Source organism: Agromyces sp. NPDC056965 (assembly GCF_042673425.1).
In the GTDB taxonomy this organism is placed as follows: Bacteria; Actinomycetota; Actinomycetes; order Actinomycetales; family Microbacteriaceae; genus Agromyces.
The window spans coordinates 1-88,793 of sequence record NZ_JBHURI010000005.1; the positions used below are offsets into that span (position 1 = coordinate 1).

Sequence of the window (88,793 nt, forward strand, 5' to 3'; positions counted from 1 at the left end):
CCCCGGCACATGCCGGGGGCCGCTTCTGCTGAGGTTGCTTCGTGGCTACGCGCCGACACCCGTGATCGTCGGGTGGTGGAACGTGTCGCCGAAGACGCGCTCGGAGGCGCCGACCCGGTCGAGGTACGGCGTCAGGCCGCCCATCTGGAACGGGAAGCCGGCGCCGAGCACCATGCAGAGGTCGATGTCCTCTGCGGCGGCGACCACGTCGCCGTCGAGCATGAGGCGCACCTCACGGGCCAGGCCGTCCTGCAGGGCGACGAGGATCTCATCGGCCGAGCGCGGGTTCTTGCCGCCCGCGACGAGCTTCAGGGCGCCCTTGTCGAAGCCCTTGACCTTGCCCTTGTCGTCCTTGTCGAGCAGCTTGCCGTAGTCGGCGAGCTTGTGCAGGTTCTCGCTGCGGTAGAACCGCTCGGGGAACGCCGCGTGGTGCGTGTCGAGCACGTGCGCCCCGACCTTGAGGCCCACGAGGTCGAGCAGCACCGACGGGGCCATCGGCAGGCCGAGCGGAGCGATCGCCTCGTCGACGGTCTGGAACGAGGTGCCCTCGTCGACCGCCCGCATCGCCTCGCCGAGCAGCACGGCGAGGAGCCGGTTGACGACGAAGCCGGGGGTGTCGGCCGTGATGACGGCGTTCTTGCGCAGGTTCTTCGCCGTCACCATGGCGGTCGACAGCGTCGCCTCGTCGGTGTGCGGCGTCTTCACGACCTCGATCAGCGGCATGACCGCGACGGGAGTGAAGAAGTGGAAGCCCACCAGGCGCTCGGGGTGTGCGAGCTTCGCGCCGATCTGCTCGACCGACAGCGAAGACGTGTTCGTCGCGAGCACGGCCTCGGGCGAGATGAACTGCTCCACCTCGGCGAAGACGTTCTGCTTGATCTCGAGCTCCTCGAAGACCGCCTCGATGACCCAGTCGCAGTCGGCGAAGTCGGCCTTGTCGGTGGTGCCGGTGACGAGCGCCTTCAGGCGGTTCGCCTCATCGGGGGAGATGCGGCCCTTCTCGAGGAGCTTGTCGATCTCCTCGCCGATGTAGGCCACGCCCTTGTCGACGCGTGCCTGGTCGATGTCGGTGATGACCACCGGCACCCGCAGGCGGCGCACGAAGAGCAGGGCGAGCTGGCTCGCCATGTACCCGGCGCCGAGCACGCCGACCTTCGTGACCTTCTTCGCGATCGCCTTGTCGGGAGCGCCGGCGGGGCGCTTGGCCCGCTTCTGCACGAGGTTGAAGGCGTAGATCGAGGCCTGGAGCTGGTCGCCGACGATGAGCTCGGAGAGCACCTCGTCTTCACGTTCGAAGCCCTCGGCCTTCGTGCCGCTCTTGGCGGCCTTCATGAGCTCGAGCGCCGCGTACGGCGACTTCGGAACCGAGCCGATGCGGCTCTTCAGCAGCTTCGTGGCGATGGCGATCGCGGCGTCCCACTTGACGAGGCGCTCGACCTTGCCGGGCTCGTTCGGACGCTTCACCTTGATGCGGCCCGAGACGACGCCGTCGGCCCACTTGATCGAGTCCTCGAGGAACGCGACCGAGTCGAACTTCGCGTCGGCGATGCCGAGCTCCATCACGTCGTCGGCCTTCATCGTGCGGTTCTGCTTCAGCGGGTTCTCGATGACGACCTTGAGGGCGTTCTCGATGCCGATGAGGTTCGGCAGCAGGTAGGCGCCGCCCCAACCGGGGATGAGGCCGAGGAAGACCTCGGGAAGGGCGACGGCGGGCACCGAGGCATCCACCGTGCGGTAGTCGGCGTTGAGCGCGATCTCGAGGCCGCCGCCGAGTGCCAGGCCGTTGATGAACACGAACGAGGGCACACCGAGTTCGGAGGCCTTGCCGAGCGCGAAGTGGCCGAGCTGGCCCAGCTTGCGAGCGGTGTCGCGGTCGGGGATCTCGGCGACCTTGGACAGGTCGGCGCCCGCAGCGAGGATGAACGGCTTGCCCGTGATCGCCACGGCGTGGATCTCGCCGGCCGCGGCGCGCGCCTTCAACTCGTCGAGGGTCGTCGCGTACTCGAGCAGTGACACCGGACCGAGCGTGTTCGGTCGGGTGTGGTCGCGGCCGTTGTCGAGCGTGACGAGGGCGAGCGTCTTGCCACCCGAGATCGGCACATCGCGCACGAACGAGTGCGTGACGACCTCGTCGTCGGACAGGGCGGCGAGCGAGTCGAAGTCGATCTTCGTGTAGTCGGTCATCAGGCCTTCTTCGCCTTCTTGTCGTAGTTCGGGTTCTCCCAGACCATGGTTCCGCCCTGGCCGAGGCCGACGCACATGCTCGTGATGCCGTAGCGCACGTCGGGGCGCTCGGTGAACTGGCTCGCGAGCTGGTTCATGAGGCGCACGCCCGAGGAGGCGAGGGGGTGGCCGACGGCGATCGCGCCGCCCCACGGGTTGACGCGGGCGTCGTCGTCGGCGATGCCGTAGTGGTCCATGAACGAGAGCACCTGCACGGCGAACGCCTCGTTCATCTCGAAGATGCCGATGTCGTCGATCGAGAGGCCGGCCTTGCGGAGCGCCTTCTCGGTGGCAGGGATCGGGCCGATGCCCATGATCTCGGGGTCGACGCCCGCGAAGGCGTAGCTGACGAGCTTCATCTTCGGCGAGAGGCCGAACTCCTTCGCGGCGGCGCCGGAGGCGAGGATCGCGGCGGTCGCGCCGTCGTTCAGGCCCGAGGCGTTTCCGGCCGTGATGCGGCCGTGCGGGCGGAACGGCGTCTTCAGGGCGGCCAGGCCCTCGAGCGTCGTCTCGGGGCGCATGACCTCGTCACGCGTCGCGAGGCCCCAGCCCTGCTCCGTGCGGATGGCGACCGGCACCAGGTCCTGCTGGATCTTGCCCGCGGCGTACGCCGCCGCCGTCTTCTGCTGGCTCGCGAGGGCGAAGCGGTCGCTGCGCTCCTTCGTGAGCTGCGGGAACCGGTCGTGGATGCGCTCGGCGGTCGCGCCCATGACGAGGGCGTCTTCGCCGACGAGGCGCTCGCTGAGGAATCGCGGGTTGGGGTCGACGCCCGAGCCCATGGGGTGGTGGCCCATGTGCTCGACGCCGCCGGCGATGGCGATGTCGTACATGCCGAAGCCGATCGAGCCCGACATCATCGCGGCGGCCGTCATGGCGCCCGCGCACATGCGGTCGATCGAGAAGCCCGGCACGGTCTTCGGGAGTCCGGCGAGGATCGCGGCCGTGCGGCCGAGGGTCAGGCCCTGGTCGCCGGTCTGGGTCGTCGCGGCGATGGCGACGTCGTCGATGCGGTCCTTCGGGATGTTCGGGTTGCGCTCGAGGAGTCCGACGATCGCCTTCACGACGAGGTCATCGGCACGGGTGTTCCAGTACATTCCCTTGTCGCCGGCCTTGCCGAACGGGGTGCGGACCCCGTCGACGAATACGACTTCAGCTTGATCAGCCACGCTGCAGCTCACTTTCGGTCAGGATGCTTCGATCCTACGAACGCCGCTGAGGGGGCGCTGAATCGCTTGACGGAATCTACGAAGCGTCGGAGGTGGCGTCCTCGACCGATTGTGCCGCCTCGACAAATGCATCGGCGATTCTCTGTGAGGTTGCGGCAACCTGCCACCGGCGAGCCCCGAGCTTCAGCAGTGCCTCGCCGATCGCGTCGGCCGTGGCGTCTGCAGGAGGCGTCCATGCCACACGGCGCAGGTGGTCGGGGGTGAGGAGGTTCTCGACGGGCATGTTCATCTGCTCGGCGACCTCGGTCACCGCCGCCTTCGCGAGCCGGAGGCGCGCATCGGCCTCGGGGTGCCTGGCGGCCCACGCACGCGGCGGGGGAGGCGCGTCGCTCGGCACCCGCACCTGCGGGAGGTCGGTCGTCGCGAGCCCGCGCTCGACGGCGCCCCACCAGCGGTCGAGCTCGGTGCGGCTCGCGCGGCCGTTGAACTCGCGGAGGTCGGCGAGGGCGCGCCGGGTCGACGGCAGCGTACGGGCGACGGCGAGGAGCGAGGCATCCGGAACCAGGCGACCGGGCGCGACGTCGAGCTCGGTCGCGAGCTCGTCGCGCGACAGCCAGAGCTCCCGGGCCACGGCGAGGTTGCGAGGGCTCCGCATGGCGTGGATGCCGGAGAGACGGCGCCACGGCTCGGCCGCCGGCGGCTTCGCGGCGCGGTGCAGCACGGCGTCGAACTCCTCTGCCGCGAGCTCGGCCTTGTCGTCCTCCTCGAGGCGCGCGCCGAGTCGCTCGCGCACGTCGACGAGGAGTTCAACGTCGAGTGCCGCGTACTTCAGCCAGGACTGCGGCAGGGGACGCGTCGACCAGTCGGAGGCCGAGTGCTCCTTGGCGAGCTTGATGTCGAGGAGCTCCTCGACGACCGACGCCAGACCGACGCGCGGCATGCCGAGGAGGCGCGCGGCGAGTTCGGTGTCGAAGATGCGCTCGGGGTCGAGGCCGACCTCGCGGAGGCACGCCAGGTCCTGGCTCGCCGCGTGCAGCACCCACTCCTCGGAACCGATCGCGTTCTGGAGTGCCGAGAAGTCGGGGATCTGCGGCGGATCGAAGAGGAAGGTCCCCGAGCCGCGCCGGAACATCTGGATCAGATAGGCCCGCTGCGAGTAGCGGAAACCGCTCGCCCGTTCGGCGTCGACTGCGATCGGCCCCTCGCCGTCGAGAAGCCGCCTCACCGCCTCATCGAAGGCGGCGGGGGTCTCGATCACCTGGAATTCATCCACGGTTCGTCCTCCGACGGGGCAGGGGAGTCACCCCTTCTGATCGGGGCGGCAGTCCTGCGAGCATGCACAACAACTCAGCCCAGCCTTCCACATGCGGGCCGATGGCCGAATCGAGGGGGGTCCATGACGCTCGCAGTTCGATCTGCGCGCCATCGCCCTGGCGGGCGAGCTCCCCGAAGCCGGTGGAGAGGATCTTCGTGGCAGTACCAGATGCGGCGATGTAGCGCGCGCCGCGAGCGTCGAGGGCGTCGACGAGCCACGACCAGGCGACGTCGGCGAGGAACGGGTCGAGGCCGATGTCGGTCTCGAGGGGGGCCTGCGCGAAGCAGACGATGCGGAAGCGGCCGCCCCATGCCTCGGGCTCGCTCTCGTCGTGCAGCAGCACGAATCGGCCGGTGCCGAGTTCGGAGTCGTCGTGGCGGCTCGGTGAGACGTCGGCCGAGAGCGCGACCGCGTTCGGCGCGAGGGATCCCGGAGCCGGAATCTCCGAGATGCGCAGCTCCGTTCTGGGGGAGGCGGCCCTCAGCGATGCGAGGGCGGCCTCGAACTCGGGTGGAAGCGGAGGCGCTGAGTCGGGCACGAGTGCAGACTAGAGTCTCGGATACGGGGGACGTCGGCGGCACGCCGCGCCACCGGCACACGGTGACTGCTTCGAGAGGAAACGATGCGTCGAAAGCGCGGTGCAGGTGCCACGATGGCGATCGCGGCCGGCGCCGTGGGGCTCATCGCCGTGACGATCGGGGCGGCGACCGCGGCCACCGCGGTGTTCTTCGCCCGGAAGGTGGTGACGCCGCCCGAGAAGCGCGAGGAAGACGTGCGCATCACGCGCGTCGATCTCGCGGCGGGCGAGATCACACTGCTCGGCTCGGAGGAGACGCGCATGCGCGGCCGCTACGGGCTCTGGTTCGACCACGACGCCGGTCATGCCAGGATCGGCGACGTCATCGACGACGGCGGCCGCGAGGTGCGGCGCGGCATCGAGTCCGTCGACTTCGGTCGACTCGACCGGGCGACCCGCGGTCGCGTCAACGGCTGGTACCACCTCGGCCCGTGGGAGCTCGAGATGCCCTACGAGAACGTCGTCGTCGAGACCGAGCTCGGCCCGGCACCGGCCTGGCTCGTCATGGCGGCGGATGACTCGGCGCGATGGGTGATCCAGGTGCACGGCCGTGGGGCGAAACGGCCAGAGGCCCTGCGCGCGGTCCCGCCCGCATACGACGCCGGCTGGAACTCCCTCCTCGTGTCGTACCGCAACGACGGCGAGGCGCCCGAGAGCGAAGACCGCAAGTACGGCCTCGGCGGCACCGAGTGGGCCGACGTGGTCGCCGCCACCCGGTTCGCCGTCGAGCACGGCGCCGAGGAGATCGTGCTCATGGGCTGGTCGATGGGCGGCGCCATCTCGCTGCAGGCCGTGCTGCGGTCCGAAGAGGTGCGCGAACGACTCGTCGGCGTGATCCTCGACTCGCCCGCGATCGACTGGGCCGACATCCTCCGCTTCCAGGGGCAGTTGAACAATCTGCCGCCCGAGCTGGGCGACCTCGTCGTGCGTGTGCTCGGGGGGCCGTTCGGCAGCGGACTCACGGGCATCGGCGCGCCCATCGACGTCGAGGAGCTCGATCCGATCGCGCGGGCCGACGAGTTCGACGTGCCAATGCTGCTCATGCACAGCGTCGACGACGGCTTCGTGCCGATCGACGGGTCGCGCCGCTTCGCGGGAGCGAGGCCCGACCTCATCGAGTTCGAGGTGTTCGAGGGGGCGCGCCACACGAAGCTCTGGAACGCCGAGCCCGAGCGGTGGACGAGCCTCGTGCGGTCCTGGCTCGAACGCCGCAACGAGAGTGCGGCCCAGCTCGGCGATGAGGCCGAGATCGTCGGTTGAGGTCGGTCGACGTCGATCGATCGGCGCGCGGCCGTCTTAAGCGGCGATGCGCTCGCGGACCTGCCGCTTGATGCGGCCGAGCATGCCGGTCATGCCTCGAACGCGGAGCGGGGAGACGGCCTCGCCGAGACCGAGCGACTGCGGGTAGTCGGCGGGTACGTCGAGCACCTCGTCGGCGGTCAGCCCGTCGAGCCCCTGCACGAGGATCGAGGCGAAGCCGCGAGTGGTCGGCGACTCGGCGGGTGCCGTGGCGTGCAGGTGGACCCGGCCGCCTTCGACCTCGACGAAGATGAACACCGGTGACTGGCACTCCTCGACGCGCTCGAACAGGTCGGGGTGGTCGGCATAGCGCTCGGGCAGCTCGGGCAGTTCGTTCGAGAACTCGAGCAGCAGTTGCAGGCGGTCGCGCACGCCGAGGGCGAGGAAGTCGTCGCGGGTCTCGGCGAGTCGTGCGGGCAGGGTTGTCGCGTTCATCGGGATCCATTCTCCCATGCCGTTCGGCGACCCCGCCCGTCGTGGCGTCAGCGGGTGGGCGCCTCGCCGCGGGCGTCGCCGGTGACGATCGGCACGCGCACGGCGCTGCCCCACTCGGTCCACGAGCCGTCGTAGTTGCGCACCTTCTCGAAGCCGAGCAGGTGGTTCAGCACGAACCACGTGTGGCTCGAGCGTTCGCCGATGCGGCAGTACGCGATGATGTCGTCGCCGTCGGCGAGGCCGACCTCGTCGCGGTAGATCGCGTCGAGCTCAGCGCGCGACTTGAAGGTGCCGTCGGAGGCGGCGGCACGCGCCCAGGGCACGGATGCCGCGGTCGGGATGTGACCGGCGCGGAGGGCGCCCTCCTCGGGGTAGGCGGGGGCGGTCGTGCGCTCTCCGCTGTACTCCTCGGGGGAACGCACGTCGACGAGCGGATTGCCGAAGTGGGCCAGCACGTCGTCCTTGTACGCGCGGACGACGCTGTCGTCGCGCTCGACGACGGGGTACTCGACGGGCGTCACCTCGGGAGCCGCCGTCGTGAGCTCGCGGCCCTCGGCGATCCAGAGGTCGCGGCCGCCGTCGAGGAGGCGCACGTCCTCGTGGCCGAAGAGGGTGAAGACCCAGAGGGCGTAGGCGGCCCACCAGTTGTTCTTGTCGCCGTAGATCACGACGGTCGTGTCGCGGGCGATGCCCTTCGAACCGGCGAGGGCAGCGAACTGCTCGCCGTCGACGTAGTCGCGCACGACGGGGTCGTTGAGGTCGAGGTGCCAGTCGATCTTGACGGCGCCCGGGATGTGCCCGGTCTCGTAGAGCAGCACGTCCTCATCGGATTCGACGACGACCAGCCCCGGTTCGCCGAGGTGCTCGGCGAGCCATTCGGTGGTGACGAGACGCTCGGGGTGCGCGTACTCGGCAAGCTTCGCTGCGGCGTCGAACTCGGCGGACATGGGGTACCTCCTGGGATCGCCTGGTCGGGCGGGGTGTTCGGGGGAGCGGACTAGGCTGATCACCTGTCCACCACGAATCTACGCGGCGTACGGGGCGAAGTCACAAGCCCTGTCATCCGATGCAACAGATGCACACCGGGAGCTCCTCCAGCATGACCACGGCATCGAGCCAGCCACTCATCCGTCTCGTCGAGAGGAACCCGTCGATCTCCGGCGCCGAGATCGCCGCCGAGCTCTCCCCGCCGCCGCAGTTCGAGCACGCGTCGTTCGAGTCGTACCGGCCCGACCCCGACTTCCCGTCGCAGCAGGCCGCGCTCGACCGACTGAAGGAGTTCGCCGGCGCCTGGCGTGCGGCGCAGCGCCCCGGGGGATTCTTCTCCCGCAAGCGCCCTGCGCGCATCGAACTGCCGGGCGTCTACCTCGACGGCGGGTTCGGCGTCGGCAAGACCCACCTGCTCGCCGCGCTCTGGCACGTCGCGCACGGCCCGAAGTACTTCGGCACCTTCATCGAGTACACGGCCCTCGTCGGCGCCCTCGGCTACCAGCCCGCCGTCGAGCTGCTGCGGGGCGCGAAGCTCGTCTGCATCGACGAGTTCGAGCTCGACGACCCGGGCGACACGATGCTCATGACGCGGTTCCTCGGTGAGCTCATGGCGGGCGGCACCCGGGTCGCCGCGACATCCAACACACCGCCGAACGCGCTCGGCGAGGGCCGGTTCGCCGCCTCCGACTTCCTCCGCGAGATCCACGCGCTCTCATCGAACTTCGAGACCCTCCGCATCGACGGGCTCGACTACCGTCGCCGCGACACCGAGGGTCACGCCGAATCCCTCGCGGGCGACGCCGATGTCGCGCGCACGGCGGCAGCCCTCGCCGAACGCGGTCACCGCGTCTCCCTCGACGGCTTCGACGATCTCATCGCGCACCTCGCGACCGTGCACCCCTCGAAGTACGTCAAGCTCGTCACGGGGCTCGAGTTCATCGCCCTCGAGGGCGTGCACGAGCTCACCGACCAGAACGCGGCGCTGCGGCTCGTCGCCTTCATCGACCGCGTCTACGACGCCGAGGTGCCGATCATCGCGAGCGGCCTGCCGCTCGACGAGGTCTTCGCCGCCGACATGATGTCGGGCGGCTATCGCAAGAAGTACCTCCGGGCGATGTCGCGCATGATCGCGCTCACGACCGGTGAGCTCCCGCCGCACGACTGAACGCGGCGCAGGTTCGCGCTCGCGCGTTCCCGCGCGCGCGTGATTCACATCGCTTCACCGGCGCTGCGAAACGTGCTGTTTACCTGCGGCCTCCGCACGTAACAGACGCGAAACAGTAGACGGTCCCGCTCGAAACGTCCTCTCGTGAAACTTGGCGACACAGGTTCCCCCGCCTGTATTCCTGAGAGAGGTTCGAGATGGATCAAGGCAACACCGCGTTCCTGTTGATCATGGCGGCCCTGGTGCTGCTCATGACCCCCGGACTCGCGTTCTTCTACGGCGGACTCGTCAAGGCGAAGAGCGTCATCAGCATGATGATGATGAGCTTCGGTGCGATCGGCCTCATCGGCGTCCTGTGGGTGCTGTACGGCTACGCGATCGCGTTCCCCGGTGCCGAGGGGCTCGTCGCCCCGTGGTCCATCGACTGGTCGGCGATCGGCCTGACGAGCCTGCTCGAGACGCCCGAGGGCGCCGCATACCCGCCGCTCGCGTTCGTGGCCTTCCAGGCCACCTTCGCGATCATCACGGTCGCGCTCATCTCCGGAGCGATCGCCGACCGCGCCAAGTTCGGCGCGTGGATGGTCTTCGCCGCGATCTGGGCGACGATCGTCTACTTCCCGGTCGCCAGCTGGGTCTTCAACTTCGGCCTCGCCGACGACGGCTCGTTCGCCTACGGCGGCTGGACCACGTTCGGCATGCAGGAGGCCTTCGGTGTCGGCGTCATCGACTTCGCCGGCGGCACCGCGGTGCACATCAACGCCGGTGCAGCAGCCCTCGCCCTGGCGCTCGTGCTCGGCAAGCGCGTCGGCTTCTCGAAGGGCGCCCACGTTCCGCACAACCCGCCGTTCGTGCTCCTCGGCGCCGGGCTCCTCTGGTTCGGCTGGTTCGGCTTCAACTCCGGCTCTGAGCTCGCCGCCGACGGCACGGCCGCCCTCGCCTGGGTCAACACGCTCGCAGCTCCGGCGGCTGCACTGCTCGCCTGGCTCCTGGTCGAGAAGATCAAGGACGGCAAGCCCACGTCGGTGGGCGCGGCATCCGGTGCAGTGGCCGGTCTCGTGGCGATCACTCCGGCGTGCGCGTCGCTCACGCCCGGCTGGGCGATCGTGCTCGGCCTCATCGCGGGCGCGGTCTGCGCTCTCGCCATCGACCTGAAGTTCAAGTTCGGCTTTGACGACTCGCTCGACGTCGTGGGCATCCACCTCGTCGGCGGCCTCATCGGAACGCTGTACCTCGGCTTCTTCGCCAACGGCACCGGCCTCATCTACAGCGGCGACCCCACGCAGCTGATGGTGCAGGCGATCGCGGCCTTCACGGTGCTCGCCTACTCGTTCGTGCTCGCCTTCGTCATCGGCTTCATCGTCGACAAGACGATGGGCTTCCGAGTGACGAATGAAGACGAGATCGCGGGCGTCGACACCGTGCTCCACGGCGAGGACGCGTACAAGCTCGAGACCGTCTGAGCCTGACGGATCACCGCGAGGGCGGTGGGGTAGTGTGCCGGTGTGTCAGACACCAATCGCTTCCTCACCGCCCTCGTCCGTGTCGTCGGGGCGCTGCTCGGGTCGGGGGCCTCGAGGTCGTCGGTCGGCCAGTCAGGCGCCCAGGCGGGGGGTACGGCGCGAACAGCGGATGCCCGCGAGCGGTCGTCGACCTCGACCGACACGCTGTCTCCGGGGCGGGCGGGGGAGTCCGCCACGATCGAGGTCGACCCGCGGCGGTTGCGCGGCGTCGAGCTGGGTTACGCGCCGTCGCGCGACGGCGAGCCCGATCCGGGCGAGGTCGTATGGACCTGGGTGCCGTACGAGGAGAACGACGGGCGCGGCAAGGATCGGCCGGTCGTCGTGGTCGCGGCATCCGGTGCCGGTGACTACCTGGCGGTGCAGCTGACCAGCAAGGCGCACGACGGCGATCGCGACTTCGTGTCGCTCGGCTCCGGGGCGTGGGACGGCGAGGGGCGGCCGAGCTGGGCGCGACTCGACCGGGTCTTCCGAGTGCGCGCGGGCGGCATGCGCCGCGAGGCGGCGTCGCTCGACGCCGAGCGCTACGGCCGCGTGGCTGCCGCGCTCGACGCGCGGTACGGCTGGCGCTGACGCGTTCGCGAACGCGCTCGCGCCGAGTGCCCGTCGGTACTCGGCGGCGCTCGTCTCAGGCGCGTGGCGGTCGGTGCAGCCCGAACGGCGAACCCTGGTCGTCACGGCAGAGGCGGAACTCGCCGAACGTGGCTGCCGTCTCCTCGTCGTCACCGCCGGGGAGGGAATCGATCGTGCCCCCGAGTCGTTCGACGACGGCGACCGCCGCATCGAGGTCCTCGACCCTGAAGAAGACATAGGGCGCGGCGCCCGGGTCGCCGCCGTGGACGCCCGCGGGGACGCCGGCCCCGGAGACGGCGTATCCGTCGCCGCCCGGCCCCGATTCGAACGACCAGCCGAAGAGCTTGCCGTAGAAGCTGCGTGCCGTCATGGCATCCGCAGACCCGAACTCGATGAACGACACTTCGCCTGACATGGTTCCCCCTCGCCTCGACGCGTGGACACGGCACACGGCACACGGTAGTCGGCGGCGGGAGTGGCCACAACGGGTTGACCCCGTGACCGGTGACGTTCCTGGAAACGAAGAAAGCCCCCTGTGGAGAGGGGGCTTTCGTGGGCGATGCCGGGCTCGAACCGACGACCTCTTCCGTGTGAAGGAAGCGCGCTACCAGCTGCGCCAATCGCCCATGTGGGATTCGCGAGTCACACGAGGTGACCGCGGACTCGATACTAGCCGACCGCACGGGGTGAATGCACATCGAGCGAACGCGGGTCGGTCGGAGAGCGCCCGTGGGAGCCCCGAACCCCCTCGACACGCCCGGGATGCGGGGGCGGATTCGGCCCGTGATCAGCGCGAATCCGCTGCCCGACCCCGTCAGTTTGTGAATCGTTCAGGGAATCAGTTAGAGTCTTCATGCACGCAGAAATGCGAGCAACGCGGATGTGGCGCAGTGGTAGCGCATCACCTTGCCAAGGTGAGGGTCGCGAGTTCGAATCTCGTCATCCGCTCTGATCAGGATGGGGCGAAAGCCCCATTCCTGTTCTTTTGGTGGTGAACCCAGACACGGTGGATTGGCCGAGAGGCGAGGCAGCGGCCTGCAAAGCCGTATACACGGGTTCGAATCCCGTATCCACCTCCAAGCTGAGAACTTCCATTCTCGACTTGGGCGATTGGCGCAGCGGTAGCGCGCTTCCCTGACACGGAAGAGGTCACTGGTTCGATCCCAGTATCGCCCACACAGAAGCCCCCGGTTCGCCGGGGGCTTTTTTCGTGCCCGCCGGGCTTCGCCGGCGAACGAAGTACCCGGCCCGGTGGAGCACACCGGGCCGGGCAGACGTCAGCTTCACGTCCCGAAGGTCACCACGGCGACGGCGCCGGCGGTGCGACCACGGGAGGGCGGTCGTCGCACGTGATCGTGTTCGGCAGTTCCCACGGAGCGAGCCAGGGGCCCGTGGTGTTCACTCCGCTCGAGTCGTTCCCGCCGAGGTCGACGATCGAGAATTCGGAACCGGTGGATGGGAAGTTGAACGACCCGCAGTTGTTCACCCCGACGGCGCCCACGTTGCGGGCATCGACGTTCTCGAAGCTCGCAGAGCCCGCCACCCTGGCGCTCAGCACCGACGTGCCGGTGCCGTCGATTCGAGTGTCGGCGAAGTGCACGCCGTCGATCCGGTAGAGATCCTTCACCGGCCAGTCGGCGACGAGCATGATCGCGTTGTAGGTGCTGTCGAGGAAGTGATTGCCCACCACCTGGATGTCGGCTTCGATCGACTGGTCGAGCGCGTAGAGCCAGATGGCTCCGAGTCCGATGTTCCAGTTCAGCTCGTACGTTCCGGCTCGCACGGTGGTGTTGTCGGTGATCCACAGATGACCGGTGAACGCCTCGGCGCCGAAGCGCGAGCCGATGTGGATGCCGCTGCCCTCGCGGATCGGATCCGCGACGAGGTTGTTCGACACGGTGTTGTCGGTGCCGCCGTAGATGGCGATGCCGTTGGCGAGGGTCGGCGTCTGCACGGTGTTGCGATCGAAGGTGTTGCCGCTGTTCCCGGAATTCTCCGACCACATGGCGAGGCCGTCGTCTCCCGTGTTGCGGACGAAGTTGTTCGTCACGGTCGAGTCCGTCACCCCGGTGTGGAAGTTCAGCGCGTCGGCGATCTGGTCGACGATGATGTTGTCCTTCACGGTGAGGCCGTTCATCGGCCCGTCGAACCACATGCCGACCTTCGTGTGCCGGATGTAGAGCCCCTCGATCGTGGAGTCGCTCATCGCGCCGCCGATGCCGTTCACCTGGTCGGTGTCGATGCGCTCGCGCACGTCGCCCTCGATGGCGAAGCCGGAGAGGTGCACGTTGGAGCTGCCGCCTGCCGCGGCATCCTTGCCGTAGAAGCCGACACCGGTGTGCACGGAGCCGTCGGGTGCCGGCTCGGCGAGCGCGACCTCCCGGCCCGTGATCGTCGTGTACCAGCTACCGGCCCCCTCGATCGTGACGTCGTCGACGATGATGTGCCGCTCGACACGGAACGTGCCCGGCGGCACGTAGACGGGCAGGTCGTGCTTCTGTGCGAACGCGATCGCGCGATCGAACGCCTTCGCGGAATCGCGACGACCGAACGGGTCCGCGCCGAACAGCAGTACGTTCGCCGCCTTCACGCGCACGTGCGGCCGCGCGACCTGCTCGGTGTCGATGAGGTCGATCGTCGTCGACGCGGCGTTGGTGCCTGCGGGAGCGGTGAGTCGGATGACGTCGCCCGCGCGGTAGGTCTTGCCGAGATGCATCCGCTGCTCGTCGTAGAAGTGCATCGGACGGAACGGCTTCGCGACCTCGAATCCGTCGCCGGGCACGCAGCCGCACTCGGTGATCCACCAGTCGGGATGCAGGAGGCCGGCGTTCGGGTCGTTCGTGAACGGGTACTGGTTGTACAGCCATGCGTACTCGGAAGTGAGGGTCATGGTGCGCTTGTGGCCGCCGTTGACGGTGATGTCGAGTGGAGCCCGGATGCCGCCGCCGTTCGGTGCGTCGGGGATGCTGTAGCGCACGGTGACGGCATTCGCGGCCGCCGGGAGCGTGAACTCGACGTACTGACCCGGTGCGAGCTGCACCGCACTCCGTCCCGAGGCCTCTGCCGGCAGGGTGTACGCGGCCCGACCCGGCCCGATGACCGTGCCGTTGTGGGTCGCCGACTCCGCCTCCTGTTCGAGGAACGCGACGGATGCTCCTCGACCCTCGACGAGCGCCGGGTCGAGCGCCGCGCGCGTCACGACCGGCGTCGGCGACGTGTTCGGCGCGGCAGTCGCTGCGAGGGGCCCGCCTGCGACCGCGCCGAGCGTCAGCACGCCGGTGAGGATGATCGCGAGGCGTGCGGATCGCGAGGCGCGCCGCAACGGTGGGAAGGGGATCGTGCTGCGCGTCATCGTCGACTCGTCTCCTCGTGGTGGGTGCGCGTCATCGGGCACCGGGGCGGGCGAGGTGCCCGCCGGGTGAGCCGACTGTACGGCGCGGTCGAACCGGGCCACAAGGTCGTGCGAGGGAATGTCGATGAAAAGTCGAGTTCTTGCGGAACGACGCGGAAGCGAGTGAAAGTCCGGTCGCGTCCTGACGCGAACTTTCACGGATCGCGCAAGTCGGGCCGCGAGCCGGGCCGCGACGCCGACCCGGAGCTCACCCGGTCTGCTCGAACACGAGCGGGGGATAGGTGATGCGGGTCGTGTACCAGGCCCACGACTCGCCCGCCGTCTGTTCGATGGCGGCCCAGCCGCCGTATGCGGGCAGGTTCTTCAGGGTGAGGCTCACGGTCTGCTTTCCGTTCACGCTCCTGGGTCCTGCGCCGACGACCGTTCCGGATGCCGCGTAGCCGCTCGCGGTCAGCGTCACCGGGGCGCCGGACTCCACCGAGAAAGTGCAGACGTAGGTGCCCACGCCGGTGATGCCGTAGGCGGCGGGTTCGAAGTGGATGGAGACCGCGGGGTTGCGTGAGGGCGACTCGCGGCGATCGAACCCGGCGTACGGCGTCACGGCATCGGTCTGCATGATCGTCGGGCGGATCAGGGTGAGGTTCGTGCGCCCCTTGCCGACGGTGTGCACGGGGGAGAGGAAGTCGATCGGAGCCCAGAAGATCGGGCCGAGCACGAGTTCGCCGAGCCGGTACTTCTCGGCCCACTGCTCGAGGCGGATGTCCGGCTCGAAGTCGGCGAACTCGACGACACGCTCGTCGAACTCGCTGCGAGAGCCCAGTTCTTTCGATGTCTCATACATGAGCAAAACTCTAGAACGATGAGGCGCGGGCTGTCTCAGGGGCAGCACCGAGGTGCCGAGCGGGCGCGCTCGCGGCGACTACAGTTGAAGGGTTCTGTAGACCGATTTCAAGGAGTGGATCCAGGTGGCCGACGGCTTCGAGCTCTTCACCGACCGTTCCGTTGTCGCAATGCGCGTCAACGGCGAGCTCAAGGACCTCGCCACGACGGTCACGGAGGCCGACGTGGTCGAACCCGTCACGATCGACTCGCCCGACGGACTGAACATCCTGCGCCACTCGGCGGCGCACGTGCTCGCGCAGGCGGTGCAGACGGTGAACCCCGAGGCGAAGCTCGGCATCGGCCCGCCCGTCACCGACGGCTTCTACTACGACTTCGACGTCGCCGAGCCGTTCACTCCCGAAGACCTCAAGGCGCTCGACAAGGAGATGTCCCGGATCATCCGTGCCGGCCAGCGCTTCATGCGCCGGGTCGTCACCGACGACGAGGCGCGCGCGGAGCTCGCGAACGAGCCGTACAAGCTCGAGCTGATCGGCCTCAAGGGTTCGGCGTCGACGGGCGGCGACAACGAGAACGTCGAGGTCGGTGCCGGCGAGCTCACGATCTACGACAACGTCGACCCGAAGACCGGTGAGACCGTCTGGAAGGACCTCTGCCGCGGTCCGCACCTGCCGAACACCCGCATGATCGGCAACGGCTGGTCGCTCACCCGCATCGCCGCGGCCTACTGGCGCGGTTCGGAGAAGAACCCCCAGCTCCAGCGCATCTACGGCACCGCATGGCCGACGAAAGACGAACTGCGCGCGTACCAGCACCGACTCGAAGAGGCCGCGCGTCGCGACCACCGCAAGCTCGGCCGCGACCTCGACCTGTTCAGCTTCCCCGAGGAGATCGGCTCCGGCCTCTCGGTGTGGCACCCGCGCGGCGGCGTCGTCCGCATGGAGATGGAGCAGCACGCGCGTCGTCGTCACATCGAGGGCGGCTACACCTACGTGTACACGCCGCACATCTCGAAGGAGGACCTGTTCCTCACCTCGAACCACCTCGTGACGTACAAAGAGGGAATGTTCCCGCCCATCGTGATGGACGAGGAGCGCGACGCCGAGGGCAATATCACCAAGCAGGGCCAGGACTACTACCTGAAGCCGATGAACTGCCCGATGCACATCCTCATCTACAAGGAGCGCGGTCGCAGCTACCGCGACCTGCCGATGCGGCTGGCAGAGAACGGCACCGTCTATCGCAACGAGCTCTCGGGTGCCCTGCACGGCCTCACCCGCGTGCGCGGCTTCACGCAGGACGACTCGCACCTCTTCGTCACCCCCGACCAGCTCGAGGAGGAGGCGACCAAGGTCATCGAGTTCGTCATCTCGATGCTGCGCGACTTCGGTCTCGACGACTTCGAGCTCGAGCTGTCGATGCGCGATGACGAGAAGGACAAGTGGATCGGCTCCGACGAGTTCTGGGAGTACTCGACGAACGCGCTCCGCAACGTCGCCCGGTCGAGCGGACTGAAGCTGACCGAGATGCCCGGCGAGGCCGCGTTCTACGGGCCGAAGATCGACCTCAAGACCCGTGACGCGATCGGCCGCACCTGGCAGCTCTCGACGGTGCAGGTCGACCCGAACCTGCCCGAGCGCTTCGGACTCGAGTTCACCGACAGCGACGGCCAGAAGAAGCGGCCGATCATGATCCACCGGGCGCTGTTCGGTTCGATCGAGCGGTTCTTCGCGATCCTGCTCGAGCACTACGCGGGCGCGTTCCCGGTATGGCTCGCTCCCGTGCAGGTCGTCGGCATTCCCGTCGCCGATGACTTCGCGCCCTACCTCGGTGCGATCATCGAGCAGCTGAGGGGCGCCGGCGTTCGCGCCGAGCTCGACGTGAGCGACGACCGCATGCAGAAGAAGATCCGCACGCACACCACCCAGAAGGTGCCGATCCAGCTCATTGCCGGCGACAGCGACCGCTCGGCTGAGACGGTCAGCTTCCGCTTCCGCGACGGCACCCAGGAGAATGGCGTCGCGATCGCCGAGGCGGTCGAGCGCATCAAGCAGGTCATCGAGGAGCGTCGCCAGGTCGTCACTCGCGACGACCTGTTCGCATGAGCGCGTACCAGCCCGACGAGTTCGAGGGCGTGCAGACCGATGCCGCGGCCGACCTGGCCGGAGTGCCCGACGCGTTCCAGCGCCTCTGGACGCCGCACCGGCTGGTGTACATCCAGCACGGCCAGCAGCCCGACGAGCACACGTGCCCGTTCTGCCGCGCCCCCGAGATGACCGATGAGCAGTCGCTCATCGTCGCACGCGGAACGCACGCGTACGTGCTGCTGAACCTCTACCCGTACAACAGCGGGCACCTGCTGGTCTGCCCGTACCGCCACGTCGCGACGTACGACGAGGCGACGCCCGAAGAGGTCGCCGAGATCGGCGAGCTCACGCAGATCGCGATGCGCGTCGTCAAGCAGGTGTCGAAGTGCGACGGGTTCAACATCGGCATGAACCAGGGCCGCATCGCGGGCGCGGGCATCGCCGAGCACCTGCACCAGCACATCGTGCCGCGCTGGGCGCTCGACTCGAACTTCTTCCCGATCATCGCCGGCACGAAGGCGCTGCCGCGCCTGCTCGGCGAGGTGCGTCAGGAGATCGCCGAGGCGTGGCCAGTCTGAGCGCTCGTTGCGCTGAGGCCGAGTCCTGAGCGCTCAGCTGCGCTGAGGCGGGCCAGACTCGGGCAGACGGGCTCAGCGCACCTGGCGCACGGTGAACTGCAGGCCGGGGTTCGCGTAGTACTCCTGCGCCTCGACGAGCTGCAGTTCGCGCTCACCCGAGGTGTGCGTGAGCGAGAGCAGGTCGAAGACGCTCGACGTGGCGCGAGCGAGCGCGTCGGCTGCATCGCCCGAGCGCCGGTAGTGCGCGGTGAAGAGCGCTGCGGTCACGTCGCCCGAGCCGTTCGCCTTCATCGGCAGCAGCGGCGTCTGCACGATCCAAGCGCCCGAATCGTCGACGGCGAGCATCTCGATCGTGCCCTCCTCGCGGTCGGGCCGCTCCACGCTCGTCACGAGCACCGTGCGCGGGCCGGTGGCGCGCACCAGGTCGACCGATGCGAGCGTCGACTCGAGCGTGTCGGGCTCGGTCTCGGTGAGGAAGCCGAGCTCGAACTGGTTGGGCGTGATGATGTCGGCCGCCGGCACCACGCGGTCGCGCAGCAGGATCGGGATGGCCGGAGCCACGAAGCATCCGGATTTCGCATTGCCCATGACGGGGTCGCAGGCGTAGACGGCATCGGGGTTCACGGCCTTGACCCGCGCGACCGCATCGAGGATGACGTCGGCGATGCCCTCGCCGCCCTGGTAGCCCGAGAGCACGACGTCGATCTGAGGGAAGACCCCGCGCTCCTCGATGCCCGTGATGACGTCGCGAACGTCGTCGGGGCTGATCATCGGTCCTCGCCACGCGCCGTACCCGGTGTGGTTCGAGAAGTTGACGGTGTAGACCGGCAGCACCTCCACGCCGATGCGCTGCAGGGGGAAGACGGCGGCGGAGTTGCCGACGTGACCGTAGGCGACCGCGGACTGGATCGAGAGAATCTTCACCGATCGATCATCGCACCTCCGGCGGGTGCTCCCGCTCGCGGCGCGAGCGCTTAGCGGCGAACCGCTCGAACGGAGGCGCCGAGATCGGCGGCGAGCTTGCGCAGGTCGGCGTCGTCGAGGTCGTGCACGGTGAGGCGCAGGTGATCGGATGCCTCGGCGCCGAGCGCGAACTCGTCGCCGGGCCTCGCGAGCCAGCCGCGACGCATGAGCTGCTCGGAGACTGCGCGGGCGGGTGCCCCGAGCGGCACCCAGACGTTCAGGCCGTCGCCGGTATGCGTCGGAATGCCCTCGGCGCTGAGGAGCTCGGCGAACGCGGCGTTGCGAGCGGCGTAGTGCTCGCCTGCCGCCCGGATGCCGGCGGTGACCTCGGGGTCGGTCGCGAGCGCGCGCACGAGCCGCTGCAGCAGGTGGCTGACCCACGTCGTGCCGGGCGTCAGGCGCATAGCGAGCCGCTCGGCGGTATCGGGGTCGGAAGCCGTGACGGCGAGGCACATGTCGGGGCCGAGGAACTTCGAGACCGAGCGCACGAGCGCCCAGCGCCGATGCTCGGCGCCGATGAGCGAGTGGTACGGCAGCTGCGAGAGCAACGAGTAGTGGTCGTCCTCGACGACGAGCACGTACGGGTGATCGCGGAGCACCGCGCGCAGTTCGGTAGCCCGTCGCTCGGAGAGGCCCGCCCCGGTCGGGTTCTGGGCTCGGGGCGTGCAGATGACCGCGCGGACGCCCAGTTCGAGTGCAGCGCGGAGGCCCTCGACGGTCATGCCTTCGTCGTCGATCGGCACCGGCACCGGCCGATAGCCTGCGACGCGCACCGTGTGGATGCTCGTGAGGAAGCACGGGTCCTCGAGGGCGACGGCGTCATCGCGGGTGAGCGCCTGGGCGAGCAGTCGCTCGACGGCGTCGCCGGCGCCGCTCGTCACGGTGAGGCGCATCGGGATCTGGGGCGGAAGGTCCGCGCCCATCCACTCCTGCGCCCACCGGGCGAGGTCGGGATCGATGACGGGCTCGCCGTACAGCACCGGGCTCCGGGCGATGCTCGCCAGTGCGTGCGAGGGATCGGGGATGCGGCTGGGATCGGGATTGCCCGTGCCGATGTCGCGGAGGGCGGTGTCGGCGGCGAAGCCCTCCTGTGCGACGGCGGCGCCGCCGGCCACGCGAGTGCCGCCGCGCCCGAGGGTGATCACGACTCCCGCGTTCATCAGCTGCCGGTAGGCGGACACGGCGGTGTTCCGGTTGACGCCGAGATGCTCCGCCAGGGTGCGGACCGGGGGGAGGGCGTCGCCGGGCCGGAGCGCTCCGCGCTCGATGAGCGTGCGCAGGCTGTCGGCGATCTCGGCCGCCGAGCGTCCCTCGATGTCGATGATGTCGAACCGCCCTTCCTCGTGTCTGCGACCATGCTATCTTTTGGCCTAGGACAATAATTCTGTTCGTCTGATCTGATGCGCGACACCGTGTCGTGCACGTCCGAGTCCTGATGCGCGTCGATGTGCGCGCTCGTCCGAGAGGATCCCCCTGTGACCGTATCCGAAACGGGTTCGAGCCGCGTGAAGCGCGGCCTCGCCGAGATGCTGAAGGGCGGCGTCATCATGGACGTCGTCACCCCCGAGCAGGCGCGCATCGCCGAAGACGCCGGCGCCGTCGCCGTCATGGCCCTCGAGCGCGTGCCCGCGGACATCCGCTCCCAGGGCGGCGTCGCCCGCATGAGCGACCCCGACCTCATCGACGCGATCATCGCCGAGGTATCGATCCCCGTCATGGCGAAGGCCCGCATCGGCCACTTCGTCGAGGCGCAGGTGCTGCAGGCCCTCGACGTCGACTACATCGACGAGTCCGAGGTGCTCTCGCCCGCCGACTACGTGAACCACATCGACAAGTGGGCGTTCAACACCCCCTTCGTCTGCGGCGCGACGAACCTCGGTGAGGCCCTCCGTCGCATCAACGAGGGCGCGGCGATGATCCGTTCGAAGGGCGAGGCCGGCACCGGCGACGTTTCGGAGGCGACGAAGCACATCCGCAAGATCTCCTCCGAGATCAACGTGCTGCGCTCGATGACGAAGGACGAGCTCTACGTCGCCGCGAAGGAGCTGCAGGCGCCCTACGAGCTCGTGCTCGAGGTCGCGGAGACCGGCAAGCTCCCGGTCGTGCTCTTCGTCGCCGGCGGCGTCGCCACCCCGGCGGATGCCGCGATGATGATGCAGCTCGGCGCCGACGGCGTGTTCGTCGGCTCGGGCATCTTCAAGTCGGGCAACCCCGAGGCGCGTGCCGCCGCCGTCGTGAAGGCCACCACCTTCTACGACGACCCCTCGGTCGTCGCGCAGGTCTCGCGCGGCCTCGGCGAGGCCATGGTCGGCATCAACGTCGCCGACCTCGCCGCACCGCACCGCCTCGCCGAGCGCGGCTGGTGATCACCAACCTCAGGAGCGGTTCCCTCGACGCGGGGCGGTCGGCTGCGGCCGGCCCCCGCGTCGGGGTGCTCGCCCTCCAGGGGGACTTCCGCGAGCACGCGCACGTGCTCGCCACGCTCGGCGCCGACGTCTCGCTCGTTCGCCGCCCCGAGGAGCTCGACGCGATCGAGGGCCTCGTGATCCCCGGCGGCGAGTCGAGCGTCATGGACAAGCTCGCGCGAACCTTCGGGTTGCAGGCGCCGCTGAAGGCCGCGATCGCCGCGGGTCTTCCCGTCTACGGCACGTGCGCCGGGCTCATCATGCTCGCCGACACGGTGCTCGACGCGATCGCCGGCCAGGAGTCGCTCGGCGGCCTCGACGTCGTCGTGCGCCGCAACGCCTTCGGCTCGCAGAACCAGTCGTTCGAGACCGATCTCGACATCCCGGTGCTCGGCGAGGTGCCGGTGCACGCCGTGTTCATCCGCGGGCCGGTCGTCGAGTCCGTCGGTGACGCCGCGACGCCGCTCGCGACGCTCGACGACGGCCGGGTCGTGGCGGTCGAACAGGGCAACCTCGTCGGCACGAGCTTCCACCCCGAGATCACGGGGGAGCACCGCTTCCACGAGTACTTCCTCGCGAAGGTGCGCACGCGGGCCTGAGTCGTCGCCGCAGTGCGCGGCCTGCCCGTGGCGGCTGCTCCGCGCGGCGAGTATATTCGCATCGTTCGATTGCTCATTCGAGGCGCCGACGACGGATCCCTACTCACGCCATGTGGCGCGGAACAGGGGGCCGACATGGTCACGAAGCTTCCGAGCAGCTCCGATCCGCTGCCTGACGGGCTGCAACCCGGCTGCGACACGACCGATCTCATCCAGGTCCACCGCATCTTCCGGTGGCTCTACAACGAGCTCCCGTCGCTCATCAGGGGCGTGGACGATGGCGATGTCGGCCGGGCGGCCGTCGTCGCCGACTACGCCTACATGGATCTCTTCGCGCTGCACCTGCACCATGAGACGGAGGATCTGGTGCTGTGGGACCGACTCGGGGAGCGGTCGCCCGGTTGCGCGGCGCACGTCGACCAGATGAAGGCGCAGCATGCGCAGGTCGCGGCGGAGCTCGCGGTGGTCGAGCCACTGCTCGACCCGTGGCGCGAACATGCGGATGCCGTCAGCCGAGACCGGCTCGCGGCGGCGGTCGAGCGTCTGCGAGACACCCTGTTCGGCCACCTCGCGCCGGAGGAGGAACACATCGTGCCGGTTGCGGCATCGGTGCTGACCCAGGCCGAGTGGGATGAGATGGGCGAGCACGCTCGGAACGGCATCCAGGCGGCTAGGAAGGAACTGCCGAGGGACATGATGGCGGTGCAGTTCGGCCTCCTGCTCGCGACGGTGGAGCCCGACCAGCGCTCCGAATGGATGAAGGAGAACCTTCCCGCTCCCGTTCGGCTGCTCTACACGCTGCTCCTGAAGCGGAAGTACGAGCGCGCGATGGACGAGCTCTACGACGGGCAGCCCGTTCCGCCCATCCCGTGACGGGAGGTCGTCCTACACTCGGGGACATGACGGCCTACATCGCACTGCTCCGGGGGGTCAACGTCGGCGGAATCACCGTGAGGTCCGCCGATCTACGCGAATTGTTCGAGAGCCTGGGGTTCGGTGGAGTCCGCACGGTCCTCGCGAGCGGCAACGTCGTCTTCGAGAGTTCCGCGAAGGAGTCGCACAGGGCGCTGAAGGCGCGCATCGAGCAGGGGCTCCGCGACCGGTTCGACTACGACGCGTGGATCGTGCTCGTCACCCGCGACGACCTGCAGCGTGCCGTCGACGACTTCCCGTTCGACGCCGAAGACGAACGGCGTCAACCGTGGGTGATCTTCGCCTCCGATCCCGCCGTCATCGACGAGCTCGCGGCGTTCGCCGGCGAGGCCGAACCCGAGGTCGACCCGATCGCGCAGGGGGAGGGGGTCGTCTACTGGAACCCCGTGAAGGGCACGACGGTCGACACGGCGTTCGCGAAGCTGCTCGCGAAGGCCAGGTTCAAGCCGACGACCACGAACCGCAACCTCAGGACACTGCGGAAGATGCTCGGCTGAGCCGAGTCCGGGCCTTCCCGAGCACGCCGGAGTTCAGGGGAGGCACCGAGCGGAAGCGCGGGTCGTCACGGGGGCGGGACGCCGCGGCATCCGCTTCGCTCTCTTCCCATGACCACTCGACTCCCCAGTTCCGGCGCGCCCGCGGCTCCCGACGCGCCCCGGACGACCTGCCGCAGCGATGAGATTGTGCTCATCCACCGCATGTTCCGTCGTCTCTTCGGCGAAGCGCCCGCGCTCGTGCGCGAGGTCGTGCCCGGCGATACGCAGCGGGCGGCCTTCCTCTCGAAGCACCTGCACGGCCTCACGAAGCTGCTGCACGTGCACCATCACGCGGAAGACGACTTCTTCTGGGACCGGATGAGCGAACGAGCCCCGGCGTGCGGGCTCCACGTCGCCCTCATGCGGTCGCAGCACGAGACCGTCTCCGACCAGCTCGACGCGATCGACGTGCTCATCGACGACTGGACGGCGGGTGGTGCCGACGCCGCGGCGGCCGAGCGGCTGGCGACGGCACTCGACGAGGTCGACCGGACCCTCGCCGTGCATCTCGCCGACGAGGAGCGCGAGGCGTTCCCCGTGCTCGACGCCGTGCTCTCCGAGGCGGAGTGGGACGAGATCTCCGCCCACGCGCAGCGCGAGAAGCCGCCGTTGCCGCTGTTCCTGCTGCTGGGGCTCATGATGGAGGCCGTCCCGGAGGCCGAGCGCGCCGCGTGGATGGACCGCGAGCTGCCCGCGCCCATGCGGGTCGCCTACCGGCTGTTCGGCCGTCGTCGGTACGAACGCGCCCTCCGCCGACTGCATCCCGTGCCGCGGAAGAGCGTGGAGGTCGGGCGTCGCTGACCTAGAATGGTGGCGCGCGAGCCGCGACCCGGCCCGCGAGAGGATTCGATTCAGGAGACGCATGTCCGGGCATTCCAAGTGGGCGACGACCAAGCACAAGAAGGCGATCATCGATTCGCGCCGTGCGAAGTCGTTCGCGAAGCTCATCAAGAACATCGAGGTCGCCGCGAAGATGGGCGGCGCCGATCTCTCCGGCAACCCGACCCTGGTCGACGCCGTGCAGAAGGCGAAGAAGACCTCCGTCCCGAACGACAACATCGATCGCGCGATCAAGCGCGGTGCCGGCCTGACCGGTGAGTCGATCGAGTACACGACGATCATGTACGAGGGCTACGGCCCCAATGGTGTGGCGCTGCTCATCGAGTGCCTCACCGACAACAAGAACCGCGCGGCCGCCGAGGTGCGCACGCTCATGTCCCGCAACGGCGGCACCATGGCCGACCCGGGTTCCGTCGCGTACAACTTCGCGCGCAAGGGCGTCATCGTGGTCGCGAAGACCGACGGCCTCAGCGAAGACGACGTGCTCGGCGCGGTGCTCGATGCCGGTGCGGAGGAGGTGACCGACGAGGGCGAGACCTTCGAGGTCATCACCGAGGCATCCGACATGGTCGCCGCACGCACCGCGCTGCAGGAGGCGGGCATCGACTACGACTCCGCGGATGCCGCGTTCGTGCCGTCGCTCAAGGTCGAGATCGACGCCGAGACGGCCCGCAAGGTGTTCCGTCTCATCGACGCGCTCGAAGACAGCGACGACGTGCAGAACATCTACAGCAACTTCGACCTCACCCCCGAGGTGCAGGCCGAGCTCGAAGCGGAGTAGCCGATCGCCGTGCGAGTGCTCGGCATCGACCCCGGCCTCACGCGATGCGGCGTGGGCGTCGTCGATGTCGAGCCGAACCGCACGGCGCGACTCGTCGACGTCGTCGTGCTGCGCTCGCCCGCCGAGCTCGACACCCCGCGCCGGCTCGTGCGCATCGCCGAGGGACTCGAGGCGATCATCGAGGAGCACCGGCCGCAGGCCGTCGCCCTCGAGCGCGTGTTCGCCCGCAGCGACGTCTCGACGATCATGGGCACTGCCCAGATCTCGGGCGTCGCCATGCTGATCGCCGCCCGCCGCGCCCTGCCCGTCGCCCTGCACACGCCGAGCGAGGTCAAGGCCGCGATCACCGGATACGGCCGCGCCGACAAGAAGCAGGTGGGCGCGATGGTCGCGCGCATCCTCGGCCTCGACGAGGTGCCGAAGCCGGCGGATGCCGCGGACGCCCTCGCCCTCGCGATCTGCCATGCCTGGCGCACCGGGGGAGTCGCGGGCGCAGCGGTCCGCGACGGCGCCGACGACGCTGCCGGCGACGCCGCCCTCACGCCGGCGCAGCGCGCGTGGCTCGCCGCGGAGCGCTCCGCCTCCGTGTCGGGGGCGGCCCGTAGGCTGAAGCGGTGATCTCCTCTCTTCGTGGCCGTGTGCTCGCAGCTGCCGGTGGTTCGGTCGTGATCGAGGTCGGCGGGGTGGGGTTCCACGTCAACACGACGCCGGCGCTGGCCCTCTCGATGCGCGAGGGGCACGAGGCATCCGTGCACACGACCCTCGTCGTGCGCGAAGACTCGCTGACCCTCTTCGGCTTCGCCACTCGCGACGAACTCGACGTCTTCGACCTCCTGATCGGGGTCACCGGCGTCGGGCCGAAGTCGGCGCTCGGCGTGCTCTCGGTGCTCTCGCCCGGGCAGATCGCCGAGGCCGTGCAGCGCGACGACGACGCCGTGTTCCGGAAGGTGAGCGGCATCGGCCCGAAGACCGCGAAGCTCATCACCGTCTCGCTGGCCGGCAAGCTCGTCGCACCCGCCGTGTCGACGCCGCACGCACCCGTCGTCGCGGGCGGTGCGGCCGACAGCGTTCTCGCAGCGCTCACGGGCCTCGGCTGGTCGGAGCGGGTCGCAGCAGAGGCCGTCGACGAGACGATCGCCGCGGCGACCGACATCGAGGCGGCATCGGTGCCCACGCTGCTGCGGCTCACACTCGCACGGCTCGGCCCCGCGCAGCAGACGGGGCGGGCGCGATGAGCGACGACCTCGACCTGACCGACCCAGTGCTCGCCGGAGAGGCCGAGCTCGCGTTCGAGGGGGCCCTGCGCCCGAAGAGCCTCGGCGAGTTCGTCGGGCAGACCCGTGTGCGCGGCCAGTTGCAGCTGCTGCTCACCGCGGCGACCCTGCAACAGCGCACGCCCGACCACATCCTGCTCGCGGGCCCGCCCGGGCTCGGCAAGACCACCCTCGCGATGATCGTCGCCCACGAGGGCGGGCGTCCGCTGCGCATGTCGAGCGGTCCGGCCATCCAGCACGCCGGCGACCTCGCGGCCATCCTGAGCTCGCTCGTACCGGGCGAGGTGCTCTTCATCGACGAGATCCACCGCATGGCGCGTTCGGCCGAAGAGATGCTGTACCTCGCCATGGAGGACTTCCGCATCGACATCATGGTCGGCAAGGGAGCCGGGGCGACCTCGGTTCCGCTCGACCTGTCGCCGTTCACCCTCGTCGGAGCGACCACGCGCGCCGGGCTCCTGCCCAACCCGCTGCGCGACCGCTTCGGCTTCACGGCCCACCTCGAGTTCTACGACGAGGCGGAGCTCGAGCAGGTGCTCGAGCGTGCGGGCTCGATGCTCGGTCTCGATGCCGATCGCGAAGCGCTCGCCGAGATCGCCGGGCGCTGCCGCGGCACTCCTCGCATCGCGAACCGGCTGCTCCGCCGGGTGCGCGACTATGCGCTCGTCCACGGCGAACGCGCCGACCTCGCCGCGGTCCGTGCGGCGCTCGAGCTCTACGACGTCGATCCGCTCGGCCTCGACCGCCTCGACCGCGCGGTCATGGAGATGATCCTCACGCGCTTCGGAGGCGGGCCCGTCGGCCTCAACACGCTCGCCGTCTCGGTCGGCGAGGAGGCCGAGACGATCGAGGCCGTCGTCGAGCCGTTCCTCGTGCGCATCGGGCTCATCACCCGCACTCCGAGGGGTCGCATGGCGACTCCCGCGGCATGGCGTCACTTCGGTCTCACGGCGCATGCACCCGATGCGGCAGCGGCGCTTCCGATCGATGACCTATAATCCTTGAAGCTGACCCCTCAGCACCGATGACTTCGTGCGCGCGCCGCACTCCGGAAGGTACTTCTCCTCTCATGACGTTCGATCCGTTCACCATCATCATGCTCGCCGTCCTGGCGGTGCTCATCTTCTTCATGTTCCGCAACTCGCGCAAGCGTCAGGCCGACGCCCGCGAGCTGCAGTCGAAGGTGCAGCCTGGCGCGAAGGTGATGACCAACTTCGGCGTCTTCGGCACCATCCTCTCGATCGATGAAGACGAGAACCAGGTGCTCCTCGAGACCTCGCCCGGCACCGTCCTCACCGTGCACCGTCAGACGGTTGCACGCGTCGTCGAGCCCAAGGCCGACGTCGTCGAGGAGACGGCTGCGCTCGAGGGCGAGCCCGAGTTCGGCGAGCGTCTCGACGCCGAGACCGACGCGGCCTCGACGGACGCGACCGACGAGAAGCCCGACACCAAGAAGTCGGACGACTAAGACTCAACCCGAGGCTGGGCCCGTGCGCTGACGCGCGGGCTCTCTGCAGAGAAAGCGGAACACGTGGCTGCACCATCCAAGCGGTCATCCCGGCCGACCCCCGTGCGCAAGGCATGGAGATCACTCATCTGGCTGGGTGTCATCATCGCGCTGCTGTTCGGCATCAATGCCGCCGGCGTCATCTGGGGCGGCGGGTCGTGGAGCCCGAAGCTCGCGCTCGACCTCGAGGGCGGCACGCAGATCATCCTCGAGCCGAAGGTCGAGACCGGCGCGAGCGTCTCCCAGGAGCAGCTCGACCAGGCCGTGTCGATCATCCGCCAGCGCGTCGACGCCTCGGGCGTCTCCGAGGCCGAGATCAACACCGAGGGCCAGAACGTCGTCGTCCGCATTCCGGGCGAACTCGACGACCAGACCCGGGCGCGCATCCAGCAGTCGGCGAAGCTCGAGCTCCGTGCCGTGCTGCTCGCCGACGCGGCGACCGACACGTCGATCGATCCGAGCGCGAGCCCTGAACCGACCGAGGCTCCCGCCGAAGAGCTCGAGTCGACGCCGACCGCGAAGCCGACCGACGGCAGCGACCCCTCGTGGATCACGCCCGCGCTGCAGCAGCAGTTCGACGACTTCGACTGCGCGGAGATCGACGAGAACTCGGCGAACGTCGCACCGGCCGACGAACCGCTCGTCACCTGCGACGTCAGCCGCACCGCGAAGTACCTGCTCGGCCCGGTCGAGGCGAGCGGCGAGAACATCGTCGACGCCACCAACGGCATGGTGCAGACCCAGACCGGTGCATCGACGGGCCAGTGGGCCGTCAACATCGTCTTCGACGCAGAGGGCACCGAAGACTTCGCCACGGTCAGCACGCGGCTGTACGGCCTGCAGGGCCAGACGCCTCGCGACCAGTTCGCGTTCGTGCTCGACGGTCAGGTGCTGACCGCACCGTCGATGAACGGCGCGATCACCGACGGCAAGCCGCAGATCACCGGCAGCTTCGACCAGGCCTCGTCGAAGGCGCTCGCCGACCAGCTGAAGTTCGGTGCGCTGCCGATCAGCTTCACGGTGCAGTCCTCCGACACGATCTCGCCCACGCTCGGCACCTCGCAGCTCCAGTCCGGCCTCATCGCCGGCCTCATCGGCCTGATCCTCGTGGTGATCTACACGATCTTCCAGTACCGCGCACTCGCGTCGGTCACGATCGCCTCGCTCGTGATCGTGGGCATCATCACCTATCTGATGATCACGATCCTGTCGTGGCGCGAGGGCTACCGCCTGTCGTTGGCCGGCATCGCGGGCCTCATCGTCTCGATCGGCTTCACAGCCGACTCGTTCATCATCTACTTCGAACGCGTTCGAGACGAGCTCCGCGACGGCAGGGCACTCGTCGGCGCGGTCGAGGCGGGGTGGAAGCGCGCCTTCCGCACCGTCCTCGCGTCGAAGGCCACCAACCTGCTCGCGGCCATCGTGCTCTTCGTGCTCGCCGTCGGCAGCGTCAAGGGCTTCGCGTACACGCTCGGACTCACCACGATCATCGACGTCGTCGTGGTCATCCTGTTCACGCACCCGATGCTGCAACTACTCGCGCAGACCCGCTTCTTCTCGAGCGGCAACCGCTGGTCGGGCCTCGACCCGAATGCGCTCGGCGCCGTGTACCGCGGCCGTGCCGAGTTCCGCAAGCCCGTCGGACAGCCGGCGAAGAAGACCGCGGCCAGCGCCAAGGAAGCGCAGCGCCGCCAGACGATCGCCGAACGGAAGGCCGCTGCATCAGTGGGCGCCTCCGATTCGTCCGACGAAGGGAAGGAGTCCTGATGGCGAACCGTCTCACGACCTTCGGCAACGACCTCTACACCGGCAAGCGCTCGTTCAACTTCGTCGGCGGCCGCAAGAAGTGGTACACGATCGCCGGGATCCTGATCCTGCTGTCGATCGTCGTGCCGCTCCTCACCGGCGTCAACTTCAGCATCGAGTTCCGCGGCGGATCCCAGTTCCAGATCGCCGAGGTCGAGAACGCCACCCCTGAGCCCGCGATCGAAGCGGTGCACTCGGTGGTGCCCGACGCCGAGGTCCGGGTCGCGATCGTCGGTGGAACCGGCGTGCGCGTGCAGACCGACCAGCTCGAGCAGGCGGATTCGGAAGAGGTGAGCGGCGCCCTCGCCGAGGCGTACGACGTTCCCGAGTCGGAGGTCACGTCCTCGTTCATCGGCCCCAGCTGGGGAGCGGATGTCACTCGGCAGGCCCTCGTCGGCCTCGTCGCGTTCCTCCTGCTCGCGGGCATCATCATGGCGCTGTACTTCCGCACCTGGAAGATGTCGTTCGCGGCGATCCTCGCCCTGATCGGCGACCTCGTCGTGACCGTGGGCATCTACGCCGCGGTCGGATTCGAGATCAGCCCGGCAGCGACCATCGGTATCCTCACGATCCTCAGCTACTCGCTGTACGACACCGTCGTGGTCTTCGACAAGATCCGTGAGAACACCGCCGAAGACGGCCAGGAGTCTCGGCGCACCTTCGCCGAATCCGTGAACCTCGCGGTGAACCAGACCCTCGTGCGCTCGATCAACACGAGCGTCGTGGCCGCGCTGCCCGTCGCGGCGATCCTCTTCATCGGTGCCGGCGTGCTCGGAGCCGACACGCTCCGCGACATCTCCCTGGCGCTGCTGATCGGTATCCTCGTGGGTACCTGGTCGACGGTGTTCGTCGCTGCGCCGCTCTACTCGCAGCTGCGCGAGGGCGAGCCGGCGATCCACCGCCACGACCAGAAGGTCCTGAAGGAGCGTGAGCGCGCGACCTCCGTTTCGTCGGGAGCCGAGGCGCTGCCCACCGCATGATGTTCGCGGCGGGCGTGAGCCGTGTGGCACGTCGAAGCCTCCGGAGCGGCGATAATTGAGTTCCGGAGGTGAGCGATGACGGAGACGGGTGTCAACTCGACGGCATCGCTGCGCCGTCTGGTGCCCCGCATCTTCTCGAAGGCGCAGCCCTCGGGTGCCGTCGACACGCTCATGCGCACGGTGCGGATGCACCATCCGAAGGCCGATCTCTCCCTCATCGAACGCGCCTACACGGTCGCCGAGCGAGCGCACGAAGGACAGAAGCGCAAGAGCGGTGAGCCGTACATCACCCACCCGATCGCGGTCGCGCAGATCCTCGCGGATCTCGGCATCGGGTCGAAGACGGTCGCGGCGGCGCTGCTGCACGACACCGTCGAAGACACCGCGTACACGCTCGACCAAGTGCGTGCGGACTTCGGCGACGAGATCGCGATGCTCGTCGACGGCGTCACCAAGCTCGACAAGGTCAAGTACGGCGACTCCACGCAGGCGGAGACCGTCCGAAAGATGATCGTGGCGATGTCGAAGGACATCCGAGTACTGATCATCAAGCTCGCCGACCGGTTGCACAATGCGCGCACGTGGGGCTTCGTCCCCGCGGCATCCGCTGCCCGAAAGGCGACCGAGACGCTCGAGATCTATGCGCCGCTCGCGCATCGCCTCGGTATCCAGACGATCAAGTGGGAGCTCGAAGACCTCTCGTTCGCCGTGCTCTACCCGAAGCTCTACGCCGAGATCGAGAGCCTCGTCAAGCAACGCACTCCGCAGCGCGAGGAGTTCGTGCAGAACGTCATCGATCTCATCACCGACGACCTGAAGGCCGCGAAGATCCGCGGCAAGGTCGTCGGGCGCCCCAAGCAGTACTACTCGATCTACCAGAAGATGATCGTGCGGGGCCGCGACTTCGACGAGATCTACGACCTCGTCGGCATCCGGGTGCTCGTGAACTCGGTGCGCGACTGCTACGCGGTGCTCGGCGCGATCCACGCGAGGTGGACTCCGCTGCCGGGCCGCTTCAAGGACTACATCGCAACGCCGAAGTTCAACCTGTACCAGTCGCTGCACACGACCGTCATCGGCCCGAAGGGGCGTGCGGTCGAGATCCAGATCCGCACGCACGACATGCACCAGCGCGCCGAGTACGGCGTCGCCGCGCACTGGAAGTACAAGGAACGCATGGCCGGCGGACGCACCGCCGACAAGTCCGGTCAGAACGAGACCGACATGGCGTGGCTCGCCCACATCTCCGACTGGCAGGCCGAGACCGCCGACCCGGGGGAGTTCCTCGATTCGCTGCGGTTCGAGATCGGCGCCAAAGAGGTCTACGTGTTCACGCCGAAGGGTCGGGTGATCGGCCTGCCTGCTGGCGCGACGCCCGTCGACTTCGCGTACGCCGTGCACACCGAGGTCGGACACCGCACGATGGGTGCGAAGGTCAACGGCCGCCTCGTCCCGCTCGAGAGCGAGCTGTCGAGCGGAGACGTCGTCGAGGTGTTCACCTCGAAGAACCCCGACTCGGGGCCGAGCAAAGACTGGCTCACCTTCGTCAAGAGTCCTCGTGCCCGCAACAAGATCCGTCAGTGGTTCACCAAGGAACGACGCGACGAGGCGATCGAGCAGGGCCGCGACGCGATCGCCCGCGCCATGCGCAAGCAGAACCTGCCGCTGCAGAAGCTCATGAACCAGGAGTCCTTCGCCGAGGTCGCAGCGCAGCTGCGGTACGACGACGTCTCCTCGCTGTACGCCGCCGTCGGCGAAGGCCATGTGTCGACGCAGTCGGTGCTCGAGAAGGTCGTCGCGCTCGTCCGCGACGTCGACGAGGGCGACGAGCCCGATCTGCCGATTCCGGTGCGCTCACGGCCGTTGCCGCGGCACTCGGATTCCGGCGTGCTCGTGCGCGGAGCGCCCGACATCCTCGTGAAGCTCGCCCGATGCTGCACACCGGTGCCGGGCGACGAGATCGTCGGGTTCGTCACGCGCGGTGCCGGCGTCTCGGTGCACCAGGCGAGCTGTCACAACGTGCAGAGCCTCATGCAGGAGCCCGAGCGCATGATCGACGTCGAGTGGGCGCCGAGTTCGAAGAGCGTCTTCCTGGTGCAGATCCAGATCGAGGCGCTCGACCGTGCGGGGCTGCTCTCCGACGTCACGAGGGTGTTGTCGGAGCACCACGTCAACATCCTGTCCGCGAACGTCTCGACCTCCACCGACCGCCTCGCGCTCAGCCGTTTCGTCTTCGAGATGGGCGACACGACGCACCTCGACCGTGTGCTGAACGCGGTACGGCGCATCGACGCCGTCTACGACGTCTACCGCGTCAGCGACGGCTGACGGCCGCCCCTCCGCAGCCCTCTTCGCGGGCGAGCATCGCGCCGACGCGCTCGAGCCGTTCGAGGGCGAGCCCGCGATGCGGCATGCGGTTGGCATCGTCGAACCGCAGTCGCAACCGGGAGACGAGCCGTGGATCGTCGGTGCAGAGCGCCGCGACGATGGACTCGACCTCGTGATCGTCTTCTCCGGGTTCACGGAGCAGGTCGAAGCCCGTGCGCAACGGCGTCGTGCACCGGGCGAACGCGAAGTCGATGATCTCGTCGGGGTCGATCGCGACCTCTCGCACGACGAGGCGGGGCGCGGAGACCACCGCGACCCGCGCTGTGCGGGGCACGCAGAACTGGGCGATCGCCGGGGGAGACGTCAGCGCGCCGTGCACCCACGCGGCCGAGCGTCGCTCGATCACGAGGGCGCGCGGGGCGCGCAGTGCGATGGCGGCCGCGCGCAGTGAGGGCAGATCGGGTTCGTCGACCGGCGCCCATCCGTCGTCGATCGGCATGAGTTCACCGTCGATGCGGGCGGCGCAGAGCTCCGCGAGCGGGAGATCGTCGATGCTGAGCACGTTCGGGAGCTTGGCCATACCCACATGCTGCGGCACGCGTGCCGTTCAGCATGGAGGCAAGCGCGATCTGTGGAGAACGATGCCTCGCATCGGGTGATCGCGGCCGAGACCGCGATCACCACGAGACGGACTCAGCCGCCGACGGCCTTCAGCCAGGCGCGGCGGGCGTCGAGGGCTTCGCGAGCGGATGCCGCGGCCTTCGCGTCGCCGGATGCCTCTGCGGCGGCGAGCTCGGCCTCGAGCTTGTCGATCGCGTCGTGGAGCTGGCCGAGCATGCCCTCCGAGCGCGCCTTCTTCTCGGGGTCCTCGCGCTGCCAGCGCTCCTCCTCGAGCGACTTCACGTGATTCTCGATCTTGCGGAGGCGGTCTTCGACGACCCGCACCTGGTCGCGCGGGACCTTGCCGATCTCGTCCCACTTGCGCTGGATCTTGTTGAGATCGGCGCGGGCCTGCTTCGGATCCTTCGCGGTGAGCAGCGGCTCGGCCTCGGTGAGGAGCGCGAGCTTCTCGTCGAGGTTGGCGCGGTAGCTCTCGTCCTCCTGCGCGTCGATCTCGGCCTTGGCGCCGAAGAGCACGTCGCCTGCGGCCTTGAACTTCGCCCAGAGCGCGTCGTCGAGCTTCTTGCCGGCGCGGCCCGCGAGCTTCCACTCGTCGAGGAGGTGCCGGTAGTCGCCCACCGCATCGGCGCCGCGCGGCGCGAGCGCCTCGGCGCGTTCGATGAGCGCCTGCTTGCGCGACCGCACGTCGCGGTGCGCGGCGTCGAGTTCGGCGAAGAACGCCTTGCGGTGCGTCTCGATGGTCGAGCGGGCGGCGCGGAATCGCTTCCAGAGCTCGTTGGCCTCGTTCTTCGGCAGGCGGGGGCCGTCCTGCTGGTGGCGCTGCCAGCGCGCGAAGAGATCGTCGAGCTCGGCCGTGGCCTGCTTCCACTGGGTCTTCGCGGGGTCGCCGGCCGCGAGGGCCTCGGCGGCCTCGACGATCGCGGTGCGCTCGGCGACGGCCTCGGCGACCGCGGCCTTCGACTCGGCCTGCTGCTGTTCCGTCAGCTCCTTCGTCGTGCCCGAGAGCGCTTCGAGGCGGCGGGCGAGCGACTCGAGGTCGCCGACCGCGTTGGCCGTGGAGACCGAGGACTGGAGGGTGGCGACGGCCTTCGCGACGTCGGCTGCGGGTGCCCCGCGGCGCACGCGCTGCTCGAGCAGGCCCACCTGGCCCGCGAGGTCGGCGTACTTGCGCTCGAAGTAGGCGAGCGCCTCTTCAGCCGAACCGTCGGGGTACTGCCCGACCGCTCGTTCGCCGTCGCTCGTGCGCACGAAGACGGTACCCGTCTCGTCGACGCGGCCCCACGGTTGCTGATCTGAATCGGTCACGGCCTCACCCTGTCGTATGTCGGATGCCGCCCGGAGGCGACGTTGACGGCATCAAGCCTATTGCACCGCCGAGGGGCGGCGCGGGCGGTCACTCGATCGTGAACGCCGTGATGGTGGTCGGCACGGCGGGAGCGCCGTCGCCGGCACCGTCGCTCGTGCCCGCGTCGATGACGCCGGCCCGGAGCGCGTCGAGCCCGCTCGTCACCTTTCCGATCACGGTGTAGCCGCCGGTGTCGCCCGGCAGGGTCGTGTCCTCGTAGACGATGAAGAACTGGCTGCCCTGGCTGTACTGCGACGCAGCACGGGCCATCGCGATCGTTCCCGCGGGGTAGACGCCGTCGGCCGGAGCGTTCTCGACGGGGCCGTAGCTGTAGCCGGGGCCGCCGGTGCCGTCGCCGCTCGGGTCGCCGCACTGCAGCACCCAGATGCCCTCGGTCGTGAGGCGGTGGCAGCTCGTTCCGGTGTAGAAGCCCGACTGGATGAGGCTGATCTCGCTCGAGACGGCCTGCGGAGCCGCTGCGCCGTCGAGTTCGACGCCGAGGGGGATCTCGTTGAGCGTGAGGGTGCCGGTCCAGGTGCGGTCCTCGGCGATGTCGGAGGAGGGCACGTCGCCCTGGTTCTCGCCTTCGGCGGGAGTCGGGGTCGGGGTCGCCGTCTCAGTGGCGACGGGCTCGGCGCCCGGCCCGCTGCTGAAGTAGAAGATCTGCGCGGCCGTCGCGAGGGCGAGCACGACCACGAGTGCGAGCACCGCGATGACGTTGTCGCGGGTGCGTCGGCGCTGTTTCCTGGTGTGGACTTCCTGGCGTGCCTGGTAAGTGCGAAGGCGCGCTCGTTCTTCACGCGTCTGTCGGTCGTTCGATGCCACGCATGCTCCTTCTCGGGACTCCTGCGTGCCGACTCTACGCAAGGCCGGGTGCCCAGACCAATCGCCGCACCGATCCGGTGCCGAGATCCGGTGTCGGACGCCGCGACTACGCTGGAGGACATGGTGGATTCCGGCCCGGGGCTGCGTTCAGGCGCGACCCCGCTCGCGGTGCGCATGCGCCCGACGAGCCTCGACGAGGTGGCCGGCCAACGGCATCTGCTGACGCCCGGCTCGCCGCTCGTCGCCCTCGCCGGTGATCGATCGGGGGAGTCCGGCTCCGTCTCCGTCATCCTCTGGGGGCCGCCCGGCACGGGCAAGACGACGCTCGCCCAGGCGATCGCCCGCTCGTCGGGTCGCAAGTTCGTCGAACTGTCGGCCGTGACCGCCGGCGTGCGCGACGTGCGCCAGGTCATGGAGGAGGCGCGCGCGAGCCGTGACCTCTACGGACTCTCGACCGTGCTCTTCCTCGACGAGATCCACCGTTTCACGAAGGCCCAGCAAGACGCACTCCTGCCGGGCGTCGAGAACGGCTGGGTCATCCTCGTGGCCGCGACGACCGAGAACCCGTCGTTCTCGGTGATCTCCCCGCTCCTGTCGCGCTCGCTCCTGCTGACCCTCGAACTCCTCACCGACGACGACCTCGGAGTGCTCGTCGACCGAGCCGTCTCCGATCCGCGCGGTCTCGCCGGCAGGGTGGCCCTCGATCCCGAGGCGCGGGCGGCGATCATCCGCCTGGCATCGGGCGACGCGCGACGGGCGCTCACGGCGCTCGAGGCCGCAGCGGTGGCCGCGGTGCAGTCGGTTCCCCCGGCCGAGACGACCGACGCAGAGGCCGGCGATGGCGCCGCCGCCGACTCGGCCGCCGACGCGGCAGACGACGACGAGACGGCGACCGATGGCGAGACGGATGCCGCGGCATCCGCTGCGCCCGTGATCACGACCGACATCGTGGCGCGCGCGGTCGACCGCGCGCTGCTCCGCTACGACCGCAACGGCGACGAGCACTACGACGTGATCAGCGCCTTCATCAAGTCGGTGCGGGGCAGCGACGTCGACGCGTCGCTGCACTATCTCGCTCGCATGATCGAGGCGGGCGAAGACCCGAGGTTCATCGCGCGGCGCATCATCGTGCTCGCCTCCGAAGACATCGGTCTCGCCGATCCGAGTGCGCTCGGCGTGGCCGTGGCCGCCGCCGACGCCGTCGCGTTCATCGGCATGCCCGAGGGTCGCATCCCGCTCGCGCAGGCGGTCGTGCACCTGGCGACGGCCCCCAAGTCGAACGCGGCGTACGTGGGCATCGATCGGGCCATCGCCGACGTGCGCGGCGGTAAGGCCGGGCGGGTGCCCAAGCACCTGCGCGACGCGCACTATCCGGGCGCGAAGCGCCTCGGCCACGGCAAGGGCTACAAGTATCCGCACGACGACGACATCGGCGTGGTCGCCCAGGAGTATCTGCCCGATTCGCTCCGAGGCGCCGTCTACTACGAACCGACCGAGCACGGCAACGAGCGCGAGGTCTCGGCGCGACTCGCGAAGCTGCGGCGCATCGTGCGCGGCGGGCGCTGAGCACGACGCGAGCGCGAGGGCGAGCAGCCCGGACGCCTGCGTCGGGGTGTCCCACGCCATCGTGATATCATTTCCGTTGGCCTGAAGCCTGATTCTCGAGCGCGGCTGCGAGAGGGTCACCGGCGAACGGGTGCGATCTGTAGCCGATCCACCCTTGGCGAATCCCTCTGACACAGATTCTCGGCGCACGAACGCGCCGAGTTTTCACTTGAGATTCTTCCGAAAGGACATTCGTGTCGAACCAGTCACGTAGCAAGACCCGCCTCTCCCGTGCGCTCGGCGTCGCCCTCACCCCGAAGGCCGCCCGCTACATGGAGAAGCGTCCGTACGCTCCCGGTGAGCACGGCCGCACCAAGCGCAAGCAGGACAGCGACTACGCCGTTCGTCTGCGCGAGAAGCAGCGCCTGCGCGCCCAGTACGGCATCCGCGAGAAGCAGCTGCGCATCGCCTTCAACGAGGCCCGCCGCACCGACGGCCTGACCGGTGAGAACCTGGTCGAGCTGCTCGAGATGCGTCTCGACGCCATCGTGCTGCGTGCCGGCTTCGCCCGCACCATCTCGCAGGCGCGCCAGTTCGTGGTGCACCGCCACATCCTCGTCGACGGCCAGCTCGTCGACCGCCCCTCCTTCCGCGTGAAGCCGGGCCAGCTCGTGCACGTCAAGGCACGCAGCGAGGGCACCGAGCCGTTCCAGGTCGCCGCTGCCGGCGGTCACGTCGACGTGCTGCCCAAGCTCCCCGCGTACCTCGAGGTCGAGCTCGACAAGCTCCAGGTGAAGCTCGTCCGTCGCCCGAAGCGCGCCGAGGTCCCCGTGACCTGTGACGTGCAGCTGGTCGTCGAGTACTACGCCGCTCGCTGACGCAGAGCAGTTGAGACAGGGGTCGCGGGAATTCCCGCGGCCCCTGTGTCGTACCCGGCGAGCGCCTGCGGTGCGGCCACTAGACTGATGCGAGGCGTGCCGAGCGCACCGCAAGGCGACACATCGATCAGGGAGCAGGAGCACCTCGTGAAGAGCATTCTGTGGTTCACCGTCGGCGTCGCGGCCGGATTCGCGGTCGCGCACCAGGTCAACCAGACCAAGCAGGGGCGAGACTTCTTCTCCGCGGTCGACGCGAAGGCCCGCGCCTTCGGCCACGCGATCGCCGAGGGCTACCACGCGCGTGACGCCGAGCTCCGCGCCGAGCAGGGCGAGGCGCCCGCGGCTCTCTGAGTCCAGGCGAGCGAAGCCCCACGAATGTGAAGGGCCCGGATGACCCGGGCACGACCGAGAACGGAACCATGCAGACTGCCGACATCCGCCAGCGTTGGCTGGACTTCTTCGCCGAGCGCGGCCACACCGTCGTTCCCTCGGCGTCACTCGTCTCCGACGACCCCACGCTGCTCTTCACGGTCGCCGGCATGGTGCCGTTCGTGCCGTACCTGACGGGTCTCGTGCCCGCGCCGTACCCTCGCGCCACGAGCGTGCAGAAGTGCATCCGCACGAACGACATCGAAGAGGTCGGCAAGACCCCGCGCCACGGAACGTTCTTCCAGATGAGCGGCAACTTCTCGTTCGGCGACTACTTCAAAGAGGGCGCCATCTCGATGGCGTGGGAGCTGCTGACCACGCCCGAGGCCGACGGCGGCTACGGCTTCGATCGCAACGACCTCTGGGTCACCGTCTACGAAGACGATGACGAGGCGATCGAGATCTGGAAGAAGGTCGCGGGCCTGCCCGACGAGCGCATCCAGCGACTCGGCAAGGGCCCGAACTACTGGCACACCGGCCAGCCCGGCCCGGCCGGCCCCTGCTCCGAGATCTTCTTCGATCGCGGCCCCGAGTACGGCATCGACGGCGGGCCCGCCACCGACGACGACCGGTACGTCGAGATCTGGAACCTCGTCTTCATGCAGTACCTCATCGATGACGTGAAGTCGAAGACCGACTTCCGCATCGTGAAAGAGCTGCCGAAGAAGAACATCGACACCGGCATGGGCCTCGAACGCGTCGCCTTCATCAAGCAGGGCGTCGACAACATGTACGAGATCGACCAGGTGCGCCCGGTGCTCGACCGCGCAGCAGAGCTCTCGGGGCGCCGCTACGGTGCGAACCACGACGACGACGTGCGCATGCGCGTCATCGCCGACCATGTGCGCTCGGCGCTCATGCTCATGAGCGACGGCGTGAGCCCGTCGAACGAGGGGCGCGGCTACATCCTGCGCCGTCTCCTGCGCCGCAGCATCCGTTCGATGCGCCTGCTGGGCGTCGAGGGCCCGACCTTCCGCGAGCTCTTCGCCGCGTCGCGCGACGCGATGAAGAGCGCGTACCCCGAGGTCGCGACGGACTACGCGCACATCGAGCAGCTCGCCCTCGGCGAGGAGGAGACCTTCCTCCGCACGCTCACGGCGGGCACGTCCATCCTCGACCTCGCGGTCTCCAAGACGAAGGACTCCGGTCGCGGCGAGCTCGCCGGCGACACGGCGTTCCTCCTGCACGACACCTACGGCTTCCCGATCGAGCTCACGCTCGAGATGGCCGACGAGGCGGGCCTCGCCGTCGATCGTGCTGCGTTCGACACGCTCATGACCGAGCAGCGCTCACGTGCGAAGGCCGATGCCAAGTCGAAGAAGAAGGTGCTCGCCGACCTCTCGGTGTATGCCGAGTTCCGCGCCAAGGGCGAGACGATCTTCACGGGCTACACCGAGCTCACGACGGCGTCGAGCGTGCTCGGCCTGCTCGTCGACGGTCGACCCGTGCCGTTCGCGACCGCGGGCCAGACCGCCGAGGTGATCCTCGCGGAGACCTCGCTGTACGCGGAATCCGGTGGCCAGGCGCCCGACCAGGGACGCATCGTCGGCGACGGCTTCGAACTCGAGGTGCTCGACGTGCAGAAGCCCATCAAGGGCCTCATCAGCCACACCGTGAAGGTGACGATGGGCGAGGTCGGCGTCGGAGTGCCGGCGACGACGCTCGTCGACGAGCAGTATCGGCGCGGCGCGACGCAGGCCCACTCGGGCACGCACCTCGTGCACGCGGCGCTCCGCCAGGTGCTCGGCCCGAACGCGCATCAGTCCGGCTCGTTCAACAAGGCGGGCTACCTGCGTCTCGACTACGGCTGGAACTCCGCCCTCTCGGCCGAGACCCGCAGCGAGATCGAGGAGATCTCGAACGCCGCGATCCGCGACAACCTCGAGGTCGTCACGCGCGAGATGCCGCTCGACGAGGCGAAGTCGCTCGGCGCGATGGCCCTCTTCGGCGAGAAGTACGGCGACGTCGTGCGGGTCGTCGACATCGGCGGCCCCTGGTCGCGCGAACTCTGCGCCGGCACGCACGTGTCGACGAGCGCCGAGGTCGGCATGATCAACATCGTGGGGGAGTCCTCGGTCGGCGCGTCCAACCGCCGCGTGGAGTCGCTCGTCGGCCTCGACGCGTTCCGCCGCTTCGCCTCCGAGCGTGCGCTCGTCTCCGAGCTCACGTCGACGCTGAAGACCCGGCCCGAGCAGCTCGTCGACCGTGTCGGCGAACTCGTCACGAGCCTGAAGGCCGCCGAGAAGCGCATCCAGCAGTTCGAGGCCCGCGCACTCAACGACCGCGTGCCGGCACTCGCCGCGAATGCAGTGCGCACCGGCGAGGTGCTGCTCGTCGCGGAATCCGTCGGAACGCTCGGCAGCGGTGACGAACTGCGCGCGCTCGCGCTCTCCGTGCGATCGCAGCTCGGCGACGCGGCATCCGTCGTCGCCCTGACCGCCGAGGTCGGTGGCAAGCCGGTCGCGATCGTCGCGACCTCGCCCGCCGCCCGCGACGCAGGCGCGAACGCCGGTGCACTCGCGAAGACGATGGCGGGGGTGCTCGGCGGCGGCGGTGGCGGCAAGCCCGACCTCGCGCAGGGTGGCGGCAGCGATGTCGCCGCTATTCCGGCCGCGCTCGACGCGGTGCGCTCGGCGCTCCGCGGGTAGTCGCCGTGCGTACCGGGGCGAGGCTCGGGGTCGACGTCGGGCGCGCCCGCATCGGTGTCGCCCGTTGCGACGCCGGCGGCCTGATCGCGACGCCGATCGAGACGGTGGCGCGCGCCGCCGACGGCGACGCCGACGTGGCGCGCATCCTCGACCTCGCGCGCGAGTACGAGGTGATCGAGATCGTCGTGGGCAATCCGCTGTCGCTCTCGGGCGCCTCGACGCCGTCGACCGACGATGCGGTAGCGTTCGCGGAGCGACTGGCGAGCACGGGGATCCCGGTGCGCCTCGTCGATGAACGGCTTTCGACCGTGAGCGCCCAACAGGCGCTTCGCGCGACGGGCAAGTCGACCCGCAAGCAGCGTCCCATCGTGGATCAGGTTGCAGCCGTTATCATTTTGCAACACGCCATCGACGCCGAGCGGGACTTCAACCGCCCGCCCGGCCGGACGATCGAGATCCCCGAAGGGCCATCCCCCCTGTGACCCAGCCCCCACCCGAGCGCAACGAACACGACCGCGCGACCGCCGACTGGCACGCGATGCTCGCCGGCGATGCGCCGGTGCGCGCGCCCAGAGCAGCGGATGCCGCGACGCCGACGCCGCCGGTCGACCCGACGCCGACCGGAGCGGCCGCGCCGCAGTCGCCCTCGGAGGGACGGCCGATGACCCGTCGGGAGGCGCGTGAGGCCGAGCAGCGCCGGGCCGCGGAGATCGAGGCTGCCGCGATCCTCGCCGAGGCCGGCCCGCCGGCGGTGCCGGCCGTGCCCGCGGAGCCGACCCGGCCGGCCGAACCCGCATTGCCGCTCTTCGAATCGATCGTCGCCGACCCGGCGGCACCGGAGCCGGACCCGGCACGGCCGTCGCGCGCCGAGCGGCGGGCCGTCAACACCGACCCGTACGAGCCCGAGAAGCCGAAGCGGCGCGGGGCATGGGGCTGCTTCGTCGGCCTCCTCATCGTCGCCGCGCTCGGTGCCGGTGCGTACTTCTTCCTCCAGGGGCCTATCAACGCCGTCATCGAGCGTTTCACTCCCGCAGCGGACTTCGAAGGTACCGGCACCGGCGAAGTCGTGTTCATGATCCACGACGGCGACGTCGGCTCCGACATCGCGACGAACCTCGTCGACGAGGGCGTCACCGCGTCGTACGACGCCTTCTACGACCTCCTGCTCGAGCAGAGCCCCGAGCCCGAGTTCCACCCGGGCGCCTACCAGCTCGCCGAGGAGATGAGCGCGCAGGCCGCGCTGGACGCGCTGCAGGATCCCGCGAACAAGCTCGAGAACACCTTCGTCATCCCCGAGGGGATGTCGCTGCCCGACGCCCTCGTCGCCATCTCCGAGGGCACCGACGTGCCGCTCGAGAGCCTGCAGGCGGCCGCCGTCGAGCCGCCCGCGAGCTATGGACTGCCCGCGGAGGCCACCACCCTCGAGGGGTTCCTCTTCCCAGCCACGTACACCTTGGAACCGGGCCTCGACGGGCACGCCGTGCTGCAGACCCTCGTGAACCGGCAGTTCGAGGCCCTCGACGCCGCAGGCGTTCCCGCCGACCAGCGCTGGCGCACGATCGTGCTCGCGTCGATCGTGCAGCGCGAGGCCGGGTCGAACCTCGACGACTTCCCGAAGGTCGCGCGGGTCTTCCAGAACCGCCTCGACCAGGGCATCAACCTCGAGTCCGATGCGACGGTCGCCTACGGCACGGGCAATACGCACACCGTGTGGACGACCGATGAGGAGCGCGCCGACGCGTCGAACCTCTACAACACGTACGCCAACCCGGGCCTTCCGGTCGGGCCGATCGGCAACCCGGGGGATGTGGCGATCAACGCCGCCATCCACCCGGCCGAGGGGTCGTGGCTGTTCTTCGTCCCGGTGAACCTGGCGACGGGGGAGACGGTCTTCTCCACCACGGTCGAGGAGCACGAAGCGGCGGTCGCCCGCCTGCAGGAGTGGTGCGCCCTCGACGAGAACGCGGCGTACTGTGAGTGACGTCCGCAGGCTCGCGGTGCTCGGCTCGCCGATCTCGCACTCCAAGAGCCCTGCGTTGCACCGAGCGGCGTACGACCGGCTCGGCCTGTCGTGGCAGTACTCCGCCGTCGAGATGGACGGCGACCGGCTCGGCGAGTTCATGGGCGGCCTGGATGCCGCGTGGCGCGGGCTCTCGCTCACCATGCCCCTGAAGCACGACGTGCTGCCGCTGCTCGACTCGATCGACGACGTGGCCGCGATCACGGGCGCCGCGAACACGGTGCTCTTCGATGCCGGCACCCGGCGCGGATTCAACACCGACGTCGGCGGCATCGTGCGGACGCTCCGCGAGGCCGGCGTGCTCGAGGTGCCGCGCGGCGTGGTGCTCGGCGGCGGCGCGACGGCAGCGTCGGCGCTCGTCGCGATGTCGGAGCTCGGCGCCCGCGAGGTGCGGGTGCTCGTCCGTCGACCGGGGGCGGCCGCGCCGCTCGTCGAGCTCGGGTCCCGCGTCGGTGTGCGCGTCGACGAGGGCGGCCTGGCAGAACTCGCGACGATCGACGGTGCAGAACTCGTCGTCAGCACCGTTCCCGGTGGCACCGACCTCGGCGTCGCGGCATCCGCTGGTCTCGTCGCCTCGGCGGCGCTGCTCGACGTCGCCTACGATCCCTGGCCGACTCCGCTCGCGGCCGGCTGGATCGCGGGTGGCGGCACGGTCGTGCACGGGCTCGGGATGCTGCTGCACCAGGCAGTGCTGCAGGTGCGCGTCTTCGTGAACGGCGACCCGGACGAGCCGCTCGACGACGAAGGCGCGGTGCTCGACGTCATGCGCGCTGCGGTCGCCTGAACTCCGGCCGTCGCCGTCGCCGTCGCCGTCGCTGTCGCCGTCATGCGACGTGCGCGTCCCCGAGCCTGTGGAAGGATGCGGACGCGCTCACTGGCACTGCTGATGTGCGGGCGTCGCCGTCATGCGACGTGCGCGTCCCCGAGCCTGTGGAAGGATAGGAACATGCTCCGTTGGCTCACTGCCGGAGAGTCGCACGGCCCTGAGCTCGTCGCGATCCTCGAGGGTCTTCCCGCCGGTATCCCCGTTTCGCTCGACGATATTCGCGCCGACCTCGCGCGCCGCAAACTCGGCTACGGCCGGGGTGCGCGCATGAAGTTCGAGCAGGACGAACTCGCGATCTCGGGCGGTGTGCGCCACGGCCTGAGCCTCGGCAGCCCCGTCGCGCTGCGCATCGGCAATACCGAGTGGCCGAAGTGGCAAGAGGTGATGAGCCCCGAGCCCATCGACCCGGCCAAGCTCGGTCGCGGCCGCGGTGCCGCGCTGACCCGCCCGCGACCGGGTCACGCCGACCTCGTCGGCATGCAGAAGTACGGCTTCGACGAGGCCCGCCCGGTGCTCGAGCGCGCGAGTGCGCGTGAGACCGCTGCGCGTGTCGCGCTCGGGGCGGTCGCACGGTCGTTCCTCGCCGAGCTCGGCATCCGGCTCGTCGCCCACACGCTCGCGATCGGTCCCGTCCGGGTGCCCGATGGTCGCCCGCTGCCGACGCCCGACGACGTCGAGCTGCTCGATGCCGATCCGCTGCGGTGCTTCGACCCCGAGACCTCCGCCGCGATGGTGGCAGAGGTCGACCTCGCGCACAAGGAGGGCGACACGCTCGGCGGCGTCGTCGAGGTGCTCGCCTACGGCGTGCCGCCCGGACTCGGGTCCCACGTGCACTGGGACCGGCGTCTCGATGCGCAGCTCGCGGCCGCCCTCATGGGCATCCAGGCGATCAAGGGCGTCGAGGTGGGCGACGGCTTCGAGACGACCCGCCGCCGCGGCTCGGCCGCACACGACGAACTGCACGTCGACGGCGGGCGCATCGCGCGCGCGAGCGATCGTGCCGGTGGCACCGAGGGCGGCATGTCCACGGGCACCGTGTTGCGCGTGCGCGCCGGCATGAAGCCCATCGCGACCGTGCCGCACGCATTGCCGACGGTCGACGTGGCCACCGGCGAGGCCGCGGCTGCGCACCACCAACGCTCGGATGTCGTCGCGGTTCCCGCGGCGGGCGTCGTGGCCGAGGCGATGGTGGCGCTCACCCTCGCGAACGCCGTGCTCGAGAAGTTCGGCGGCGACTCGGTCGACGAGACGCGGCGCAACCTCCAGTCGTACCTCGAGGCGATCCCCGACACGCTCCGCACGGCGGGCACCGCCGCGGCAGATCGTGTCTGACACCCCGCGACTCGCCCTGCCGATCGTGCTCGTCGGCCCCATGGGCGCGGGCAAGTCCCGGGTCGGGCAGCGGCTCGCGGCATCCGTCGGCGCCCCGTTCGTCGACACCGACCTGCGCATCGTCGAGCGCTACGGACCCATCGAGGAGATCTTCGAGCGCGAGGGCGAGGAGTACTTCCGCATCGTCGAACGCGAGATCGTCGACGAGGCATTGCGCGAAGAGGCCGTGATCTCGCTCGGCGGCGGTGCCGTGCTGCACGACGACACCCGCGACGACCTCGCCGGCCTGCCCGTCGTCTGGCTGCAGGTCTCCGCGTCGGCGGTGGCACCGCGACTCACGGGCGGCAACCGCCCGCTGCTCGCCGACGGCGGCATCGAGCGCTGGAGCGCCATCCTCGAGGCACGGCGCCCCCTGTACGAGTCGGTCGCCGACTTCAGCATCGACACCTCGCGCCGCTCGGTCGCGCGGATCGTCGACGACATCACCGGGCACTTCGGAGGAACACGATGACCGCAGACGAGACCCGCACGAGCATCCGCGTCGGCGGCGAATCGGGCTACGACGTCGTCGTGGGCCGCGGCGTGCTCGCCGAGCTCGGCGAGGCGATCGGGTCCGAGGCGACCAAGGTGCTCATCGTGCACCCCGCGACGCTCGGCGCGCGTGCAGCGGAGCTGCGCGAGGCGCTCTCCGATCGCTACCAGGTGCTGCTCGCCGAGGTGCCCGACGCCGAGGCCGGAAAGCGCGTCGAGGTCGCCGCGTTCTGCTGGCAGGTGCTCGGACAGGCCGACTTCACGCGCACCGACGCGATCGTCGGATTCGGCGGGGGAGCGATCACCGATCTCGCGGGCTTCGTCGCCGCGACGTGGCTCCGCGGCGTGAAGGTCGTGCAGGTACCGACGACGGTGCTCGGCATGGTCGACGCGGCCGTCGGCGGCAAGACCGGCATCAACACCAACGAGGGCAAGAACCTCGTCGGCGTCTTCCACGCGCCCGCCCGGGTGATCTGCGACCTCGACACGCTCGACACCTTGCCGAAGAACGAGATCCTCGCGGGCTTCGCCGAGATCGTCAAGGCGGGCTTCATCCGCTACCCCGAGATCCTCGACATCATCGAGGCCGACCCCGAGGCCGCGACCGACCCGTCGACGCCGCAGTTCCGCCGAGTGGTCGAGCTCGCGATCCGGATGAAGGCCGACGTGGTCTCCGAGGACTTCACCGAGCAGGGGCTCCGCGAGATCCTGAACTACGGACACACGCTCGGCCACGCGGTCGAGCACGCCGAGCGGTATCAGTGGCGTCACGGCGCTGCGGTCGCCGTGGGCATGGCGTTCGCGGCCGAGCTCGGCCGCCTCTCGGGCCGCCTCCCCGACGAGGTCGCCGACCGGCACAAGCGCGTGCTCGACCTGCTGAGCCTGCCGACGTCGTACCCCGCCGGCCGGTGGAACACGCTCCTCGCGACGATGCAGCGCGACAAGAAGGCCCGGGCCGGCCAGTTGCGCTTCATCGTGCTCGACGACCTGGCGAAGCCGACGGTCATGCTCGCGCCCGACCCGTCGCTGCTCTTCGCCGCCTACCAGGAGATCGCATCCTGAGCGATCAGGGCGACGGATGCCTCGGCGCTAGGCTTCTGGCATGACGACGATCCTCGTGCTCAACGGCCCGAACCTCGGCCGGCTCGGCACCCGCGAACCCGAGGTCTACGGCAGCGAGAGCCTCGCCGACATCCGCGACTCGATCGCCGGCTCGGTGCCGGCCGATGTCGAGATCGACCTGCGCCAGAGCGACGACGAGGCCGAGCTGATCGGCTGGATCCACGAGGCCGTCGATCGCAAGCTGCCGGTCGTGCTGAATCCCGCGGCGTTCACCCACTACAGCTACGCGCTGCGCGACGCGGCCGCCCAGCTCAAGCAGGCGGGCGTTCCGCTCGTCGAGGTGCACCTCTCGAACCCGCACACTCGCGAGACCTTCCGCCACACGAGCGTGATCTCGGGCGTCGCGACCGGCGTGATCGCCGGCTTCGGCAGCGATTCGTACCGCATGGCGGTCGAGTGGGTGCTGCGTCACGCCTGAGTTCGGCGTTCACGACGCGGCATCCGAGTGCATTGGCGCAGTCTCGACGTGTATTGGCGCAGTCTCGACGTGTATTGGCGCAGTCTCGACCGAGCGACTAAACTCGACCGACTGAACTTCTGCGGCCGATTCCGGCCGAGCCTCTTCGCAACTGAACGGAACACACACGCATGGCAAGCACCGCTGACATCAAGAACGGCGTCGTCCTCTCCATCGACGGTCAGCTCTGGAGCGTCATCGAGTTCCAGCACGTCAAGCCCGGCAAGGGCGGTGCGTTCGTGCGCACCAAGCTGAAGAACGTCGTGTCGGGCAAGACCGTCGACCGCACCTACAACGCGGGCGCGAAGATCGAGATCGAGAACGTCGACCGCCGCGACTTCACGTACCTCTACAGCGATGGCGACGGCTACGTCTTCATGGACCAGACCGACTTCGACCAGCTCACGGTGCCCGGCACCGTCGTCGGCGACGCCGCGAACTTCATGCTCGAGAACCAGTCGGTGACCGTCGCGCTGAACAACGGCAACCCGCTCTACGTCGAACTGCCCGCGTCGGTCGTGCTCGAGATCACCTACACCGAGCCGGGCCTGCAGGGCGACCGCTCGACCGGCGGCACGAAGCCCGCGACCGTCGAGACCGGCTACGAGATCCAGGTGCCGCTCTTCCTCGAGACCGGCACGAAGGTCAAGGTCGACACCCGCACGGGCGACTACCTCGGCCGCGTGAACGACTAGTGAGCGCTCGTACCAAGGCGCGCAAGCGCGCGCTCGACCTGCTGTACTCGGCCGACATGCGACAGGTTCCGGTCGAACAGATGCTCGTCGTCGAGGCCGAGAAGGCCGCGAGTGAGCCCGAGCGCGCGGCATCGTGGCTCTACGCACGCGAGATCGTCGACGGCATCGTCGACAACCGCGCCGAGATCGACGAGCTCATCGAGACGCACTCGCACGGCTGGACCCTCGAGCGCATGCCCGCGGTCGACCGCGCGATCCTGCGCATCGGCGTCTGGGAGATCATCCACAACGACGCCGTGCCCGACCCGGTCGCGATCTCCGAGGCCGTGGAAGCGGCCACGGTGCTCTCGACCGACGACTCGGCCGGCTTCGTGAACGGCCTGCTCGCGGCGATCTCGCACTCGAAGGCCTGAGGCCGGCGTTCCGCGCCTGCCGCGACCGCTCACCGGCGGGCGAGCAACGCCATCGTGTGCTCGACCACTTCGCGCGGTCCGTCGTGGGCCGACAGTGATCTCGCAAGACGCTGCGCATTCGCCCGGTACGAGCCGTCGGCGGTGATCCGCCGCCAGGCGTCGAGGATCGCGCGTGGACGTGGGCGCCCGGTGCGCAGGTTCACGCCGGCACCGGCCCACGCCACGCGTGCCGCGATCTCGGGCTTGTCGACGTCGCCGCCGGCGACGATGAGCGGAATGCCGTGCGCGAGGGCGGCGAGCACTCCGCCCCAGCCGCCGTTCGTGACCATGGCGTCGAGGCGGGGCAGCAGCGAGTCGTACGGGACGAACCCCGCCACGCGGGCGTTCGGCGGCGCGGGGAACGGCAGCTCCGCGACATCCGCCCGCCCGGTCGAGGCGACGAGCAGCACCCGCTGCCGCCCGAGGGCCGCGAACGACGGCTCGATGAGGTCGTGGGGATCGACGTTCAGGGTGCCCTGGGTGACGTGCAGGATCGGGTCGGTGCAGGACTCGACGTCGGGCCACCACGACGGGAGCGCGGCGCTGTTCGCGGGCTGCCTGGTGAGCTCGCCGACGAACACGACCTGCGTCGCGAGGTCCGAGCGCGGGTATTCGAGCTCGGCGACGCCCGAGGCGCAGACGAGCTCGCGCGAGATGAAGGCCTCTTCCAGGGCGAGCTCGTCGGGCGGCAGGCCGGCTCGGGTGCGCTCCTCGGCGTACGCACGCTGGATCCCACGCGCCGCCACGCGCGTCACTCCTCGAAGGACGCGGTCGCGCAGCCGCCCTGCGAACCCCTTGGCCGGTTGGAGCCCGAGTATCGGCGGTGGCAGGTCGCGGCTCGGGATGGTCAGCGGCACGATGCTGACCGTCACCCACGGCGTGCAGGTCAGCTCGGACGCGAGATGCGCACCGATGCTCAGCCCATCGGCGACGATGACATCCCAGGGGCGCTCGGCGTACGCGCGCGTGAGATCGGCGGCCTGGTCGGCGCCGGTTCGCACGAAGAGCTGCTCGACGTTCGTGAGCATCTGCCGTGGGCCCTTCCTGCCCCGCAGCGCGGGAAAGGTGGCCGGCAGGTCGTGCTCGTCGAAGTCGGGTGCCTGCTGCCACCGGATGACGCTCGCTCCGAGTTCCTCGAAGCGTGCAGCGTGCGCCGCGCCCGTGTAGACGCGAACACCGTGCCCGGCCGCCAGGAAGGCCTCGGCGACGGCCGCCAGCGGTGCCACATGGCCGTGGAACGGCATCACCGCGATCATGACCTCGACCATGGTCCATTGCAGCACGTGCGGACCGCGCTCCGTGACCCGCACTCGGGGGGTTCGGCGGGCGTGACCCTGAGAGCGCGTTCGGTGGAAGCACCGAGCGCGGTTCAGCGGCACTCCCGACGACGCGGGGCCGGCGCGGCGATGTGATGAGTGTGCCGCCGATTCCGGCCGGCATCTCCCACGTTGCTCTCGGAAGGAGCACCATGTCCAGCACCACCATCGGCACCGGTCGCGTCGCGACCGGGTCCGGGCTCGACTCGATCCTCGACCGCGCGAACGCCGCACAGGCGGTCGTCCAGCGCTTCCTCGCTCGCGCAGGAGTCCCCGCCCTCCGAGTCTCGCTCGGCCTCGTCTTCCTCGTCTTCGGCGTGCTGAAGTTCTTCCCCGGCATGAGCCCGGTGGAGGGCCTCGTGAGCCGCACCTGGAACGCGCTGTCGTTCGGTGTGGTCGACGGCTACGCCGCGCTCGCGCTGACCGCGACGCTCGAGGTGTTCGTCGGCATCACCCTCGCGACCGGTCTGCTGCTCCGCATCGGCCTGCTCGCCCTCGCGGTGACGTTCGTCGGCGTGTTCTCGCCGCTCGTGTTCTTCGCCGGCGAGCTCTTCACCGCTGCCGGTCCCACGCTCACTGCGCAGTACATCCTGAAGGACGTCGTGCTCGTGGCCGCGGCCATGGTGATCGCGGCGAAGGCGTTCAGTCGACCGATCCGGTGACCTCGTGCGTTCGGCCCGTCTCGCCGACGACCCCCTCCGCTCGCGGCAGGGGGTCGTTCGCGTCCTCGGCCCGCGGCGCCCACGCGGCGAGCACGGCACCTTCGAGCGCCAGTCCGACGAGACTGCCGTGCGGCCAGTACGTGAGCAGCACCGTCGAGCCGACGAGGACGGGCAGCGTCGCGGCGAGGAGCCATCGCTCCCACCCGGGGATGCCGACGCCACGTGGCGCGGCGGCCGCCGTGACGATCGCCCAGACGCCGATCGCCAGGAGCACGAACAGTTCGCCGCCCCAGATCCCGTGCAGGGGGGCCTCGGTCGGGTGGTTCAGGTATGACAGCGCGGTGACGACGCCGCCGGCGAGCACGAGCCAGCCCAGCACGCGCCCGCTCCACCCGAGCGCCGCGAGCGCCGGCCCGGTGGCTATCCAGACGAGCACGAACGAAGCGGATGCCGCGGCCCCGAACACGAGGTAGAGATCGTGCAGGCCGGCCGCGTGCAACGACGACCTGATGCCGTCGTAGACCGGCAGCTCGTCGAGCGCACCGAGCCAGGCGGGGATGTACACGCCCGACCAGACGGCCTGCTGCGGCGGGAGCAGGAAGAACGCCCAGACCGCGGCGAGGAGCGCGCACGCGACCGCCCACGGGCGGGACGGGTGTGCACGCATGGCGGAACGCTACCGGCCGCCGCCATCGCTCCGGCAGCCCCCGGTCGCGGGACACGATAGGCTTGATCGACGTTGACAACCTTTAAGGCCGTCCTGTGAGGCGGAGAAGGGAGTCGTTTGATGGCACGTGCCGTGCTCAGTCAAGCTGACATCTCGCGGGCGCTGACCCGCATTTCGCACGAGATCCTCGAATCCAATCGCGGGAGTTCCGATCTCGTCATCCTCGGCATCCCGACCAGGGGCGTGATCCTCGCCCGTCGCATCGCCGAGACCATCGCCCGCATCGAACCCGATGCCGCACCGCCGCAGGCGGGAGCGCTCGACGTCACGATGTACCGCGACGACCTCACTCGCACCCGCACGCGCACACCGCAGCCGACGGAGCTGCCGCCCGGCGGCATCGACGGCAAGACCGTCGTGCTCGTCGACGACGTGCTGTACTCGGGTCGCACGATCCGGGCCGCGTTCGACGCGCTGAGCGATCTCGGCCGCGCCCGCGCCGTTCGTCTCGCGGTGCTCGTCGACCGCGGTCACCGCGAGTTCCCGATCCGGGCGGACTTCGTCGGGAAGAACCTGCCGAGCTCGGCACGTGAGCGCATCAACGTGCGCCTGATGGAGATCGACGGCGACGACGCCGTCGCGATCGACGACGGCGCCGCGACCGAGGGCGGCGAGGCCTGATGCGCCACCTGCTGAGCACGCGCGAACTCTCCCGCGAGCAGGCGATCGAACTCCTCGACATCGCGGAGGACATGGCCGCGGTGCAGGAGCGCGAGGTCAAGAAGCTGCCGACGCTCCGCGGCAAGACGGTCGTGAACCTCTTCTTCGAGGACTCCACCCGCACCCGCATCTCGTTCGAGGCGGCCGCCAAGCGCCTCTCGGCCGACGTCATCAACTTCAGCGCCAAGGGGTCGAGCGTCTCGAAGGGCGAGAGCCTGAAGGATACGGCGCAGACCCTGCAGGCGATGGGGGCCGACGGCGTCGTGATCCGTCACCACGCCTCGGGTGCGCCGTACACGCTCGCGACGAGCGGATGGATCGACGCCGGCGTCGTCAACGCCGGCGACGGCACGCACGAGCACCCCACGCAGGCGCTGCTCGACGCCTTCACGATGCGCCGGCGCCTGCACGGCGCGGCGTCCAGGGGTCGCGACCTCGACGGCGTGCACGTCGTCATCGTCGGCGACGTGCTGCACTCCCGGGTCGCGCGATCGAATGTCTGGCTGCTCGCGACCCTCGGCGCGGAGGTCGAACTCGTCGCCCCGCCGACGCTCGTGCCGGTCGACACCAGCTCATGGCCGGCGCGCGTCGGCTACGACCTCGACGCCGCGCTCCGCGGCACCCCCGATGTCGTCATGATGCTGCGCATCCAGGCCGAGCGCATGCACGCCGCGTTCTTCCCGAACAGCCGCGAGTACGCGCGCACCTGGGGTCTCGACGATGCCAGGTTCGACGCGCTGCCCCCCAGTACGATGGTGATGCACCCCGGCCCGATGAATCGCGGGCTCGAGATCGCCGCCCGCGCAGCCGACTCCCAGCAGTCGACGGTGCGCGAGCAGGTTGCGAACGGAGTTTCAGTGAGAATGGCCGCCCTCTATCTGTTGATGTCCGGCGAACGGGGGGACGCCTGATGGGCGAGCGCTTCCTGATCACCGGCGCCACCCTCCCGGGCGGCGACCGGGCCGACATCCTGCTCGACGGCGGCATCATCGCCGGCGTCGGCAGCATCGCGGATGCCGCGGGCGCGACGGTCGTCGACGCCGACGGGCTCATCGCCCTCCCGGGACTCGTCGACCTGCACACGCACCTCCGCGAGCCCGGCTACGAGCAGAGCGAGACCGTGCTGACCGGCACGCAGGCCGCGGCCGCCGGCGGCTTCACGGCGGTGTTCGCCATGGCGAACACGTTCCCCGTCGCCGACACGGCGGGCGTCGTCGAGCAGGAGGCGAGCCTCGGGCGCGCCGCGGGCTACGCGACGGTGCAGCCGATCGGCGCCGTCACCGTCGGACTCAAGGGCGAACAGCTCGCAGAGCTCGGCGCCATGGCCCGGTCGAGGGCGAACGTGCGGGTCTTCTCCGACGACGGCTTCTGCGTCTCCGACCCGTTGCTCATGCGCCGCGCGCTCGAGTACGTCAAGGCCTTCGACGGCGTCATCGCCCAGCACGCGCAGGAGCCCCGGCTCACCGAAGGCGCGCAGATGAACGAGGGCGCCCTCTCGGGCGAACTCGGCCTGACCGGCTGGCCGGCCGTCGCCGAGGAGTCGATCATCGCCCGCGACGTGCTGCTCGCCGAGCACGTGGGCTCGCGCCTGCACGTGTGCCACGTCTCCACGGCCGGATCCGTCGAGGTGATCCGCTGGGCGAAGGCCCGCGGCATCGACGTGACCGCCGAGGTGACGCCGCACCACCTGCTCCTCACCGAAGACCTCATCGCCGGCTACGACCCCCGGTTCAAGGTCAACCCGCCGCTCCGCCGTGCCGAAGACGTCGAGGCGCTGCGCGCCGCCCTCGCCGACGGCACGATCGACATCGTCGCCACCGACCACGCTCCGCACCCGGTCGAGGCGAAGGAGAGCGAGTGGCAGGCCGCCGCGAACGGCATGGTCGGACTCGAGTCGGCCCTCGCCGTCGTGCACGCCGCCGTCGTCGAGACGGGCTTCCTGAACTGGGCGGATGTCGCGCGCGTGATGTCGTCGACTCCCGCCCGCATCGGCCGGTTGACGGGGCAGGGCGAGTCGATCGCCGTCGGCGCCGCTCCCGAGCTGACGCTCTACGACCCCGCGGCTTCGGCCGAGTTCGACCTCGACCGGCTCGCCGGCCGCAGCACGAACTCGCCCTACCTCGGTCGTCGCCTGCCCGGGCGGGTCGTCGCGACGTTCCACGGCGGCTACCCGACCTTCATCGACGGTGCGGTGCGCCCGCACGACGAGGTCGCCCGCAACGCGGCATCCGCTCAGGGGGTCGCACGTGGATAAGGTGATCGGCACCGTCGTCGCCGTCGCGATCGTGGCACTCGTCGGCTGGCTGATGTACCGCTCGTGGAAGCGACGAACCGCGCGCGACGAGTCGCTCGGGTCGTACCCGCTGCCCGCCGAGCACGGCGCGCCGGTGATCGATGCCGAGGTGCTCTACGTCGCGACCACCCCGCTCGGCGAGCCGCTCGAACGACTCGCGGTGCACGGGCTCGCCTTCCGCGGCTCGGGCCATGTCGAGGTGCTTCCCGAGGGCGTTCTCCTCCGCATCGCGGGGGAGTCGCTGACCTTCATCCCGGCCGACCGCCTCGTCGGCGCGCAGCTCGCGAGCTACGCCATCGACCGAGGCGTCGAGCCCGAGGGCCTCGTCGCCCTCACCTGGATCGCCCAGGAGCGGGGAACGGTCGAACGCACCGAACCCAGAGTCGACAGCTACGTGCGAGCCCGGTACCCGGGCGACCCGGCCAGGATCATCCAGGCGGTCAACGACATCGCCGCAGCGCCGGCCGCGCCGCGATCGGAACAGGACATCACCGCAGCGCCATCCGCGCCGCGGTCGGAACAGGACATCGCCGCAGCGCCATCCGCGCCGCGGTCGGAGCAAGACATCGCCGCAGCGCCAGTCGCGCCGCGGCCAGAGCAGGAGAGTGAGGCCTCGAATGACTGAGACCCCCGCCGGCACGAGCGAATCCGCCGTGCTCGTCCTCGAAGACGGACGCCGTTACGAAGGTCGCGCGTACGGTGCGCGCGGCCGCACCCTCGGCGAGGCCGTCTTCGCCACCGGCATGACCGGCTACCAGGAGACCCTGACCGACCCGTCGTACGCCGGTCAGATCGTCATGATGACCGCGCCGCACATCGGCAACACGGGCATGAACGACGAGGACATGGAATCGGCCCGCATCTGGGTCGCCGGCTTCATCGTGCGCGACCCCTCGCGAGTCGTCTCGAACTTCCGCTCGCAGCGGAGCCTCGACGACGACCTCGCGGACTCGGGCGTCGTCGGCATCAGCGGCATCGACACCCGAGCGCTCACGCGGCACCTCCGCTCGGCGGGCGCCATGCGCGCCGGCATTTTCTCCGGTGACGACGCGCTCCTCACGCCGGGCGAGCAGCTCGACCTCGTGCAGGGCGGCGCCGCGATGGCCGGCGCGAACCTGTCGAGTGCGGTCTCGACGGCCGAGCCCTACACGCTCCCGGCAGAGGGCGAACGCGTCGGATCCGTCGCAGTCCTCGACCTCGGCGTGAAGACCTCGACGCTGAAGTACCTCGCCGAGCGCGGCTTCGACGTGCACGTCGTGCCGCAGTCGATCACGGCCGAAGAGGTGCTCGCCCTCGAGCCCGACGCACTGTTCTTCTCGAACGGGCCCGGCGACCCCGCGGCATCCGACCGCCATGTCGAACTGCTGCGCACGACGCTCCGCGAGGGGCTGCCGTACTTCGGCATCTGCTTCGGCAACCAGCTGCTCGGACGCGCACTCGGCTTCGGCACCTACAAGCTGCCCTTCGGCCACCGCGGCATCAACCAGCCGGTGCTCGACAAGGCCACCGGGCGCGTCGAGATCACGGCGCACAACCACGGCTTCGCCGTGGACGCCCCCATCGACCGCGTGAGCGACTCGACCGAGGGCTTCGGGCGCGTCGAGGTCAGCCACTACGGCCTCAACGACAACGTCGTCGAGGGGCTCAACTGCCTCGACATCCCCGCGTTCAGCGTGCAGTACCACCCCGAGTCGGCGGCCGGCCCGCACGATGCGAACTACCTCTTCGACCGATTCCGCGACATGGTGATCGCGAACACGTCGACGAGCACCGCGACCGAAGGAAGCAACGAGTAATGCCCAAGCGCGACGACATCAACAGCGTCCTCGTCATCGGATCCGGTCCGATCGTCATCGGACAGGCCGCCGAGTTCGACTACTCGGGAACCCAGGCGTGCCGCGTGCTCCGCGAGGAGGGCGTGCGGGTCATCCTCGTGAACCCGAACCCCGCGACGATCATGACCGACCCCGACTTCGCCGACGCGACGTACATCGAGCCGATCACGCCCGAGATCATCGAGTCGATCATCATCAAGGAGAAGCCCGACGCGGTGCTCCCGACGCTCGGCGGCCAGACGGCGCTGAACGCCGCGATCGCGCTGCACGACGCGGGCATCCTCGAGAAGCACGGCGTCGAGCTCATCGGCGCGAAGGTCGACGCCATCCGCAAGGGCGAAGACCGCCAGCTCTTCAAGGAGATCGCGATCGCGTGCGGCGCCGAGGTCGCCGACAGCCGCATCGCCCACACGATGGAAGAGGCGCTGACCGCGGCCGACGAGCTCGGCTACCCGGTCGTCGTGCGACCCTCGTTCACGATGGGCGGTCTGGGTTCGGGGTTCGCCTACGACGAGGCAGACCTGCGGCGCATCGCCGGCGCCGGCCTCCACGACTCGCCGACGACCGAGGTGCTCCTCGAGGAGTCGATCCTCGGCTGGAAGGAGTACGAGCTCGAGCTCATGCGCGACACGCACGACAACACCGTCGTCATCTGCTCGATCGAGAACGTCGACCCGGTCGGCGTGCACACCGGCGACTCGATCACCGTCGCGCCCGCCCTCACGCTGACCGACCGCGAGTACCAGAAGCTGCGCGACATCGGCATCGACATCATCCGCGCAGTCGGTGTGGAGACCGGCGGCTGCAACATCCAGTACGCGGTGAACCCGGTCGACGGTCGCATCATCGTCATCGAGATGAACCCGCGCGTCTCCCGCTCGAGCGCGCTCGCCTCGAAGGCCACCGGCTTCCCGATCGCGAAGATCGCCGCGAAGCTCGCCATCGGCTACCGCCTCGACGAGATCCCGAACGACATCACGAGGGTTACCCCGGCTTCGTTCGAACCGACGCTCGACTATGTCGTCGTCAAGGTGCCCCGGTTCGCGTTCGAGAAGTTCCCCGCCGCCGACCCCACCCTCACGACCACCATGAAGTCGGTCGGCGAGGCCATGGCGATCGGCCGCAACTACGCGACCGCGCTGCAGAAGGCGCTCCGCTCGCTCGAGAAGCGCGGCTCCTCGTTCCACTGGGGCGAAGAGGACCGTTCGATCGAGGAGCTCCTCGAGGTCGCATCCGTGCCGACCGACGGCCGCATCGTGGTCGTGCAGCAGGCGCTCCGCAAGGGCGCGTCGATCGAGCAGCTCTTCGAGGCGACGAAGATCGACCCGTGGTTCCTCGACCAGATCGTGCTCATCAACGAGGTCGCCGAGACCATCGCCTCCGCCGAGAACCTCGACACCGAGCTCCTGCTGCTCGCGAAGAACCACGGATTCTCCGACGCGCAGATCGGCCAGCTCCGCGGCTTCGGCGAGGCCGACGCCCGCGAGGTGCGCCACATCCTCGGCATCCGCCCGGTCTACAAGACCGTCGACACGTGCGCGGGGGAGTTCCCCGCGCTCACGCCGTACCACTACTCGAGCTACGACGTCGAGACCGAGGTGGAGCCGAGCGATCGCCGCAAGGTCGTCATCCTCGGCTCGGGCCCGAACCGCATCGGACAGGGCGTCGAGTTCGACTACTCGTGCGTGCACGCCTCGTTCGCGCTCTCCGCAGCGGGCTTCGAGACGATCATGATCAACTGCAACCCCGAGACGGTCTCGACCGACTACGACACGAGCGACCGGCTCTACTTCGAGCCGCTGACGCTCGAGGACGTGCTCGAGGTCATCCACGCCGAGTCGCAGTCGGGTGAGCTCGTCGGCGTCGTCGTGCAGCTCGGCGGGCAGACGGCGCTCGGCCTCGCCAAGGGCCTCGAGGCCGCGGGCATCCCGATCCTCGGCACCACCCCCGAGGCGATCGACCTCGCCGAAGAGCGCGGTCTGTTCTCCGGCATCCTCGACGCCGCAGGCCTCCTCGCCCCGAAGAACGGCACCGCGACCGACCTCGCGGGCGCCGTGCACGTCGCGGAGGGCATCGGCTACCCGGTGCTCGTGCGCCCGAGCTACGTGCTCGGCGGCCGCGGCATGGAGATCGTCTACGACTCGCCGTCGCTGGCCGACTACTTCGCACGCATCGAGGGCCAGGGCATCGTCGGCCCGACGCATCCGCTGCTCGTCGACCGCTTCCTCGACGACGCGATCGAGATCGACGTCGACGCGCTGTACGACGGCACCGACCTCTACGTCGGCGGGGTCATGGAGCACATCGAGGAGGCCGGCATCCACTCCGGTGACTCGAGCTGCACCCTGCCGCCCGTGACCCTCGGCCGTGCCGAGGTCGATCGGGTCCGCGAGGCGACTCGTGCCATCGCCGAGGGCATCGGCGTACGCGGCCTCCTCAACGTGCAGTTCGCGATCGGCGCCGGCGTGCTCTACGTGCTCGAGGCCAACCCGCGCGCGAGCCGCACCGTGCCCTTCGTCTCGAAGGCGCTCGGCATCCCGCTCGCGAAGGCCGCATCGCGCATCATGGTCGGCGCGACCGTCGCCGAGCTCATCGAGGAGGGCATGCTGCCCGCCTCCGACGGATCGCGCGTGCCGTTCGACGCGCCCGTCGCCGTCAAGGAGGCCGTGCTGCCGTTCCACCGCTTCCGCACCCGCGAGGGCATCATGGTCGACTCCGTGCTCGGCCCCGAGATGCGCTCGACCGGCGAGGTCATGGGCATCGACAAGGACTTCCCGACCGCGTTCGCGAAGAGCCAGCTCGCGGCCTACGGCGGCATGCCCACCTCGGGCACGGTGTTCGTCTCGGTCTCCGACCGCGACAAGCGCGCGATCATCCTCCCGGTGCTCCGCCTCCAGCAGCTCGGCTACGACATCGCCGCGACCGAGGGCACCGCAGAGGTGCTGCGCCGCAACGGCATCCGCGCCCAGGAGGTGCTGAAGTTCAGCGAGAAGACGAGCGCCGACGCGGCATCCGTGGTCGAGCTCATCCACCGCGGTGAGGTCGACGTCGTCGTGAACACCCCGAGCGGGCGTTCGTCGCGCGCCGACGGCTACGAGATCCGCGCAGCGGCGGTTGCCGCCGACATCCCGCTCTTCACGACCATCGCCGAGCTCTCGGCGGCCGTGGCGTCGCTCGACGTGCAGCGCGAGGGCTTCGAGGTCACGAGCCTGCAGGAGTACCGGCTCCGCCGGGAGGCCACCGCATGAGCGAGGTCACTCCCTTCGGCGACCGGCTCGAAGCCGTCTTCGCCGCATACGGCAGGCTCTGCGTCGGTATCGACCCGCACGCGACGCTCCTCGACCAGTGGGGCCTTCCCGACTCGGCCGAGGGCCTCCGCGAGTTCGGCCTGCGCACGGTCGACGCCGCCGCAGGGCGCGTGGGCATCGTGAAGCCGCAGGTGGCGTTCTTCGAGCGCCACGGCGCCGCAGGATATGCGGCGCTCGAACGAGTGCTCGCCGAGGCCCGCGACGCCGGACTGCTCGTGATCGCCGACGTGAAGCGCGGCGACATCGGCACGAGCGTCGAGGCCTACGGCCAGGCCTGGCTGACGCCGGGATCGACCCTCGAGGCCGATGCGATGACGATCAGCGCCTATCAGGGTCTCGGCTCGATCGCCGGTGTGCTCGAGGCCGCCGAGCGAGCGGGCAAGGGCGCCTTCGTGCTGGCCGCGACCTCGAACCCCGAGGCCGCCGCGATCCAGCGCTCCGTGCTGCAGCAGTCGAGCCGTGCCGGCTCCACGGTCGCCCAGGCCATCACGAGCGGGGTCATCGCCTGGAACCAGGGGCGATCGGATGCCGCGGACCGGGCGCTCGGCTCGGTCGGTGTCGTGCTCGGCGCGACCATCGACCTGCGCGGCTCCGGCATCGAGCTCGACATCGATCCGCCGCGGCCGGGCCTGCCGGTGCTGGCACCCGGGTTCGGCCATCAGGGCGCCGAGCTGCGCGACCTCAGGGCGATCTTCGGATCGCTCGCCGCCGGCGTCATCGTGAGCGAGTCGCGATCGATCCTCGGTGCGGGGCCCGACGGCCTCGTCGAGGCGATCACGCGCCGTGTCGGCGAGGTAGGAGCGACGAGTGTCTGAGCAGACGACCGTCTCCGGAGCCACGCGTCCATCGCCGCCCGACGTCGATCGCGTCGCCGCGTCCCGGGCCGCCGTGGCGGCGCGCCGCGCTCGCGCGACCGTGAAGTCCGCGATCGCTGCCGGTTCGCGGAGCCCGCTCGACGTGCTGCGCGAGGCCTTCGAATCGCCTGAGGGCGTCGAAGGGCGCCTGCGCGTCACCGAGTTCCTCACCTCGATCCCCGCGATCGGGCAGACGAAGTCCGCGCGCATCATGGAGGAGCTCGAGATCTCGCCGTCGAAGCGACTCGGCGGCCTCGGCCGCCTGCAGCGTCGTCGTCTCCGCGAGTTCCTCGCGGACTGGGTCGCCGCGCATGGCGGCACGGGCGACCGCCTCGTCGTGCTCGCCGGGCCGACCGCCGTGGGCAAGGGCACCGTCGCCGAGTACATCCGGCGCCACCACCCCGATGTGCGACTCTCGGTGTCGGCGACGACGCGCCAGCCGCGGCCCGGGGAGGTCGAGGGTGAGAGCTACTTCTTCGTCGATGACGCCGAGTTCGATCGCATGGTCGAGGCCGGCGAGCTGCTCGAGTGGGCGACCGTGCACAACGCGTCGCGCTACGGCACGCCGCGCAAGGCGGTCGAGGAGGCCATCGCCGCGGGCAACAGCGTGCTGCTCGAGATCGACATCCAGGGTGCGCGGTCGGTTCGCCGAGCCGCGCCCGAGGCGACGCTCGTCTTCCTGCTGCCGCCGAGCTGGGACGAACTCGTGCGCCGACTCGTCGGCCGCGGCACCGAGAGCCCGGCCGAGCAGCAGCGCCGACTCGAGACCGCGAAGGTCGAACTGGCCGCCGTCGAGGAGTTCGATCACCAGGTCGTGAACCACGACGTCGCCGAAGCGGCGCAAGAGGTCGTAGACTTGATGAGATCTCGCAAGGGTCGGCGTTGAGCTGCCCTCGACACGAATTTCCGCGCGCTGCGGGTGCGCACCCACGATCTAAGGAGTCATTCCATGGCTGAGAAGCTGTCCGGCATCATCGATCCGCCCATCGACGACCTGCTCTCGAAGGTCGACTCGAAGTACCAGCTGGTCATCTTCGCGTCCAAGCGCGCACGCCAGATCAACGACTACTACGCCGACCTGCACGAGGGAAGCCTCTTCGACAACGTCGGTCCGCTCGTGGACTCCTCGATCGACGACAAGCCGCTGTCGGTCGCGATGCACGAGATCAACGAAGACAAGCTCCGGCTCCGCCCGATCGCCGAGTGATCCGGAGGGCCGGATGACTCGGCTCAACATCGTCGTCGGCATCACCGGCGGCATCGCCGCATACAAGGCCGTCGGCGTCGTGCGCGCGCTCGTGCTCGCCGGCCACGACGTGCACGTCGTGCCGACCGAGGGCGCGCTGCGCTTCGTCGGCCGGCCCACGCTCGAGGCGATCTCGCGCAACCCGGTGCACACCGAGCTGTACGAGGGCGTCGCCGAGGTGCGGCACGTGGCCATCGGCCAGGCGGCCGACCTGATCGTCATCGCCCCGGCGACCGCGAACTCGATCGCGAAGCTCGCGACGGGCCTCGCCGACGACCTCCTCGGCAACACCCTGCTCGCGAGCGAGGCGCCCGTCGTCGTCGCACCGGCCATGCACACCGAGATGTGGCGGCACCCGGCCACCCAGGCGAACATCGAGACGCTCCGTTCGCGGGGCGTCACGATCGTGGGCCCCGCCGTCGGGCAGCTCACGGGTGCCGACAGCGGCCCCGGCCGCATGGAGGAGCCCGACGAGATCGTGCGGGCAGCGCTCGAACGCGTGCTCGGCGACGGCACTGCCGCCGAGGCATCCGTTCATCGCGGTGACCTTGCGGGCCGCCGCGTCGTGGTCAGCGCAGGCGGCACTCGCGAACCCCTCGATCCCGTGCGCTTCCTCGGCAACCGCTCGAGCGGCAAGCAGGGCATCGCGATCGCCGAGGCCGCTCGCGAGCGAGGCGCGCAGGTCACCCTCGTCGCCGCGAACCTCGAGGTCGCCGAGCCCGAGGGCTGCGACATCCGACGCGTCTCGACCGCGCTCGAGCTGCAGACGGCGATGACCGAGGCCGCGAAGGACGCCGACGTCGTCGTGATGGCCGCGGCCGTCGCCGACTACCGTCCCGCGAGCGTGAGCGAAGGCAAGATCAAGAAGGACGGGAGCGACGACGGGCTGACGCTCGAACTCGTGCGCAACCCCGACATCCTCGCGGGCCTCGGGCATGCGCCGCATCCGGGCACGCTGCTCGTCGGCTTCGCCGCCGAGACCGAGCCCGACGACGACCGCCTCATCGCACTCGGCCGCGCCAAGCGCGAGGCGAAGGGCGCCGACCTGCTCGTCGTCAATCGGGTCGGCTGGAACGAGGGCTTCGCGAGCGATGAGAATCGGGTCGTCGTGATCGGCCGAAGCGGTGACGTCGTCACACGAGCACACGGAACGAAACAGTCGGTGGCGCATGACATCCTCGATGTGGTGGTCACGGAAGTGACCGCAGCCACCACCGCGACGACCTCGAAGGAACACGAGCCCACCACATGACCGCACTCCGCCGCTTCACGTCCGAGTCCGTCACCGAGGGACACCCCGACAAGCTCTGCGACCAGATCTCCGACTCGATCCTCGATGCGCTCCTGCGTGAAGACCCGCACAGCCGGGTCGCCGTCGAGACCCTCGTGACGACCGGGCTCGTGCACGTGGCGGGCGAGGTCACGACGAGCGGCTACGTCGAGATTCCGGCGATCGTGCGCGAGCGGGTCACCTCGATCGGCTACGACTCGTCCGACGCGTGGTTCGACGGGCGCTCGTGCGGTGTCTCGGTCTCGATCGGCGGCCAGTCGCCCGACATCGCCCAGGGCGTCGACCACGCCTTCGAGGCGCGCGAGCGATCGAGCGAAGATGCGCTCGACATGCAGGGCGCCGGCGACCAGGGCATCATGTTCGGCTACGCCACGCGCGAGACCCCCGAACTCATGCCGGTGCCGATCTGGCTCGCACACCGTCTCGCCGAGCGACTCTCGGCCGTGCGCAAGAACGGCGACCTCGACTACCTCCGCCCCGACGGCAAGACCCAGGTCACGATCGGCTACGACGGCCAGGTGCCGAAGACCGTCGAGACCGTCGTGCTTTCGACGCAGCACACGCTCGCCGTGTCGACGGAGCAGCTCCGTGCAGAGGTCGAGGAGCTCGTGATCCGACCGGTGCTCGACACCGTCGAGCTTGCCCGCCCAGACCTCGACGTGCTCATCAACCCGACCGGCCGGTTCGAGATCGGCGGCCCGCAGGGCGACGCCGGCCTCACCGGCCGCAAGATCATCATCGACACGTACGGCGGCGCGAGCCGGCACGGTGGCGGCGCGTTCAGCGGCAAGGACCCGTCGAAGGTCGACCGCTCAGCTGCGTACGCGATGCGCTGGGTCGCGAAGAACGCCGTCGCGGCGGGCCTCGCCGACCGCCTCGAGCTGCAGGTGGCCTACGCCATCGGCAAGGCGGCTCCCGTCGGTCTCTACGTGGAGACCTTCGGCACCGGCGCGCTTCCCGACGAGCAGATCACGGCGGCGATCCGCGAGGTGTTCGACCTGCGACCCGCCGCCATCATCCGCGACCTCGATCTGCTGCGGCCGATCTACGCCCAGACCGCGAGCTACGGCCACTTCGGCCGGGAGCTGCCCGACTTCACGTGGGAGCGCCTCGACCGCGTCGACGACCTCCGCTCCGCTGCCGGGCTCTGACGTGGCAGGCGGCTCCGTCGCCCGGGTGCTCGTCGACTCGCCGCTGCCGCAACTCGATCAGCTGTTCGACTACGCCGTGCCCGAACGGCTGCGCGACGCCGCCGTCGCCGGCGTGCGTGTGCGCGTGCCGCTGCGGTCGGGCGGGCGCATCGCCAACGGATGGCTCGTCGAGATCGCGTCGTCGAGCGAGTTCGAGGGGCGCCTCAGCGAACTCGAAGACGTCGTCTCCGGGGTGCCGCTGCTGACTCCCGAGGTGTGGGCGCTCGCTCGTGCCGCCGCCGATCGCGCGGCCGGCAACGCCGGCGACATCCTCCGTGTCGCGATTCCGAGCCGCTACGTGCGCGCCGAACGGGCGTGGCGGGCGGCCGAGCCCGATCCGGGTGACCTCCCCGGGCCCGCCGCAGCCATTCCCGGGTACGAGCCGGGTCGCATCGAGTCGGGCATCGACACGGGCGAGCGGATGGCGCTTGCCGCCGATCCCCGTCCGGTGCTGCTCTCCTCGGGCGAATGGGTCGGCGCGTGGGCCGCGACGCTCGCGGCTGCTGCTGCGCACACTCTCGCGGCCGACCGCTCGAGCCTCATCATCGTTCCCGACTACCGCGATCAGGAGCAGTTGCAGGCGGCCCTCGCCGATCGCGTCGACCCGCGACGGGTGCTCCGCACCGATGCCCGGCAGACGGGCGGCGAGCGGTTCCGTGCGTTCCTCGACGCCACGGGCGCCGACGCGCGCGTCGTCATCGGCAATCGCTCGACCGTGTACGCGCCGGCGTCGCGCCTCGGTCTCATCGCGATCTGGGACGACGGAGACTCGCTGCAGAACGAGCAACTCGCTCCGGGCGTGCACCCGCGCGATGCCGCGCTCATCCGGCAGGAGCAGTCCGGCGCCGCCCTGCTCTTCCTCGGGCACAGCCGAAGCGTCGAGGTCGAACGACTCGTCGAGATCGGATGGGTGCACGACGTGCCGGCGGTCAGGCACGTGCGGCCCAAGGTCATCCCGACCGAGCAGCAGGCATCGCCGGAGCCCGGCTCCGCACGCATCCCGTCGAGCGCCTGGCGCGCTGCGCAGCAGGCGATCCTCGAGGGACCGGTGCTCGTGCAGGTGGCGCGTCCGGGACACGCGCCGATGCTCACGTGCGATCGCTGCCGTGAACCGGCGCGGTGCGCGGCCTGCGGCGGCGCCCTGGTCGTTCCGCGCAGCGGCGGCGATCCGCGATGCGTGCTGTGCGGCACGAGCGCGAGCACATGGCGGTGCCCGGTGTGCGAGGGCACGAAGCTCCGAGCAGCGACGGTCGGGGCGAGCCGTACGGCCGAAGAACTCGGCCGCGCGTTCCCGAAGGCCCGTGTCATCCTCTCCGACGGCGAACGGCCGGTGCTGAAGGTCGGTGCCGAGCCGGCCCTCGTCGTCGCGACCCGCGGAGCCGAACCCATCGCCGAAGGCGGCTACCGAGCCGTGCTCCTCCTCGACGGCGAGCGGATGCTGCTGCGCGAGTCCCTTCGCGTGGCCGAGGACTGCCTGCGATGGTGGGCCAACGCCGCGGCCCTCGCGGCACCCGGCTCGCCGGTCTACCTCGTCGGGGTCGCGGGCGCGCTCGCGCAGTCGCTGACGTCGTGGCGGCTCTCCGAATGGGCGAGCGGCGAACTCGCGAGTCGCCGAGCGCTCCGGTTCCCGCCGGCGGTGCGCGTGGCGAGCGTGACGGCGGCGCCCGCGCTGGTCGCGAGAGCGCTCGATGCGGCCCGCGATGCCGCCCAGGGCGTCGACTCGCTCGGCCCCGTGCCGGCCGACGAGGGACTCGAACGCGGCATCGTGCGGTTCGACTACGCCGCCGGAGGCGCTGTCGCCAAGGCGCTGCGTGCCGAGATGATCCGCGTCGCGACCGAGCGCCGCCGCCCGGTCGCCGGGCAGCCGCCGAAGCGCCCCGCGGTGCTCCGCGTGCGCTTCGACGACCCCGAGGTCCCGTAGCCGTTCATTCGGGGGTCAGGATCGTCGTCGCCAGCGCCGGACGCGCTATCGTGGTGTCCGCTTCGCGGTTCTCCACCGAACCGCGGCTGTCGTCACTCGGCTTTGAGGAGCACGCAATGGGTTCGTCGAGCACGGAGTTCACGGGTACGACGACCGAGATTCCCGGATTGCTCGTGTTCGATGTGACCCGCGTCGAGGATGCTCGAGGGTGGTTCCAGGAGAAGTTCCATCGCGAGAAACTCGTCGAAGCAGGGCTTCCTGCGGAGTTCGATGTGGTGCAGACCAGCGTCGTATTCAACGAGCAGGGATCGACTCGAGGTTTCCACGCCGAGCCCTGGGACAAGTACGTTTCGATCATCGACGGCACGGCCTTCGCAGCGTACGTGGACCTTCGAGAAGGTGAGACGTTCGGGACGGTCGTCACGACCGAACTGCGCCCTGACAATGCCGTGTTCGTTCCCGCCGGCGTCGCGAACTCGTATCAGTGCTTGAGCGCGTTGCACTATCTCTACAGCGTGAATCGGCATTGGACGCCGGACGCGTACGAGCGGTACACCTTCGTGAACCTGGCGGATCCGGTGCTCGCTGTGAAGTGGCCGATCCCGCTCAGTGACGCGATCCTCTCGGACAAGGACGAGCTCCATCCGCTCCTGCGCGATGTCGAACCGATGTCAGTGCGGTCCGAGGTCCCGTAGCGGCGCTCACGTCGGCGACAATGGAGTGTGCAGAAGCTCCGCATCGTCTTCGCCGGCACTCCTGCCGTCGCCGTCCCGTCGCTCGACCGTCTCGCGACGAGCGGCCATGATCTCGTCGGCGTCGTCACGCGGAAGCCGGCTCCGCTCGGTCGCAAGCGCGTGCTGACGCCGTCACCCGTCGCGGAGGCCGCGGCCCGGCTCGGCGTGCCGCTCATCGAGGCGAACCGGCTCGATGCCGACGCAACGGCCCGTATCGGCGCGCTCGAGCCCGATCTCGGCGTCATCGTCGCCTACGGCGGCCTCGTGCGCGAGCCGCTGCTCTCGACGCCGGTGCACGGATGGATCAACCTGCACTTCTCGCTGCTGCCAGCGTGGCGCGGGGCCGCTCCGGTGCAGCACTCGCTCATCGCGGGCGACGCCGTCGCAGGCGCGTCCGTGTTCCAGCTCGTGCCCGAGCTCGACGCCGGTGACGTGTACGCGGAGCTGCGGCATCCGCTGCAGGGCGACGAGACGGCCGGCGCGCTGCTCGACGAACTCGCCGTCTCGGGCGGCGCGCTCCTCGCCGAGGTGGTCGAGGCGATCGCCGACGGCTCGGCGCGTGCCGTGCCGCAGACCGGAGCGCCGAGCCTCGCCCCGAAGCTGTCGATCGACGACGCCCGTCTCGATTGGTCGAGGCCCGCGGATGAGGTGCGCGCCCGGTTCCGCGGCGTCACGCCCGAGCCCGGCGCGTGGACGACGATCGACGAGCAGCGGGTCAAGCTCCTCGACCTCGGGGCGCCGGCCGACGGCGACGCGGTGGCGGCCGGCCCCCCGCTCGCCCCTGGCGAGCTCGGATTCTCGGCACGTCGCGTGCTCATCGGCACCGGCACGACCCCGCTCGAGCTGCGCCGGGTGCAACCGGCCGGCAAACCGGCGATGGACGCCGGCGACTGGTGGCGCGGCTCCGGCCGCACCACGGCGGTGGCACGATGAGCGGCGGTCGCGTCGGAAACAGCGGCGGTCAGCGTCGCGGTGGCGGGGGAGCCTCCGCTCGCCCGGCTTCCGCGCGCATCGCTCCCGCGCGCATCGTCGCCGTCGAGGTGCTCGAGGCCGTGCGCGCCGACGAGGCCTACGCGAACCTCCTGCTACCCACTCGAATCCGCCGTGCCGGCCTCGACCGAGCGGATGCCGCCTTCGCGACCGAGCTCACCTACGGCACGCTCCGCATGCAGGGCTTCTACGACCGGGTGATCGAGCTCGCGGCGAACCGTCCGGCGTCGGCGATCGACCCCGCGGTGCTCGACGTGCTCCGGCTGGGCGCGCACCAGCTCCTGGCGACGCGGGTCGCCACGCATGCGGCGGTCAACGAGCAGGTCGAGCTCGCCCGTCGCGTCGCCCCCAAGGCCGCGGGGTTCGCGAACGCCGTGCTCCGCACGATCTCCCGTACCTCTCCCGAAGAGTGGCGCGAACGCGTCGCCGAGGGGGCGCGCGGTGAAGACGCTCGCCTCGCCGCCGTCACGAGCCACCCCGAGTGGATCGTGCGAGCGCTCCGGACCGCCCTCGAGCACGAGGGCCGGGCCGATGAGCTCGAACAGCTCCTCGACGCCGACAACGCCTCGCCGCGCGTCAACCTCGCCGTGCTGCCGGGTCTCGACGTCGACACCGACGGCATCGAGGGCCTCGAGCCCGATCGGTTCTCGCCGATCGGCGCGGTCGCCGCCGACCCGATCGCAGCGGCCGAAAGCTCGGGCGGGCGCATCCGCGTGCAGGACGAAGGCTCCCAGCTCGCCGCACTCGCGCTCAGCCGCGCCGAGCCGGTGCGGCCGGGGGAGCGCTGGCTCGACCTCTGCGCAGGCCCCGGCGGCAAGACCGCGGTGCTCGCGGCCGAGGCGCTCGCGGGCGGTGCGCTGCTCGCGGCGAACGAGACGGTTCCCGCTCGCGCCGAACTCGTGCGCAACGCGATCACCGGCGTGCCGCTCGACGTCGAGGTGCACGTCGGCGACGGCCGGCAGCTCGACCTCGAGGCGCTCGGCGCACCGGGAGGCTTCGACCGCATCCTGCTCGACGCGCCGTGCACGGGGCTCGGCGCACTGCGTCGTCGCCCCGAGGCGCGGTGGCGGAAGGCCCCGTCGGATGTCGCTGAGCTCACGAAGCTCCAGGGGCAGTTGTTCGACAGCGCCTTCGCCGCGCTCGCGCCCGGCGGGATCCTCGCCTACGTCACGTGCTCGCCGCACACCGCCGAGACCCACGGCACCCTCGCGGCGGCCCTCCGCCGTGCCGGCGAGACGGCCGAGCAGCTGGACACGCGCGCTGTGATCGACGGGGTGTCGCGGCATCCGCTCGACCTCGCGGGCGCGCCCGAGACGGTGCAGCTCTGGCCGCATCGGCACGGCACCGACGCGATGTTCATCGCACTCGTGCGGAAGCGCGCCTGAGCGAACACCCTGCCGAGGAGCCTCGATAGGGTGGCTGCATGACGACGCGGATCAACCCGAGCATCCTCGCTGCCGACTTCGCGAACCTCGAGCACGAGCTCGGGCGCATCGCGAGCGCCGACCTCGTGCACGTCGACGTGATGGACAACCATTTCGTGCCGAACCTGACGTTCGGCCCGCAGATGGTCGGGCGCCTGCAGGAGGTCAGCCCGATCCCGCTCGACGTGCACCTCATGATCTCCGACGTCGATCGCTGGGCCCCGGGATACGCCGAGCTCGGCGCGTTCTCGGTCACGTTCCACGCCGAGGCGACCGACGAGCCGGTCGCGCTCGCGCGCCGGCTCCGCGAGATCGGCGCACGCGCGGGCATCGCGCTGAAGCCGGGCACCGACGTCGAGCCGTACCTCGAGCTGCTGCCGGAGTTCGACCAGGTGCTCGTGATGACCGTCGAGCCCGGCTTCGGCGGCCAGTCGTTCATGCCCGAGACGATGCCGAAGCTCGAGCGGCTCTCGCGCATCGTGCGCGAGACCGGTCTCGACGTCTGGCTCCAGGTCGACGGCGGCATCGCGCTCGACACGATCGGCATCGCCGCCGAGGCCGGCGCGAACACCTTCGTGGCAGGGTCGGCGGTCTTCGGAGCCGAGGTGCCCGCCGAACGCATCGCCGCCCTTCGTGACGCCGCGAGCGCCCACCGGCACTGACCCGAGTGCTTCGTGACGTCGCGGTCGCGCATCGGCGAGACCGGGCTTCCGGCACCGGTAGTCTTGACGGGTGAAGACCTTCGACGAGCTGTTCATCGAGCTCGCTGACAGAGCCGCCACCCGCCCCGAGGGCTCCGGCACCGTGCGCGAGCTCGATGCGGGCGTGCACGCCATCGGCAAGAAGATCGTCGAGGAGGCCGCCGAGGTGTGGATGGCCGCCGAGTACCAGAGCGACGACGAGACCGCTGAAGAGATCTCCCAGCTGCTGTACCACCTGCAGGTGCTGATGCTGGCGAAGGGCCTCTCGCCCGCCGACGTGTACCGACATCTCTGATCACGCCCATGGCCGATCAGAACCGTCGACACGAAAGTCTTGAAATGCTCCGAATCGCCGTGCCCAACAAGGGCTCGCTCGCTGAAACCGCCGCCCAGATGCTCTGGGAGGCCGGATACACCGGTCGCCGCGACCCGCGCGACCTGCACACCGCCGACCCGCGCAACGGCGTCGAATTCTTCTACCTCCGCCCGCGCGACATCGCGACGTACGTCGGCTCCGGCGCGCTCGACGTCGGCATCACGGGCCGCGACCTCCTGCTCGATTCCGGCTCGGATGCCTCCGAGATCGCGCCGCTCGGATTCGGCGACTCGACCTTCCGCTTCGCCGGCCCGGCGGGCGCCTTCACCGAACTCGCCGGCCTCGAGGGCGTCCGGGTGGCCACGAGCTACCCGGGGCTCGTCGGCGACTTCCTCGCCGGCCACGGCGTGACGCCTGCGAAGCTCGTGAAGCTCGACGGCGCCGTCGAGTCGGCGGTGCGCCTCGGTGTCGCCGACGCGGTCGCCGACGTCGTCTCGACGGGCTCGACGCTCCGTCAGGCCGGCCTCGAGATCTTCGGCCCGGTCATCCTCGACTCCGAGGCCGTGCTCATCGGCTCCGGTGTCGACAAGCCGGGGGCCGCGACGCTGCTCCGGCGTCTGCAGGGCGTGCTCGTCGCGCGCCAGTACGTGCTGCTCGACTACGACGTGCCGGTCGAGTACCTCGAGCGTGCGACCGCTGCGGCGCCCGGATTCGAGTCGCCGACGGTCTCGCCGCTGCACGACCCCGAGTGGGTCGCCGTGCGGGTCATGATCCCGCGCACCGACATGAACCACGTCATGGACGAACTGTACGAACTCGGCGCGAGGGCGATCCTCGTCAGCGCCATCCACGCGGCCCGGTTGTGAGGCGCGCATGTCTCTCGCCGTCCGTGTGATCCCGTGTCTCGACGTGGCAGCAGGCCGCGTCGTGAAGGGCGTGAACTTCCAGAACCTGCGTGATGCAGGCGACCCCGTCGAACTCGCGGCCCGCTACGCCGAGCAGGGTGCCGACGAACTCACCTTCCTCGACGTCACCGCCACGGTCGACGACCGCTCCACCACGTACGACATGGTGCAGCGCGTCGCCGAGCAGGTGTTCATCCCGCTGACGGTGGGCGGCGGCATCCGCTCGGCCGACGACGTCGCGCGACTGCAGGGCCACGGCGCCGACAAGATCGGCGTCAACAGCGCCGCGATCGCCCGCCCGGCGCTCATCGGCGAGATCGCCGACCGGTTCGGCGCGCAGGTGCTCGTGCTCTCGCTCGACATCAAGCGCTCCGACCGCACGCCGTCGGGCTTCGTCGTGACGACCCACGGGGGTCGCACCGAGACGGAGCTCGACGCGCTCGAATGGGCACGTCGCGGCATCGAGCTCGGCGCCGGCGAGCTGCTCGTCAACTCGATCGACGCCGACGGCACGAAGGCGGGCTTCGACCTCGAGCTCACGGCGCTCATGCACGAGCTCTCGACGGTGCCCGTCATCGCCTCGGGCGGCGCGGGCGCGGTCGCGGACTTCCCGCCCGCGATCGCAGCGGGGGCCGACGCGGTGCTCGCCGCCTCCGTGTTCCACAACGGGGAGCTGACCATCGGCGAGGTGAAGGCCGCGCTCGCGGCCGACGGGAGGATCGTGCGATGACCACCGGATCGACCGTCGACGAGGCACTCGAGCGCGCCGTCTTCAACGCCGACGGGCTGCTACCCGCCGTCATCCAGCAGTGGGACACCGGCGAGATGCTGATGCTCGGCTGGATGGACCGCGAGGCGCTGCGCCGCACCCTGACCGAGGGACGCGTGACGTTCTGGTCGCGGTCTCGCCAGGAGTACTGGCGCAAGGGCGACACGTCGGGCCACGCTCAGTACGTGCGCTCCGCTGCGCTCGACTGCGACGCCGACACCCTGCTCGTGCGCGTCGAGCAGATCGGCGCCGCCTGCCACACGGGCACCCGCACCTGCTTCGACGGCGACCCGATCGCCGCGACCCCCGGATTCCCGCCCGCCGACTGACGACTGACGACGAGGAGCACACGTTGGCCGACGCCACGACCACCTTCGAGGAGTTCACCGCCCTGCTCTCGGGGCGCCGGGTCGTGCCCGTCGTGCGCGAGCTCTTCGCCGACGGCGAGACCCCGGTCGGCATCTACCGCAAGCTCGCCGGCGGCCGGCCCGGCACCTTCCTGCTGGAGTCGGCCGAGCAGGGCGGCATCTGGTCGCGCTACTCGTTCGTCGGCGTCTCGTCGTACGGCGTGCTCACCGAGGCATCCGACCGCGTCGAATGGCAGGACTACGGCCTGAGCGCCGAGCGCGCCCTCGGCGATGCGGCCGGCCTCGCGCCGCTCGCCGCGCTCGAGGCGCTCTTCGAGCGCTGGCGCACCGAGGACGTGCCCGGCGCCCCGCCTCTCACCGGCGGTCTCGTCGGCTTCATCGGCTGGGAGGCGATCCGTCAGATCGAGCATCTGCCGAACCGCCCGCCGTCGGAGTTCCCGATGCCGGGCCAGGCGTTCGCGTTCGTCTCGGAGCTCGTCGTGATCGACCACCGCACGGGCACCGTGCAACTCATCGCCTCGGTGCTGAACGACCAAGACGAAGCACCCGAGCAGCTCTGGAAGGGCGCGCAGGCGCGCCTCGACGGCATGCAGCAGGGTCTCGCGCAGCCGACCGAGGCGTGGCTCGCCGAGATCGACCTGGCGCGCGCCGCCGACCCCGTGCACCGCACCGAGAAGGCCGACTTCCTCGCAGCGGTCGAGCGGTCGAAGGAGTACATCCGCGAGGGCGACATCTTCCAGGTCGTCATCTCGCAGCGCTTCGAGCAGGAGGCGACTGCGCATCCGATCGACGTCTACCGGGTGCTCCGCAGCCTCAACCCGAGCCCGTACATGTACCTCCTGCACCTCGAGGACACCGCGGGGGAGCCGTACTGGATCGTCGGCTCCTCGCCCGAGGCGCTCGTGAAGGTGCAGCAGGGCCGCGTGTTCACGCATCCGATCGCCGGTTCGAAGCCGCGCGGTGCGACGCCCGAGGCCGACGCCGATCTCGAGGCCGAGCTCATCGCCGACCCGAAGGAGCAGGCCGAGCACCTCATGCTCGTCGACCTCGCCCGCAACGACCTCGCGAAGGTCTGCACCGCCGGCACCGTCGAGGTGACCGAGTTCATGCGTGTCGAACGGTTCAGCCACATCATGCACCTCGTCTCGTCGGTCGAGGGCGACCTCGTCGGCGATGCGAACGCCATCGACGTGTTCCGAGCGACGTTCCCGGCCGGCACCCTCTCGGGCGCGCCGAAGCCGCGTGCACTCGAGATCATCGACGAGCTCGAACCCGCCCAGCGCGGTCTCTACGGCGGCGTCGTCGGCTACTTCGGGTTCGGCGGCGACGCCGACCTCGCGATCGCGATCCGCACCGCGACGATCTCGGGCGGCGTCGCCCGGGTGCAGGCGGGCGGCGGCCTCGTCGCCGACTCCGACCCCGAGTCCGAGTTCCAGGAGTCCCGCAACAAGGCGGCGGCGCCCCTGCGCGCCGTCGCGGTCGCGAACGCGATGCGCCGGGTGCAGTCGTGAACCCGGCCCGTATGAAGCTGCCCGCGATCGTCGCCACGGTCGTGGGAGCCGGCCTCGTGCTGCTCTCGTGGAGCCAGACCTGGTTCGACCTGCTCATCGAGGCGAGCACGACCGGCGGCACGGGCGAGCCCATCGCCGTCGCCGGCAGCATAGCCTCCCCGGCTCTCGCGGCCCTCGGCCTCGCGGGCCTGGCGCTCGTGGCCGCGCTCGCGATCGCCGGGCCCGGCATCCGGTTCGTGCTCGGCGTGCTCGAAGTGCTCCTCGGCGGCTGCGTGCTGCTCGCGGCGAGCCTGTCGCTCGCCGACCCGGTCGCCTCGGTCTCGCCCGCGGTGACGGATGCCACGGGCGTCGCCGGCGCCGCACCGACAGCCGAGCTCGTGGCATCCGTCACCGCGACGGTCTGGCCGGTGCTCGCGATCGCGGGCGGCGCGCTGCTCGTGCTGGCGGGGCTCGCGGTGCTCGTGACCGGCGGCCGGTGGCCCGCCTCCTCGCGGCGATACAGCGATTCCCGCATGGCCGCCGACGGCACGGCTGCCGCTGCCACCGAACGCCCCGCCTCCGACCGCGCCATCGACGACTGGGACGGCCTCAGCCGCGGTGACGACCCGACCGACGACGACGACGCCGACGACGCCGACGCGCGCGACGGCGAGAACCCCAGTGACGCGAACCGCTAGACTGGCCGACGAAAACCCCAGCACGAAGGAGCATCATGAGCATTGAGACCGCAGATCCCGGCCACGGACACTCGCCCGCGGCATGGACCGCCGTCACGATCATGCTCATCGCATTCGTGATCGGCACGGTCGCCTTCTTCTTCGAGGCGGCGTGGCTGGTCTGGGCGTCGGCAGGTCTCCTCGTCGTCGGCCTGATCGTCGGCTGGGTGCTCGCGCGCGCCGGCTACGGTGTCGGCGGCTCGAAGGTCGCCGAAAAGGCGCACTAGTGCTCGCCGAGCTGACGGCGAACGCTGTCGCCGACGCTCTGGCGCGCCGCGAGAGCGCGCCGTTCGCGGCCGTCGAGGCTGCGGCGCTCGAGCGCCCCGCGGCGCTCGACGCGCTCGAGGCGCTGCGCCCGGCGGCTCACGTCAAGGTCATCGCCGAGATCAAGCGCTCGAGCCCCTCGCGGGGCTCGCTCGCGGCGATCAGCGACCCGGCCGCCCTTGCTCGCCAGTACGAGCTCGGGGGAGCGAGCGCCATCAGCGTGCTCACCGAGGGCCGCAAGTTCGGCGGTTCGCTCGCCGACCTCGAGACCGTGCGTGCCGCGGTGTCGCTGCCGGTGCTGCGAAAGGACTTCATCGCGACGCCGTACCAGGTGCTCGAAGCCCGTGCGGCCGGCGCCGACCTCGTGCTGCTCATCGTGGCGGCGCTCGACGACCCGACGCTCCGCGAGCTCCACGACCTCATCGTCGACCTCGGCATGACGCCGCTCATCGAGACGCACTCCGCCGAGGAGCTCGAGCGCGCAGCGGCACTCGGCGCTCGCCTCATCGGAGTGAACGCGCGCGACCTCTCGACGTTCGAGCTCGACCGCGACCTCTTCGGGCGTCTCGCGCCGCGATTCCCCGACGGCGCGATCCGCGTCGCGGAGTCCGCGGTGCTGACGGCTGCGGATGTCGCGCACTACCGCTCATCGGGCGCCGACGTCGTCCTCGTCGGCGAGGCGCTCGTCACGGGCGGCGACCCGATTGCCAACCTCTCAGCTTTCCTGGCGGTGTGACATGGCGCTCAGAGCGCAGACCGGTCCCTACTTCGGCGACTTCGGCGGGCGCTTCGTGCCCGAGTCCCTCGTCGCCGCCCTCGACGAGCTCGGCGAGGCCTACGACCTCGCCAAGCTCGATCCGGCCTTCGGCGAGGAGCTCGCCGAACTCGGCCGCAGCTACACGGGTCGCCCGTCGATCATCACCGAGGTGCCGCGCTTCGCCGCGCACGCCGGTGGTGCCAGGGTCATCCTGAAGCGTGAAGACCTGAACCACACGGGTTCGCACAAGATCAACAACGTGCTCGGCCAGGCGCTGCTCACGAAGCGCATCGGCAAGACCCGCGTGATCGCCGAGACCGGCGCCGGCCAGCACGGCGTCGCGACGGCGACGGCCGCTGCGCTCTTCGGGCTCGACTGCGTCATCTACATGGGCGAGGTCGACACCGAGCGCCAGGCCCTGAACGTCGCGCGCATGCGGCTGCTCGGCGCCGAGGTCATCGCGGTGAAGGCGGGTTCGCGCACCCTGAAGGACGCGATCAACGACGCCATGCGCGACTGGGTCACGAACGTCGAGACCACCAACTACATCTTCGGCACGGTCGCGGGCCCGCACCCGTTCCCCGAGATGGTGCGCGACTTCCAGAAGATCATCGGCGAAGAGGCCCGCCAGCAGGTCATCGACCTCACGGGCGGGTTGCCGACCGCGGTCGCGGCCTGCGTCGGCGGCGGATCGAACGCGATCGGCATCTTCCACGCCTTCCTCGACGACGAGGACGTCGCGCTCTACGGCTTCGAAGCCGGCGGCGACGGCGTCGAGACCGAGCGTCACGCCGCGACCATCACGAAGGGGCGCCCCGGCGTGCTCCACGGGGCGCGCAGCTACCTGCTGCAAGACGAAGACGGCCAGACCATCGAGTCGCACTCGATCTCGGCCGGGCTCGACTACCCGGGCGTCGGCCCCGAGCACTCGTGGCTCTCGGCCATCGGCCGCGCGAACTACCGCCCGGTGACCGACGACGCGGCGATGCAGGCCCTGCGCCTCCTCACCCGCACCGAGGGCATCATCCCGGCGATCGAGTCGGCCCACGCCCTCGCGGGCGCGCTCGAGCTCGGCCGCGAACTCGGCCCAGAGGCGACGATCCTCGTGAACCTCTCGGGTCGCGGCGACAAGGACATGGACACGGCCGCTCGCTACTTCGAGCTCTACGACCAGGAGAACGCCGAATGAACACGGTCGGTTCCGTCATCCGCCGTCGGAACGACGAGGCCGCCGGCGCGCTCATCGGCTACCTGCCCGTCGGCTTTCCGACGTTCGACGAGAGCGTCGACGCCGCTGTGGCGATGGTCGAGAACGGCGTCGACATCCTCGAGCTCGGCCTGCCGTACTCCGATCCCGTCATGGACGGCCCGGTCATCCAGGCTGCAACGCAGCAGGCCCTCGCGAACGGCTTCCGCCTGTCCGACGGCTTCGAGGCCGTGCGGCGCATCACCGAGCGGGTGGATGCCCCGGTGCTGATCATGACCTACTGGAACCCCGTCGTGCAGTACGGCGTCGATCGCTTCGCCGACGACCTGGCGGCGGCCGGGGGAGCCGGGCTCATCACGCCCGACCTCATCCCCGACGAGGGCGCGGCGTGGATCGCGGCATCCGAGCGCACCGGTCTCGACCGGGTCTTCCTCGCAGCGCCCACCTCGACCGATGCCCGCATCCGGCAGGTCGTCGAGGCGAGTCGCGGCTTCGTCTACGCCGTGTCGACGATGGGCATCACGGGTGCCCGCAGCGATGTCGACCGGGCGGCCCGCACGCTCGTCGACCGCCTGACCGCTGCGGAGGCACCAGCGAGCTGCGTCGGCGTGGGCATCTCCACGGCCGCCCAGGTCGCCGAGGTGCTCGAGTACGCGCAGGGCGCGATCGTCGGCTCCGCCCTGGTGAACGCACTCGCCACGGGCGGCGTCGCCGCAGTCGGCGAGCTCTCCGCGGAACTCGCGCGCGGCACTCGCCCCTGAGTGAAGTACGCTCAATGAGGCCGTCAGCGGCCGAAGAAACCGAGGAAAGGCAGCAGCCGGCGTGATCGCACCGTTCAGCATTCCGAGCCCCGACCCCGCTTGGCGCACCCTCGAGATCCCGGTGCCGTGGGGCACACTGTCGATCCAGATGTACGCGCTCTGCATCCTCGTCGGCATCATCCTCGCCGTCATCATCACCTCGCGCCGCCTCACCAAGCGCGGCGCCGAGCCCGGCATCGTGCTCGACATCGCCCTGTGGGCCGTGCCGCTCGGCATCATCGGCGCACGCATCTACCACGTCCTCACGCACCCCGACGACTACTTCTACGCCGGTGCGAACATCTGGAACCCGTTCCAGCCCGGATCCGTCTGGGCCATCTGGGAGGGCGGCAACGCCATCTACGGCGCGCTCATCGGCGGTGCCGTCGGTGTGATCATCGGCTGCCGGTTCACGGGCATCCGCTTCTGGTCGTTCGCCGATGCGCTCGCGCCCGGCCTCCTCGTCGCGCAGGCCATCGGCCGCCTCGGCAACTGGTTCAACCACGAGCTCTTCGGGTCGCCCACCGACCTGCCATGGGGTCTCGAGATCTCCTCCGACAACCCGGCCTTCCCGGCCGGCCTCGTCGACGGCACGCTGTTCCACCCGACGTTCCTCTACGAGCTCGTCTGGAACCTGCTCGGAGCCGCGGCCATCATCCTGCTCGAGCGCCGGTTCAACATGCGGTGGGGCAAGGCCTTCGGCGTGTACCTGATCTGGTACGGCGCGGGCCGGGCGTTCTTCGAGTCGATCCGCCTCGACCCGAGCGAGATGTTCTTCGGCATCCGCGTGAACGTCTGGGCGTCTCTCGCGGCCGTCGTGCTCGGCATCGTGCTGATCCTCGTGCAGCGCCGCCGGCACACCGGCGACGAGCCGAGCCCGTACGTGCCCGGGCGTGAATGGAGTGCGCCCGATGCTGAGGTAGACTCCGAAGACATCGAGTCCGACTCCGACTCTCTCGACGATGGCGTCGAGGGTGAGAGCGAAACGGGCGTGACGGCGGCCACAAGCCCAAGCCGATCCACCTCAGCGTAAAACGCCCCCGTAGAACGCTTCTCCGCAGCGACGCCGCACCACGCGTCGCGACATCTCCCTTGATGGGCCGACGACGTCCCCCGCTGCACACTTAGTTGATGAGGACGGTTCACGTGTCGCTCACCCCACCCTTCTCGAGGTTCGGTACCGTTCCGGCTGCCCAGGGCATGTACGACCCTGCCGCCGAGAAAGACGCCTGCGGCCTCGCGATGGTCGCCACACTCCGTGGCACCGCCGGACACGACATCATCACGGCGGCGCTCGACGCGCTCCGCAACCTCGAGCACCGCGGCGCGGTCGGCTCCGACGCCGGCACCGGTGACGGCGCGGGCATCGTCACGCAGGTGCCCGACGCCTTCCTCCGGGCAGTGACCACGTTCGGTCTTCCCGCCGCTGGCGCCTATGCGGTCGGCAACGCGTTCCTCCCCGTCGACCCCACCGCGCGCAGCAGGGTCAAGCAGGCGCTGGTCGGCCTCGCTGCATCCGAGGGCCTGTCGGTCATCGGATGGCGCGAGGTGCCGGTGCGTCCCGACGAACTCGGTTCGCTCGCCCGTGCGGCGATGCCGGTCGTGCAGCAGCTCTTCGTGCAGGCCGTCGCCACCTCGTCGACCGGTGCGACCGTGTCGGGCATCGAGCTCGACCGGCTGACGTTCCGGCTGCGCAAGCGCGCCGAGCGCGAGCTCGAGCTGTACTTCGCCTCGCTGTCCTCCCGCACCATCGTCTACAAGGGCATGGTCACGACGCTGCAGCTCGAGCCGTTCTACCCCGACCTCTCCGACGAGCGATTCGCGTCGAAGCTCGCGCTCGTGCACTCGCGGTACTCGACCAACACGTTCCCCTCGTGGCCGCTCGCCCAGCCGTTCCGCATGATCGCGCACAACGGCGAGATCAACACGATCCAGGGGAACCGCAACTGGATGCGGGCGCGCCAGTCGCAGCTCGAGTCCGAGGTGCTGGGCGACCTCGCGCCGCTCCGGCCGATCGTCACGCCGGGTGCCAGCGACTCCGCCTCGTTCGACGAGGTCGTCGAGCTGCTCACGCTCGCGGGCCGCAGCCTTCCGCACGCCGTCATGATGATGGTGCCAGAGGCCTGGGAGAACCAGACCGAGATCGCACCCGAGCGCCGCGCGTTCTACGAGTACCACTCGATGCTCATGGAGCCGTGGGACGGGCCTGCCGCGATCGTCTTCACCGACGGTTCGCTCGTGGGCGCGACGCTCGACCGCAACGGGCTGCGCCCCGGCCGCTACGTCGTGACCGACGACGGCCTCGTCGTGCTCGCGAGCGAGATCGGCGTGCTCGACATCGAGCAGAGCCGTATCGTGCGCAAGGGACGGCTGCAGCCTGGCCGCATGTTCCTCGTCGACACCGAGGCCGGGCGCCTCATCGAGGACGACGAGATCAAGGCAGAGCTCGCAGCCGCCGAGCCGTGGGGCGACTGGCTCGAGCAGGGTCGCATCCAGCTCGCCGATCTGCCCGAGCGCGAGCACATCGTGCACCCGCCGGCATCCGTGAACCGCCGCCAGCGCACCTTCGGCTACACCGAGGAAGAGGTGAAGATCCTGCTCGCGCCGATGGCGCGCACCGGGCAGGAGCCGCTCGGCGCCATGGGCTCCGACACCCCGATCGCGGTGCTGTCGAAGCGCCCGCGCCTGCTCTTCGACTACTTCACGCAGCAGTTCGCGCAGGTCACGAACCCGCCGCTCGACTCGATCCGCGAAGCGGTCGTGACCTCGCTCGGCACCTCGCTCGGGCCCGAGCGCAACCTCCTCGACGCCGGACCCGAGCACGCCCGTCAGGTCGCGCTCACGTTCCCGGTGATCGACAACGACGAGCTCGCGAAGATCGTGCACATCGACCCCGCGCCGGGCGCGCGCACGACCGTCACGATCCGCGGCCTCTACCGCTTCGACGAGGGCCCCGAGGCGCTGCGCAACCGCCTCACCGCAATCTGCGGCGAGGTCGACGAGGCGATCGCGGCCGGTGCGGCGTTCGTCGTGCTGAGCGACCGCGATTCCAACAAGGACCTCGCGCCGATCCCGTCGCTCCTCATGCTCTCCGCCGTGCACCACCACCTCATCCGCTCCGAGAACCGCATGAAGGTCGGGCTCGTGGTCGAGGCCGGCGATGTGCGCGAGGTGCATCAGGTCGCGCTGCTCATCGGCTACGGGGCATCCGCCGTGAACCCGTACCTCGCGATGGAGACGTGCGAGGACCTCGTGCGCTCCGGCGTCATCACGGGCGTCACGCCCGAAGACGCCGTGCACAACGTCATCAAGGCGCTCGGCAAGGGCGTGCTGAAGATCATGTCGAAGATGGGCATCTCGACGATCTCGTCGTACGCGGGGGCGCAGGCCTTCGAGGCGATCGGACTCGACCAGGGCTTCATCGACGAGTTCTTCACCGGCACGACCTCGAAGCTCGGCGGCGTCGGCATCGACACGATCGCCTCGGAGAACCTCGACCGGCACACGCAGGCGTACCCGCAGGATGTCGCAGTCCGCGCCCACGAGCGCCTGTCGACCGGCGGCGAGTACCAGTGGCGCCGCGACGGCTCGCCCCACCTCTTCAACCCCGAGACGGTGTTCCGCCTGCAGCACGCGACGCGCAACCGTCGGTACGACGTGTTCCGCGAGTACACCTCGCTCGTCGACTCGCAGGCCGAAGACCTCATGACGCTCCGCGGCATGTTCGCTCTGCGCACGGGCACCCGGCCCGCCGTGCCGATCGACGAGGTCGAGTCGGTCGAGTCGATCGTCAAGCGCTTCTCGACCGGGGCGATGAGCTACGGCTCGATCTCGAAGGAGGCGCACGAGTCGCTCGCGATCGCGATGAACCGGCTCGGTGCGAAGTCCAACACCGGTGAGGGCGGCGAAGACCTCGACCGCCTGCTCGACCCCGAGCGGCGCAGTGCGATCAAGCAGGTCGCATCGGGGCGCTTCGGCGTCACGAGCATGTACCTGACCCATGCCGAGGACATCCAGATCAAGCTCGCCCAGGGTGCGAAGCCCGGTGAGGGCGGCCAGCTGCCGCCGACGAAGGTGTACCCGTGGGTCGCGCGCACGCGGCACGCGACCGCCGGCGTCGGCCTCATCTCGCCGCCTCCGCACCACGACATCTACTCGATCGAAGACCTGAAGCAGCTCATCTTCGACCTGAAGCGCGCGAACCCCAAGGCCCGCGTGCACGTGAAGCTCGTGAGCCAGTCGGGCATCGGCGCCGTCGCCGCCGGCACGGCGAAGGCCCTCGCCGACGTCATCCTCGTCTCCGGTCACGACGGCGGCACCGGCGCGAGCCCCCTCAACTCGCTGAAGCACGCGGGCACCCCGTGGGAGCTCGGCCTCGCCGAGACCCAGCAGACGCTCATGCTGAACGGCATGCGCGACCGCGTGGTCGTGCAGGTCGACGGGCAGCTGAAGACCGGCCGCGACGTCGTGATCGGCGCGCTGCTCGGTGCGGAGGAGTTCGGCTTCGCCACGGCGCCCCTCGTCGTGCAGGGCTGCGTCATGATGCGGGTCTGCCACCTCGACACCTGCCCCGTCGGCGTCGCGACGCAGAACCCCGAGCTGCGCAAGCGCTTCACCGGCAAGCCCGAGTTCGTCGTCAACTTCTTCGAGTTCATCGCGCAGGAGGTGCGGGAGTACCTCGCCGAGCTCGGCTACCGCTCGATCGACGAGATCGTCGGCCGTCGCGAGCTGCTCGACGTCGACCGCGCCCTCGACCACTGGAAGGCCTCGGGCCTCGACCTCACCCCGATGCTCGTCGGCCCCGACTTCTCCGAGTCCGAGGCGCGGCGGAACGTTCGCGGCCAGGACCACGAGCTCGAGGAGCACTTCGACAACGAGCTCATCCGCCGCAGCCGTCTCGTGCTCGAGCAGGGCGGCAGCATCGAGATCGCACTGCCGATCCGCAACACCGAGCGAGCCGTCGGCACCATGCTCGGCCACGAGGTCACCGTGCGGCGCGGCGAGCACGGCCTGCCGAGCGGATCGATCGACATCACGCTCACGGGCTCGGCCGGACAGTCCCTCGGCGCGTTCCTCCCGGCGGGCATCACGCTCCGCCTCGAGGGCGACTCGAACGACTACGTCGGCAAGGGGCTCTCGGGCGGGCAGATCGTGGTGCGCCCGTCGCGCGACAGCGGCTTCGTCGCCGAGCGCAACGTGATCGCGGGCAACGTCATCGGCTACGGAGCCACCCAGGGCAGCATGTTCATCCGCGGCATCGTCGGCGAGCGCTTCCTGGTCCGGAACTCCGGCGCCACCGCGGTCGTCGAGGGCGTGGGCGACCACGCGCTCGAGTACATGACCGGTGGCCTCGCGCTCATCCTCGGCGAGACCGGCCGGAACCTCGGCGCCGGCATGTCGGGCGGCACCGCCTACGTGCTCGGCCTCCGCGAAGAACGCGTGAACCGCGAATCGCTGGCGACCGGCGAGCTCGAGCTCCACCCGCTCGGCAGCGCCGATCGCGAGATCGTGCGGGACCTGCTCGAACAGCACGTCGCGAACACCGACTCCGCGGTCGCCGCATCGCTCCTCGCCGCCGGCGACGACGCGTTCGACCGCTTCACCAAAGTGCTGCCGCGCGACTACGCCGCAGTGCTCCGAACCCGCCAGAGCGCGGTCGACGAGGGGCTCGACCCCGACGGCGACGTGGTCTGGACTCGAATCCTGGAAGTGACCAATGGCTGACCCGAAGGGCTTTCTGAAGGTCACCGAGCGCGAGTTGCCCAAGCGGCGGCCCGTTCCGGTGCGGATCATGGACTTCAAGGAGGTCTACGAGCAGGGCGACCCCGCACAGCTGCGCCGTCAGGCCGGTCGGTGCATGGACTGCGGCGTTCCGTTCTGTCATCAGGGCTGCCCGCTCGGCAACCTGATCCCCGAGTGGAACGACCTGATGTACCGCGGCGAAGGCCGTGCAGCATCCGAGCGCCTGCACGCGACGAACAACTTCCCCGAGTTCACGGGGCGGCTCTGCCCGGCGCCGTGCGAGTCGGCGTGCGTGCTCGGCATCAACCAGCCGGCCGTGACGATCAAGCAGGTCGAGGTCTCGATCATCGACGAGGCGTTCGGCAACGGCTGGGTGCAGCCGCAGCCTCCGGGTCGCCTCACCGGCAAGACTGTCGCCGTCGTCGGCTCCGGCCCGGCCGGCCTCGCCGCCGCCCAGCAGCTCACGCGCGCCGGTCACACGGTCGCCGTCTTCGAGCGCGACGACCGCATCGGCGGCCTCCTCCGGTACGGCATCCCCGACTTCAAGATGGAGAAGAAACACCTCGATCTGCGGCTCGCCCAGATGACCGCCGAGGGCACCCGGTTCCGCGCCGGCGTGAACATCGGCGTCGACATCACGTGGGCGCAGCTCCGCGAGCGCTACGACGCCGTCGTGGTGTCGACCGGTGCGATCGTTCCTCGCGACCTGCCCATCCCCGGGCGCGACCTGCCCGGTGTGCACTTCGCCATGGACTACCTCGTGCAGTCGAACCGCCACCTCGCCGGCGACCAGGTCTTCGACCAGATCACGGCCGAGGGCAAGCACGTCGTCGTGCTCGGCGGCGGCGACACGGGGGCCGACTGCATCGGCACTGCGCACCGCCAGGGCGCGTTGTCGGTCACGAACCTCGCGATCGGCAAGGAGCCGAGCGCGAGCCGGCCCGAGCACCAGCCGTGGCCGATGCACCCGACGCTGTTCGAGGTGCAGAGCGCGCACGAAGAGGGCGGCAACCGCCAGTTCCTCGCCTCGACGGTCGAGTTCCTCGCGAACGACGCCGGTGAGGTGCGCGCGATCCGTGTCGCCGAGACCGAGTACCTCGACGGGCGTCGTGTGCCGAAGGCGGGCACCGAACGCGAGATCCCCGCCGACCTCGTGCTCCTCGCGCTCGGGTTCACCGGGCCCGAGACCGCCGCGCTCGACGAGCAGCTGGCGCTGCCCGTGACCGACCGCGGCAACCTCGCTCGCGAGGCCGATTATGCGACCGCGCAGCCGGGCGTCTTCGTGGCCGGCGATGCCGGCCGCGGGCAGTCGCTCATCGTCTGGGCGATCGCTGAAGGTCGTGCTGCGGCATCCGCCGTCGACCGCTACCTTGAAGGCGAGACCCTGCTGCCGTCGCCGATCGCCTCGACGGCGCACGCCTTCTCCATCTGACCATGGCGCGCCGCATGGCGCGCTTCGACCAACACCCGGCGCTTTTGCGCGGAACATGGGAGCACAAAATAATGAGACGAGCGAAGATCGTCGCCACCCTCGGGCCGGCGACATCGAGCTATGAGCAGATCCGGGCGATTCTCGATGCCGGCGTCGACGTCGCGCGGATGAACCTCAGCCACGGCAGCTACGACGTGCACGAGGGCGTCTACCAGAACGTGCGGAAGGCGGCGAGCGACTCGGGTCGCGCCGTCGCAGTGCTGGTCGACCTCCAGGGGCCGAAGATCCGACTCGGCAAGTTCGCCGACGGACCGCACGAGCTCGCCGAGGGCGACATCTTCAAGATCACGACCGAAGACGTCGTGGGCACGAAGGAACTCGTCGGCACGACGTTCAAGGGGCTTCCCCAAGACGTCAAGCCGGGCGACTTCCTGCTGATCGACGACGGCAAGGTGCGCGTCGAGGTCGTCGAGACCGACGGCGTCGTCGTCACCACCAAGGTCATCGTGGCCGGCCCGGTGTCGAACAACAAGGGCATCAACCTGCCCGGCGTCGCCGTCAACGTGCCGGCGCTCTCCGACAAGGACGAGGCCGACCTCCGCTGGGGCCTCGAGCTCGGTGCAGACCTCATCGCGCTGTCGTTCGTGCGGAACGCCTCCGACATCACGCGCGTGCACGAGATCATGGACGAGGTGGGCCGCCGCGTGCCCGTCGTCGCGAAGATCGAGAAGCCGCAGGCCGTCGACGCCCTCGAGGAGATCACCGAGGCGTTCGACGCCATCATGGTCGCCCGCGGCGACCTCGGCGTCGAGCTGCCGCTCGAGGCCGTGCCGATCGTGCAGAAGCGCGCGGTCGAGATCGCCCGTCGTCTCGCGAAGCCCGTCATCGTGGCGACGCAGATGCTCGAGTCGATGATCCACAGCCCGGTGCCGACGCGCGCCGAGACCTCCGACGTCGCGAACGCCGTGCTCGACGGAGCCGACGCCGTCATGCTCTCGGGCGAGACGAGCGTGGGGGAGTACCCCGTCATCACGGTGCAGACCATGGCGCGCATCGTCGAGTCGACCGAGCAGCACGGGCTCGACCGCATCGCGCCGCTCGGCACGAAGCCCCGCACCCAGTCGGGCGCGATCACGGCCGCCGCGGTCGAGGTCGCCGACTTCGTCGAGGCCAAGTACCTCTGCGTCTTCACCGAGTCGGGCGAGACCGTGCGCCGCATGACGCGCCTTCGCTCGAAGATCCCCATCCTCGCATTCACGCCCGACCCCGCGATCCGTCGCCGCCTGGCGCTCAACTGGGGCGTCGAGTCGTTCGTCGTCTCGCGGGTGACCCACACCGACCAGATGGTCGGCCAGGTCGACGAGGCGCTCGCGAAGACCGGCAAGGCCGTCAACGGCGAGAAGGTCGTCATCATCTCGGGTTCCCCTCCCGGAATCCCCGGCACCACGAACGACGTGCGCGTGCACGTCGTCGGCGAGGTGCTCTAGCCACGAACGAGAGGAGCCGGTCCGCGAGGGCCGGCTCCTTTCGCGTGTCCGCGACGACGAGCAGGGGATGTCCCGTGCCGCCGCCGGCGGCACGGCGAACGCCTCGGGGTTCGAGATGACAGACTCGGACCATGGTCGAGTTCGAGTGCCGCACCCGTCTGCCGATGACGGTGCAGCAGTCGTTCGACCGCTCCCGGAGCATCGACCTGCACGTCGCATCGATGGCGGATTCGCAGGAGCGAGCGGTCGCCGGCGTCACGAGCGGCCTCATCGGCTCCGGTGAGGAGGTGACGTGGCGTGCGCGGCATTTCGGCGTGCCGATCCGCATGACGAGCCGGATCAGCGGATTCGATCCGCCGTCGTCGTTCGTCGACGAACAGGTTCGCGGGCCGTTCCGCTCCTTCCGGCACGAGCACGAGTTCGTCGAGGACGCGACGGGTGGCACGCTCATGATCGACCGCGTGCGGTTCGTCGCGCCGTTCGGCCTGCTCGGACGTGCTGCGGAGCTCGTGCTCGGGCCGTACCTCCGGCGACTCATCGAGCACCGCAACCGCGTCCTCGCCTCCGTCGAGTCCCCGCCGTTCACGAAATGAGGTCGACCATGCCGATTCCCACCCTTCCCGCCAGCGGGTCGCCCGCCCTCGACTGGGCCGCGCGATCGATGCCGCTGCTCGCCTCGACCATGGCGGTCCACGCCGGAGACTTCGCCGGGCGCCACGTCGGCATCTGCCTGCACATCGAGCCGAAGACCGGGGTGCTCGTGCACTGGCTGCTGAGGGTCGGAGCGAAGGTCACCATCACCGGCAACCTCGGCACGACCGATCAGGCGACGGTCGATACGCTGCTGGCGCTCGGCGCGACCGTCGTCGGCGGACACGACGACGACGCGGCGCAGCATGCGCGCAACCTCGATGCGCTCGTCGCCGCCGAACCCGATGTGCTCCTCGACAACGGGGCCGAGACGATCGAGCGGATCCTGCGCGGCGGCCCGCGCAGCGCCGCCTTCCTCGGGGCGACCGAGGAGACCACGACGGGCGGGCGACGGCTCCGCGAACTCGACGTCGCCGCCGACTTCCCGATCATCGTCATCAACGACAGTCCGCTGAAGCTGCTGATCGAGAACGAGTTCGGCGTCGGCCAGAGCATCGTGCAGGGGTTCATGAACGCCACCAACGCGATGCTGCCCGGAACCCGGGCGACGGTCATCGGCTACGGCCCGTGCGGCAAGGGCGTCGCAGAGACGCTCGCCCGCCTCGGAGCCCGGGTGAGCGTCGCGGACACGGATCCGTATCGGGCGCTCGAGGCGATCATGCACGGGCACCGCGTCGCCCCGGTCGAGGCGCTGCTGCCGGAGTCGCAGCTCGTGTTCCTCGCGACCGGGCATCCGGGCGTGATCTCGGGCGATCAGCTCGACCGCCTCGCCGACGGGGTCATGCTCGTCGGAGTCGGACACGAGGCGGACGAGATCGACCTTCCCGTGCTGCGGGCTCGCGCCGTCCGCACGACGTCGCTCTCGGTCCCATTGGGCGACGCCGATGCCCGGATCCTCTACGAGCTGGCTGGCGGGCGCGAGGTCGTGGTGCTGCACGGCACCAAGATGATCAATCTCGTGGCGGCCGGCGGCAACCCGATCCAGGCCATGGACCTCGGCCTCTCGCTGCAGGCGGCGAGCCTCGCCGCGATCGCCCGAGGCGGGGTCGGGTTCGCCGGGCCGCATGGCGTGCCGGCCGACATCGACCGAGAACTCGCGACCGCGCTCGTCGGACTCTGGAGCTAGTGCCCGCGCCCGATTCGGAACGTGGTGCCGGTGGTGGGGGTCGAACCCACACGCCCTTTCGGGCAAAGCATTTTGAGTGCTCCGCGTCTGCCATTCCGCCACACCGGCCAAAGGCCTCGCTCAGAATACCGTAGGCTTTCCCCCGTGACAGACACCGAACCAACTCAGTCGGCACCGCGCCGCGTGGTCGTGGCGGAAGATGAGTCGCTCATCCGCCTCGATATCGTCGAGATCCTGCGCGACAACGGCTTCGAGGTCGTCGGAGAGGCCGGTGACGGCGAAACGGCAGTGGCCCTCGCCACCGAGCTGCGGCCCGACCTCGTCATCATGGACGTCAAGATGCCCCAGCTCGACGGCATCTCCGCGGCAGAGCGGCTCTCGAAGGGCCACATCGCCCCGGTCGTCCTCCTCACGGCGTTCAGCCAGAAGGAGCTCGTGGAGCGCGCCAGCGAAGCCGGCGCCCTGGCCTACGTCGTGAAGCCGTTCACGCCCAACGACCTCTTGCCCGCGATCGAGATCGCGCTGGCCCGCTACGCGCAGATCATCGCGCTCGAGGCCGAGGTCGGCGACCTCGTCGAGCGCTTCGAGACCCGCAAGCTCGTCGATCGGGCCAAGGGCCTGCTCAACGAGAAGATGGGACTCTCGGAGCCCGAGGCGTTCCGCTGGATCCAGAAGGCCTCGATGGACCGCCGCCTGACGATGAAAGACGTCTCGCAGGCCATCATCGAGCAGCTCGCCGCCAAGAAGTAGCACCACAGGTTTCCAATACAGCGGATGCCGCGGCGACACGTGTCG

General features: G+C 69.9%; 82 protein-coding genes and 5 tRNA genes. 69 read left to right on the plus strand and 18 right to left on the minus strand.

Translation table 11 applies throughout. The features are described 5' to 3' along the window. Positions 1-45: 45 nt before the first annotated feature. The 4 genes from ACFTQE_RS02250 to ACFTQE_RS02265 form a co-directional block, all read right to left on the minus strand. The gene (locus tag ACFTQE_RS02250; protein WP_376923540.1) at positions 46-2,184 is read right to left on the minus strand and encodes a 3-hydroxyacyl-CoA dehydrogenase NAD-binding domain-containing protein; all 2,139 of its coding nucleotides are present in this window, start codon (positions 2,182-2,184) and stop codon (positions 46-48) included. Continuing rightward, positions 2,184-3,389: a thiolase family protein gene (locus ACFTQE_RS02255; RefSeq protein ID WP_376923541.1), complete on the minus strand. Its 1,206-nt coding sequence runs from the start codon at positions 3,387-3,389 to the stop codon at positions 2,184-2,186. The genes ACFTQE_RS02250 and ACFTQE_RS02255 overlap by 1 nt, the downstream gene beginning before the upstream one ends. Positions 3,390-3,465: 76 nt before the next feature. Then, on the minus strand, positions 3,466-4,662 hold the full coding sequence (locus ACFTQE_RS02260) for a ribonuclease D (protein WP_376923542.1): 1,197 nt from the start codon (positions 4,660-4,662) through the stop codon (positions 3,466-3,468). After that, positions 4,655-5,242, minus strand: a complete 588-nt coding sequence (locus ACFTQE_RS02265) for a DUF3000 domain-containing protein (protein WP_375833453.1) — start codon at positions 5,240-5,242, stop codon at positions 4,655-4,657. Before ACFTQE_RS02265 ends, ACFTQE_RS02260 begins: the two co-directional genes overlap by 8 nt. Before the next feature lie 84 nt (positions 5,243-5,326). Here ACFTQE_RS02265 and ACFTQE_RS02270 point away from each other — a divergent pair, with 84 nt between their 5' ends. Then, on the plus strand, positions 5,327-6,541 hold the full coding sequence (locus tag ACFTQE_RS02270) for an alpha/beta hydrolase family protein (protein ID WP_376923543.1): 1,215 nt from the start codon (positions 5,327-5,329) through the stop codon (positions 6,539-6,541). Between the two features lie 36 nt (positions 6,542-6,577). Here the strand turns inward: ACFTQE_RS02270 and ACFTQE_RS02275 are convergent, their stop codons facing one another. Both ACFTQE_RS02275 and ACFTQE_RS02280 read right to left on the minus strand, forming a co-directional pair. After that, complete coding sequence (locus tag ACFTQE_RS02275; protein WP_376923544.1) at positions 6,578-7,015, minus strand: SufE family protein; 438 nt, start codon at positions 7,013-7,015, stop codon at positions 6,578-6,580. A 47-nt stretch (positions 7,016-7,062) separates the two neighbouring features. Beyond that, positions 7,063-7,962 (minus strand): sulfurtransferase, encoded by a 900-nt coding sequence (locus ACFTQE_RS02280; protein ID WP_376923545.1) that lies wholly within the window; start codon positions 7,960-7,962, stop codon positions 7,063-7,065. A gap of 152 nt (positions 7,963-8,114) precedes the next feature. Here ACFTQE_RS02280 and zapE point away from each other — a divergent pair, with 152 nt between their 5' ends. From zapE to ACFTQE_RS02295, 3 genes are all read left to right on the plus strand, one after another. After that, on the plus strand, positions 8,115-9,170 hold the full coding sequence (gene zapE / locus ACFTQE_RS02285; RefSeq protein WP_375833442.1) for a cell division protein ZapE: 1,056 nt from the start codon (positions 8,115-8,117) through the stop codon (positions 9,168-9,170). Between the two features lie 197 nt (positions 9,171-9,367). Continuing rightward, complete coding sequence (locus ACFTQE_RS02290) at positions 9,368-10,630, plus strand: ammonium transporter (RefSeq protein ID WP_376923546.1); 1,263 nt, start codon at positions 9,368-9,370, stop codon at positions 10,628-10,630. Positions 10,631-10,672: 42 nt separating this feature from the next. Continuing rightward, positions 10,673-11,260 (plus strand): type II toxin-antitoxin system PemK/MazF family toxin, encoded by a 588-nt coding sequence (locus tag ACFTQE_RS02295; RefSeq protein WP_376923547.1) that lies wholly within the window; start codon positions 10,673-10,675, stop codon positions 11,258-11,260. Positions 11,261-11,315: 55 nt separating this feature from the next. On the opposite strand, the gene ACFTQE_RS02300 is transcribed toward ACFTQE_RS02295, so the two are convergent. Both ACFTQE_RS02300 and ACFTQE_RS02305 read right to left on the minus strand, forming a co-directional pair. Beyond that, positions 11,316-11,675: a VOC family protein gene (locus ACFTQE_RS02300; protein WP_376923548.1), complete on the minus strand. Its 360-nt coding sequence runs from the start codon at positions 11,673-11,675 to the stop codon at positions 11,316-11,318. A 138-nt stretch (positions 11,676-11,813) separates the two neighbouring features. Further along, a tRNA-Val gene (locus ACFTQE_RS02305) sits at positions 11,814-11,886 on the minus strand. 250 nt (positions 11,887-12,136) lie between these two features. On the opposite strand from ACFTQE_RS02305, the gene ACFTQE_RS02310 reads away from it, so the two are divergent. The 3 genes from ACFTQE_RS02310 (at position 12,137) to ACFTQE_RS02320 (ending at position 12,436) form a co-directional block, all read left to right on the plus strand. Further along, positions 12,137-12,208, plus strand: a tRNA-Gly gene (locus ACFTQE_RS02310). Between the two features lie 57 nt (positions 12,209-12,265). Continuing rightward, positions 12,266-12,339: transfer RNA gene (locus ACFTQE_RS02315), tRNA-Cys, on the plus strand. A gap of 25 nt (positions 12,340-12,364) precedes the next feature. Beyond that, positions 12,365-12,436: transfer RNA gene (locus ACFTQE_RS02320), tRNA-Val, on the plus strand. A 121-nt stretch (positions 12,437-12,557) separates the two neighbouring features. Here the strand turns inward: ACFTQE_RS02320 and ACFTQE_RS02325 are convergent. Beyond that, complete coding sequence (locus tag ACFTQE_RS02325) at positions 12,558-14,612, minus strand: glycosyl hydrolase family 28-related protein (protein ID WP_376923549.1); 2,055 nt, start codon at positions 14,610-14,612, stop codon at positions 12,558-12,560. Between the two features lie 247 nt (positions 14,613-14,859). Further along, entirely contained in the window at positions 14,860-15,453 is a 594-nt protein-coding gene (locus ACFTQE_RS02330) for a hypothetical protein (protein WP_376923550.1), read from the minus strand. 169 nt (positions 15,454-15,622) lie between these two features. On the opposite strand from ACFTQE_RS02330, the gene thrS reads away from it, so the two are divergent. Both thrS and ACFTQE_RS02340 read left to right on the plus strand, forming a co-directional pair. Further along, positions 15,623-17,557, plus strand: coding sequence for a threonine--tRNA ligase (thrS, locus tag ACFTQE_RS02335; protein ID WP_376923604.1), 1,935 nt, complete (start codon positions 15,623-15,625; stop codon positions 17,555-17,557). Then, positions 17,554-18,117: an HIT family protein gene (locus ACFTQE_RS02340; RefSeq protein WP_376923551.1), complete on the plus strand. Its 564-nt coding sequence runs from the start codon at positions 17,554-17,556 to the stop codon at positions 18,115-18,117. The genes thrS and ACFTQE_RS02340 overlap by 4 nt, the downstream gene beginning before the upstream one ends. A gap of 72 nt (positions 18,118-18,189) precedes the next feature. On the opposite strand, the gene pdxY is transcribed toward ACFTQE_RS02340, so the two are convergent. Both pdxY and ACFTQE_RS02350 read right to left on the minus strand, forming a co-directional pair. Further along, positions 18,190-19,041, minus strand: a complete 852-nt coding sequence (gene pdxY, locus ACFTQE_RS02345) for a pyridoxal kinase PdxY (protein WP_376923552.1) — start codon at positions 19,039-19,041, stop codon at positions 18,190-18,192. Between the two features lie 50 nt (positions 19,042-19,091). Continuing rightward, positions 19,092-20,405: an aminotransferase class I/II-fold pyridoxal phosphate-dependent enzyme gene (locus ACFTQE_RS02350; protein WP_376923605.1), complete on the minus strand. Its 1,314-nt coding sequence runs from the start codon at positions 20,403-20,405 to the stop codon at positions 19,092-19,094. Between the two features lie 120 nt (positions 20,406-20,525). On the opposite strand from ACFTQE_RS02350, the gene pdxS reads away from it, so the two are divergent. From pdxS to ACFTQE_RS02415, 13 genes are all read left to right on the plus strand, one after another. Further along, a complete protein-coding gene (pdxS, locus tag ACFTQE_RS02355; RefSeq protein ID WP_376923553.1) occupies positions 20,526-21,446 on the plus strand; it encodes a pyridoxal 5'-phosphate synthase lyase subunit PdxS in 921 nt (306 codons plus the stop codon). Further along, positions 21,443-22,084 carry a pyridoxal 5'-phosphate synthase glutaminase subunit PdxT gene (gene pdxT, locus ACFTQE_RS02360; protein ID WP_376923554.1) on the plus strand — a complete coding sequence of 214 codons (642 nt, stop codon included), beginning with the start codon at positions 21,443-21,445 and terminating at the stop codon, positions 22,082-22,084. Before pdxS ends, pdxT begins: the two co-directional genes overlap by 4 nt. A 135-nt stretch (positions 22,085-22,219) precedes the next feature. Further along, entirely contained in the window at positions 22,220-22,957 is a 738-nt protein-coding gene (locus ACFTQE_RS02365; RefSeq protein WP_376923555.1) for a hemerythrin domain-containing protein, read from the plus strand. A gap of 26 nt (positions 22,958-22,983) precedes the next feature. Next, positions 22,984-23,514: a DUF1697 domain-containing protein gene (locus ACFTQE_RS02370; protein WP_376923556.1), complete on the plus strand. Its 531-nt coding sequence runs from the start codon at positions 22,984-22,986 to the stop codon at positions 23,512-23,514. Positions 23,515-23,622: 108 nt separating this feature from the next. After that, entirely contained in the window at positions 23,623-24,354 is a 732-nt protein-coding gene (locus ACFTQE_RS02375; protein ID WP_376923557.1) for a hemerythrin domain-containing protein, read from the plus strand. A 61-nt stretch (positions 24,355-24,415) separates the two neighbouring features. After that, positions 24,416-25,174: a YebC/PmpR family DNA-binding transcriptional regulator gene (locus ACFTQE_RS02380; protein ID WP_375833410.1), complete on the plus strand. Its 759-nt coding sequence runs from the start codon at positions 24,416-24,418 to the stop codon at positions 25,172-25,174. A gap of 9 nt (positions 25,175-25,183) precedes the next feature. Next, positions 25,184-25,792 (plus strand): crossover junction endodeoxyribonuclease RuvC, encoded by a 609-nt coding sequence (gene ruvC, locus ACFTQE_RS02385; protein ID WP_376923558.1) that lies wholly within the window; start codon positions 25,184-25,186, stop codon positions 25,790-25,792. Continuing rightward, a complete protein-coding gene (gene ruvA, locus ACFTQE_RS02390; protein ID WP_376923559.1) occupies positions 25,789-26,409 on the plus strand; it encodes a Holliday junction branch migration protein RuvA in 621 nt (206 codons plus the stop codon). Before ruvC ends, ruvA begins: the two co-directional genes overlap by 4 nt. Then, positions 26,406-27,446, plus strand: a complete 1,041-nt coding sequence (ruvB, locus tag ACFTQE_RS02395; RefSeq protein WP_376923560.1) for a Holliday junction branch migration DNA helicase RuvB — start codon at positions 26,406-26,408, stop codon at positions 27,444-27,446. Before ruvA ends, ruvB begins: the two co-directional genes overlap by 4 nt. Before the next feature lie 71 nt (positions 27,447-27,517). After that, positions 27,518-27,916 (plus strand): preprotein translocase subunit YajC, encoded by a 399-nt coding sequence (yajC, locus tag ACFTQE_RS02400; RefSeq protein ID WP_376923561.1) that lies wholly within the window; start codon positions 27,518-27,520, stop codon positions 27,914-27,916. A gap of 63 nt (positions 27,917-27,979) precedes the next feature. Then, a complete protein-coding gene (gene secD / locus ACFTQE_RS02405; RefSeq protein ID WP_376923562.1) occupies positions 27,980-29,722 on the plus strand; it encodes a protein translocase subunit SecD in 1,743 nt (580 codons plus the stop codon). Beyond that, positions 29,722-30,741: a protein translocase subunit SecF gene (gene secF, locus ACFTQE_RS02410; RefSeq protein ID WP_376923563.1), complete on the plus strand. Its 1,020-nt coding sequence runs from the start codon at positions 29,722-29,724 to the stop codon at positions 30,739-30,741. Before secD ends, secF begins: the two co-directional genes overlap by 1 nt. Positions 30,742-30,816: 75 nt before the next feature. Then, entirely contained in the window at positions 30,817-33,069 is a 2,253-nt protein-coding gene (locus ACFTQE_RS02415; protein ID WP_375833391.1) for a RelA/SpoT family protein, read from the plus strand. Here the strand turns inward: ACFTQE_RS02415 and ACFTQE_RS02420 are convergent. The 3 genes from ACFTQE_RS02420 to ACFTQE_RS02430 all read right to left on the minus strand — a co-directional run bounded on the left by ACFTQE_RS02420 (position 33,056) and on the right by ACFTQE_RS02430 (position 35,860). Continuing rightward, the gene (locus tag ACFTQE_RS02420; RefSeq protein WP_376923564.1) at positions 33,056-33,649 is read right to left on the minus strand and encodes a hypothetical protein; all 594 of its coding nucleotides are present in this window, start codon (positions 33,647-33,649) and stop codon (positions 33,056-33,058) included. The genes ACFTQE_RS02415 and ACFTQE_RS02420 overlap by 14 nt on opposite strands. A 113-nt stretch (positions 33,650-33,762) precedes the next feature. Beyond that, on the minus strand, positions 33,763-34,995 hold the full coding sequence (locus ACFTQE_RS02425; protein ID WP_376923565.1) for a DUF349 domain-containing protein: 1,233 nt from the start codon (positions 34,993-34,995) through the stop codon (positions 33,763-33,765). Positions 34,996-35,083: 88 nt separating this feature from the next. Then, positions 35,084-35,860: a peptidylprolyl isomerase gene (locus tag ACFTQE_RS02430; RefSeq protein ID WP_376923566.1), complete on the minus strand. Its 777-nt coding sequence runs from the start codon at positions 35,858-35,860 to the stop codon at positions 35,084-35,086. Between the two features lie 120 nt (positions 35,861-35,980). Between ACFTQE_RS02430 and ACFTQE_RS02435 the strand changes: the two genes are divergently transcribed. The 13 genes from ACFTQE_RS02435 (at position 35,981) to nusB (ending at position 48,756) form a co-directional block, all read left to right on the plus strand. Continuing rightward, a complete protein-coding gene (locus ACFTQE_RS02435) occupies positions 35,981-37,426 on the plus strand; it encodes a replication-associated recombination protein A (protein ID WP_376923567.1) in 1,446 nt (481 codons plus the stop codon). Between the two features lie 233 nt (positions 37,427-37,659). After that, positions 37,660-38,283 (plus strand): 30S ribosomal protein S4, encoded by a 624-nt coding sequence (gene rpsD, locus ACFTQE_RS02440; RefSeq protein WP_074258913.1) that lies wholly within the window; start codon positions 37,660-37,662, stop codon positions 38,281-38,283. 147 nt (positions 38,284-38,430) lie between these two features. Continuing rightward, positions 38,431-38,634 (plus strand): hypothetical protein, encoded by a 204-nt coding sequence (locus tag ACFTQE_RS02445; protein ID WP_376923568.1) that lies wholly within the window; start codon positions 38,431-38,433, stop codon positions 38,632-38,634. Positions 38,635-38,702: 68 nt separating this feature from the next. Beyond that, complete coding sequence (gene alaS, locus ACFTQE_RS02450; protein ID WP_376923569.1) at positions 38,703-41,360, plus strand: alanine--tRNA ligase; 2,658 nt, start codon at positions 38,703-38,705, stop codon at positions 41,358-41,360. A gap of 5 nt (positions 41,361-41,365) precedes the next feature. After that, on the plus strand, positions 41,366-41,842 hold the full coding sequence (gene ruvX / locus ACFTQE_RS02455) for a Holliday junction resolvase RuvX (RefSeq protein ID WP_376923570.1): 477 nt from the start codon (positions 41,366-41,368) through the stop codon (positions 41,840-41,842). Beyond that, complete coding sequence (mltG, locus tag ACFTQE_RS02460) at positions 41,839-43,341, plus strand: endolytic transglycosylase MltG (RefSeq protein ID WP_376923571.1); 1,503 nt, start codon at positions 41,839-41,841, stop codon at positions 43,339-43,341. Before ruvX ends, mltG begins: the two co-directional genes overlap by 4 nt. After that, positions 43,334-44,164 carry a shikimate dehydrogenase gene (locus tag ACFTQE_RS02465; protein WP_376923572.1) on the plus strand — a complete coding sequence of 277 codons (831 nt, stop codon included), beginning with the start codon at positions 43,334-43,336 and terminating at the stop codon, positions 44,162-44,164. Before mltG ends, ACFTQE_RS02465 begins: the two co-directional genes overlap by 8 nt. A gap of 162 nt (positions 44,165-44,326) precedes the next feature. Next, positions 44,327-45,538, plus strand: a complete 1,212-nt coding sequence (gene aroC, locus ACFTQE_RS02470; protein WP_376923573.1) for a chorismate synthase — start codon at positions 44,327-44,329, stop codon at positions 45,536-45,538. After that, complete coding sequence (locus ACFTQE_RS02475) at positions 45,531-46,049, plus strand: shikimate kinase (RefSeq protein WP_376923574.1); 519 nt, start codon at positions 45,531-45,533, stop codon at positions 46,047-46,049. The genes aroC and ACFTQE_RS02475 overlap by 8 nt, the downstream gene beginning before the upstream one ends. Beyond that, the gene (aroB, locus tag ACFTQE_RS02480) at positions 46,046-47,131 is read left to right on the plus strand and encodes a 3-dehydroquinate synthase (protein ID WP_376923575.1); all 1,086 of its coding nucleotides are present in this window, start codon (positions 46,046-46,048) and stop codon (positions 47,129-47,131) included. The genes ACFTQE_RS02475 and aroB overlap by 4 nt, the downstream gene beginning before the upstream one ends. A 40-nt stretch (positions 47,132-47,171) precedes the next feature. Then, entirely contained in the window at positions 47,172-47,609 is a 438-nt protein-coding gene (locus tag ACFTQE_RS02485; protein ID WP_376923576.1) for a type II 3-dehydroquinate dehydratase, read from the plus strand. 170 nt (positions 47,610-47,779) lie between these two features. After that, positions 47,780-48,343 carry an elongation factor P gene (efp, locus tag ACFTQE_RS02490; protein WP_074258921.1) on the plus strand — a complete coding sequence of 188 codons (564 nt, stop codon included), beginning with the start codon at positions 47,780-47,782 and terminating at the stop codon, positions 48,341-48,343. Continuing rightward, a complete protein-coding gene (gene nusB / locus ACFTQE_RS02495; RefSeq protein WP_074258922.1) occupies positions 48,343-48,756 on the plus strand; it encodes a transcription antitermination factor NusB in 414 nt (137 codons plus the stop codon). Before efp ends, nusB begins: the two co-directional genes overlap by 1 nt. Before the next feature lie 29 nt (positions 48,757-48,785). Here the strand turns inward: nusB and ACFTQE_RS02500 are convergent, their stop codons facing one another. Beyond that, complete coding sequence (locus tag ACFTQE_RS02500; protein ID WP_376923577.1) at positions 48,786-50,078, minus strand: nucleotide disphospho-sugar-binding domain-containing protein; 1,293 nt, start codon at positions 50,076-50,078, stop codon at positions 48,786-48,788. A gap of 185 nt (positions 50,079-50,263) precedes the next feature. Between ACFTQE_RS02500 and ACFTQE_RS02505 the strand changes: the two genes are divergently transcribed. After that, positions 50,264-50,773 (plus strand): DoxX family membrane protein, encoded by a 510-nt coding sequence (locus ACFTQE_RS02505; protein WP_376923578.1) that lies wholly within the window; start codon positions 50,264-50,266, stop codon positions 50,771-50,773. Here ACFTQE_RS02505 and ACFTQE_RS02510 read toward each other — a convergent pair. Further along, positions 50,754-51,440, minus strand: coding sequence for a hypothetical protein (locus ACFTQE_RS02510; RefSeq protein ID WP_376923579.1), 687 nt, complete (start codon positions 51,438-51,440; stop codon positions 50,754-50,756). The genes ACFTQE_RS02505 and ACFTQE_RS02510 overlap by 20 nt on opposite strands. A 117-nt stretch (positions 51,441-51,557) precedes the next feature. Between ACFTQE_RS02510 and pyrR the strand changes: the two genes are divergently transcribed. The 32 genes from pyrR (at position 51,558) to ACFTQE_RS02670 (ending at position 87,998) form a co-directional block, all read left to right on the plus strand. Then, entirely contained in the window at positions 51,558-52,121 is a 564-nt protein-coding gene (gene pyrR, locus ACFTQE_RS02515; RefSeq protein WP_376923580.1) for a bifunctional pyr operon transcriptional regulator/uracil phosphoribosyltransferase PyrR, read from the plus strand. After that, complete coding sequence (locus tag ACFTQE_RS02520) at positions 52,121-53,071, plus strand: aspartate carbamoyltransferase catalytic subunit (protein ID WP_376923581.1); 951 nt, start codon at positions 52,121-52,123, stop codon at positions 53,069-53,071. Before pyrR ends, ACFTQE_RS02520 begins: the two co-directional genes overlap by 1 nt. Beyond that, on the plus strand, positions 53,071-54,414 hold the full coding sequence (locus ACFTQE_RS02525) for a dihydroorotase (protein WP_376923582.1): 1,344 nt from the start codon (positions 53,071-53,073) through the stop codon (positions 54,412-54,414). The genes ACFTQE_RS02520 and ACFTQE_RS02525 overlap by 1 nt, the downstream gene beginning before the upstream one ends. Then, positions 54,407-55,078 (plus strand): hypothetical protein, encoded by a 672-nt coding sequence (locus ACFTQE_RS02530; RefSeq protein WP_376923583.1) that lies wholly within the window; start codon positions 54,407-54,409, stop codon positions 55,076-55,078. The genes ACFTQE_RS02525 and ACFTQE_RS02530 overlap by 8 nt, the downstream gene beginning before the upstream one ends. Then, positions 55,071-56,249 carry a glutamine-hydrolyzing carbamoyl-phosphate synthase small subunit gene (carA, locus tag ACFTQE_RS02535; protein WP_376923584.1) on the plus strand — a complete coding sequence of 393 codons (1,179 nt, stop codon included), beginning with the start codon at positions 55,071-55,073 and terminating at the stop codon, positions 56,247-56,249. Before ACFTQE_RS02530 ends, carA begins: the two co-directional genes overlap by 8 nt. Further along, positions 56,249-59,536 (plus strand): carbamoyl-phosphate synthase large subunit, encoded by a 3,288-nt coding sequence (gene carB / locus ACFTQE_RS02540; protein WP_376923585.1) that lies wholly within the window; start codon positions 56,249-56,251, stop codon positions 59,534-59,536. Before carA ends, carB begins: the two co-directional genes overlap by 1 nt. Next, positions 59,533-60,411: an orotidine-5'-phosphate decarboxylase gene (gene pyrF / locus ACFTQE_RS02545; protein WP_376923586.1), complete on the plus strand. Its 879-nt coding sequence runs from the start codon at positions 59,533-59,535 to the stop codon at positions 60,409-60,411. Before carB ends, pyrF begins: the two co-directional genes overlap by 4 nt. After that, positions 60,404-61,336 (plus strand): guanylate kinase, encoded by a 933-nt coding sequence (gmk, locus tag ACFTQE_RS02550; RefSeq protein WP_375833330.1) that lies wholly within the window; start codon positions 60,404-60,406, stop codon positions 61,334-61,336. Before pyrF ends, gmk begins: the two co-directional genes overlap by 8 nt. 63 nt (positions 61,337-61,399) lie before the next feature. Continuing rightward, positions 61,400-61,657 (plus strand): DNA-directed RNA polymerase subunit omega, encoded by a 258-nt coding sequence (gene rpoZ, locus ACFTQE_RS02555; protein WP_056009287.1) that lies wholly within the window; start codon positions 61,400-61,402, stop codon positions 61,655-61,657. A 13-nt stretch (positions 61,658-61,670) separates the two neighbouring features. Continuing rightward, entirely contained in the window at positions 61,671-62,948 is a 1,278-nt protein-coding gene (coaBC, locus tag ACFTQE_RS02560) for a bifunctional phosphopantothenoylcysteine decarboxylase/phosphopantothenate--cysteine ligase CoaBC (protein WP_376923587.1), read from the plus strand. Continuing rightward, the gene (gene metK, locus ACFTQE_RS02565; RefSeq protein ID WP_376923588.1) at positions 62,945-64,138 is read left to right on the plus strand and encodes a methionine adenosyltransferase; all 1,194 of its coding nucleotides are present in this window, start codon (positions 62,945-62,947) and stop codon (positions 64,136-64,138) included. Before coaBC ends, metK begins: the two co-directional genes overlap by 4 nt. A 1-nt stretch (position 64,139) precedes the next feature. Beyond that, positions 64,140-66,098, plus strand: a complete 1,959-nt coding sequence (locus tag ACFTQE_RS02570) for a primosomal protein N' (RefSeq protein WP_376923589.1) — start codon at positions 64,140-64,142, stop codon at positions 66,096-66,098. A gap of 116 nt (positions 66,099-66,214) precedes the next feature. Beyond that, positions 66,215-66,793, plus strand: coding sequence for a dTDP-4-dehydrorhamnose 3,5-epimerase family protein (locus tag ACFTQE_RS02575; protein WP_376923590.1), 579 nt, complete (start codon positions 66,215-66,217; stop codon positions 66,791-66,793). 27 nt (positions 66,794-66,820) lie between these two features. Beyond that, a complete protein-coding gene (gene fmt / locus ACFTQE_RS02580) occupies positions 66,821-67,765 on the plus strand; it encodes a methionyl-tRNA formyltransferase (RefSeq protein WP_376923591.1) in 945 nt (314 codons plus the stop codon). Further along, entirely contained in the window at positions 67,762-69,207 is a 1,446-nt protein-coding gene (locus ACFTQE_RS02585) for an RsmB/NOP family class I SAM-dependent RNA methyltransferase (RefSeq protein ID WP_376923592.1), read from the plus strand. The genes fmt and ACFTQE_RS02585 overlap by 4 nt, the downstream gene beginning before the upstream one ends. Positions 69,208-69,245: 38 nt before the next feature. After that, positions 69,246-69,908 (plus strand): ribulose-phosphate 3-epimerase, encoded by a 663-nt coding sequence (rpe, locus tag ACFTQE_RS02590; RefSeq protein ID WP_376923593.1) that lies wholly within the window; start codon positions 69,246-69,248, stop codon positions 69,906-69,908. 70 nt (positions 69,909-69,978) lie between these two features. Then, positions 69,979-70,242 carry a phosphoribosyl-ATP diphosphatase gene (locus tag ACFTQE_RS02595; protein ID WP_056650691.1) on the plus strand — a complete coding sequence of 88 codons (264 nt, stop codon included), beginning with the start codon at positions 69,979-69,981 and terminating at the stop codon, positions 70,240-70,242. 44 nt (positions 70,243-70,286) lie between these two features. Further along, entirely contained in the window at positions 70,287-71,129 is an 843-nt protein-coding gene (gene hisG, locus ACFTQE_RS02600; RefSeq protein WP_376923594.1) for an ATP phosphoribosyltransferase, read from the plus strand. A 7-nt stretch (positions 71,130-71,136) separates the two neighbouring features. After that, on the plus strand, positions 71,137-71,898 hold the full coding sequence (hisF, locus tag ACFTQE_RS02605; protein ID WP_376923595.1) for an imidazole glycerol phosphate synthase subunit HisF: 762 nt from the start codon (positions 71,137-71,139) through the stop codon (positions 71,896-71,898). Further along, a complete protein-coding gene (gene hisI / locus ACFTQE_RS02610; RefSeq protein ID WP_376923596.1) occupies positions 71,895-72,266 on the plus strand; it encodes a phosphoribosyl-AMP cyclohydrolase in 372 nt (123 codons plus the stop codon). The genes hisF and hisI overlap by 4 nt, the downstream gene beginning before the upstream one ends. Before the next feature lie 23 nt (positions 72,267-72,289). Beyond that, positions 72,290-73,816 carry an anthranilate synthase component I gene (locus ACFTQE_RS02615; protein ID WP_376923597.1) on the plus strand — a complete coding sequence of 509 codons (1,527 nt, stop codon included), beginning with the start codon at positions 72,290-72,292 and terminating at the stop codon, positions 73,814-73,816. Continuing rightward, entirely contained in the window at positions 73,813-74,493 is a 681-nt protein-coding gene (locus ACFTQE_RS02620) for a Trp biosynthesis-associated membrane protein (RefSeq protein ID WP_376923598.1), read from the plus strand. The genes ACFTQE_RS02615 and ACFTQE_RS02620 overlap by 4 nt, the downstream gene beginning before the upstream one ends. Before the next feature lie 35 nt (positions 74,494-74,528). Beyond that, positions 74,529-74,759, plus strand: a complete 231-nt coding sequence (locus ACFTQE_RS02625; protein ID WP_375833297.1) for a DUF6704 family protein — start codon at positions 74,529-74,531, stop codon at positions 74,757-74,759. Further along, a complete protein-coding gene (gene trpC / locus ACFTQE_RS02630; protein ID WP_376923599.1) occupies positions 74,759-75,532 on the plus strand; it encodes an indole-3-glycerol phosphate synthase TrpC in 774 nt (257 codons plus the stop codon). Before ACFTQE_RS02625 ends, trpC begins: the two co-directional genes overlap by 1 nt. Before the next feature lies 1 nt (position 75,533). Next, positions 75,534-76,742 carry a tryptophan synthase subunit beta gene (trpB, locus tag ACFTQE_RS02635; RefSeq protein WP_375833292.1) on the plus strand — a complete coding sequence of 403 codons (1,209 nt, stop codon included), beginning with the start codon at positions 75,534-75,536 and terminating at the stop codon, positions 76,740-76,742. Then, a complete protein-coding gene (gene trpA, locus ACFTQE_RS02640; RefSeq protein ID WP_375833290.1) occupies positions 76,739-77,521 on the plus strand; it encodes a tryptophan synthase subunit alpha in 783 nt (260 codons plus the stop codon). The genes trpB and trpA overlap by 4 nt, the downstream gene beginning before the upstream one ends. Before the next feature lie 61 nt (positions 77,522-77,582). Beyond that, the gene (lgt, locus tag ACFTQE_RS02645; RefSeq protein WP_376923600.1) at positions 77,583-78,593 is read left to right on the plus strand and encodes a prolipoprotein diacylglyceryl transferase; all 1,011 of its coding nucleotides are present in this window, start codon (positions 77,583-77,585) and stop codon (positions 78,591-78,593) included. A 98-nt stretch (positions 78,594-78,691) separates the two neighbouring features. Continuing rightward, positions 78,692-83,284 (plus strand): glutamate synthase large subunit, encoded by a 4,593-nt coding sequence (gltB, locus tag ACFTQE_RS02650; RefSeq protein WP_376923601.1) that lies wholly within the window; start codon positions 78,692-78,694, stop codon positions 83,282-83,284. Continuing rightward, a complete protein-coding gene (locus ACFTQE_RS02655) occupies positions 83,277-84,734 on the plus strand; it encodes a glutamate synthase subunit beta (protein WP_375833283.1) in 1,458 nt (485 codons plus the stop codon). The genes gltB and ACFTQE_RS02655 overlap by 8 nt, the downstream gene beginning before the upstream one ends. Positions 84,735-84,805: 71 nt before the next feature. Further along, positions 84,806-86,221, plus strand: coding sequence for a pyruvate kinase (pyk, locus tag ACFTQE_RS02660; protein WP_375833280.1), 1,416 nt, complete (start codon positions 84,806-84,808; stop codon positions 86,219-86,221). 131 nt (positions 86,222-86,352) lie between these two features. Then, on the plus strand, positions 86,353-86,814 hold the full coding sequence (locus ACFTQE_RS02665; protein WP_376923602.1) for a cyclase: 462 nt from the start codon (positions 86,353-86,355) through the stop codon (positions 86,812-86,814). Between the two features lie 8 nt (positions 86,815-86,822). After that, entirely contained in the window at positions 86,823-87,998 is a 1,176-nt protein-coding gene (locus ACFTQE_RS02670) for an NAD(P)-dependent oxidoreductase (RefSeq protein ID WP_376923603.1), read from the plus strand. A 22-nt stretch (positions 87,999-88,020) separates the two neighbouring features. On the opposite strand, the gene ACFTQE_RS02675 is transcribed toward ACFTQE_RS02670, so the two are convergent. Next, positions 88,021-88,106, minus strand: a tRNA-Leu gene (locus ACFTQE_RS02675). Between the two features lie 36 nt (positions 88,107-88,142). On the opposite strand from ACFTQE_RS02675, the gene ACFTQE_RS02680 reads away from it, so the two are divergent. Continuing rightward, positions 88,143-88,748 (plus strand): ANTAR domain-containing response regulator, encoded by a 606-nt coding sequence (locus ACFTQE_RS02680; protein WP_056009246.1) that lies wholly within the window; start codon positions 88,143-88,145, stop codon positions 88,746-88,748. Positions 88,749-88,793: the final 45 nt, after the last annotated feature.

Bases quoted from the DNA above. Each gene is read 5' to 3' on its own strand.
- ACFTQE_RS02250 (WP_376923540.1), bottom strand. From the start codon at position 2,184: ATGACCGACTACACGAAGATCGACTTCGACTCGCTCGCCGCCCTGTCC.
- ACFTQE_RS02270 (WP_376923543.1), top strand. From the start codon at position 5,327: ATGCGTCGAAAGCGCGGTGCAGGTGCCACGATGGCGATCGCGGCCGGC.
- ACFTQE_RS02275 (WP_376923544.1), bottom strand. From the start codon at position 7,015: ATGAACGCGACAACCCTGCCCGCACGACTCGCCGAGACCCGCGACGAC.
- ACFTQE_RS02280 (WP_376923545.1), bottom strand. From the start codon at position 7,962: ATGTCCGCCGAGTTCGACGCCGCAGCGAAGCTTGCCGAGTACGCGCAC.
- zapE (WP_375833442.1), top strand. From the start codon at position 8,115: ATGACCACGGCATCGAGCCAGCCACTCATCCGTCTCGTCGAGAGGAAC.
- ACFTQE_RS02290 (WP_376923546.1), top strand. From the start codon at position 9,368: ATGGATCAAGGCAACACCGCGTTCCTGTTGATCATGGCGGCCCTGGTG.
- ACFTQE_RS02300 (WP_376923548.1), bottom strand. From the start codon at position 11,675: ATGTCAGGCGAAGTGTCGTTCATCGAGTTCGGGTCTGCGGATGCCATG.
- ACFTQE_RS02325 (WP_376923549.1), bottom strand. From the start codon at position 14,612: ATGACGCGCAGCACGATCCCCTTCCCACCGTTGCGGCGCGCCTCGCGA.
- ACFTQE_RS02330 (WP_376923550.1), bottom strand. From the start codon at position 15,453: ATGTATGAGACATCGAAAGAACTGGGCTCTCGCAGCGAGTTCGACGAG.
- thrS (WP_376923604.1), top strand. From the start codon at position 15,623: ATGCGCGTCAACGGCGAGCTCAAGGACCTCGCCACGACGGTCACGGAG.
- ACFTQE_RS02340 (WP_376923551.1), top strand. From the start codon at position 17,554: ATGAGCGCGTACCAGCCCGACGAGTTCGAGGGCGTGCAGACCGATGCC.
- pdxS (WP_376923553.1), top strand. From the start codon at position 20,526: ATGTGCGCGCTCGTCCGAGAGGATCCCCCTGTGACCGTATCCGAAACG.
- ACFTQE_RS02365 (WP_376923555.1), top strand. From the start codon at position 22,220: ATGGTCACGAAGCTTCCGAGCAGCTCCGATCCGCTGCCTGACGGGCTG.
- ACFTQE_RS02370 (WP_376923556.1), top strand. From the start codon at position 22,984: ATGACGGCCTACATCGCACTGCTCCGGGGGGTCAACGTCGGCGGAATC.
- ACFTQE_RS02375 (WP_376923557.1), top strand. From the start codon at position 23,623: ATGACCACTCGACTCCCCAGTTCCGGCGCGCCCGCGGCTCCCGACGCG.
- ACFTQE_RS02380 (WP_375833410.1), top strand. From the start codon at position 24,416: ATGTCCGGGCATTCCAAGTGGGCGACGACCAAGCACAAGAAGGCGATC.
- ruvB (WP_376923560.1), top strand. From the start codon at position 26,406: ATGAGCGACGACCTCGACCTGACCGACCCAGTGCTCGCCGGAGAGGCC.
- yajC (WP_376923561.1), top strand. From the start codon at position 27,518: ATGACGTTCGATCCGTTCACCATCATCATGCTCGCCGTCCTGGCGGTG.
- secF (WP_376923563.1), top strand. From the start codon at position 29,722: ATGGCGAACCGTCTCACGACCTTCGGCAACGACCTCTACACCGGCAAG.
- ACFTQE_RS02415 (WP_375833391.1), top strand. From the start codon at position 30,817: ATGACGGAGACGGGTGTCAACTCGACGGCATCGCTGCGCCGTCTGGTG.
- ACFTQE_RS02420 (WP_376923564.1), bottom strand. From the start codon at position 33,649: ATGGCCAAGCTCCCGAACGTGCTCAGCATCGACGATCTCCCGCTCGCG.
- ACFTQE_RS02435 (WP_376923567.1), top strand. From the start codon at position 35,981: ATGGTGGATTCCGGCCCGGGGCTGCGTTCAGGCGCGACCCCGCTCGCG.
- alaS (WP_376923569.1), top strand. From the start codon at position 38,703: ATGCAGACTGCCGACATCCGCCAGCGTTGGCTGGACTTCTTCGCCGAG.
- aroC (WP_376923573.1), top strand. From the start codon at position 44,327: ATGCTCCGTTGGCTCACTGCCGGAGAGTCGCACGGCCCTGAGCTCGTC.
- aroB (WP_376923575.1), top strand. From the start codon at position 46,046: ATGACCGCAGACGAGACCCGCACGAGCATCCGCGTCGGCGGCGAATCG.
- ACFTQE_RS02485 (WP_376923576.1), top strand. From the start codon at position 47,172: ATGACGACGATCCTCGTGCTCAACGGCCCGAACCTCGGCCGGCTCGGC.
- efp (WP_074258921.1), top strand. From the start codon at position 47,780: ATGGCAAGCACCGCTGACATCAAGAACGGCGTCGTCCTCTCCATCGAC.
- ACFTQE_RS02505 (WP_376923578.1), top strand. From the start codon at position 50,264: ATGTCCAGCACCACCATCGGCACCGGTCGCGTCGCGACCGGGTCCGGG.
- ACFTQE_RS02510 (WP_376923579.1), bottom strand. From the start codon at position 51,440: ATGCGTGCACACCCGTCCCGCCCGTGGGCGGTCGCGTGCGCGCTCCTC.
- ACFTQE_RS02520 (WP_376923581.1), top strand. From the start codon at position 52,121: ATGCGCCACCTGCTGAGCACGCGCGAACTCTCCCGCGAGCAGGCGATC.
- ACFTQE_RS02525 (WP_376923582.1), top strand. From the start codon at position 53,071: ATGGGCGAGCGCTTCCTGATCACCGGCGCCACCCTCCCGGGCGGCGAC.
- carA (WP_376923584.1), top strand. From the start codon at position 55,071: ATGACTGAGACCCCCGCCGGCACGAGCGAATCCGCCGTGCTCGTCCTC.
- carB (WP_376923585.1), top strand. From the start codon at position 56,249: ATGCCCAAGCGCGACGACATCAACAGCGTCCTCGTCATCGGATCCGGT.
- pyrF (WP_376923586.1), top strand. From the start codon at position 59,533: ATGAGCGAGGTCACTCCCTTCGGCGACCGGCTCGAAGCCGTCTTCGCC.
- rpoZ (WP_056009287.1), top strand. From the start codon at position 61,400: ATGGCTGAGAAGCTGTCCGGCATCATCGATCCGCCCATCGACGACCTG.
- coaBC (WP_376923587.1), top strand. From the start codon at position 61,671: ATGACTCGGCTCAACATCGTCGTCGGCATCACCGGCGGCATCGCCGCA.
- metK (WP_376923588.1), top strand. From the start codon at position 62,945: ATGACCGCACTCCGCCGCTTCACGTCCGAGTCCGTCACCGAGGGACAC.
- ACFTQE_RS02575 (WP_376923590.1), top strand. From the start codon at position 66,215: ATGGGTTCGTCGAGCACGGAGTTCACGGGTACGACGACCGAGATTCCC.
- ACFTQE_RS02585 (WP_376923592.1), top strand. From the start codon at position 67,762: ATGAGCGGCGGTCGCGTCGGAAACAGCGGCGGTCAGCGTCGCGGTGGC.
- rpe (WP_376923593.1), top strand. From the start codon at position 69,246: ATGACGACGCGGATCAACCCGAGCATCCTCGCTGCCGACTTCGCGAAC.
- hisG (WP_376923594.1), top strand. From the start codon at position 70,287: ATGCTCCGAATCGCCGTGCCCAACAAGGGCTCGCTCGCTGAAACCGCC.
- hisF (WP_376923595.1), top strand. From the start codon at position 71,137: ATGTCTCTCGCCGTCCGTGTGATCCCGTGTCTCGACGTGGCAGCAGGC.
- hisI (WP_376923596.1), top strand. From the start codon at position 71,895: ATGACCACCGGATCGACCGTCGACGAGGCACTCGAGCGCGCCGTCTTC.
- ACFTQE_RS02625 (WP_375833297.1), top strand. From the start codon at position 74,529: ATGAGCATTGAGACCGCAGATCCCGGCCACGGACACTCGCCCGCGGCA.
- trpB (WP_375833292.1), top strand. From the start codon at position 75,534: ATGGCGCTCAGAGCGCAGACCGGTCCCTACTTCGGCGACTTCGGCGGG.
- trpA (WP_375833290.1), top strand. From the start codon at position 76,739: ATGAACACGGTCGGTTCCGTCATCCGCCGTCGGAACGACGAGGCCGCC.
- gltB (WP_376923601.1), top strand. From the start codon at position 78,692: ATGAGGACGGTTCACGTGTCGCTCACCCCACCCTTCTCGAGGTTCGGT.
- ACFTQE_RS02655 (WP_375833283.1), top strand. From the start codon at position 83,277: ATGGCTGACCCGAAGGGCTTTCTGAAGGTCACCGAGCGCGAGTTGCCC.
- pyk (WP_375833280.1), top strand. From the start codon at position 84,806: ATGAGACGAGCGAAGATCGTCGCCACCCTCGGGCCGGCGACATCGAGC.
- ACFTQE_RS02665 (WP_376923602.1), top strand. From the start codon at position 86,353: ATGGTCGAGTTCGAGTGCCGCACCCGTCTGCCGATGACGGTGCAGCAG.
- ACFTQE_RS02670 (WP_376923603.1), top strand. From the start codon at position 86,823: ATGCCGATTCCCACCCTTCCCGCCAGCGGGTCGCCCGCCCTCGACTGG.